Source organism: Rhodococcus sp. CH91, from assembly GCF_022554085.1.
In the GTDB taxonomy this organism is placed as follows: Bacteria; Actinomycetota; Actinomycetes; order Mycobacteriales; family Mycobacteriaceae; genus Rhodococcus.
On record NZ_JAKFYR010000005.1, the window covers coordinates 171,973 to 283,966 of the forward strand.

At 67.7% G+C, this 111,994-nt stretch carries 108 protein-coding genes, 9 tRNA genes, 1 pseudogene and 1 riboswitch (2 of these 119 running past the window's edge); of the genes and pseudogenes, 55 read left to right on the plus strand and 63 right to left on the minus strand.

Annotated features, from left to right (window positions below):
• Together pstA and pstB are read left to right on the plus strand one after the other, a co-directional pair.
• Positions 1-572: the 3' portion of a phosphate ABC transporter permease PstA gene (gene pstA / locus MOM01_RS11930; RefSeq protein ID WP_241385650.1), read on the plus strand. 340 nt of this gene lie to the left of the window's left edge; the window shows 572 of its 912 coding nt (coding positions 341-912); its start codon lies off the left edge, out of view; its stop codon occupies positions 570-572.
• 65 nt (positions 573-637) lie between these two features.
• Positions 638-1,414, plus strand: a complete 777-nt coding sequence (gene pstB / locus MOM01_RS11935; RefSeq protein ID WP_241385651.1) for a phosphate ABC transporter ATP-binding protein PstB — start codon at positions 638-640, stop codon at positions 1,412-1,414.
• Positions 1,415-1,480: 66 nt separating this feature from the next.
• Here pstB and phoU read toward each other — a convergent pair whose 3' ends face one another.
• From phoU to MOM01_RS11960, 5 genes are all read right to left on the minus strand, one after another.
• On the minus strand, positions 1,481-2,188 hold the full coding sequence (gene phoU / locus MOM01_RS11940) for a phosphate signaling complex protein PhoU (RefSeq protein WP_241385652.1): 708 nt from the start codon (positions 2,186-2,188) through the stop codon (positions 1,481-1,483).
• A gap of 85 nt (positions 2,189-2,273) precedes the next feature.
• Positions 2,274-4,175, minus strand: a complete 1,902-nt coding sequence (locus MOM01_RS11945; RefSeq protein WP_374112295.1) for an LCP family protein — start codon at positions 4,173-4,175, stop codon at positions 2,274-2,276.
• Between the two features lie 623 nt (positions 4,176-4,798).
• The gene (gene dusB, locus MOM01_RS11950) at positions 4,799-5,941 is read right to left on the minus strand and encodes a tRNA dihydrouridine synthase DusB (RefSeq protein ID WP_241385654.1); all 1,143 of its coding nucleotides are present in this window, start codon (positions 5,939-5,941) and stop codon (positions 4,799-4,801) included.
• 120 nt (positions 5,942-6,061) lie between these two features.
• Complete coding sequence (locus tag MOM01_RS11955; protein WP_241385655.1) at positions 6,062-7,015, minus strand: acyl-ACP desaturase; 954 nt, start codon at positions 7,013-7,015, stop codon at positions 6,062-6,064.
• 254 nt (positions 7,016-7,269) lie between these two features.
• Positions 7,270-7,731, minus strand: a complete 462-nt coding sequence (locus MOM01_RS11960; protein WP_241385656.1) for a hypothetical protein — start codon at positions 7,729-7,731, stop codon at positions 7,270-7,272.
• 174 nt (positions 7,732-7,905) lie between these two features.
• Between MOM01_RS11960 and MOM01_RS11965 the strand changes: the two genes are divergently transcribed.
• Entirely contained in the window at positions 7,906-8,544 is a 639-nt protein-coding gene (locus MOM01_RS11965; RefSeq protein ID WP_241385657.1) for a hypothetical protein, read from the plus strand.
• A gap of 48 nt (positions 8,545-8,592) precedes the next feature.
• On the opposite strand, the gene MOM01_RS11970 is transcribed toward MOM01_RS11965, so the two are convergent.
• Positions 8,593-8,665, minus strand: a tRNA-Lys gene (locus MOM01_RS11970).
• 299 nt (positions 8,666-8,964) lie between these two features.
• Here MOM01_RS11970 and MOM01_RS11975 point away from each other — a divergent pair.
• The 12 genes from MOM01_RS11975 (at position 8,965) to MOM01_RS12030 (ending at position 14,024) form a co-directional block, all read left to right on the plus strand.
• Entirely contained in the window at positions 8,965-9,624 is a 660-nt protein-coding gene (locus tag MOM01_RS11975) for a TetR/AcrR family transcriptional regulator (protein ID WP_241385658.1), read from the plus strand.
• A 100-nt stretch (positions 9,625-9,724) separates the two neighbouring features.
• Positions 9,725-9,797 (plus strand) — tRNA-Glu (locus tag MOM01_RS11980).
• Between the two features lie 54 nt (positions 9,798-9,851).
• Positions 9,852-9,925: transfer RNA gene (locus MOM01_RS11985), tRNA-Asp, on the plus strand.
• Between the two features lie 39 nt (positions 9,926-9,964).
• Positions 9,965-10,041 (plus strand) — tRNA-Phe (locus MOM01_RS11990).
• An 85-nt stretch (positions 10,042-10,126) separates the two neighbouring features.
• Positions 10,127-10,200, plus strand: a tRNA-Asp gene (locus MOM01_RS11995).
• A gap of 39 nt (positions 10,201-10,239) precedes the next feature.
• A tRNA-Phe gene (locus MOM01_RS12000) sits at positions 10,240-10,316 on the plus strand.
• 85 nt (positions 10,317-10,401) lie between these two features.
• Positions 10,402-10,475 (plus strand) — tRNA-Asp (locus MOM01_RS12005).
• 39 nt (positions 10,476-10,514) lie between these two features.
• Positions 10,515-10,591 (plus strand) — tRNA-Phe (locus tag MOM01_RS12010).
• An 85-nt stretch (positions 10,592-10,676) separates the two neighbouring features.
• A tRNA-Asp gene (locus MOM01_RS12015) sits at positions 10,677-10,750 on the plus strand.
• A gap of 235 nt (positions 10,751-10,985) precedes the next feature.
• Entirely contained in the window at positions 10,986-12,224 is a 1,239-nt protein-coding gene (locus MOM01_RS12020) for a glycosyltransferase family 4 protein (protein ID WP_241385659.1), read from the plus strand.
• Positions 12,218-12,949 (plus strand): class I SAM-dependent methyltransferase, encoded by a 732-nt coding sequence (locus MOM01_RS12025; protein WP_241385660.1) that lies wholly within the window; start codon positions 12,218-12,220, stop codon positions 12,947-12,949. Before MOM01_RS12020 ends, MOM01_RS12025 begins: the two co-directional genes overlap by 7 nt.
• A 16-nt stretch (positions 12,950-12,965) precedes the next feature.
• Positions 12,966-14,024 (plus strand): prenyltransferase, encoded by a 1,059-nt coding sequence (locus tag MOM01_RS12030; RefSeq protein ID WP_241385832.1) that lies wholly within the window; start codon positions 12,966-12,968, stop codon positions 14,022-14,024.
• 4 nt (positions 14,025-14,028) lie between these two features.
• On the opposite strand, the gene MOM01_RS12035 is transcribed toward MOM01_RS12030, so the two are convergent.
• From MOM01_RS12035 to MOM01_RS12065, 7 genes are read right to left on the minus strand one after another with little or no spacing between them, the layout of a single operon-like run.
• Positions 14,029-14,709 (minus strand): class I SAM-dependent methyltransferase, encoded by a 681-nt coding sequence (locus tag MOM01_RS12035; RefSeq protein WP_241385833.1) that lies wholly within the window; start codon positions 14,707-14,709, stop codon positions 14,029-14,031.
• A 53-nt stretch (positions 14,710-14,762) separates the two neighbouring features.
• Positions 14,763-15,821 carry a phosphotransferase family protein gene (locus MOM01_RS12040; protein WP_241385661.1) on the minus strand — a complete coding sequence of 353 codons (1,059 nt, stop codon included), beginning with the start codon at positions 15,819-15,821 and terminating at the stop codon, positions 14,763-14,765.
• Entirely contained in the window at positions 15,818-16,927 is a 1,110-nt protein-coding gene (locus MOM01_RS12045; protein ID WP_241385662.1) for a TIGR03857 family LLM class F420-dependent oxidoreductase, read from the minus strand. The genes MOM01_RS12040 and MOM01_RS12045 overlap by 4 nt, the downstream gene beginning before the upstream one ends.
• On the minus strand, positions 16,924-17,292 hold the full coding sequence (locus MOM01_RS12050) for a carboxymuconolactone decarboxylase family protein (RefSeq protein ID WP_241385663.1): 369 nt from the start codon (positions 17,290-17,292) through the stop codon (positions 16,924-16,926). Before MOM01_RS12050 ends, MOM01_RS12045 begins: the two co-directional genes overlap by 4 nt.
• The gene (locus tag MOM01_RS12055; RefSeq protein ID WP_308196984.1) at positions 17,289-18,197 is read right to left on the minus strand and encodes an NAD(P)-dependent oxidoreductase; all 909 of its coding nucleotides are present in this window, start codon (positions 18,195-18,197) and stop codon (positions 17,289-17,291) included. Before MOM01_RS12055 ends, MOM01_RS12050 begins: the two co-directional genes overlap by 4 nt.
• A complete protein-coding gene (locus MOM01_RS12060; protein WP_241385664.1) occupies positions 18,194-18,943 on the minus strand; it encodes an SDR family oxidoreductase in 750 nt (249 codons plus the stop codon). The genes MOM01_RS12055 and MOM01_RS12060 overlap by 4 nt, the downstream gene beginning before the upstream one ends.
• A gap of 26 nt (positions 18,944-18,969) precedes the next feature.
• Positions 18,970-20,439: an aldehyde dehydrogenase gene (locus tag MOM01_RS12065; protein ID WP_241385665.1), complete on the minus strand. Its 1,470-nt coding sequence runs from the start codon at positions 20,437-20,439 to the stop codon at positions 18,970-18,972.
• An 82-nt stretch (positions 20,440-20,521) separates the two neighbouring features.
• Between MOM01_RS12065 and MOM01_RS12070 the strand changes: the two genes are divergently transcribed.
• Positions 20,522-21,403 carry an SDR family NAD(P)-dependent oxidoreductase gene (locus tag MOM01_RS12070; protein WP_241385666.1) on the plus strand — a complete coding sequence of 294 codons (882 nt, stop codon included), beginning with the start codon at positions 20,522-20,524 and terminating at the stop codon, positions 21,401-21,403.
• Positions 21,404-21,418: 15 nt separating this feature from the next.
• On the opposite strand, the gene MOM01_RS12075 is transcribed toward MOM01_RS12070, so the two are convergent.
• Positions 21,419-22,249, minus strand: coding sequence for an oxygenase MpaB family protein (locus tag MOM01_RS12075; RefSeq protein WP_241385667.1), 831 nt, complete (start codon positions 22,247-22,249; stop codon positions 21,419-21,421).
• 46 nt (positions 22,250-22,295) lie between these two features.
• Positions 22,296-22,892: a TetR/AcrR family transcriptional regulator gene (locus tag MOM01_RS12080; RefSeq protein WP_241385668.1), complete on the minus strand. Its 597-nt coding sequence runs from the start codon at positions 22,890-22,892 to the stop codon at positions 22,296-22,298.
• Between the two features lie 88 nt (positions 22,893-22,980).
• On the opposite strand from MOM01_RS12080, the gene MOM01_RS12085 reads away from it, so the two are divergent.
• The 9 genes from MOM01_RS12085 (at position 22,981) to MOM01_RS12125 (ending at position 31,809) form a co-directional block, all read left to right on the plus strand.
• On the plus strand, positions 22,981-24,207 hold the full coding sequence (locus MOM01_RS12085) for a cytochrome P450 (protein WP_241385669.1): 1,227 nt from the start codon (positions 22,981-22,983) through the stop codon (positions 24,205-24,207).
• Positions 24,208-24,281: 74 nt separating this feature from the next.
• Positions 24,282-24,842, plus strand: a complete 561-nt coding sequence (locus MOM01_RS12090; protein ID WP_241385835.1) for a TetR/AcrR family transcriptional regulator — start codon at positions 24,282-24,284, stop codon at positions 24,840-24,842.
• A gap of 3 nt (positions 24,843-24,845) precedes the next feature.
• A complete protein-coding gene (locus MOM01_RS12095; RefSeq protein WP_241385670.1) occupies positions 24,846-26,057 on the plus strand; it encodes a cytochrome P450 in 1,212 nt (403 codons plus the stop codon).
• Positions 26,050-26,835: an SDR family oxidoreductase gene (locus MOM01_RS12100; RefSeq protein ID WP_241385671.1), complete on the plus strand. Its 786-nt coding sequence runs from the start codon at positions 26,050-26,052 to the stop codon at positions 26,833-26,835. The genes MOM01_RS12095 and MOM01_RS12100 overlap by 8 nt, the downstream gene beginning before the upstream one ends.
• The gene (locus MOM01_RS12105; protein ID WP_241385672.1) at positions 26,832-28,190 is read left to right on the plus strand and encodes a cytochrome P450; all 1,359 of its coding nucleotides are present in this window, start codon (positions 26,832-26,834) and stop codon (positions 28,188-28,190) included. Before MOM01_RS12100 ends, MOM01_RS12105 begins: the two co-directional genes overlap by 4 nt.
• Positions 28,191-28,200: 10 nt before the next feature.
• Positions 28,201-28,395, plus strand: coding sequence for a ferredoxin (locus tag MOM01_RS12110; protein WP_241385673.1), 195 nt, complete (start codon positions 28,201-28,203; stop codon positions 28,393-28,395).
• Between the two features lie 15 nt (positions 28,396-28,410).
• Complete coding sequence (locus tag MOM01_RS12115; protein WP_241385674.1) at positions 28,411-28,962, plus strand: nuclear transport factor 2 family protein; 552 nt, start codon at positions 28,411-28,413, stop codon at positions 28,960-28,962.
• On the plus strand, positions 28,956-30,215 hold the full coding sequence (locus tag MOM01_RS12120; RefSeq protein ID WP_374112296.1) for a hypothetical protein: 1,260 nt from the start codon (positions 28,956-28,958) through the stop codon (positions 30,213-30,215). Before MOM01_RS12115 ends, MOM01_RS12120 begins: the two co-directional genes overlap by 7 nt.
• 22 nt (positions 30,216-30,237) lie before the next feature.
• Positions 30,238-31,809: a GMC oxidoreductase gene (locus tag MOM01_RS12125; protein WP_241385676.1), complete on the plus strand. Its 1,572-nt coding sequence runs from the start codon at positions 30,238-30,240 to the stop codon at positions 31,807-31,809.
• 49 nt (positions 31,810-31,858) lie between these two features.
• On the opposite strand, the gene MOM01_RS12130 is transcribed toward MOM01_RS12125, so the two are convergent.
• Together MOM01_RS12130 and MOM01_RS12135 are read right to left on the minus strand one after the other, a co-directional pair.
• Positions 31,859-33,322 carry an FAD-dependent oxidoreductase gene (locus tag MOM01_RS12130; RefSeq protein WP_241385677.1) on the minus strand — a complete coding sequence of 488 codons (1,464 nt, stop codon included), beginning with the start codon at positions 33,320-33,322 and terminating at the stop codon, positions 31,859-31,861.
• Between the two features lie 22 nt (positions 33,323-33,344).
• Complete coding sequence (locus MOM01_RS12135) at positions 33,345-34,190, minus strand: LLM class F420-dependent oxidoreductase (protein WP_241385678.1); 846 nt, start codon at positions 34,188-34,190, stop codon at positions 33,345-33,347.
• Between the two features lie 162 nt (positions 34,191-34,352).
• Here MOM01_RS12135 and MOM01_RS12140 point away from each other — a divergent pair, with 162 nt between their 5' ends.
• Positions 34,353-35,036: a TetR family transcriptional regulator gene (locus MOM01_RS12140; RefSeq protein ID WP_241385679.1), complete on the plus strand. Its 684-nt coding sequence runs from the start codon at positions 34,353-34,355 to the stop codon at positions 35,034-35,036.
• 27 nt (positions 35,037-35,063) lie between these two features.
• Here MOM01_RS12140 and MOM01_RS12145 read toward each other — a convergent pair whose 3' ends face one another.
• The 6 genes from MOM01_RS12145 to MOM01_RS12170 all read right to left on the minus strand — a co-directional run bounded on the left by MOM01_RS12145 (position 35,064) and on the right by MOM01_RS12170 (position 42,805).
• On the minus strand, positions 35,064-35,888 hold the full coding sequence (locus tag MOM01_RS12145) for a hypothetical protein (RefSeq protein ID WP_241385680.1): 825 nt from the start codon (positions 35,886-35,888) through the stop codon (positions 35,064-35,066).
• 160 nt (positions 35,889-36,048) lie between these two features.
• Entirely contained in the window at positions 36,049-36,156 is a 108-nt protein-coding gene (locus tag MOM01_RS12150; protein WP_241385681.1) for a methionine/alanine import family NSS transporter small subunit, read from the minus strand.
• Positions 36,153-37,763, minus strand: coding sequence for a sodium-dependent transporter (locus tag MOM01_RS12155; RefSeq protein WP_241385682.1), 1,611 nt, complete (start codon positions 37,761-37,763; stop codon positions 36,153-36,155). Before MOM01_RS12155 ends, MOM01_RS12150 begins: the two co-directional genes overlap by 4 nt.
• Positions 37,764-37,874: 111 nt before the next feature.
• Positions 37,875-38,984 (minus strand): lysylphosphatidylglycerol synthase transmembrane domain-containing protein, encoded by a 1,110-nt coding sequence (locus MOM01_RS12160; RefSeq protein ID WP_241385683.1) that lies wholly within the window; start codon positions 38,982-38,984, stop codon positions 37,875-37,877.
• Positions 38,985-40,415: an HAD-IB family hydrolase gene (locus MOM01_RS23345; RefSeq protein ID WP_241385684.1), complete on the minus strand. Its 1,431-nt coding sequence runs from the start codon at positions 40,413-40,415 to the stop codon at positions 38,985-38,987.
• Positions 40,412-42,805, minus strand: coding sequence for a glycerol-3-phosphate 1-O-acyltransferase (locus MOM01_RS12170; RefSeq protein ID WP_241385685.1), 2,394 nt, complete (start codon positions 42,803-42,805; stop codon positions 40,412-40,414). Before MOM01_RS12170 ends, MOM01_RS23345 begins: the two co-directional genes overlap by 4 nt.
• Before the next feature lie 132 nt (positions 42,806-42,937).
• Here MOM01_RS12170 and MOM01_RS12175 point away from each other — a divergent pair, with 132 nt between their 5' ends.
• Positions 42,938-44,476 carry a bifunctional aminoglycoside phosphotransferase/ATP-binding protein gene (locus tag MOM01_RS12175; protein WP_241385836.1) on the plus strand — a complete coding sequence of 513 codons (1,539 nt, stop codon included), beginning with the start codon at positions 42,938-42,940 and terminating at the stop codon, positions 44,474-44,476.
• A gap of 70 nt (positions 44,477-44,546) precedes the next feature.
• On the opposite strand, the gene MOM01_RS12180 is transcribed toward MOM01_RS12175, so the two are convergent.
• Positions 44,547-45,440: a universal stress protein gene (locus MOM01_RS12180; protein WP_241385686.1), complete on the minus strand. Its 894-nt coding sequence runs from the start codon at positions 45,438-45,440 to the stop codon at positions 44,547-44,549.
• Between the two features lie 149 nt (positions 45,441-45,589).
• Positions 45,590-47,122 (minus strand): CYTH and CHAD domain-containing protein, encoded by a 1,533-nt coding sequence (locus MOM01_RS12185; protein ID WP_241385687.1) that lies wholly within the window; start codon positions 47,120-47,122, stop codon positions 45,590-45,592.
• A gap of 168 nt (positions 47,123-47,290) precedes the next feature.
• Here MOM01_RS12185 and MOM01_RS12190 point away from each other — a divergent pair, with 168 nt between their 5' ends.
• Positions 47,291-47,836 (plus strand): flavodoxin domain-containing protein, encoded by a 546-nt coding sequence (locus MOM01_RS12190; protein WP_241385688.1) that lies wholly within the window; start codon positions 47,291-47,293, stop codon positions 47,834-47,836.
• A gap of 24 nt (positions 47,837-47,860) precedes the next feature.
• Here MOM01_RS12190 and MOM01_RS12195 read toward each other — a convergent pair whose 3' ends face one another.
• Both MOM01_RS12195 and MOM01_RS12200 read right to left on the minus strand, forming a co-directional pair.
• The gene (locus tag MOM01_RS12195) at positions 47,861-48,367 is read right to left on the minus strand and encodes an SRPBCC family protein (RefSeq protein WP_241385689.1); all 507 of its coding nucleotides are present in this window, start codon (positions 48,365-48,367) and stop codon (positions 47,861-47,863) included.
• 27 nt (positions 48,368-48,394) lie between these two features.
• On the minus strand, positions 48,395-49,315 hold the full coding sequence (locus tag MOM01_RS12200) for a pseudouridine synthase (protein ID WP_241385690.1): 921 nt from the start codon (positions 49,313-49,315) through the stop codon (positions 48,395-48,397).
• A gap of 175 nt (positions 49,316-49,490) precedes the next feature.
• Here MOM01_RS12200 and MOM01_RS12205 point away from each other — a divergent pair, with 175 nt between their 5' ends.
• Complete coding sequence (locus MOM01_RS12205) at positions 49,491-50,480, plus strand: alpha/beta hydrolase (protein WP_374112299.1); 990 nt, start codon at positions 49,491-49,493, stop codon at positions 50,478-50,480.
• Positions 50,473-51,342 (plus strand): oxidoreductase, encoded by an 870-nt coding sequence (locus MOM01_RS12210; protein ID WP_241385692.1) that lies wholly within the window; start codon positions 50,473-50,475, stop codon positions 51,340-51,342. The genes MOM01_RS12205 and MOM01_RS12210 overlap by 8 nt, the downstream gene beginning before the upstream one ends.
• Here MOM01_RS12210 and MOM01_RS12215 read toward each other — a convergent pair.
• From MOM01_RS12215 to MOM01_RS12235, 5 genes are all read right to left on the minus strand, one after another.
• Positions 51,305-51,778, minus strand: coding sequence for a GNAT family N-acetyltransferase (locus MOM01_RS12215; protein ID WP_241385693.1), 474 nt, complete (start codon positions 51,776-51,778; stop codon positions 51,305-51,307). The genes MOM01_RS12210 and MOM01_RS12215 overlap by 38 nt on opposite strands.
• 32 nt (positions 51,779-51,810) lie before the next feature.
• Complete coding sequence (locus MOM01_RS12220; protein WP_241385694.1) at positions 51,811-52,545, minus strand: aspartate/glutamate racemase family protein; 735 nt, start codon at positions 52,543-52,545, stop codon at positions 51,811-51,813.
• A 2-nt stretch (positions 52,546-52,547) separates the two neighbouring features.
• Positions 52,548-54,068 carry an NCS1 family nucleobase:cation symporter-1 gene (locus MOM01_RS12225; protein WP_241385695.1) on the minus strand — a complete coding sequence of 507 codons (1,521 nt, stop codon included), beginning with the start codon at positions 54,066-54,068 and terminating at the stop codon, positions 52,548-52,550.
• Between the two features lie 137 nt (positions 54,069-54,205).
• Positions 54,206-54,928 (minus strand): GntR family transcriptional regulator, encoded by a 723-nt coding sequence (locus MOM01_RS12230; protein WP_241385696.1) that lies wholly within the window; start codon positions 54,926-54,928, stop codon positions 54,206-54,208.
• 126 nt (positions 54,929-55,054) lie between these two features.
• Positions 55,055-56,224: an RNA polymerase sigma factor gene (locus MOM01_RS12235; protein ID WP_241385697.1), complete on the minus strand. Its 1,170-nt coding sequence runs from the start codon at positions 56,222-56,224 to the stop codon at positions 55,055-55,057.
• Between the two features lie 138 nt (positions 56,225-56,362).
• Between MOM01_RS12235 and MOM01_RS12240 the strand changes: the two genes are divergently transcribed.
• The gene (locus tag MOM01_RS12240; RefSeq protein WP_241385698.1) at positions 56,363-57,250 is read left to right on the plus strand and encodes an oxidoreductase; all 888 of its coding nucleotides are present in this window, start codon (positions 56,363-56,365) and stop codon (positions 57,248-57,250) included.
• 3 nt (positions 57,251-57,253) lie between these two features.
• Here MOM01_RS12240 and MOM01_RS12245 read toward each other — a convergent pair whose 3' ends face one another.
• The 3 genes from MOM01_RS12245 to MOM01_RS12255 all read right to left on the minus strand — a co-directional run bounded on the left by MOM01_RS12245 (position 57,254) and on the right by MOM01_RS12255 (position 60,505).
• Positions 57,254-59,554 carry a DEAD/DEAH box helicase gene (locus MOM01_RS12245; protein WP_241385699.1) on the minus strand — a complete coding sequence of 767 codons (2,301 nt, stop codon included), beginning with the start codon at positions 59,552-59,554 and terminating at the stop codon, positions 57,254-57,256.
• A gap of 67 nt (positions 59,555-59,621) precedes the next feature.
• Positions 59,622-60,044, minus strand: a complete 423-nt coding sequence (locus MOM01_RS12250) for an organic hydroperoxide resistance protein (protein WP_241385700.1) — start codon at positions 60,042-60,044, stop codon at positions 59,622-59,624.
• On the minus strand, positions 60,041-60,505 hold the full coding sequence (locus MOM01_RS12255; protein WP_241385701.1) for a MarR family winged helix-turn-helix transcriptional regulator: 465 nt from the start codon (positions 60,503-60,505) through the stop codon (positions 60,041-60,043). The genes MOM01_RS12250 and MOM01_RS12255 overlap by 4 nt, the downstream gene beginning before the upstream one ends.
• A gap of 148 nt (positions 60,506-60,653) precedes the next feature.
• Here MOM01_RS12255 and MOM01_RS12260 point away from each other — a divergent pair, with 148 nt between their 5' ends.
• Entirely contained in the window at positions 60,654-63,083 is a 2,430-nt protein-coding gene (locus tag MOM01_RS12260) for an ATP-dependent Clp protease ATP-binding subunit (protein ID WP_241385702.1), read from the plus strand.
• A gap of 49 nt (positions 63,084-63,132) precedes the next feature.
• Here MOM01_RS12260 and MOM01_RS12265 read toward each other — a convergent pair whose 3' ends face one another.
• Both MOM01_RS12265 and treS read right to left on the minus strand, forming a co-directional pair.
• Positions 63,133-64,530, minus strand: a complete 1,398-nt coding sequence (locus MOM01_RS12265) for a maltokinase N-terminal cap-like domain-containing protein (protein ID WP_241385703.1) — start codon at positions 64,528-64,530, stop codon at positions 63,133-63,135.
• Positions 64,527-66,350 carry a maltose alpha-D-glucosyltransferase gene (gene treS, locus MOM01_RS12270; RefSeq protein ID WP_241385704.1) on the minus strand — a complete coding sequence of 608 codons (1,824 nt, stop codon included), beginning with the start codon at positions 66,348-66,350 and terminating at the stop codon, positions 64,527-64,529. The genes MOM01_RS12265 and treS overlap by 4 nt, the downstream gene beginning before the upstream one ends.
• Positions 66,351-66,475: 125 nt before the next feature.
• On the opposite strand from treS, the gene MOM01_RS12275 reads away from it, so the two are divergent.
• The gene (locus tag MOM01_RS12275; RefSeq protein WP_241385705.1) at positions 66,476-67,660 is read left to right on the plus strand and encodes an acyl-CoA dehydrogenase family protein; all 1,185 of its coding nucleotides are present in this window, start codon (positions 66,476-66,478) and stop codon (positions 67,658-67,660) included.
• Positions 67,661-67,805: 145 nt separating this feature from the next.
• Positions 67,806-68,525: a GAF and ANTAR domain-containing protein gene (locus tag MOM01_RS12280; RefSeq protein WP_241385706.1), complete on the plus strand. Its 720-nt coding sequence runs from the start codon at positions 67,806-67,808 to the stop codon at positions 68,523-68,525.
• Between the two features lie 31 nt (positions 68,526-68,556).
• Here the strand turns inward: MOM01_RS12280 and MOM01_RS12285 are convergent, their stop codons facing one another.
• Complete coding sequence (locus MOM01_RS12285) at positions 68,557-69,018, minus strand: PPOX class F420-dependent oxidoreductase (protein WP_241385707.1); 462 nt, start codon at positions 69,016-69,018, stop codon at positions 68,557-68,559.
• A gap of 306 nt (positions 69,019-69,324) precedes the next feature.
• Here MOM01_RS12285 and MOM01_RS12290 point away from each other — a divergent pair, with 306 nt between their 5' ends.
• A complete protein-coding gene (locus MOM01_RS12290) occupies positions 69,325-70,422 on the plus strand; it encodes a 3-deoxy-7-phosphoheptulonate synthase (RefSeq protein WP_241385708.1) in 1,098 nt (365 codons plus the stop codon).
• Between the two features lie 72 nt (positions 70,423-70,494).
• Here MOM01_RS12290 and thpD read toward each other — a convergent pair whose 3' ends face one another.
• The 3 genes from thpD to MOM01_RS12305 form a co-directional block, all read right to left on the minus strand.
• Positions 70,495-71,385 (minus strand): ectoine hydroxylase, encoded by an 891-nt coding sequence (gene thpD, locus MOM01_RS12295; RefSeq protein ID WP_241385709.1) that lies wholly within the window; start codon positions 71,383-71,385, stop codon positions 70,495-70,497.
• Between the two features lie 182 nt (positions 71,386-71,567).
• On the minus strand, positions 71,568-72,572 hold the full coding sequence (locus tag MOM01_RS12300; protein ID WP_241385710.1) for an AraC family transcriptional regulator: 1,005 nt from the start codon (positions 72,570-72,572) through the stop codon (positions 71,568-71,570).
• On the minus strand, positions 72,573-73,766 hold the full coding sequence (locus MOM01_RS12305) for a pyridoxal phosphate-dependent aminotransferase (RefSeq protein WP_241385711.1): 1,194 nt from the start codon (positions 73,764-73,766) through the stop codon (positions 72,573-72,575).
• 114 nt (positions 73,767-73,880) lie between these two features.
• Between MOM01_RS12305 and MOM01_RS12310 the strand changes: the two genes are divergently transcribed.
• The gene (locus MOM01_RS12310) at positions 73,881-74,477 is read left to right on the plus strand and encodes a carboxymuconolactone decarboxylase family protein (RefSeq protein WP_241385712.1); all 597 of its coding nucleotides are present in this window, start codon (positions 73,881-73,883) and stop codon (positions 74,475-74,477) included.
• Positions 74,478-74,480: 3 nt separating this feature from the next.
• Here MOM01_RS12310 and sigJ read toward each other — a convergent pair whose 3' ends face one another.
• Positions 74,481-75,404 (minus strand): RNA polymerase sigma factor SigJ, encoded by a 924-nt coding sequence (gene sigJ, locus MOM01_RS12315; RefSeq protein WP_241385713.1) that lies wholly within the window; start codon positions 75,402-75,404, stop codon positions 74,481-74,483.
• A gap of 85 nt (positions 75,405-75,489) precedes the next feature.
• On the opposite strand from sigJ, the gene MOM01_RS12320 reads away from it, so the two are divergent.
• Both MOM01_RS12320 and MOM01_RS12325 read left to right on the plus strand, forming a co-directional pair.
• Positions 75,490-76,128, plus strand: a complete 639-nt coding sequence (locus MOM01_RS12320) for a GyrI-like domain-containing protein (RefSeq protein WP_241385714.1) — start codon at positions 75,490-75,492, stop codon at positions 76,126-76,128.
• A gap of 2 nt (positions 76,129-76,130) precedes the next feature.
• Positions 76,131-76,622, plus strand: a complete 492-nt coding sequence (locus tag MOM01_RS12325; protein ID WP_241385715.1) for an NUDIX domain-containing protein — start codon at positions 76,131-76,133, stop codon at positions 76,620-76,622.
• Here the strand turns inward: MOM01_RS12325 and MOM01_RS12330 are convergent.
• Positions 76,607-77,302 (minus strand): TetR/AcrR family transcriptional regulator, encoded by a 696-nt coding sequence (locus tag MOM01_RS12330; protein ID WP_241385716.1) that lies wholly within the window; start codon positions 77,300-77,302, stop codon positions 76,607-76,609. The genes MOM01_RS12325 and MOM01_RS12330 overlap by 16 nt on opposite strands.
• A 212-nt stretch (positions 77,303-77,514) precedes the next feature.
• Here MOM01_RS12330 and MOM01_RS12335 point away from each other — a divergent pair, with 212 nt between their 5' ends.
• Entirely contained in the window at positions 77,515-78,747 is a 1,233-nt protein-coding gene (locus MOM01_RS12335) for an oxygenase MpaB family protein (RefSeq protein WP_241385717.1), read from the plus strand.
• Positions 78,748-78,803: 56 nt separating this feature from the next.
• Here the strand turns inward: MOM01_RS12335 and MOM01_RS12340 are convergent, their stop codons facing one another.
• The 4 genes from MOM01_RS12340 to MOM01_RS12355 all read right to left on the minus strand — a co-directional run bounded on the left by MOM01_RS12340 (position 78,804) and on the right by MOM01_RS12355 (position 81,180).
• Positions 78,804-79,217: a DUF302 domain-containing protein gene (locus MOM01_RS12340; protein ID WP_241385718.1), complete on the minus strand. Its 414-nt coding sequence runs from the start codon at positions 79,215-79,217 to the stop codon at positions 78,804-78,806.
• A 56-nt stretch (positions 79,218-79,273) separates the two neighbouring features.
• On the minus strand, positions 79,274-79,543 hold the full coding sequence (locus tag MOM01_RS12345; protein ID WP_241385719.1) for a metal-sensitive transcriptional regulator: 270 nt from the start codon (positions 79,541-79,543) through the stop codon (positions 79,274-79,276).
• Between the two features lie 156 nt (positions 79,544-79,699).
• Positions 79,700-80,578, minus strand: coding sequence for a sulfite exporter TauE/SafE family protein (locus MOM01_RS12350; protein WP_241385720.1), 879 nt, complete (start codon positions 80,576-80,578; stop codon positions 79,700-79,702).
• 2 nt (positions 80,579-80,580) lie between these two features.
• Complete coding sequence (locus tag MOM01_RS12355) at positions 80,581-81,180, minus strand: rhodanese-like domain-containing protein (RefSeq protein ID WP_241385721.1); 600 nt, start codon at positions 81,178-81,180, stop codon at positions 80,581-80,583.
• Positions 81,181-81,355: 175 nt separating this feature from the next.
• Here MOM01_RS12355 and MOM01_RS12360 point away from each other — a divergent pair, with 175 nt between their 5' ends.
• The 5 genes from MOM01_RS12360 to MOM01_RS12380 all read left to right on the plus strand — a co-directional run bounded on the left by MOM01_RS12360 (position 81,356) and on the right by MOM01_RS12380 (position 87,043).
• The gene (locus MOM01_RS12360) at positions 81,356-82,735 is read left to right on the plus strand and encodes an MBL fold metallo-hydrolase (protein WP_241385722.1); all 1,380 of its coding nucleotides are present in this window, start codon (positions 81,356-81,358) and stop codon (positions 82,733-82,735) included.
• A 474-nt stretch (positions 82,736-83,209) separates the two neighbouring features.
• Complete coding sequence (locus MOM01_RS12365) at positions 83,210-84,295, plus strand: ABC transporter substrate-binding protein (RefSeq protein ID WP_241385723.1); 1,086 nt, start codon at positions 83,210-83,212, stop codon at positions 84,293-84,295.
• A complete protein-coding gene (locus tag MOM01_RS12370) occupies positions 84,292-85,119 on the plus strand; it encodes an ABC transporter ATP-binding protein (RefSeq protein ID WP_241385724.1) in 828 nt (275 codons plus the stop codon). The genes MOM01_RS12365 and MOM01_RS12370 overlap by 4 nt, the downstream gene beginning before the upstream one ends.
• Positions 85,106-85,975 carry an ABC transporter permease gene (locus MOM01_RS12375; RefSeq protein ID WP_241385725.1) on the plus strand — a complete coding sequence of 290 codons (870 nt, stop codon included), beginning with the start codon at positions 85,106-85,108 and terminating at the stop codon, positions 85,973-85,975. Before MOM01_RS12370 ends, MOM01_RS12375 begins: the two co-directional genes overlap by 14 nt.
• Positions 85,976-86,056: 81 nt before the next feature.
• Positions 86,057-87,043, plus strand: coding sequence for an LLM class F420-dependent oxidoreductase (locus MOM01_RS12380; protein WP_241385726.1), 987 nt, complete (start codon positions 86,057-86,059; stop codon positions 87,041-87,043).
• 62 nt (positions 87,044-87,105) lie between these two features.
• Here MOM01_RS12380 and MOM01_RS12385 read toward each other — a convergent pair whose 3' ends face one another.
• The 4 genes from MOM01_RS12385 to MOM01_RS12400 form a co-directional block, all read right to left on the minus strand.
• Positions 87,106-87,774: a DUF3239 domain-containing protein gene (locus MOM01_RS12385; RefSeq protein ID WP_241385727.1), complete on the minus strand. Its 669-nt coding sequence runs from the start codon at positions 87,772-87,774 to the stop codon at positions 87,106-87,108.
• 42 nt (positions 87,775-87,816) lie between these two features.
• A complete protein-coding gene (locus MOM01_RS12390; protein ID WP_241385728.1) occupies positions 87,817-89,475 on the minus strand; it encodes a DNA repair helicase XPB in 1,659 nt (552 codons plus the stop codon).
• Positions 89,476-89,606: 131 nt separating this feature from the next.
• A complete protein-coding gene (locus MOM01_RS12395) occupies positions 89,607-89,765 on the minus strand; it encodes a hypothetical protein (protein WP_241385729.1) in 159 nt (52 codons plus the stop codon).
• A gap of 23 nt (positions 89,766-89,788) precedes the next feature.
• The gene (locus MOM01_RS12400) at positions 89,789-89,956 is read right to left on the minus strand and encodes a hypothetical protein (protein ID WP_241385730.1); all 168 of its coding nucleotides are present in this window, start codon (positions 89,954-89,956) and stop codon (positions 89,789-89,791) included.
• Between the two features lie 315 nt (positions 89,957-90,271).
• Between MOM01_RS12400 and MOM01_RS23430 the strand changes: the two are divergent.
• The 3 genes and pseudogenes from MOM01_RS23430 to MOM01_RS12415 all read left to right on the plus strand — a co-directional run.
• A pseudogene (locus MOM01_RS23430) lies at positions 90,272-90,430 on the plus strand (FAD-dependent oxidoreductase); the annotation flags it as partial.
• Positions 90,431-91,400: 970 nt separating this feature from the next.
• The gene (locus MOM01_RS12410; RefSeq protein WP_241385843.1) at positions 91,401-91,766 is read left to right on the plus strand and encodes a hypothetical protein; all 366 of its coding nucleotides are present in this window, start codon (positions 91,401-91,403) and stop codon (positions 91,764-91,766) included.
• On the plus strand, positions 91,763-92,251 hold the full coding sequence (locus MOM01_RS12415; RefSeq protein ID WP_241385844.1) for a hypothetical protein: 489 nt from the start codon (positions 91,763-91,765) through the stop codon (positions 92,249-92,251). The genes MOM01_RS12410 and MOM01_RS12415 overlap by 4 nt, the downstream gene beginning before the upstream one ends.
• A gap of 22 nt (positions 92,252-92,273) precedes the next feature.
• Here the strand turns inward: MOM01_RS12415 and MOM01_RS12420 are convergent, their stop codons facing one another.
• Entirely contained in the window at positions 92,274-94,553 is a 2,280-nt protein-coding gene (locus MOM01_RS12420) for a helicase-associated domain-containing protein (RefSeq protein WP_241385731.1), read from the minus strand.
• A gap of 59 nt (positions 94,554-94,612) precedes the next feature.
• On the opposite strand from MOM01_RS12420, the gene MOM01_RS12425 reads away from it, so the two are divergent.
• Positions 94,613-94,801 (plus strand): hypothetical protein, encoded by a 189-nt coding sequence (locus MOM01_RS12425; RefSeq protein WP_006551681.1) that lies wholly within the window; start codon positions 94,613-94,615, stop codon positions 94,799-94,801.
• A gap of 160 nt (positions 94,802-94,961) precedes the next feature.
• On the opposite strand, the gene MOM01_RS12430 is transcribed toward MOM01_RS12425, so the two are convergent.
• From MOM01_RS12430 to MOM01_RS12440, 3 genes are all read right to left on the minus strand, one after another.
• Positions 94,962-95,552: a transglycosylase family protein gene (locus MOM01_RS12430; RefSeq protein WP_241385732.1), complete on the minus strand. Its 591-nt coding sequence runs from the start codon at positions 95,550-95,552 to the stop codon at positions 94,962-94,964.
• Positions 95,553-95,562: 10 nt separating this feature from the next.
• Positions 95,563-95,737, minus strand: a riboswitch (cyclic di-AMP (ydaO/yuaA leader).
• 287 nt (positions 95,738-96,024) lie between these two features.
• Entirely contained in the window at positions 96,025-96,417 is a 393-nt protein-coding gene (locus tag MOM01_RS12435) for a YccF domain-containing protein (RefSeq protein WP_241385733.1), read from the minus strand.
• Positions 96,414-96,656 carry a hypothetical protein gene (locus MOM01_RS12440; protein ID WP_241385734.1) on the minus strand — a complete coding sequence of 81 codons (243 nt, stop codon included), beginning with the start codon at positions 96,654-96,656 and terminating at the stop codon, positions 96,414-96,416. Before MOM01_RS12440 ends, MOM01_RS12435 begins: the two co-directional genes overlap by 4 nt.
• 191 nt (positions 96,657-96,847) lie before the next feature.
• On the opposite strand from MOM01_RS12440, the gene MOM01_RS12445 reads away from it, so the two are divergent.
• Positions 96,848-97,258 carry a cold-shock protein gene (locus MOM01_RS12445; protein ID WP_241385837.1) on the plus strand — a complete coding sequence of 137 codons (411 nt, stop codon included), beginning with the start codon at positions 96,848-96,850 and terminating at the stop codon, positions 97,256-97,258.
• Positions 97,259-97,332: 74 nt separating this feature from the next.
• Here the strand turns inward: MOM01_RS12445 and MOM01_RS12450 are convergent, their stop codons facing one another.
• From MOM01_RS12450 to MOM01_RS12460, 3 genes are all read right to left on the minus strand, one after another.
• Positions 97,333-97,827: a DUF2771 domain-containing protein gene (locus MOM01_RS12450; RefSeq protein WP_241385735.1), complete on the minus strand. Its 495-nt coding sequence runs from the start codon at positions 97,825-97,827 to the stop codon at positions 97,333-97,335.
• Positions 97,824-99,527 (minus strand): MFS transporter, encoded by a 1,704-nt coding sequence (locus tag MOM01_RS12455; RefSeq protein ID WP_241385736.1) that lies wholly within the window; start codon positions 99,525-99,527, stop codon positions 97,824-97,826. Before MOM01_RS12455 ends, MOM01_RS12450 begins: the two co-directional genes overlap by 4 nt.
• A gap of 70 nt (positions 99,528-99,597) precedes the next feature.
• Complete coding sequence (locus MOM01_RS12460) at positions 99,598-100,413, minus strand: glutaminyl-peptide cyclotransferase (RefSeq protein ID WP_241385737.1); 816 nt, start codon at positions 100,411-100,413, stop codon at positions 99,598-99,600.
• A 128-nt stretch (positions 100,414-100,541) separates the two neighbouring features.
• Here MOM01_RS12460 and MOM01_RS12465 point away from each other — a divergent pair, with 128 nt between their 5' ends.
• The 3 genes from MOM01_RS12465 to MOM01_RS12475 are packed head-to-tail and all read left to right on the plus strand — an operon-like array spanning position 100,542 to position 104,774.
• Positions 100,542-101,378 carry a DUF3027 domain-containing protein gene (locus tag MOM01_RS12465; RefSeq protein WP_241385738.1) on the plus strand — a complete coding sequence of 279 codons (837 nt, stop codon included), beginning with the start codon at positions 100,542-100,544 and terminating at the stop codon, positions 101,376-101,378.
• Between the two features lies 1 nt (position 101,379).
• Positions 101,380-104,238, plus strand: a complete 2,859-nt coding sequence (locus tag MOM01_RS12470; RefSeq protein WP_241385739.1) for a sacsin N-terminal ATP-binding-like domain-containing protein — start codon at positions 101,380-101,382, stop codon at positions 104,236-104,238.
• A complete protein-coding gene (locus tag MOM01_RS12475) occupies positions 104,235-104,774 on the plus strand; it encodes a phosphatase PAP2 family protein (protein WP_241385740.1) in 540 nt (179 codons plus the stop codon). The genes MOM01_RS12470 and MOM01_RS12475 overlap by 4 nt, the downstream gene beginning before the upstream one ends.
• Positions 104,775-104,810: 36 nt before the next feature.
• Here the strand turns inward: MOM01_RS12475 and MOM01_RS12480 are convergent, their stop codons facing one another.
• Positions 104,811-105,062, minus strand: a complete 252-nt coding sequence (locus tag MOM01_RS12480; protein ID WP_241385741.1) for a DUF2530 domain-containing protein — start codon at positions 105,060-105,062, stop codon at positions 104,811-104,813.
• A gap of 80 nt (positions 105,063-105,142) precedes the next feature.
• On the opposite strand from MOM01_RS12480, the gene MOM01_RS12485 reads away from it, so the two are divergent.
• The 3 genes from MOM01_RS12485 (at position 105,143) to MOM01_RS12495 (ending at position 108,034) form a co-directional block, all read left to right on the plus strand.
• The gene (locus MOM01_RS12485) at positions 105,143-106,612 is read left to right on the plus strand and encodes an NCS2 family permease (RefSeq protein ID WP_241385742.1); all 1,470 of its coding nucleotides are present in this window, start codon (positions 105,143-105,145) and stop codon (positions 106,610-106,612) included.
• 44 nt (positions 106,613-106,656) lie between these two features.
• The gene (locus tag MOM01_RS12490; protein ID WP_241385743.1) at positions 106,657-107,088 is read left to right on the plus strand and encodes a MarR family winged helix-turn-helix transcriptional regulator; all 432 of its coding nucleotides are present in this window, start codon (positions 106,657-106,659) and stop codon (positions 107,086-107,088) included.
• Between the two features lie 139 nt (positions 107,089-107,227).
• On the plus strand, positions 107,228-108,034 hold the full coding sequence (locus MOM01_RS12495) for a TrmH family RNA methyltransferase (protein ID WP_241385744.1): 807 nt from the start codon (positions 107,228-107,230) through the stop codon (positions 108,032-108,034).
• Positions 108,035-108,085: 51 nt separating this feature from the next.
• Here the strand turns inward: MOM01_RS12495 and MOM01_RS12500 are convergent, their stop codons facing one another.
• The 4 genes from MOM01_RS12500 to MOM01_RS12515 form a co-directional block, all read right to left on the minus strand.
• Positions 108,086-108,784 (minus strand): DUF6928 family protein, encoded by a 699-nt coding sequence (locus MOM01_RS12500; RefSeq protein WP_241385745.1) that lies wholly within the window; start codon positions 108,782-108,784, stop codon positions 108,086-108,088.
• Between the two features lie 14 nt (positions 108,785-108,798).
• Positions 108,799-109,677 (minus strand): septation protein SepH, encoded by an 879-nt coding sequence (gene sepH / locus MOM01_RS12505; RefSeq protein WP_241385746.1) that lies wholly within the window; start codon positions 109,675-109,677, stop codon positions 108,799-108,801.
• Positions 109,678-109,909: 232 nt separating this feature from the next.
• Positions 109,910-111,031: a phosphoserine transaminase gene (gene serC, locus MOM01_RS12510; RefSeq protein ID WP_241385747.1), complete on the minus strand. Its 1,122-nt coding sequence runs from the start codon at positions 111,029-111,031 to the stop codon at positions 109,910-109,912.
• A 104-nt stretch (positions 111,032-111,135) separates the two neighbouring features.
• A protein-coding gene (locus tag MOM01_RS12515; protein WP_241385748.1) for a citrate synthase 2 crosses the window boundary here: on the minus strand, positions 111,136-111,994 show its 3' portion. 269 nt of this gene lie beyond the right edge of the window; only the last 859 of its 1,128 coding nucleotides appear in the window; its start codon lies beyond the right edge, outside the window — the gene reads right to left on this strand; it ends in the stop codon at positions 111,136-111,138.

Here is a 111,994-nt window from a genome sequence, read left to right on the forward strand (position 1 = left end):
CCGGTAAGTCCCGGCTCGGCAAGATCACGACCTTCATGGTCGACATCCTCAGCGGTGTCCCGTCGATCGTCGCGGCGCTGTTCGTCTACGCCCTGTGGGTGTCGACCTTCGGGATGCCCAAGTCGGGCTTCGCGGTGTCGCTCGCTCTCGTGCTGCTGATGGTGCCGGTGGTCGTGCGCAGCACCGAGGAGATGCTCCGGATCGTGCCGCAGGATCTGCGCGAGGCGTCCTACGCGCTCGGCGTGCCCAAGTGGAAGACCATCGCGCGCATCGTTCTGCCGACCTCGCTCGCCGGCATCATCACCGGCATCATGCTCGCACTCGCCCGCGTGATGGGCGAGACGGCTCCCTTGCTGATCCTCGTGGGCTACGCGCCCTTCATCAACTTCGGTCTGTTCGGTGGGGAGCAGGCGACCCTCCCCGGCGTCATGGTTGCCGAGATGAACAATCCGACCGCCGCGGGTGCGCAGCGCATCTGGGGAGCTGCACTCACCCTGATCCTGCTCATCGCAGTCCTCAACATCGTCGCCAAGCTGATCAGCCGGTACTCGCAGATCGGCGCCAAGAAATAGTCCCGTGAGCCCTTCTCACGACTGCACGTTCCTCACGACATCGATACACCAGTAGGGAGCCGGTAATGGCCAAGCGTCTGGACCTCAAGGACGTCAACATCTACTACGGCAAGTTCCACGCCGTGGCCGACGTGACCCTGTCCGTGCCGCCGCGGAGCGTGACCGCCTTCATCGGCCCGTCCGGCTGCGGTAAGTCCACCGTGCTGAGGTCGCTCAACCGCATGCACGAGGTCACCCCAGGCGCGTACGTCGAGGGATCGGTCCTGCTCGACGGCGAGGACATCTACGATCCGAACGTCGATCCGGTCGGTGTCCGCAAGACCATCGGCATGGTCTTCCAGCGGCCCAACCCGTTCCCCACGATGTCGATCCGCGACAACGTCGTGGCCGGTCTCAAGCTGCAGGGCGTGCGCGACAAGAAGACACTCGACGAGGTCGCCGAGAAGTCACTGCGCGGCGCGAACCTGTGGAACGAGGTCAAGGATCGCCTCGACAAGCCGGGCGGCGGCCTGTCCGGCGGTCAGCAGCAGCGTCTGTGCATCGCCCGCGCCATCGCGGTCCAGCCCGACGTGCTGCTCATGGACGAGCCGTGCTCGGCGCTCGATCCGATCTCGACGCTCGCCATCGAGGACCTGATCGGCGAGCTGAAGAAGGACTTCACCATCGTCATCGTCACGCACAACATGCAGCAGGCTGCGCGTGTGAGCGACCAGACGGCCTTCTTCAATCTCGAGGCGACCGGACGCCCGGGTGGACTGGTGGAGATCGACGACACCGAGAAGATCTTCTCGAACCCGAGCAAGAAGGCCACCGAGGATTACATCTCCGGCCGTTTCGGCTGATCCTGCCCTCGACGTGCGAGACCCCGGCCGGATACTTCCGGCCGGGGTCTCGTCGTTCGGGAAAGGTCAGTCGTTCTCGGGGTAGACCGTCAGGCTGTCCACCTTCTCGCCGAGCCGGCGGATCTCCTCCTCGGTGGGAAGCTTGCCGGTCACGAGGAAGATGACCCGGCGACCAACCTCGACGGCGTGGTCGGCGAAACGCTCGTAGTACCGGCCGAGCAGGGTGACGTCGACGGCGGCTGCGACGCCGTGCTCCCACTCCCGGTCCATGAGGACGGTGAAGAGGTGACGATGCAGGTCGTCCATCGCCTCGTCCTCGTGGTGCAGACGCGCGGCACGCGCGGGGTCGCGGGTCTCGAGGATCTCGCGGGTCGCGACGCCGAGAGCCACCGCGATACGGCCCATCTCGGCGAAATAACCCTTCACCTCGTCGGGCAGCACGTGGTTCGGATGGCGCCGGCGGGTCGCCTTCGCGATGTGGAGAGCCAGCGCACCCATCCGGTCGATGTCGGCCACGATCTGGATGCCGCTGACCACGGCACGGAGATCTCCTGCGACAGGACCCTGCAGGGCGAGCAGCTGGAATGCCTTCTCCTCGCAGATCGCGCCGAGTTCGGTGATCTTCTCGTGCTCGTCGATCACCTGCTCGGCGAGAGCGAGATCGGCTTCGAGAAGAGCTCTGGTGGACCGCTCCATTGCGGTACCGGCGAATCCGGCCATCTCCCCGAGGAGATCTCCGAGTTCGCCCATCTGTTCGTTGTAGACGACGCGCATAATCGCACAGCCTACGACCTTCACGGAGCGGTTCGGCGAGCATCGGATGAACCGCAGATGAACGTACGCCGCCGAACAGGGGCGTTCACGTGCACAGATCGTCTGCGGCGTTGGTGATCGCGAGGTCGGCGGGAAGTTCGACGGACGCCGCCGACCGGGTCTGGATCGCCACCGGGGCGAGCTGCGTACCGGCCGGGGTGGGTGCGACGACGGTGCCGTCGAAACTGGTGCCCAGGACGATCTCCACGATGCTGCCGAGCTGGGCGGACGGGGGAGCTTCCTGCAGAACCGCCCCGGGGAAGGCCGAGGCGACGGTCGCGGCATCGGTTTCCTGTCCCGCACTGAAGCGGATCACGGTCTGGGTGCTCGTGCCCGAGGCGTAGTTGCCGATCGAGTACACGGGGAAACCGTAGGCGGCGACGGTTTCCGCGGTCCGGTTCGCCAGGCCGGAGACACCGGAGGCATTCGAGACCTGCACCGACACCGACGAGGGGTCGACGGCGAGCTGTGCCGGCAGAGGTTCGGCGGGCGCGGGTGCGGTCTCCTCCGGCACGTCCTCGCGCTTCTCGCCCGGCAGGGGCAGGTCGTCGATGATGGCGGTGAAGATCGCCTCGATGTCGTCCGTCCGGGGAATCTCGTTGCCCCAGTCGTTGGTGCCCGCGGTGGGGATGGTGAGGAACGACACCGCGCCGGCCTCGACGTTCTGCATCGAGCGTCCGAGCTTCACCAGCGATTCGGTGTTGACGTTCTCCACGAAGGTCGCGCGGGTGAACGCGTTGATGAATCCGTTGAGCTTGCCGGGATCGAGCAGGACCTTGTTCGACAGTGCCGAGCGCAGCAACGACGACAGGAACTTCTGTTGCCTGCTGATGCGGCCGTAATCGCTGTTGCCCTCCGAATCGATCTTGCGGGCACGGACGTAGTCGAGTGCGCGTTGCCCGTCGAGCGTGTGCGTCCCGGGGGTCTCGATGAGCGGACCGAGTTCGCCGTCGATCAGCGGGACCGGGGTGCACACCTCGACGCCGCCGATCTCGTTCACCATCGACTCGAAGCCCGCGAAATCGATCCCGACGAAGTGCCCGATCTTCAGTCCCGAGATCTTCTGGATCACCTTGACCAAGCACTTCGGCCCGCCGAGCGCATAGGTCGCGTTGAGTTTGTCGCCTTCGGCGGCCGGAAACAGTTCGGACTCGTATTCACCGGTGGCGCTGTCCCATCCGCGACAGACCGGACGTTCCACGTCCAGATCGCGGGGGAACGACACGGCGACGACGCGGCTGCGGTCTGCGGGGATGTTGACGAGGATCACGGTGTCGGCGCGAGCACCTTCGGCGTCGCTGACCGTTCCGGCCCCGACCGCGCCGCTGGCTCCCGCCCGGGTGTCGGTACCCACGATCAGATAGGTCTCGTCGCCGGTCTGCCCGATCGGGTCGACGATGTCGCTCGACTCGGTGTCGAGTGCGGCGATCTGCGAGAACCCGGCCTCCGTGGACCGGACGTATCCCCACACCGATCCGGTGCCGACCAGCGCGAGGACCGAGACGAAGGCGACCGCTGCCCTCGCGGCGAACCGGAACCGTTTCCGTTTGCGTTGCTTGCTCTGGGCGAGGCGGCCGAGGGTGCCGGTGCCCACGGCGCGGGGCAGCGCCGCGCCGGTCGCGTCCTCGTCGTGCTTCTCGGCGGCCGGTGGGGCGTCGCCCCCGGCCGGGACCGCATCGATCTTGACCGTCGGGTTCTCGTCCACGGTGGGTCGGGAGGGCCGGGGTGCCGGTGCCTGTCCGGGTTCGGCGCGGGCCGTCTTCCGGGTTTCGACCGGAGGAGCTGGGCGGGGCTCGACGGGAGGAGCCGGGCGGGGCTCGATGGGAGGAGCCGGGCGGGGCGGCTGCGCCACCGGGGGAGTCGCCACCGGAGGAGGTCCCGGGGCAGCCGGGGAAGGAGGCGCGGGCGCACGGCTCGGAAGGCGGGTGTGCGGGGGTGGTGGCGTCATCGGCCTCGCGGGCCGGGAAGGAGCCGGTGCATCGGGTCGAGTGCCGGATGCGGCCGCTCCGGGAGGTATCTCCCTGCGGTGAGGGGGCGTGCGGCGGGAGTCGGGTTCGGGAATGCCCGTCCGAGGAGGAGCGGGCTCCGGAGAGCGCGGAGGCACCGGCGGGACGGGGGGCCGGGGGAGGTCCTCGGCCGGAGGGTCGGAGCGCGGGGGTGGATCGGTCCGCCGGCCCACCTTGTCGAGCAGTTCGGCGACGGTGAGTTGCTCGGGATCGTCCGAGTCCGCCGCCCGGCGGTTGCGAGAGTTTTCGCTGCGTCGCGGGTCGCTGTCGTCCTCGCCGGACCGGTGCATCCCGCGTGCGCGGCTGCGGCGGGTCGGTGGCGATTCCCGGTAGGTGCTGTCGGCGATCGGGCGTTCCCAGGGAGCGCGAGGATCCGAAGACCCTGTCTCGTGCTCCTCGTCCACCGATACCTGCTCTTTCCGCGGGCTTCCGCATTCGTCGCCTGTCGCCGTTCACGACGTCGCGCATCGGCGTGACCGTCGCAAGGACTCCGCAATGATACTGATCGCGTGTTACGAGAGGAGATGACGCGGCTGTGACGGTAATCGGAGTCCGGTAACGGGGACTATCCGCCGGAGTGCATCATGTCGGCTCCCTCGGGCACACAGGTGTCCTCGGGATCGTCGAGCCAGCCCTCCGGGAGCGCGACGCTGCTCGGGGATCCCTGCCGGCCCCGGGGGCCTTCCGCGTCGACCGGGAAGGGCACATCGTGGTCGAGTTTGCCGAGCAGATCGTCGAGTTCGGCCAGGGTGGACACCCGGGCGAGGCCGTTGCGGATCTCCGAGCCCGCAGGGAAGCCGCGCAGATACCAGGCGATGTGCTTGCGCATGTCGCGCAGACCGCGGTCCTCGCCGTGGTGGTCGGCGAGCAGTTCGGCGTGACGGCGCATGATCTGCGCCACTTCACCGAGAGTCGGCGGGGTCGGCACGGGGCGACCACCCAGGGCGGCGCTCAGTTCGGCGAAGAGCCACGGCCGCCCGAGACAACCGCGCCCGACGACCACGCCGTCGCATCCGGTCTGCGTCATCATGCGCTCGGCGTCCCCGGCGTCGAAGATGTCGCCGTTGCCCAGCACGGGAACGTCAGTGACGTGCTCTTTGAGCCTGGCGATCTCGTCCCAGTCGGCCGAACCCGAGTAGCGTTGCGCAGCGGTCCGGGCGTGCAGGGCGACCGCTGCGGCACCTTCGGCGGCGGCGATACGGCCCGCATCGAGGTGGGTGTGGTGCTCGTCGTCGATCCCGATGCGGAACTTGACGGTCACGGGGATGTCGGTGCCCTCGGTGGCGCGCACGGCGGCCGCGACGATCTGCCCGAACAACCGGCGCTTGTAGGGGAGCGCGGAGCCACCGCCCTTCCGGGTCACCTTGGGGACCGGGCACCCGAAGTTCATGTCGATGTGGTCGGCGAGGTCCTCGTCGACGATCATCTTCGCCGCGGCGTAGGTGGTGTCGGGGTCGACCGTGTACAGCTGCAGCGACCGCGGTGTCTCCGTGGGACCGAAGGTCGTCATGTGCATGGTGACCGGATGACGTTCGACGAGGGCGCGAGCGGTGACCATCTCGCACACGTACAGGCCCGACGTGCTGCCGGCCCGTTCGAGTTCCAGTTCGCGGCACAGTGTGCGGAATGCGACGTTCGTCACTCCCGCCATCGGCGCCAGCACGACCGGGCTGTTCAGTTCGAGCGAGCCGATACGGAGGGATGACATGGAAACCTCTGGAAAACGTTGTGCGACAAGGAAATAGCATGCCCAGCGGGCGGTAGGGGGCGAAGACGACCGTGCCCGGCGCCGAAATCGGCGCCGGGCACAGGATAACCTCCGGAGGACTCAGGCGTCCGCGCCCACCTTGTCGCGCTTCGCTGCCTCGCGTGCGAGGGAGCGGTCGCGCATCTCCTCGAATCGGACCGCCTGGCGTTCGAGTTCCTCGAGGAACGAGCCGAGCTTGTCGAGATCCTGCTGCGCCTCACTGCCGAGATCGCGCTCGAAGATCCGCCATTTGCGCAGCACCGGCATCACGACGTCGTCGAGATGCTGACGCAGGTCGTAGATGCCGTGCTTGGCCATCAGCACCCCGTTGCGGCGGAAGTTCGGCATGCCGGCACCCGGCATCTGGAAGTTCGTGAGAACCTCCACGATCGCGGCGAGGGTCTGGGCCGGCGCGACCTCGAGTGCTGCATCGCAGATGTTCCGGTAGAAGATCATGTGCAGGTTCTCGTCGGCCGCGATGCGCTGGAGCATCTTGTCGGCGATCGAGTCGTTGCAGGCGCGGCCGGTGTTGCGGTGCGATACACGCGTCGCGAGTTCCTGGAAGGTCACGTACGCGACCGAATGGAGCATGCCGGTGGAGTTGGGGGACGAGAAGCCGTTGGTCATGTGCTCCATGCGGGCGTTCTCGAGCGCAACGGGATCCACACCGCGCGTGACGACCAGGTAGTCGCGCATCACGATGCCGTGGCGGTTCTCCTCCGCCGTCCACCGGCCCACCCACGTGCCCCATGCGCCGTCGCGGGAGAAGCTCTCGGCGATCTCCCGGTGATAGGAGGGCAGATTGTCCTCGGTGAGCAGGTTGGTGATCATCGCGGCCTTGGCGACCTCGTCCAGCTTCGACTGCTCGGGTTCCCAGTCGACACCGCCCATCGCGGCGAAGTTGCGGCCCTCGTCCCACGGCACGTAGTCGTGGGGATGCCAGTCCTTCGCCATCGAGAGATGCCGCTCGAGATTCGCTTCGGCCACAGGCTCGAGCTCGCGCAGCAGCTCCAGTTGAGTCAGGACTCGCGTCATGCCCTATCTACCCCTCGTATCGTGTCGCTCGTATTGTCGCCGGGTCGCGGCCGGAGGGCTCCGGGCCGTCCTGTCGCGGCCGGCGCCGAGTGCGTCGTGCAGTGGCCGCCCTCACAGCGCCCGGATCACCGTACAGGCCCGGGCCCCTCCACGACAGTACGGTCCCGGCGCACGACGGGAGCGTCGTCCTGTCCCGGCGCGGCGGCATGTCCACCTCCGGCCACACGCGTCGCCGGCGCGGATCCGGCAGCCGATCAGTCGAGGGAAGCGCGACTTCCCGAGGTGCGGCGCAGCGCGATGAGGCAGCACAGCAGCGCCACGAGAGTCCCGCTGAGGAGTAGAACGGTGCCGTTCTGGTTGGTCAACGTCGTACTGCGGTTGAGTTCGACGTATTCGCCGTGAACCTGGAACAGGCGTGCCCAGAACACCACCGCGGTGGCGAGGCCGATCAGGGTTCCGGCCCAGCCTGCGACCACCGAGTCGAACAGGGCGGCCGCGAGGAGAAGTACTGCGGCCACGACGAGGGGGACCGCGAGCGATTCGTACAGCGGCAGATCCGCGGCCGCGACCCCCGCCAGGTCGCCGGTGGGAAAGCCGTCCCACAGCGCCGTCAGGGGAATCTCGGTGGGACGTATCCCGCCCACCACCGGCAGCACGGACCCGATGCCGAGGGCGACGGCGGCCAGGAACAGGCCGAGATCGACGAAACTGCGCATGTTCCTCCCCCGAACGGTGAAACGATCGACTGCCGCTGCGGGTCACCGTATACAAAGTCGGGCGGGTGTACCGGGTGAAATTGCGTGAGCGAACCGTGGCGTCGTGAAACCGGTGGTCCGTAGGCTGACACGTGTACGGCAGCCGCAGTTGCCGATCGGCGAGAGAGGTTCGACATGACGGACAAGAATGTCGGTGAGAGCGCTCCGCGCCGGGGTCTGCCCTCGTGGGCGAAGAAGACCATCGCCGTCGTGGTGGCATTGATCGTGCTCGTCATCGCCTATTACGCGCTGGCGGCGTTCGTTCCGCGCTGGTGGGCGCAGCGCATCGCCGGTCTCGCGGAAGGCGGATTCACCCGCGGGGTGTTGTGGGGGTTGCTGTTCGGAATCCTCTGCACCGCCGTCCCGATCGCGCTGCTCGCGTGGATATGGCAGGTCCGCAACTGGAGATATCACCGCGGACTCCAGATCGCGATGGGTGTGCTCGCGTTGGTCGTGGCACTTCCGAATCTCATGACGCTGACGATCGTGCTCGGTTCCGGAAACGGTGCGCATGCCGGCGAACGGATCCTCGACGTGGATGCGCCGGGCTTCCGTGGAGCCACGTTGATCGGGGCGATCGTCGGAGCACTGCTCGCGGTGGTGTTCATCGTCGCGCTCACCCGCTACCGCAAGCGCGGACGCGATCTGAAGCAGGTGCGCAGGGACCTCGAGCAGAGCCGGATCGACGAGGAGCGGCTCGGCGCGCGTCGCGAGGCGGAAAGGGAACTGGGACGCAGAACCGACGACGTCCCTCCCGGCTCCCACCGCTTGTAGTCCCCGGAACGACGGACGCCGGCGTCGTGGACGACGCCGGCGTGCGAGTGCCCCCACCAGGGCTCGAACCTGGGACCTGCGGATTAAAAGTCCGTAGCTCTACCAACTGAGCTATAGGGGCATGGGCGCACAGTGTAACCACACCGCGCGGTGTGATGGTATCGGACGTAGAGCGCAGCGACGCCGGGTACCCGGCGGTGCGGGAAGCTGCGAATGCGAAGCGGCCCGGGTGTCCACCCCCTGCTTCGCACCCGGGCCGGACAAATCATACCATTCGGTGTGTTCTGGGGGAACCCGGGGATGCGTCTGCCTGCGGCTTCGGTATCGCCTGGGTGAAATGGGACATACACAAGCGGCCGCAGGCGCAGACTAGAGTTGTCTCTTGGGGGAACACCGGAACGTGGAAGGCTGAATTTCCCCATGCCCCGTCAACAGGAGCGTGCGCGTCGTACGCGAGCTGCCATCGTCAGATCGGCAGCCACCGAGTTCGCCCGCCGAGGATTCGCTGCAGCATCGATCAACGCGATCCTCGAACAGTCGAACGCGACCAAGGGCGCGATGTACTTTCACTTCGCGTCGAAGGAAGACCTTGCCCGGGCCGTGCTCGACGAGGGCCTCGAACACTATCGCGCCATCGTGGCCGACTGGATGGACGTGCCGGGTTTCGACCCGTTCGAACGATTGCACGGACTGGTCGGCGACCTCGGTGCCGCATTGCACGAGGATGTGGTGATCGCGGCGGAGTTCCGCCTCGTCACCGAACCGGAGTTCGCCGACGAGGTCGGCTTGCGCGGCAGCGTCGTCTGGGGGCGCGCTGGCTACCAGCTCGCCCGCGAGGCCGAGGAGCAGGGTTTGTTCCGGCCGGGCGTCGATCTCCGCCGTTTCGTCGAGGCGGTCGCCTCGGCGCTCGCCGGTCAGCGCTATCTGGCCGATCTGACCTCGCCGGAGACCGATGTCCGGGCCCGGTTCGAAGCGTGTGTGGAGGTGCCGCTCGAGGCGATGGCCTCCGAGGAGTGGCTGACAGGGTGGCGCGAGCGAGGTTGGCCCAGCAGACCGACGAATAACGAATCAGCCACTTGACCTGCTGATTTGTGAATCTCGAAGAGCGTGGCATAAGCTGTGCAAGCTCCCAACGGAACGCCAAACCCGTTGAGGGTGCGGTTCGGAGAGATCCGATCGGGCCCCCTTCGTCTAGCGGCCTAGGACGCCGCCCTTTCAAGGCGGTAGCGCGGGTTCGAATCCCGTAGGGGGTACGCTTCGACCTCGTCGAAGTGTGCAGTATCTTGGTGTGAGAAGTGAATATGTATGGCCCTGTGGCGCAGTTGGTTAGCGCGCCGCCCTGTCACGGCGGAGGTCGCGGGTTCGAGTCCCGTCAGGGTCGCTCCAGAGATTCGATCGGCATTCGGTTCGGGTGCCGTCCGGCCAGGTAGCTCAGTTGGTACGAGCGTCCGCCTGAAAAGCGGAAGGTCGCCGGTTCGATCCCGGCCCTGGCCACCACGGTTGCCCGGCAAGCAGCCACCAATTTCATACGTTCGACCCACCGTTCGCGGTGGGTCGCGCTATGGGAACTTCGGTTCCTCATGGCCCTGTGGCGCAGTTGGTTAGCGCGCCGCCCTGTCACGGCGGAGGTCGCGGGTTCGAGTCCCGTCAGGGTCGCTCCGGAGATTCGATCGGCATTCGGTTCGGGTGCCGTCCGGCCAGGTAGCTCAGTTGGTACGAGCGTCCGCCTGAAAAGCGGAAGGTCGCCGGTTCGATCCCGGCCCTGGCCACCACGGTTGCCCGGCAAGCAGCCACCAATTTCATACGTTCGACCCACCGTTCGCGGTGGGTCGCGCTATGGGAACTTCGGTTCCTCATGGCCCTGTGGCGCAGTTGGTTAGCGCGCCGCCCTGTCACGGCGGAGGTCGCGGGTTCGAGTCCCGTCAGGGTCGCTCCGGAGATTCGATCGGCATTCGGTTCGGGTGCCGTCCGGCCAGGTAGCTCAGTTGGTACGAGCGTCCGCCTGAAAAGCGGAAGGTCGCCGGTTCGATCCCGGCCCTGGCCACCACGGTTGCCCGGCAAGCAGCCACCAATTTCATACGTTCGACCCACCGTTCGCGGTGGGTCGCGCTATGGGAACTTCGGTTCCTCATGGCCCTGTGGCGCAGTTGGTTAGCGCGCCGCCCTGTCACGGCGGAGGTCGCGGGTTCGAGTCCCGTCAGGGTCGCTCCGGACGAAGTCCCGGTATCGCATCGATACCGGGACTTCGTCGTTTCCGGATACGTGCGTGCCACGACGCGCGCCCCGCTCGGTCGGGACTCTTCCCACTCACATCGCGCCCGCACGCGTTCCTCGGTCCGCCTCGCTATCGTGAGTGCGCAAAACATGTTCTAGTGTGTGCCCTACGTAACTTGTGGACGTCTGTCCGAGTACCCGTCCCTCCGATCTGCCCGAGGTGGAATGTGCGCGTAGCTCTGTTGTCGTACCGGAGCAAGCCGCACTGTGGGGGCCAGGGGGTGTACGTCCGGCATCTCAGTCGCGAGCTCGTTGCGCAAGGACACACGGTCGAGGTGTTCTCGGGTCAGCCCTATCCCGAACTCGACCCGGGGGTGACCCTCACCAAGGTGCCCAGTCTCGACCTGTATCGCGACGACGATCCCTTCCGCACACCCCGGCCGAGCGAGTACCGGGATCTGATCGACGTCCTCGAAGTCGCCACGATGTGGACCGCCGGCTTCCCCGAACCGCGCACTTTCGGTCTCCGCGCCGCACGGCTGCTGCAAGATCGTCTCGCCGACTTCGACGTCGTGCACGACAACCAGTCGCTCGGCTCGGGCCTTCTGCGCATCGCTGAGGACTTCCCGCTCGTCGCGACCATCCATCATCCGATCACCCGCGATCGGGAACTCGACCTCGCTTCCGCCACCACCTGGCGGCGCAGGATCACGCTGCGGCGGTGGTACGGATTCCTGCGCATGCAGGAACGGGTGGCACGCCGCATATCCACACTGCTCACCGTGTCGGACAACTCGGCCGACGACATCCGCACCGCATTCGGCATCGACCCCGGCCGAATCCACACGATCCCGCTCGGAGTGAACACGGAAGTGTTCGCCCCCCGCGCGACCGAGCGGGTTAGCGGCCGGATCGTGTGCGTGGCGAGCGCAGATGCTCCGCTCAAGGGGGTTCCGACCCTGCTCGAGGCGGTCGCGAAGTTGCGCACCGAGCGGGAGGTCGAACTCGTCCTCGTGTCGAAACTGGCGCCGGGCGGCGCCACCGAGAAACTCATCGACGAGTTGGCGATCGGCGATGTCGTGCGTACCGTCTCGGGCATCGACGACGACGAGCTGGCCGAGCTGCTCGCCTCGGCCGAGATAGCCGCGGTGCCCTCGCTGTACGAAGGATTCTCGTTGCCGGCGGTCGAGGCGATGTCGTGCGCGACACCTCTCGTCGCGAGCCGGGCCGGTGCCATCCCCGAGGTCGTGGGAGATGCCGGCCTGCTGGTTCCGCCGGGCGACGCCCAGCAGCTGGCTGCCGGTCTCGCGGCTCTGTTCGACGACCCCGCCGAACGCCGGGGGCTCGGCGAGAAGGCCCGCGCCCGCGTGCTCGAACGCTACAGCTGGGCAGCAGTGGCGGCGCGGACCGCGGACGTCTACGAGCGGGCGATCACCACGCACCGAGAGAGGAAGAACGGATGCTGACCGTCGACTTCGACCGATTGGGTGTCGTACCCGGAATCCGTGCCCTCGACATCGGGGCCGGCGCAGGGCGCCATTCGTTCGAACTGTATCGCCGGGGCGCGGACGTCGTGGCCTTCGACCAGAACGCCGACGACATGAAGGCCGTGGCCGACATGTTCGTCGCGATGGAACTCGAGGGCGAGGCCCCCGAGGGTGCGGTGGCCCGCGCGGAGGTGGGCGACGCCCTCGCGCTTCCCTACGACGACGCTTCCTTCGACCTCGTGTTGATCTCGGAGGTGCTCGAGCACGTCCCCGAGGACGAACGAGCCATCGCCGAACTCGTCCGGGTCCTGAAGCCGGGCGGGGTCGCCGCGGTGACCGTGCCCCGGTGGTTGCCCGAGAAGATCTGCTGGGCCCTGTCGGACGCCTACCACGAGGTGGAAGGCGGTCACATCCGCATCTACAAGGCCGACGAGCTCGCCTCGAAACTCACTGCGGCCGGCCTCGTCGTCTCGGGCACCGACCACGCACACGCACTGCACGCCCCGTACTGGTGGCTCAAGTGCGCTGTCGGCGTCGACAACGAGAACAATCCGCTGACGAAGGCCTATCACCGATTGCTGGTGTGGGACATGATGAACGCGCCCTGGCTCACCCGGACGGCGGAGCGGGTCCTCGATCCCGTGATCGGCAAGAGCGTCGTCTTCTACCTCCGGAAACCGGACGGTGCCGGTGCGGCGCGGTGAGTCCGCGCCGGCGGTGATGCCCTCGGTTCCCGGCGTGCTCTCACAGGAACAGTGCCTCGCGACCGGACAGGCCATCGCACGGATGCAGGAATCGTCCGGTGCCGTTCCGTGGTTCCCCGGCGGTCACACCGACCCGTGGGATCACATCGAATCCGCCATGGCTCTGACGGCCACCGGATTGCGCGAGGAGGCCGAGGCCGCCTTCGAATGGTCGCGCCGCACGCAGCGGGACGACGGGTCGTGGCCCATCGGATTCCGCGGCGATGTCGTCGAGAACCACGACACCGACAGCAATTTCACGGCCTACATTGCTGTGGGTGTGTGGCACCACCATCTCGTGACGGGTGATCGCAGGTTCGTCGAGCACATGTGGCCGACGGTACGGGCCGCGCTCGATCTGGTCGTGGACATGCAGTTGCCCGGTGGCCGGATCTCCTGGGCTCGTGGCGAAGGTGGCATGTTCGACGAGGCGTTGCTCACCGGATGTTCGAGTATCCACCAGAGTCTCCACTGCGGGTTGCGGATCGCCGACCTGATCGGGGAGCCGCAACCCGAATGGGAGGTCGCGCTGATCCGCCTGGGGCACGCCCTGCGCCGGCATCCCGAGGCGTTCACACCGAAACCCGAATACTCGATGGATTGGTACTATCCGATACTCGGCGGGGCGGTGCGCGGACCCGAAGCGCACCAACGGATCCGGGACCGCTGGACGGATTTCGTCGTCGACGGTCTCGGGATCCGCTGTGTGGATCACCGGCCGTGGGTCACCGGGGCGGAGACGTGCGAACTGGTGCTGGCTCTCGATGCTCTCGGATACGACGGTCGTGCGCGCGAATTGTTCGCTGCCATGCAGCATCTGCGCGATCCGGACGGCTCCTACTGGACCGGGCTCGTCTACGCCGACGGCAAGAGGTGGCCGGTGGAGGTCAGTTCGTGGACCAGTGCCGCGGTCGTCCTCGCCGCCGATGCGTTGTCACGCTCGACGGGAGGGAACGCCGTCTTCCGGGACGCCGCGTCGCCCACGCACCGCATGGGCGACGACCGCTGCACCGAGGGGTGTCCGGTGTTCGTCTGACGGTTCACGTGCCCGGTACGGATCCGACCGTGCCGCAGGTCCGTTCGAGCACGCGGAGTGAGGACGTCACCGACTTCTCCACGAATTCACCGCTTTCCAGTGCGAGACAATAGATTTCGTAGGGTGGTCGGCCGCCGTCCTTCGGATCGGGGAAGACGTCGTGGATGATCAGGGCTCCTCCGATCCGGACCCACCGCGCCCAGCCGTCGTAGTCGGCCCGTGCCGCCTCGCTGCTGTGCCCACCGTCGATGAACACGAACGATGCCGGTGTGCGCCAGAACGACGCCACCACAGGTGAATTGCCGACCACCGCGACGACCTGTGCTTCGAGATCGCCGTCGGCGAGGGTGTGGCGGAGAGCGCCGACCGTGTCGAGCCTGCCGGTGTGAGGGTCGACCAGTGCCGGATCGTGGTACTCCCAACCCGGTTGATGTTCCTCCGAACCGTGGTGGTGATCGACGGTGACGATGGTGCCGCCGGTGGCCTTCGCCGCGGCGCCGAGATAGACGGTCGAGCGCCCGCAGTATGTGCCGATCTCGACGCCCACACCGTCACCGAGATAATGCACCGCCGCCTCGTGCAGAGCGGTTCCCTCGTCTCGGGGCATGAAACCCGCTGTTGCCTCCGCGAGTTCGATCGCCTCACGGGGCAGCGTGGCGGGGTGGATCGGGGTGGGGCGGGACATCGGATGGATCTCCGTTCTTCTCGCGTAGTGCGGTGTCTTCCACGTCACACTACTCATCCGTGCCGTCGGCCGACGTTCTGCGCCACCACCGTGAGACTGTCGAGATCGCGGATGGCGGCACAGGACCGCGCGAGCATCGCCGCGAACATGCGGTCGCCGCGCTCGGTTCTCGTGCCGTAGGCGTAACCGAACACCGACACGAGGGGACCCTGCAGCATGGCGAAGCGGTAGTCGTCCCAGCATTCCCGCAGTCCGTAGCCGTCGACGCCGTGGCACAGCAACGCGCGGTGGTAGGTGGCGAGGAGCGCCTTCTCGTGCTCGCGCCGCGCCGGGATCGACAGCCCCGTACCGATGAAATAGGAGAGATCGCGTGCGGGCAGCCCCACCGTCAGGGTCTGCCAGTCCACCGCCACCACACCGGCTTCGCCGCCGGGTGGGAACAGCAGGTTGTCGAGGCGGTAGTCGCCGTGCAGCAGCGCGAAGCGGCGGGTTCGCGCGAGGGCCCACGCCTCCGTGACGTCCGCGCACGCCCGCAGCGTGTCGCGATCCCCGGCGGCGACGATGTCCCCGAGCCCCTCGAAGGAGGCCTCGATCGCCTGTCCGTACAACTCGGCGAGGAGCCGGGCCTGTGCTCCGTCGGTGGGGGTGAGCCAGTCGAGTTCGTGCAGGCCGGGGTCGCACCAGCGCGGACCGTGGAGCCCGGCGAGGTTGCGCACCGCATCGTGGGCTTCGTCCGGATCGCAACCGGAGAGCTGGTCGCCGGGACGCGCGGGGGCGGCGTCCTCGAGGAGGAGGGTGAACTCCCCGTCTGCGCCGAGTGCGACGTGATAGCAGGCCGGGGTCCGCACCGCGACGGACGAGGCGATATCGCTGTAGAAGCGGGCTTCCCCGCGGTACGCGCCGGCGAGCATCCGGCGTGTCGCCTCGTCGGACGCCGGGAGCTTCGCGACGAGTGTGGAGGGCACGTCGTCACCCGCGAGAGTGAGCCGATAACACAGACCGATCTGGCCCGTCCCGATCCGTTCGATGCCCACCGACCGCACGGTGCCGCCCAGCACGGGCGACAGGCGGTCGGGGGTGAACTCGTCGACGGACAGGAACAGGCCGGTCATCGCGTGCTCCATCCGGGATTGGCGGGCAGGGAGGCGAAACGCTGTGTGTCGCGGCGACTGCGCCACGCGGCGACGACCGGAGCGAGCTCGGCCGGCGCGGACCCGTGCAGGATCACGCTGTCGGCACCGGCGGCGAACTGGTCGGCGATGCGTGCGGCGCACCGCTCGGCGCTGCCGGTGGCGGAGGTGGCGAGCCACTCGCCGGGAAGCAGCGACTCCATGTGTTCCAGGACCGGGACGGGAGCGGCGTCGATCGGTCCTGTCTGATCCCGGACCGCGGGGTCGTCCCGGAAACGGCCGAGCACCTGCGGATCCCACCCGTTGGCGCGGATCAGGACATCGCCGTATCCCTGCAGGTAGGTGGCGAGACGTCCGGTGAGTCTGCGCAAGCGCGCCTCCTCGGGAAGGGCATCGGTGACGGTCGCGAGTACCGACCAGATGCGCACCGAACAGGGATCACGCCCGGCCTCGTCGGCAGCACGCCGCACCGTCCGCGCGGCGCGCGCGAGAGTGTCGTCGGTGAAGAAGGTGTGCAGCACGACGCCGTCCGCGAGGCGACCCGCCGTTTCGAGCGTGCGGTCGCCGAGGGCGACCATGAGGATCGGGATGGTGTCCGCGCCGTCGGCTGTGCGTCGCAGATAGGGAAACGTCCCGGCCGCCCCGCGGTGGTCGACGACGGCCCCACCGCTCCACATCGTTCGCAACAGCCCGACGGTGTCCTCGAGCCGCGCGGAGGTCACTCGCTCGAGCCCCATGAGGTCGAACAGCAGGTCGAATCCGCGACCGAGACCGAGGGCGTACCGGCCGCGGCTCATCCGGTGCAGAGTGGTCGCCATCGTCGCGCTGACGAGGGGATGCCGGGTGTGCGGATTGGTCGCTGCGGTGCCGATCCCGAGGGTGCGGGTCGTCGCGGCCGCTGCCCCCGCCAGGACGGCCGCGTCCTTGGTGTCGAATCGTTCGGACAGGAAGACCGACCCGAGCCCGATCCGTTCGGCGACGACGAGCTCGTCGAGCAGCTCCCTCGGATCCTCCGCGTGCCCGGCCAGACCGTAGAACCCGAGTTCCGGGCAGGCCGGACCCGGGACCGGCGTCGCCGGAGCGTTCACGACCGGTTCGCCACCCGGTGCTTGTGCAGCACGCTGCCGATCGTCGAGTCGAGCTTGGTGCCCAGGGGCCATCCCACGTAGTGACACAGGAACAGCGCGATCTCACGCAGTTGCTGTTCGTCGAGTTCCTCGTTGTGCAGAGCAGCACCGATCTGGATCTCCGCGACGTCGGTCAGGCCCTGGGCGGTGAGCGCACCGAGGAGCAGCAGGCGCCGGTCCCGGATGCTCAATCCCGGCCGCGACCAGATGTCTGCGAACAGATGGTCGGCGGTGACGGCGAAATGGTCACCCGGTCCGTCCTGCATCTCCCATCCGTACACCTTCGACATCATGTCCAGGCCTCGGCGGCGGGTCTCGTCCGTCATGCGTGCTCCTTCCGGGAACGGGTCTGCGCGACGTCGCCGGGGCCCACACCGAGCCCGGGACCGAGATCGGCCAGGGCACGTGTTCCCAGCGGGAGTTCGACTCCCAGCCGGTCGCCGAGCTCGAGTGCGAGCGAGAGGTCCTTCTCGCCGAGCGCGCGCACGTGGGAGAAGATCGGGAACCACGAATCCTCCGGCGCCAGAGGCGACGTGCTCTCCCGCCACATGATCGCGCCGGCGCCGCCGGTGATCGCGTCGGTGTGACGGACGACCTTGCCGAGTTCGGTGATGTCGAGGCCGGCGGCTTCGGCGAGTCGCTGGGCTTCCGTCGCCGCGGTGAACGAGACGAAGTGCAGCAGGTTGCGCGCGAGCTTCATCCGGGTTCCCGACCCGACGGGACCCGCGTGCACGACGAGGGATGCGAAGTGGCCGAAGGGCTCGCGAATCTTCGCGAAGGCATCGTCGCTCGCCCCGACCATCACAGCGAGGGTGCCGTTCTTCGCACCCGGTGCCCCACCGCTGACGGGTGCGTCGACGAGATCGACGTTCCGGCTCGCGCACAGTTCCGCGAGTTCGACCGCGGTGGTGTCGGAGATCGTCGAGTGGATCGCCACCACAGTGCCCGGACGGGCGGTGGAGAGCAAGCCGTCCCGTCCGGTCACCACCTCGCGCACCTGCGCATCGTCGAGGACGGTGACGGAGACGATGCCGCATTCGGCGGCCAGTTCGGCCGGCGAGGCCGCCGAGGAGGCACCGGCCTCCACGAGGGGCGCCACCGCCTCGGGCCGTGTGTCGAGCACGGTCAGGCCGCCGGGTCGCCCGAGCAGTCGTTGTGCCATGGGAGCGCCCATGTTGCCGAGTCCGATACAGCCGACCCGGACGGCTGTGGTGTCGGGGGAGTCGGTCACGAGCGGATCACCTGCCCGCCGTCGACGTTGAAGATCTGCCCGGTCACCCAGGATGCCTCGTCGGAGAGCAGGAACAGGCACATGCCGACGAGATCGCCGGGGGTGCCCATCCGCTTGAGCGGCAGCTGTTTCACCATGTCGGCGACCATGTTCGCCGGGGTGGTCGTGCGGGTCGCCTCGGTGTCGATCGGACCGGGTGCGATCGCGTTGATGCGGATGTTCGACCCGCCGAGTTCGACGGCGAGCTGCTGGGTGAGGCCGTTGATGCCGACCTTCGCGAGACCGTAGAAACCCGAGTACAGCCAGGCGGCCGTCGACGACTGGTTGACGATCGACCCGCCCTTCTGTGTCATGTGCGGCCACACGGCGCGTGTGACGTTCAGGGCGCCGTCGAGATTGACGCTCATGAACTTCTTGTAGTAGTCCCACGGAACCGTCAGCAGCAGGTCGAGTTTCATGCCGCCGTAGATGGCGGCGTTGTTGACCACGTGGTCGATGCCGCCGTAGATCTCCACCGCGGAGTTCGCCAGCGCCTCGGCGGACGCGGGGTCGGCGACGTCGACCGGCACGAAGGTGGCGGTCCCGTGGTCGGCGACGATCTGCTTGGCGACCTGTTCGCCTCGTTCGGCGTCGATGTCGGCGACCACCACGTTCGCTCCCTCGGCGGCGAGCGCCCGGGCGTACGCCTCGCCGATTCCCTGGGCCGCGCCGGTGACGACCGCCGTGCGTTCTGTGAAACGTGCCATCCTGTAAGTCCTTTCGAAAGGGTAGGTCAGACGGCGGGTTCGGCGACGAGTTTCGTCTCCAGATATTCCTCGAAACCGGCCACGCCCATCTCGCGGCCGATCCCGGACTGCTTGTATCCGCCGAAGGGCGCGTCGGCGGCGTACCAGATTCCGCCGTTCACCCCGAGCGTTCCGGTCCGCACCCCGGCGACCACCCGCGCGATGCGATCGGGGTCCGTGCCGTACACCGCGCCCGACAGGCCGTAGGGGGAATCGTTGGCGATGCGGACGGCATCGTCGTCCCCGTCGTGGGGCAGGATCACCAGCACAGGCCCGAAGATCTCCTCCCGGGCGGCGCGGGCCGAATTGTCGAGTCCCGAGACGAGTGTGGGTTCGACGAAGAATCCGCGATCGTGTTCGGCCGGCCGGCCACCGCCGGTGACGATGGTCCCGCCCTCCTCGACGGCGAGGCGTATGTAGCCCTCGACGCGTTGCCGCTGACGTTCGGAGACGAGCGGACCGCACACGGTGCCGGGATCACGGGGATCGCCGGGCCGGATACCGCTCATCGCTTTCGCTGTCAGTGCGACCGCCTCGTCGTAACGCTCGCGAGGGACGACGAGGCGGGTGGTGATCGCGCATCCCTGCCCGGCGTGGGTGCAGACGGTGAAGGCGGCCATCGAACAGGCACCGCGGAGGTCGGCGTCGTCGAGGACGAGGAAGGCGGACTTGCCACCGAGTTCGAGGAAGACCTTCTTGAGGGTCTCCGATGCCGCACGCATCACGGCACGGCCGGTGGCCGTGGATCCGGTGAACGAGATCAGATCCACCCGGGGATCCTCGGTGAGTTGCGCTCCGAGGCCGTGATCGGTGGAGGTGACGATGTTGAGAACCCCTGGCGGAAGGTCGGTGTTCTCGGCGGCGATGCGCCCGACCAGGGCTGCGCACCAGGGGGTGTCGGGGGCCGGTTTGAGGACGACCGTGTTCCCGGCGGCGAGGGCGGGCCCGATCTTCGCGAAGTTGATCTGGTGGGGGAAGTTCCACGGGGTGATCGCGCCGACGACCCCGACCGGTTCTCGCAGCAGATAGCGGTGGGTGGGAATGCCCATGGGTGCGGCGTTGCCGAGATCCTGTTTCCACGCGTAGTTCTCGGCGAGATCGGCGAAGTACAGCAGGTCGTCGACGGGGCCTTCGAGATGTGCTGCGCTGGTGAGGAATCGAGGAGCGCCGACCTCGGCGATGGTGAGCTCGCGGAGTTCCTCGATGTGTTCGCGGAGCGCATCGCGCAGTTGTCTCAGGCAGTGCGCCCGGAAGGCGGGATCGCGTGACCAGCCGGTCTCGTCGAATGCACGGCGAGCGGCGGAGATCGCGGCGTCCATGTCGGCCGCGGTCGCTTCGGCGGCGTACCCGAGCAGTTCCTCGTTGCTCGGGTCGGTGATCGCGAAGGTGCCCCCGCTGCCGGGTAGGAGTTTTCCGTCGATCAGGAGGGTGGAGCTGTCGGTGGGGCGAAGCGTCATGAGACCTTCCCTCTGTTCTGGACAGGTGTCTGGACTATAGTTCGGTCACTCGAGGCAGCGCAATGGGTGAACGGGGAACCTTATGGCCGAGAACAATTCGACGGCGCTCGCGGATCGGACGGTGGTCGTGACCGGGTCCAGTCGCGGGATCGGGCGGGCGGTGGCACAGGCACTCGTGGACGAGGGCGCATGCGTGGTGGTCAACGGCCGCGACCCGGCGGCCGTCGAGGAGACCGTCGCCGAGCTGACCGCGGCCGGTGGCCGGGTGGCCGGCGTGCCGGGCTCGGCGGCCGCGTCCGGTATCGCCGAGGCGCTCCTCGCCACCGCCCTGCGGGAGTTCGGTTCGGCCGACGCCTTGATCAACTGTGCAGGTACGGCGGAACCACCCGGTTCGTCGATACTCACCGTCACCGACCGGCAGTGGAGCGATCTGATCGATGCGCACCTGACGGGCACCTTCCGCACGTGCCGGGTGTTCGCTCCACACTTCGTCGGACAGGGGAGAGGAGCGATCGTCAACACCGGATCCTTCGCCTTTCTCGGCGACTTCGGCGGTACCGGCTATCCCGCAGGCAAGGGAGCGGTCAACAGCTTGACCATGGCGATCGCAGCGGAGCTGAGAGAGCACGGAGTCCGGGCGAATGTGGTGTGTCCCGGAGCCCGGACCCGGTTGTCGACCGGTGACGACTACGAACAGCACATCGCGCGCTTGCACGAACGTGGCCTGCTCGACGACCTCACCTACGAGGGATCACGTCATCCTGCACCGCCCGGTTACGTCGCGCGCCTGTACGCCTTCCTCGTGAGCGACCTCGCGAAGACCACCGGCCGGATCTATGCCGGCTCGGGGTGCTTCGTCGGGCGATTCGACAAGCCGGCGCCCGCCCTTCTGGCGTGGCGCGACCACGAGACCGAGCCACCCTGGACCCTGGAGGAACTCGCGGAGCTGTTCCCGCAGGACTAGAAGACGCCCCGAGGACTAGAAGACACGCAGTCCGAGGCGCCGCCGCATCCGCATCTCCACGAGATAGGTCTTCCACAGCAGCGGCCACACGCCGGGAGTCAGCCGGTGGATCCGGCGGACCGTCACGAGATAACGATCGAAGCGACGCTGGTCGTCGGCGGTCCACTCGTAGTGCATCACGTCGCGGAATTCGGGTGGGAGTGCACCGCGGGTGACGAGTTCGAAGGGCGCGCCGAGCACGCGGTGGATCGCGCGGCCGAACACGCCGAGCCGGACCTCGAGAAAACTCAGATTGCAGAGTTCGGTGAGATAGTCGCGTACGCGTTCGTTCATGGAGATCTCCGCGACGCCCGCCTTCCAGAGTTCGTCGTACTCCTCGCGGGTCGTCGGCCACGATTCCGGGCGCACGTCGAGCGTGGTGCCCAGTCTCGCGCCGTCGCGCAGGATACGGCGGTACTCGTCCTCGGTGAGGGGGCCGTAGAGGAATTCGTGCTGGTCGATGAAGTACTTGAGCAGGCACACCGCGACCCAGCGCTGCAGTGCCGGCGAGTTGGCGCTGTAGCGCACCTGCTCTCCGGGGGCCGACACGACGCGGGCGTGGATCTGCCGGACGGATTCGCGCACGAAGTCGCGATCGTCGTCGGTACCGAAGACGGCCACGGCGAGATAGGTGCCGGTGGTGCGAGCACGCTTGACCGGGTGCAGATCGGCGCGCCCGGAATCGACCGTGCTGTCGACCACCCCTTGCCCGACGCCGGGGACGGCGAGCTGCATGATCACGTTCGCGGCGTTGATCGTTCCGCCGAGCGGCGAGACGAGATCGCCGAGAGTGTCGATCGTCCGCATGACCCCTCCATCTGATGACGGACGTACTCAGTTGATGGATCTCACTCTAGCGTGTCTTCGAGGGATCGAGGGCCACGCCGGCCAGAACGCCGCGCACGACGGTCTCGTAGATGTGGTCGAGGTCGAGTTCGTCGCCCAGGAATCCGTTGCCGGCGAGGACTGCGAAACCGTGAAGAGCGGCGAACATGCCGATCGCGGCCTCCAGCGTCTGCTCCTCGGGCACGCCGCAGGAGGCGAGCATCGTCCGCAGGGCGACGTTGGCGTCGAGTGCGGCCGCGAGAAGCCCGTCGCGGTCCACCGGTGCGGTGGTCAGTGCGCCGTAGCGGCGGGGGTGTTCGATCGCCCAGGCGTGGTGGGCGTCGATCAGGGCGCGTAGCCCGTCGACGCCGCTGCGGCCCATGGCGACCTCGCGCAGGCGTGATCCGAGATCGGACATCGCACGGATCTGCACGGCGGCCCGCACGTCGTCCAGATTGCGGACGTGGTTGTACAGGGACGCCGTGACGATTCCCAGTCGCGACGACAGGGTGCTCATCGTGAGCCGGTCCCATCCGAGCTCGTCCACGATCCCGACCGCGGCCGAGACGACCTTGTCGCGGGTCAGGGTGCGCCGCTTCACGGGCCGGGAATTGTCGCCTGCCATGAAATCAGTCTAAGGGTCTTCCATTCGAAACGAAGAGCAGTAGTTTGTAAACGAAGTCTATTCGTAAATTCGCGACGAGGGCGGCTCCATGACCACTTCCCGCACCGATCTCAAGGATCCCGATCTCTACACCACCGGGGTTCCGCACGACTACTTCTCCGAACTCCGGCGCACGTGTCCGGTCCACCGGCAACCCGAAGCCGCGGGCGCGGGCTTCTGGGCGGTCACCCGCCACGCCGACGTCATCGCGGTCTCGCGAGACAGCGCCACCTTCTCGTCGGCGCTCGGCACCACCCAGATCGACGATTTCGACGAGGAAACCCGGCTCAAACAGGCGTCGATGCTGCTCAATCTCGACCCGCCCGACCACACCCGGTTGCGGCAGCTCGTCAGTCGCGGGTTCACGCCCCGCATGGTGAAGACGCTCGAGGAGCGCATCAGGCGGACCTGCGAGCGCACCGTGGGGGACGCGATCGAGGCGGCGCGCGACGGTGCGGTGATCGATTTCGTCCCGGTGGTCTCGGCACCGCTGCCACTCGAGGTGATCGCGGCACTGCTCGGTGCTCCGGCCGAGGACGTGGGGAAGCTGTACGACTGGTCGAACCGCATGATCGGCTGGGACGACCCCGAATACGGCACCACCCAGCAGGACGGTGAGCTCGCGGCCGCCGAGATCTTCCTGTACGCCAACGAGATCGCCGCGCAGCGTCGTGCCGAACCACGCGACGACATCGTCTCGAGACTCGTGTGTCCCGACGAGAACGGCGACACGCTCACCGAGATGGAATTCGACATGTTCTTCATCCTGCTCGTGATCGCCGGCAACGAGACGACGCGTAACGCCATCTCGGGTGGCATGCAGGCCTTCGTCGATCATCCCGAGCAGTGGCGTCGGCTGCAGGACGATCCCGGTCTCGTCGACAGTGCGGTGGAGGAGATCCTGCGCTGGGTCAGCCCCGTGCTCGGTTTCCGTCGCACGCCGACGTGCCCGGTGTCGATCGGCGACCAGCAGGTCGAGCGCGGCGACAAGGTGATCGTCTACTACCCGAGCGCGAACCGCGACGAGGAGGTCTTCGACGACCCGCAGGTATTCGACATCGGGCGGGAACACAATCCGCATGTGGCCTTCGGGGGGACGGGCGTGCACTTCTGTCTCGGTGCACATCTGGCGCGCCTCGAGTTGCGCATCATGTTCGAGACGCTCGCCGCTCGCATCGACCGGGTCGAACTCGCGGGCGAGCCGCGGCGGCTGCGATCGAACTTCATCAACGGCATCAAGTCCATGCCGGTCCGTATCCACCCGCGACAGACGTGAATTCACCCCGCGGTCGTGGTGGGCATTGCCGGTCCCGATCAACCGTAGTAATGTCCAGACACGTGTCCAGAAACGTGAATCTCGAATCGACCCGTCGCCGCCTGACCGAGAGGCAGGCCGACACGGTCGCGAGGCTCACGCAGGCCGCGGTCGACGTCCTCCGCGAGGAGGGATTCGCGGGCCTGACGGTCCGGATGGTCGCCGCTCGTGCCGGGGTCGCCCCCGCCACGGCGTACACCTACTTCTCGTCCAAGGAACACCTGGTCGCAGAAGTGTTCTGGAGACGGCTCGCCAACGCTCCCGCGACCGACGCCGAACCGGAGAACCGCGCCGATCGGGTGGTCGCGGTCCTGCGCGGGATCGCCCTGCTGATGGCGGACGAGCCCGAACTCGCGGCAGCCGTCACGAGCGCGCTGCTCGGTCACGATCCGGATGTCGAACATCTGCGCGCCCGTATCGGACTCGACATCCGCAACCGGATCTCGGTGGCACTCGGCGCCGATTCCGATCCGGACGTACTCGAAGCACTCGAACTGCTCTACGCCGGAGCGCTGGTCCGGGCCGGCATGGGCTACGGCACCTACGAGAAACTCGCCGACAGGCTGGAGACATCAGCCCGACTTCTATTGGAGTGATCCATGATCCAGGCCTCTCTCGGCCCTCCGACGTTCGATCCGTACGACTACTCCTTCCACGACGACCCGTATCCCACCTATCGCCGCCTCCGTGAGGAGGCGCCGGCCTATTTCAATCCCGACCTCGAATTCTGGGCGTTGTCCCGCCACGCCGATGTCGTCGCCGCCTTCCGCGACAACACCCGGCTCTCGAGCGCCAACGGCGTCTCTCTCGATCCCTCCGCCTACGGCCCCAACGCGCACAAGGTGATGTCCTTCCTTGCGATGGACGACCCGCGTCACATGCGGATGCGCCGGCTCGTCTCCACGGGGTTCACCCCGCGTCGCGTCGCCGACCTCGAGGGACGCATCCTCGAACTGACCCTGCGCCATCTCGAACCTGCTGTGGACGCCGGACGATTCGACTGGATCGCAGACTTCGCGGGAAAGCTCCCCATGGACGTCATCTCCGAACTCATGGGCGTGCCCGAATCCGATCGCGACGAGATCCGCCGGCTCGCCGACCTCGTCGTCCACCGCGAGGAGGGTGTCCTCGACGTACCGGTCGCCGCTATGGAGGCATCGCTGAACCTGGTCGGCTACTACGCCGACATGCTCGCCGAACGCAGGCGGAAGGAGACCTCCGATCTCACCTCGGCGCTGATGGTCGCGGAGACCGAAGGCGACCGGCTCACCGACGACGAGATCATCGGCTTCATGTTCCTCATGGTGGTCGCGGGAAACGAGACCACCACGAAACTCCTCGGGAATGCTCTGTACTGGGGTGCGCACTACAAGTCCGAGGCCCGGCAGGTGCTCCACGATCCTGCCCGCGCCCCGGAATGGGTCGAGGAGACCCTCCGCTTCGACACGTCGAGCCAGATCGTCGCCCGCACCGCCGTCGAGGACATCGACCTGCACGACACCACCATCCGTTCCGGCGACAAGGTCCTGCTGCTCATCGGATCCGCCAACCGCGACTCCGACGTCTTCGATGCCGCCGACGAGTTCCGGATCGGGCGCGACAGTTCCCAGAAGATCGCCAGTTTCGGTGGGGGAGTGCACTTCTGTCTCGGTGCTCATCTCGCCCGTCTCGAAGCCAATATCGCACTCGAACAGTTCGCACGACGCGTCGCGGACTACGAGATCGACGAAGACCGTTGCGAACGTGTCCACTCCACCAACGTCCGAGGCTTCGCAGCCCTGCCCGTAGAGGTCACCGAACGACATGCCTAGATTCGAACCCCACCCCGAGCGGCGTCCCGCGCTCGTCGCCGGAGCGTCCTCCGGCATCGGAACGGCCACCGCCTACGCTCTCGCGGAACTCGGCCATCCGGTCGCGCTCGGTGCGCGGCGGGTGGAGGAATGCGAGGCCGTCGCCGACAAGATCCGCGCCGAAGGCGGGGAGGCGTACGCGCACTTCCTCGACGTCGCGTCCACCGACTCGGTCGACGAATTCGTCTCCGCCGCCGAGGCTGCGCTCGGACCCACCGAGATCGTCGTCTCCGGTGCAGGCGACATGGACTTCGCACTGCCGCACGAGATGGATCCCGAGCGTTTCGCGTTCCAGGTGAACGTGCACCTGGTCGGTACGCAACGACTCGCCCATCGCGTGCTTCCGGGCATGATCGAACGGAGGCGCGGCGACTTCGTCGTCATCGGTTCGGACTGTGCCGACGTCCCCCGGCCCAGGATGGGCGCGTACGTCGCCGCGAAGACCGGACTCGAGGCACTCGTGCGCGAGATGCGCATGGAACTCGAAGGCACCGGGGTGCGCGCGTCGGTCGTCCGTCCCGGACCGACCCAGACCGCCGCCGGAATGAGCGCGCCGGCAGAGGTTCTCGAACCCCTGCTGGGTGACTGGGAACGCTGGGGATTCGCTCGTCACCCTTATTTCCTCCGCGCGTCGGACATCGCGTCGGCCGCGGTCGCGGTGGTGTCGGCACCCCGCGGGTCCCACCTCGTGCTGATCGAGGTCCAACCCGAAGCACCCCTCCGGAAGGGCAACGGATGACAACTCTCGTCGATCCCCAGCAGGTATCCGGTGGCGAGCACGAACACGGCCACCTCGAAGAATTGCGCACCGATCCCATCTCGCTCATGCGCCGGGTCCGCGAGGAATGCGGTGACGTCGGCGTCTTCCGGCTCGCCGACAAGAAGGTCGTATTGCTCTCCGGTGCGGGAGCCAACGAATTCTTCTTCCGCGCCGACGACGAAGAACTCGACCAGCAGGCGGCCTATCCGTTCATGAAGCCGGTCTTCGGCGAGGGTGTCGTCTTCGATGCCAGTCCCGAGCGGCGCAAGGAGATGCTCCACAACACGGCATTGCGCGGCGAGCAGATGAAGGGCCATGCCGCGACCATCGACCGCGAAGTGCAGGACATGGTCGCCGGATGGGGTGACGAAGGCGAGATCGATCTGCTCGAATTCTTCGCCGAGCTGACCATCTACACGTCGTCGGCATGCCTGATCGGCAAGAAGTTCCGCGACCAGCTCGACGGGCGTTTCGCGCATCTCTATCACGATCTCGAAAAAGGCACGGATGCACTGGCGTTCGTCGACCCGTACGCGCCGATCGAGAGCTTCCGCCGGCGCGACGAGGCGCGCCGCGGACTGGTCGCACTCGTGCAGGAGATCATGAACGGCCGCATCGCGAATCCGCCGAAGGGCAAGGACGATCGCGACATGCTCGATGTGCTCGTCTCGATCGTGGACGAGCACGGCAACGAACGTTTCGGTGCCGACGAGATCACCGGCATCTTCATCTCGATGATGTTCGCCGGCCACCACACCACCTCGGGGACCGCGGCGTGGGCCCTGATCGAACTGCTGCGCAATCCGGAGTACATGAGCCGGGTCACCGAGGAGCTCGACGCCCTCTACGCCGACGGCGAGAGCGTGAGCTTCCATGCGCTGCGGCAGATCCCGGTTCTCGAAGCGGTTCTCAAGGAAACCCTGAGGTTGCATCCACCGCTGATCCTGTTGCTGCGGGTCGCGCGTGGCGACTTCGAGGTCGGAGGATATCGCATTGCGCAGGGTGATCTCGTCGGTGCCACCCCGGCGATCTCGAACCGCATCCCGGAGGACTTCCCGGATCCGGACTCCTTCGATCCCGGACGCTACATCGACCCGAACCAGGAGGACATCGTCAACCGATGGACCTGGATCCCGTTCGGGGCGGGCCGGCATCGCTGTGTGGGAGCGGCGTTCGCGCTCATGCAACTCAAGGCCATATTCTCTGTCCTGCTGCGCGACTTCGAGTTCGAACCGGCGCAGCCGCTCGAGAGCTACCGGAACGACCATTCGAAGATGGTGGTCCAGCTCGCACAGCCGTGCACCGTGCGGTACCGGCGTCGCGCCCGGAAGTGAGGTTCGCGAGATGAGGATCGAAGCAGATCTCGATCTGTGTCAGGGACACGCCATGTGCTCGATGGAAGCTCCGGACGTGTTCGCCGTCGCCAAGCGGGGCGAGGTGGAAATCCTTCTCGACCCTGTGCCCGACGGGATGCGTCCCGCCGTGGAAGACGCGGTGAAGTACTGCCCCACACAAGCCCTTCGCATCGTCGAAGACTGAAGATCAGGAGACCGGATGGCCACGTTCGATCGCGCCGAGCTCGACGAGATGATCACCCGATGGGTCGACGCCAACAAGCGGGCCGAGGCCGAGGGCAACTGGAAACCGTTGGCCGAGATGTATACCGAGGACGCGACCTACGGCTGGAATTACGGGCCGAAGGACGAGTTCATGGCGGTCGGGCGTGAGGAGATCCGCGAACTCGCCCTCGGACAGGAGATGGCAGGCCTCGAAGGCTGGCAATACCCCTATCAGCAGTTCGTCGTGGACGACCGATCCGGGGACGTCATCGGGTTCTGGAAGCAGGTCGCCGATGCCACCCGGGAGAACGGCGACCATTATTCGGTGCAGGGTATCGGCGGAAGCTGGTTTCGCTACGGCGGCGACTTCCGGTGGTCCTGGCAGCGCGACTTCTTCGATTTCGGCAACGTCTCGCATCTGTTCCTCGAGATGATCACTGCGAACGCGCTCTCCGACGGTATGAACGCACGCATCGAACGATCGACCTCGAAGACCCGGCTGCCCGGTTGGTACCGGGTCGGTGAGTCACCGGTTCCGCTGTGGTGAGGGCCGTGGAGGCCGGTGAATCGTTTGCTGCGCTCTCCCGGTCCGATCTCGCTGCGCTCGTACCCGAACTGTTGCTGTGCGGCCAGCTCATCGACCGTTCGGGCATGGCGCACCTGATCTCCGCCTTCGGGCGGGAGGGAATGACGGAGGTCGCCATCGAGGAATGGCAGGCCTCGTCACCCTGGTACACCCGGCGGATGCAGCGCGCTCTGCGGTTCGAGGGCGACGACGTGGTCACCATCTTCAAGGGGATGCAACTCGATATCGGCGCACCTCCGCAGTTCATGGACTTCCGTTATCGCGTCCACGACCGCGATCACGGTGAGTTCCGGCTCGACCACTGCGGTGCCCTGATGGACGTCGAACCACTCGGCGACGCCTATGTCACCGCGATGTGCCACGAGATCGAGGACCCCACCTTCGACGCGACCGCGCTCGCGACGAACCCGCACGTGCAGGTGCGCCCGATCCATCGTCCTCCGCGCAGTCCCGCCGACCGGCATCCCCACTGCGCGTGGACGGTCACCATCGACCCCTCCCACGTGCCGCCGGCTGTCGCGCCGCACACCGAAGCGCTGGGCCGGACGGTGGCGGTCGCGGTGGAACTGAGTCCCGTCGACCGTGAGGGGGAGGGCCGGCACGATTACTCCGGCCCGCTGCTGTCCGATCTGCGGTTCGGCGAATTCTCGAAGTCCGCGCTCGTGCGCATCGCCGAAGAGGTGTGCCTGCAACACCACATGCTCGCACTCGGCTTCCTCATGGGAGTGCGCAAACGGACCGACGAGCAGTCGGCCCTCGAACTCGCCCGCAAGCAGCTCACGGGGATCGCGGGACTGACAGCGGAGCGCATCCGCCGCGTCCTCGACCTACCGGCGACCTTCGACGGCCTGGCCACGGTACTCGACGTCCATCCCCTGCTCGCGCCGCGCCAGTACGTCGAGCGGGTCCTGTGCGACGACGGCGGCGCGCTCGAGCTGCGCATCGGCCGACGCGGCGGCGCCGCTACCGACGGGGCGTGGCCGACGCTGATCGATGCCGATCACCTCGGTGCGCTCGACGCTCTCGTGCGCGGCGTCGACCCGCATTTCTCCACTCGGGTGGTCTCGGAGGACGAGGACGCCCTCGTCGTCGAGATCGTCCGCGACGAGCATCCCGCGAAGGAATGCGCCGAGGTGGCTGTCACCCGCTTCAGCTCGGGCTCGTCCTTCGAGTTCCGCGATCGGGGAATTCCCCTGCCGCTCACGGTCGTCTGACACCCGTCGAGGAGAACCGTCGGTGAATACCGCGCTGTCGCGTCGTACTTTCCTGCGTGGAGCCGTGGTCGGTGGCGTCGGCGCAGCCGCGTACTCGTGGTCACCGATCCCGCGAGCCCGCGCCGAGGTCATCGAGGAACGTCACCGCGCCGTCGTCGTCGGGAGCGGATTCGGCGGTGCGATCACCGCGATGCACCTGGGGCGGGCCGGGATCCGGACGCTCGTCCTCGAACGCGGTATCCGCTGGCCCACCGGTCCGAACGCGGAGACCTTCCCGCACATGCTGCAACCCGATCGGCGGATGTCGTGGCTGTCGCCGGCCCCGGTGATGCCCGGGACCCCGCCCGTGCCGACCGAGCCCTACACGGGCCTGATCGAAAGGGTGCCCGGCCGCGGCATGGACATCCTGTGCGGCGCCGGGGTCGGCGGTAGTTCGCTGGCCTATCACGGCATGACCCTGCAGCCGGATGCGGAGCGATTCGCGCAGTCCGTGTCGTCCGCGATCGACTACGACCTCCTCGCATCCGATCACTACCCGCGGGTGGCGCGGATGCTGCGTGTCGCGACCGTGCCCGACGACATCCTGAACCACGAGCGGTACCTGACGTCGCGGCGGTTCCTCGAACGGGCCGCGGCCGAAGGCCACGAGACCTTCCGTGTCCCGATGTGCATCGACTGGGAGTTCGCGCGCCGGGAACTGCGGGGCGAGGTGAAGCCGTCCTACACCACCGGTGACGTGATCTACGGGGCCAACAACGGTGGCAAGTTCTCCGTCGACGTCACCTATCTCGCCGAGGCCGAACGAACGGGTTTCGTCACGGTCGCTCCCTTGCACCGGGTCACCGACATCGAACGTGCGCCGAACGGCACATGGATCACACACGTCGACAGGATCGGCACGGACGGAACGGTTCTCGAACGCAAGCGGCTCGTCTCCGATGCCCTGTTCCTCGGTGCGGGTTCGGCCGGCACGACCCGTCTGCTCGTCAAGGCGCGGGCGAAGGGCCTCGTCCCGGATCTGCCGGACGGTGTCGGCACCGGCTGGGGGAACAACGGCGACAGGGTGTTCGCCGTGACGGGCCCGCTCGTGGGCGCCGGTGACCGCCAGGGCGGCCCGGCATGTGTCGGCATGCGGGACCACACCGACCCGGCCGGATCGCTCATGATCGTCAACGGTCCGGTGCCGTTCCCTGTCGATGTCGGGACGACGACGATGATCGGGCTCGGGGTCGTGAAGGGCGCGGGGGTATGGCATTACGACGCCGGACGCGACGACGCGGTGCTGCACTGGGATCAGGCCTACGACCGCGACCTCACCCGCGCGATCGAGACGCGGATCCGTCGGATCGCCGGGCCCGCGGCGGTCGTGATCGACATCAACGCGGTGGACGTCAACACCTTCCACCCGCTCGGTGGTGCCCCCTTCGGTTCGGTCTGCGACGAGGCCGGCCGGGTGCACGGCCAGCGCGGACTCTACGTCGTGGACGGAGCGAAGGTGCCCGGCTCGACCGGCGCGTGCAACCCGTCGATGACCATCGCCGCGCTCGCGGAGTACGGCGCGGACCGGATCGTGCGGCGAGACCTCCGAGAATGAACGACGCGGCGCCGGGGGAGTGTTCTCCGGCGCCGCGATCGAGTGTGTTTCAGTTCTTGGCGGCCGAGATCCCCGCGCGACGTCCGAAGAAGCTTCCGTCACCGAGAGAGGTGCCGCTGGCGTAGCCCCACGCGCACACTCCGGACGTGCACCGCCCGGCGGCGTACAGCCCCGGGATCGGCTCTCCGGAGACGTGCAGCACCTCCGAGTTCACCGACGTGCGCAGTCCTCCGAGCGTGAAACCCGCGGTGCAATTGCGCAGATCCAGTGCGGCGACCGGGGACCCGATGGGTGCGACCCATTCGCTCTTCTTGCCCAGCACCGGATCGTTCCCCTCCGCGGCGTGCCTGTTGTACACCTCGACCGTCGCCTGCAGCGTTCCGGCCGGCAACTCCATGTCGGATTCGAGTTCGGCGACGGTCTCTGCGACCCACTTCGGCCGGAATCGGAAGAAAGGCGTCGAACTCGTTGCTGCACAGCCCTCGTCGTAGGCGCTTTCGTCGATGATCAGATAGGCCTGGTTGTCGTTCTTCAGCAGCGTCAGCTGGCCGATGCGGCCCGGATAGGTGTCCTCGGGGACGTATCGCTGACCGCGCCCGTTGACGAGGATGCCGCGCGCCATCAGCTGGGGGTCGCCGAAGAAGGCCACTTCGGTGGCGTCCATGTGGGCGAGGTCGGCGCCGAGCGCCTGTGCCATGCGGATCGCGCGTCCGTCGTGCTCTTCGATCGCGGCTCCCGGACGGCCGCTGAGCTGCGGCGCGTACGACTCGACCATCTCCTTGTTGTAGGCGAAACTGCCGGTCGCCAGGACCACTCCACGCCGGGCGCGGATGTGCACATCCTTGCCGTACTGCTTGGCGGCGACACCGACGACACGGCCCCCGGCGTCGACGATCAACCGCTGCACACGCACGTCGTACTCGGCACGGACGCCGAGCTCCTCGGCGACCTGCGAGAGCGGCTGCATGAGCATGAACCCGCCACCCTTCTCGCCCGTTCGCTTGTCGGTCATCTGCGGGACATGCCCGCGCGGAGCGGGCTTGGCGATCACGTTGAACGGCGCCGAGTTCTCGCCTCCGGAGTACATGAGCCCGTCGTCACCGGGAATCTCCCAGCCGGGCTCACCCCAGAAGCTCTCCTTGAACACGACACCGTTGGCCACGAGCCAGTCGTAGTGCTCGACGCTGCCCTCGCAGTACTCGGTGATCTTGGCTTCGTCGGCACCCGGCCCGAGGGCGGCGAGCATGAACGTCTTCATGTTCTCGGGCGTGTCCTCGAAGCCCAGCGCCTTCTGCAGTCCGGTGCCGCCCCCGAGATAGACGATCCCGCCCGACAGCGAGGCGGCGCCACCCCAGCCGCCGGTCCGTTCGAGGACGAGCACCTCGGCGCCGGCGCGGGCTGCTTCGATGGAGGCGGACACTCCGGCGATGCCGTAGCCGGCGACGACGACGTCGGCCTCGTGGTCCCAGTCGGTGACCCGGTCGGCGGGGACGGGGTGCAGGTCGGTGCTCATGGTGTTCCGTTCCGGTAGGCGATCAGTGGTCGAGTTTCGAAGCGAGCCGGTCGATGTACGCCACGACGTCCTCGGCGGAGCGGTCGGGCAGGCCGAAGATCACCTCGGTGACCCCGGCGTCCTCCCAGCGCTTCAGTTGCTCGCCGTCGTACCGCCCTGCCAGCGCGAGGATCTCGGGGTTCCCGGAGCGCCCGGCGTCCGCCCACGCCTTGTGCAGGCGCGCGAGGTTGTCGACGACGTTGTTCTCGGTAGGCGTGGTGATCCAGCCGTCCGCGGAACGGACGATCCATTCGAAGTTCCGGTCGGTCGACCCCGCGCCGAGGAAGATCGGCGGGCGTGGCCGTTGCACGGGTTTGGGCCATGCCCAGCTCGATCCGAAGCTCACGAAGCGACCCTCGTAGGACGCCTCCTCCTCCGTCCACAGGGCCTGCATCGCTTCGAGGTATTCGCGCAGGGCGGTTCGCTTCTGCTTCGGCGGCACCCCGTGATCGGCGAGTTCTTCTGCGTTCCATCCGAATCCGACTCCGAAGCGCACGCGCCCGCCGGAGAGGTGATCGAGGCTCGCCACGGTCTTGGCGAGGGTGATGGGATCGTGCTCGAGGGGCAGCGCGACCGATGTGCCCAGCGTGATCGTCGATGTCACCGCGGCTGCGAGACCGAGTGCCACCCATGGGTCGAGGGTGCGCATGTAGCGGTCGTCGGGCAGCGACGCGTCGCCCGTTCCGGGATGGGCGGATCGGCGGTGGACGGGGATGTGGGTGTGCTCGGGGACGTAGAAGCTGTCGAAGCCGCGGCTTTCCGCGGTTGCGGCGGCGACGTCGGGCCGGATTCCCCGGTCGCTCGTGAACAGGGTGATTCCGTGGCGCACGATTGCCCCTCTCCTGAAGATGACGCAGAAAATGTAACGCGTTCTACATCCTGAGGGAAGAGATTTCCGGACACCTGTCCGGAAAAGCCCTCGGGACGGCTCCGGAAAGGCGCCGGGCCACGCTGAACTATCCTCGAACGGGTAGGAACGGAAGGTGGCGTGATGACGGAGCAGTCGACGACGGGGGCCGTGAACGAGGGGCAATCGTCGGCGCAGCCGTCGAGGGCGGGCCTCGCGTCCGCGCAGTCACCCGGTGCGGGCCTGCGGCCCGCGCAGCGGGCGCGGTACATGCGGATCATCGCTTCGGCCGAAGAACTCGCCGCGGAAGGCGGATACGACGCGGTGCAGATGCGGGCGGTCGCCGACCGCTCGGGTGTCGCCCTCGGCACGGTCTATCGCTACTTTCCGTCGAAGAACCATCTGCTCGTGGTGGCACTCGTGCTCGAGTTCGAGCGGGCCGCCGAAAGCATCGCCGCCGCGGAGATTCCCGGCGACAGTGCCGCAGAACGTCTCATGGGCGTACTCCGGGGAGTTCTGCCCCGGCTCTCCGAGAATCCGCTGCGGTACGACGCCCTCGTCCGGGCGGCGATGTTCGCCGACGCGTCCTCGGCGCCCGAACTCGATCGCCTCGGCGATGTCCTCACCCTGTTGTTCGCGCAGGCGGCGGGGATCGACATCGTCACCGAAGAGGTGCTCAACGCCGTACGGATCATCGCGGACGTCTGGATGTCCTCGCTCGTGGCTTGGGTTGCGGGAAGGTACGGCGTCGACGACGTGCTCGCCCACATGGACACCGCGGTCACGCTCGTGTTCGAGCGCTTGAACGCGCGGCAGCGGGCGGGCTGACACCCGCCCGCTGCCGCCGGACGTCGATCAGGGGGCCGGAACGTCCACGATGCCGATCGTGGGCAGGAAGAAGCACGAGGCCTCGCCGTTCTGTACCGTGCCGAAGACTGCCGACAGCACGGTTCCCGAGCCCGTCTCGACCGGCGCGACCCGCACGCCACCCATGGGCAGCGTGTCGGCGATGAAGCGCTCGATCGCCTGTTCGACGACGCCGCGGAGTTGAGGCGGGACGGAGGTCGGTATGGCTCCTGCGGCCGCCTGCTCCGGTGTCCCCATCGGCACGAACCCGCCCTGGAAGGTGTTGATGTTGAACCAGGCCAGCTGCATTCCGGACGCGTCCGCGTCGCTCTCGAGGCCGAGGGGGACGAAGGCGAAGAGGGTTTCGGCGGGGTCGACGACGTTCACGGTTCCCGGCAGGGGCGCGAGGTCGTAGTCGGGCCACGGGCCGGGTAGCGCGCCCGCCATCGCCGGAACGGTTCCCAGGGGGAGGTCGCCGTCGGCGGTGCAGAACGGGGCGCCGGTGGGGTAGAGGAACGGTTCGATGCCGAGGCGGCGCAGGAACTCCATCCCGTCCTCGTAGGCTCCGAGGGGTGTCGATTCGGCTGCGTCGACAGCGCTTCCGCGTGCGTTCGCGATGGCCTCGGCCGCGGCGAGTGCCACCGGATCGCCGCCGGGCAGCGCGCGGAGGGCGCCGAGGATCCCGGAGAGCGGGCTTTCGGCGGGTGCTGCGACCGGAGGATCCGCCGGCGCCGGATCCGCCGCGGCGACGGCGGGGAGCATCAGGCCGGCGGCGAGCGCGAGCGATGCGGCCGCCGTGAAGCGGTGGGGTCGGCGGCGGTGTCTGCGGCTCATGGGGCTCTCCTCGGGATCGTGGCACCGGACTGGTCTCTGTCTAACTCTAAACTAGAGGTTTAGAGTGTGACCGTCCCAGGAGACCACAAGGGCGGCGCCCCTGCCAGAGCGCCGCCCCGTGGTGTTACCGAACCGACATCCTCGCGGCCGGTCGTGACGGTCAGTCCGGATCGTCCGGATGTCTGCGCAGATGAAGGATGCTCAGTGCGAGACCACCCCACAGGGTGATCAGGGCGAGCAGCATCATGGCGACCGCTGCTGTGCTCACGGTGTACCTCCGGGGGACGAGGGGCCGGGTTCGTTCGGGGTGTTCTCTGCCGACACAGGGGCCTGGGCGGACGGGGAGAGCGGGCGGTTCTCGTCGAGTTCGTACTCGCGATCGATGCCCTTACGCCACGGAATGAACGCCAACAGTACGGCGAGGACGATCACGCCGGCCTGGACACTCCACCCGAAGGCCGTGACCAGGCTGTCGGGCAGACCACCGTAACCGTCGCGGACACGATCCCGGATCTCGCTGAACAGCATGTACCCGAGCACGAGCGGGGTGATCACCCCTGTGAACACCATCCAGCCCTTGCCGACCTTGAACGACGACACCGAATTGAGGTGGTCGCGGAGTTCGGGCAGACGGCGGTAGAGCCAGGCGACCACCACGAGCGACACGAAGGCGACGCCGACGATGCCGAACTGGTTCGCGAAGCGGTCCACCACATCGAGGGTGTTCAGGCCGGTCGTGGTGGGGAAGAGCAGCAACGACACGATCGCCGAGACGCCGCCGATGGCGAGGACCGCCGGTACCCGGCCGAGGCCGGTCTTGTCCTGGAAGGCCGAGACGGTGACCTGGATGATGCTGATCATCGACGTGAAACCGGCGAAGACGAGCGAGCCGAAGAACAGGACACCGAAGATCGGGCCGCCCGGCATCTCCGACACGATCGTCGGGAAGGCGATGAACGCGAGGCCGATCCCGCCCGCGACCACTTCGCCGACCTCGACACCCTGTGCCTGCGCCATGAAGCCCAGTGCGGAGAAGACACCGATTCCGGCGAGCACCTCGAAGCTCGAGTTGGAGAATCCGACGACCAGTCCCGAACCGGTGAGGTTCGTCTTGCGCTTGAGGTACGACGCGTAGGTCACCATGATGCCGAAGGCGACGGACAGCGAGAAGAAGATCTGTGCGTAGGCGGCGATCCACACTCCGGTGTCGGTCAGTGCCGACCAGTTCGGGCTGAAGAAGGCGTCCAGGCCGGTCGTCGCCCCGTCGAGGGTCAGTGCCCGGACGACGAGCGCGCCGAACAGCACGACCAGCAGCGGCACGAAGAAGCGGTTGGCATTGCCGATACCCCGCTGGACGCCCAGGGCGAGCACCGCGAGCGTCGCGATCCACACCAGGAGCAGCGTCCACGCCACTCCGGGGACGAAGTTCAGCCCGAAGGTCGCGTCGGGATCCTGGTCGAGGAACGAACTCATGAAGAAGCCCTCGGGGTCGTCACCCCACGCTTCGGTGAACGAGAAGAAGGTGTACCGAGCGGCCCACGCCACGATCACGGCGTAGTACACGCCGATGACGAAGCACACCAGCACCTGCCACCAGCCGATGAACTCCGCTCCGCGGCGCAGCCTACGGAAGGCCAGCGGCGGCGATCCACGGAACTTGTGCCCGATCGCGTAGTCGAGCAGCAGGAGCGGGATGCCCGCGGTCAGCAGCGCGACCAGATAGGGGATCAGGAATGCGCCACCCCCGTTCTCGTATGCGATGTACGGGAAACGCCAGATGTTGCCGAGTCCGACGGCCGAACCGATCGCGGCCATGATGAACACCGACCGGCCCGACCAGACCTCCCGCTTACGTGTGACCTCTTGCTGTGCCACGAACCACGTCCCTCCATTCGATCGGATGGAGCAACGCTAGCGCCCCGAGAGGTCCACGGGCGATTTTTCCCGTTCGAAGGTTCGGACCCCGCCGGCCGGGGGGACGACGAGCTAGTCGTCGTCCCAGATCTTGAGATGCGGGAGGCTCTCCTCGTCGTCCCGGCCGGTCCCGCGGTAGCGGAACGCGAAGACGATCCATCCCACCGCGGCCACCAGGACGAAACTGATCAGCCGGTAGACCACCACCGCCGACAGAGCCTGCGCACCGGTCATCCCACTGGCGGTGAGAGCCGGCACCAGCACCGCGTCCATCACCCCGAGACCCGCGGGCAGCAGCGGGATGGCACGGCTCGTCGCCGTCCCGGCCGCATACGCGACCGCGATTCCCGCCAGGCTCGGGGCGCCGCCGACCGCGTAGGCGGCGAACGTCAGGCACGCGCCGTCGCACACCCAGTTCATCAGCGACCAGCCGAAGGCCCGCGCCGCGTGCGGGCGATCCAGTTGCACCGCGCTCAGCTGGGCGACGATCTTCTTCCATGCGCGGGCCCCCCACTCCGCGGGCTTCTTCCGTATCCGGTTCACGGCCCGCAGGGCGAGCAGACCGATGGACTCGAAGGAACCCGGATTACCCGCCGCGTACTGGATGAGCAGGACCAGCAACAGCAATCCGCCGATCGAGAAGATCAACGAGAACGGGTTGTTGCTGGCACCGACGAGAAGGGCACCCACGAGACCGAGAAGGGCGAGCCCGGCCGCCTGGAGCAGCCCGGCCATCACCAGCTGCCAGGTCGCGACCACCGGCGGAGCGCCCCAGTGGCGCATCTGCCGGTAGGTGAAGGTCGTCCCGACGACCGGTCCGCCCGGAAGGGTCACACTCATCGAGTTCGCCGCAAGCGCCACCGAGAGCGATTGCCGCTGTGAGACCTTCACCCCGGCGGCGGACAACAGTGCCCGCTGCACACGCGCGAAGGTGGACATCTCCGCCATGGACGCGCAGATCGCCGCGACGATCCAGGCCCAGTGCAGATGGTCGAGGCCGCGAACGCTGCTGGAGAGTTCCGGCCACACGAGCACGACTTCGACGGTGAGCACCACCACCAGCAACCCGCCGACGATCCACTTCATACAGCGGCGCCGCTTCGGGGTGAACGGTCCTGTGCCCTCCGCCGGACCGTCGTCGGGTGTTCCGTCGTCCGGCGGCTTCGCGGTCTCGTCCGTCATCTAGTCGCTCGGCCAACTCGCGAGGGTGCGGCGGTAGAGATCCTCGACTTCGGCGATGTGCTCCGCGAGATTCTCCCGCGACCATCCGCTCACGTCGATCGGCTCGAGCACGGCCACGTCGACGGTGCCGGACCGCAACAGCGACGAGTGCTTCCACAGGATCTCACCGGCGTTGCGGATCACGACCGGCACGATCGGAACTCCGGCCTGCATGGCGATACGGAAAGCACCCTTCTTGAATCTGCCGATTGCCGGGGTCAGCGACCGCGTGCCCTCGGGGGCGATGACGATCGACATCCCCTCCCGGAGGGTCTCGACGACCGGTTCGAGTGCGGCGACCGCCTGCGCGGTGTCGGTGCGATCGACGAAGGTCGCACCGACGAATCGGAGGAGCGGACCGAACAGCGGATCGTTGGCCATTTCCTTCTTGATCACGCCCGTGAAGTCCTGTCGCAGGACTTTCGCCAGCACGATCGGGTCGAGCTGGCTCTGGTGATTGAAGACGAACACCGCCGGACGGGTCGCCCACGCATTGGCTTCCCCCACGATCCGCACGTCGACTCCGGCGAGCGCCAGCGAGACCTCCGAGCCGATGTTGATGATCGAGTCGAGTGCGGTCTTGCGGCTGCGATTGAGCAGCCCGAGACCGAGTCCGGTCCACACGGCGCCGACCAGCCCGCCGTATGCGGCAGCGGTCCGGACGAGTTCCTTCGTTCCCGGTGTGCCGCGTGGCCGGAAATGCAGGACCGGCCAGCCGCGTTCGAGGGCGATGCGTGCGAGCGTGCGATCGGGGTTGGTGGCCGTGGGATTGCCCGTGGCGGCGAGGAACTCCACGTCCTCGCCACCGTTGGAGTACGAGTAGCTGCCGTCCGCGTCGATATCGTGTGTCTCGACGAAGTTGCGCGTGGCTTCCGCTTTTCCGCTGCGCCACAACGATCTACCGTCGACCCTGCCGGTGAGTACACCGTTCTCGACCTCGAGCGGGGTGTACAGGATGTGCTCGACGCCCAAGGCGTCTCCGGCGGCTTGAATCTGGTACCGCGAGGCCGACGAGGCGATCACCACGGTGTGACCGGCATTCTGATGCGCGCCGACGAGTTGCCAGGCTTCCGGATACAGGTGCCCGGCGATCGTCGTCATGAACAGCCGGCTGCCGATCTCGTAGAGTTCGTCCTCGGTGTGCCCGCGCCACGCCTTGAACGCGATCGCGACGAACCGTTCGAAGTCTTCCTCGCTCTCCGTTCCGCGCAGCCCGTTGATCATCGTCGCGGCGAGTTCGGACGCCGAGACCTTCCCGGCGAGCATGCGATCGCGGAAGAAGTGGACACCGGAGAAGCCGTGCACGATGGTGCCGTCGAAATCGAAGAAGGCCGCGATCTCGGGGCCGTGCGGACCTGTGCGTACCCGTTCGATGGCCTGCTCGATGTTCACGCTTCCACCTTCCTGTTCGACACGTCGAGCGACTCGGCCAACGCCACCCGCTGGGCCAGGTCCGACAGTTCCGCCGCGAAGGCGTGCCTGCGCTCACGGACGGAGTCGGAGTCCTCGGTCCGGTCCAGAAGGCCCCGATTGCGTGCCAGGTCGAGTGCGGACGCGAACAACTCCGACGACACCGATTCGGGTCCGTGCAGGCGGCGTTGCAACAGCATCTGCCGGCCCACGGCGACGCATTCGCCGAGGAAGGCCGCCCGATCGACCTCGAGGCGAGGATCCCGGACGGCGAGACGCTCGGCGACGACGAGCTGTGCGTCGAAGAACGACCGCAAGGTGCGGTGCGACATGAAGAAGCCGGTCTCGACGAGACCGGTGAGAGCTTGCTCCTTGGTCGGGAGGGTGTCTCCCCAGGACGGGACGAGCCACGCCAGTTCGTCGCGCATCTGGCTTTCGAAGGTGTCGCGGTCGGGAAAGAAGAATTCGAACTTCAGAAGGTCGCGCAGGTTCTTCGCTTCCTCCCACGCCACACGCACGGGATCGTCACCGGGGTTGGCGTGTGCATGGAGGATCGCCAGTTCCATGATCGAACGGTTGACGAACCAGTGCACCCCGCTGTTGCGGTAGAACGCGGCGACGAGATGCTGACCCGGCTGGATGGAATAGACGGGTTCGACCCCTCCGGCGTAGGTCGTCACCACTCCCGCATGGGTCAGCGACGAGAGCACATCCTCGAGCCCACCCTCGACATCGAGGATGTGCAGGCCCCCCTGCGGAACGCCGCGCCGATCGAGATAGCGGCGGACCGGGGCGACGACGGCACGCACCTCCTCGAGCGTCAACGATCTGTCGCGTACGCCGAGCAGTGCGAGGGTCACCAGGCAGTTGACCGTGACCGGAGTGTTGCAGTTGATCCCTACCGCCACCTCGAATGCGACCTTCTGCAACGCTTTCCGTTTCAGTGCGCGGTGCTCCTCGGAGTCCGGGGCGGTTGCGGGAACCATGAGCGGCGTGGGGGTCAGATCCGGATCGCCACCGGTGACCAGCAGTTCGCGCATCGATATCGGTTCGCCGAACCGGACGTACACGTTGCCCGCCCGTTTCCGCTGGTTGAGGGCGTACCGCACGAGCCAGGTCAGGCCCTCGGGCTTCTTGGTGGCACCGGTTTGCTCGGCGGCGACAGCCGCGACCTCGGCGAGTCCCTCATAGGTGATGGACACGGGGACCAGCATCGCGTCCTCGACCCGTCCCCTTCGGATCGCGTTGGCCACATAGCTGAGCAGGCCGTAACGCGGGGGCCGCAGTTTCCCCGTCCGGGTCCGGCCTCCTTCGAAATACCATTCGAGATTGAACCGTTTGCTCAGCAGGAACGCGAAGTACTCCTCGAGTGCGGCTTTGTAGACGTCGTCGTCGGCGAAACTGCGCCGGATGAACACTGTCCCCGTGCGGCGGGCGACGGGACCGATCGGCCAGAAGGTGAGATTGGCCCCGCCCATGATGTGGTTTCCGGGAAAGTCGTTGGCGGCCAGGATGTCCCCGAGCACGAAGGCGTCGGCATAGGAGCGGTGGGAGGGCAGGAAGACGAGCGAATACCTGCGGTTGGACTCGCGCAGCGCGCGCAATCCCGCGTCGTCGGCGTGCACGGTCCAGGCCGCCGAATGCAGCGGCCGCATCGCCTGGCTGAACAGGTCGGTGACGAGCCGCGACTGCACCGCCACGAGTTCGTCGAGCGCGCTGCGCGCCCGGGACTCGACCTCGGCCCGCGACAGGCCGTGTTCGGCGGCCGTCTCGTCGAGACGACGACGGAAGGCCGGCGAATCCATGATCTGTGCCGCGACGAGCCGGGGGACCTTGTAGCGGTCGCCGATCACGGCACGTTCGGCGCGCTCGAGTGCGACGACGGCACGGCGCGTCACATACCGGGCGAGTGCCCGCTCGTCGGCCTCGTCGTCGTCCGCCTCGAGCGCGGCGCGCAGTTCGGACAGACGCGCCGGCTGCGCCACCACGATCCGGTACCGGTCCGCACCCTTGCGGACGAGCCACTTCTGGAGAAGCAGATTCGGGTTGCGCGGATTCGTGAGGGCGAGGACGTCGGAGAACCGGACGCGCCGGGCACCGTCCCGCTCGGCCGGCAGCCACGCGACCCTCACCGGAAGGACCAGCGGGTCGTCGGTACGGCCGACGAGCCGCTCCGCGAGAATCCGGGAGTCGAGAGCGAGCGGCTCCGGGCGCGCCGGAAGGCGGTACCGGGTGGGTAGCTCGTCCGAACGCAACCAGTCCTCGATCATCCTCCGCTCGAGAGCGGTCGTGTACGCCAGGACCGCTACCGTGGGTCCGTCCGGCACGCGCACGCTGTCCGTTCGTACATGGCGCAGTTCGTCGTTCCTCATCTCACCCCGTCCACACGTCGCCCCGATGTGAAAGTTACCTGCCGAGGCGGGTTCGTTCGGGTGATCCGGACGAAGAACGCATCCGTCGTGCGGATGCGCGCCCGGAGGGTGTGAACGACAATGTGGGAGACGATGCGACTCGGCGGCGCCGGCCACGCGGCGGGGGCCGCCGGCGACAGGGAGGACCCAGTGACGGCAGGTGCCGGACCGGACGGTGTCGAGTACGCGGGGCTGAGGGAGACGCATTCCTCGCTGGTGTTCTTCGTCGGCGATCGCGTACACAAGATGAAGAAGCCGCTCGATCTGGGCTTCCTCGACAACCGCACGCGGGAGGCCCGCGAACGGATCTGTCACCGGGAGGTGGAGCTCAACCGTCGACTCGCACCGGACGTCTATCTCGGCGTCGCCGATCTGTACGGTCCGGACGGGCAGGTGTGCGAGCACTTCGTCGAGATGGTGCGACTACCGGACGATCGGCGACTCGCCGCGGCCGTCCGGCGCGGCGAGGAGATCTCGCCGGTGATCGACGAGGTCGCGCATCAGGTTGCGGCCCTGCACGCCGCTTCCCCGCGCAGTCCCGGGATCGACCGGTGCGCCGCCGCGGACTTCGTCGCCGAACTGTGGGATCTGAGTCTCGATCATCTCGGCCAGTTGGCGGCGGGAGCGGATTGCGCTGCCGAACTGGAACGGATCCGGGTGGCCGTGCATCGTTATCTCTCCGGCCGGTGCGCGTTGTTCGACGAGCGCATCGCTGCGGGCCGGGCCGTGGACGGCCACGGCGACCTGCTCGCCGACGACATCTTCTGTCTCTCGGACGGGCCTCGCATCATCGACTGTCTCGAATTCGACGACGAACTGCGCTACGGCGATGCGATTCTCGATCTCGCTTTTCTGGCGATGGACCTCGAACGTCTCGGCGCCGACGGTGCGGCCCGGCGACTGCTGCAGACATACGGCGAGGTCTCGGGTGATCGTCCTGCCCCCTCGCTCGTACACCACTACATCGCCTATCGGGCGCTGGTGCGGGCGAAGGTGACGGCACTCCGCTTCGAGCAGGGCGACGCGGGAGCGCGGGAGTCGGCGAGACGGTTCGTCGCTCGCGTCGACGATCATCTCGAACGCGGGCGCGTGCGGATGGTGCTCATCGGAGGTGTCTCCGCCACCGGCAAGACGACCCTCTCCCGCAGCGTCGGTGCGTATCTCGGAGCCGAGGTGCTGCGGAGCGACGTCGTCCGCAAGGAACTGGCAGGTCTACGGCCCACCGATCGGACCGGGGACGGAACGAACGCCGGCCTCTACTCGCCCGCGCATTCCGCCGCCACCTACGAGGAGATGCTCCGCCGCGCCGGGAACATCCTCGCCCTCGGACGATCCGTCGTGCTCGATGCGACGTGGTTGTCGTCCGCGCGTCGCGAGGCGGCCCGGGAGGCGGCGGAGGCCCTGGCGGCGGACGTGATCGAGATCGAGTGCCGGGCCGATCGGGACATCCTGTTGCAGCGCCTCGCAGCCCGCACCGAACGCGGTGACGACGCGTCCGACGCGACCCCTGCGGTGCTCGAGGAACAATTTCGCAGGCGGGACCCGTGGCCGGAGGCGATCACCGTCGACACGGCGGCGGGCACCGTCGACGTGCTCGGGCTCGAGGGCATGGTCGGCCCCGCTCCCTGGTGAGCGCACCCCCACCGCAGACGACGAACGGGGACCACCTCCGTGGAGGTGTCCCCGTTCGGGCCGGAGATCGTCAGACCGTGCGTGCGATGAGCACCGGGCACGGCGCCTTGTGCAGCAGGTTCTGGCTCGTGGATCCGAGAAGTGCGGCACGGATCTGACCGCGTCCGTGGCTGCCGACGGCGGCGAGCTGCGCGTCGTCGAGGTGTGCGAGCAGAACCTGCGAGGCCGGCCCACGGTCGATCACACGCTCGACCGTGACCTCGGGGTAACGGTCGCTCCAGCCGGCCAGGGTCTCGGCGAGGACGGCGGTCTCCGAGGTCTCCACGGCGTCCCAGTCGACGAGTGCGGCGGTGGCGCCGACGCCCAGTGCGGCATCGCCGATCCACGAGTGGACGGCGCGGACCGGCACGCCCAGCGCCGAAGCGAGTTCGAAAGCGTGGGTGACTGCGGCAGCGGACAATTCGCTTCCGTCGACGCCGACGACGATGGGACGGCTGTCGGGCAGCGGAGAGTCGGCACTGCCGCGCCACACGACCACGGGGCACGGAGAATTGTTCGCGACGCGCAGGACGGTGGAGCCGAGCAGGAAGTTCTCGAGTGCGCCCGCGCCGGTGGCGCCCATGACCACGAGACGCGCGTCCTCGGCCGCCTCGAGGAGCGACTTGGCGGCGGGACCGGGGCCGATGAAACTCTCGATCACGAGATCCGGCTGGTCGGCGCGGATCTTCTCGGTGGCGTCGGCGAGGAGCTTCTTGCCGTCCTCCTCGAGCTGCTGGATCATCTGCGACTGCACCAGTACGGCGGCTTCGCTGTAGAAGATGCCCTCGGGTGGCATGGAGTGCACGAGGTGGAGGGGTACTCCGAGACGCGACGCGACGGCGCCGGCCCACCGCGCTGCCGCCACAGCCGTTTCGGAGCCGTCCACGCCTGCGACGACTGCCTTGCGGGTGCTCGGTGTGCTCATCGATATCTCCTTGTCGTTGCGGCGTCCGACTGCCCGGATGCCGGTCGGCCCGAGGCCACGTTACCGCGACGTCGCGGTCGTCACCTTCCATCGACGGTCTTCATGATCGCCGATGCGATCGGTGTGGGGCCAGGGTCTTCGGACCCCCATCAGCTCCACAGGCTGCGGGCGGATCGGTGGACCTTCTTCCATTCCTCCGCGAGATGCGCCACTTGCGAATCTCCGATCTCCGCCTCGAGACGGAACAGGATCCCGAGTCCGAAACTCGTCTCGGCGGTGTGCTCCTGCTCGGCGATCATGTCGAGCAGGTGCTCGCGGGCCACCACCGAATCCTGGAACTCGCCGAGCAGATCCTGGAATTCGTCGAACCGGTCGAGAATGCGGCCGGTGCGTTTCGGGCGCAGCGGCGTGATCACCTCGATGGCGTAGCGCATGCGCTTGCCACCCTTGCGTGCCCGGTGTACCAGTTCGTCCCGTTCCGCCGGATCGCCGGCGGAACCGACCTTCGCGACGCGGCGCGAGACCTTCTTCGCGACCGCTTCGATCGAGTTCAGGAGGTCCTGCGGAGCCACCGCGGTCGCGCTCTCCGTTCCCTGTGTGGGTGCGAGATGCTGCGTCGCCCTGTCCAAGCGGGTGAGCAATTCCAGATACCGATCGGAATCGAGGGTGTCGACGGCCTCGATCCGGGCGGCTTCCGATTTCGCCGAGAAGTACTCGTCGATACGTGCTTTCGTGGCTTCGCGGTGGGCCTCGACGGGGATGTCCGCGACGCGGGTGGCCAGTCGCTCCCACTGGACTTCGAGATCCCTCGACGGGCTGAGGCGTCTTCCCAGCCAACGGAGTTCGTCGACCAGAGCGTCGTCGAAGGCGATCTCACCGGCATAGGTCTGCACGGCGCTGCGTAGTCGTCGGGCGGCCTTGCGCATCGCGTGAATCGCATTCGGCGCGTCCCGTCGCACCGCGATGCCCGACAGGTCGAGCGCGTGCAGTTCGGCGACGAGATAGTCGCGCAGCGCGGCGAGGCCCCCGGGGAGCGCGGGCGGGAGAGGGATCAGATCACCGAGGACGCGATGCAGTTTCGAGGGGCTGTCCGAGCGGGTGATCCCGGCTTCGGCGAATCGTTCCTCGAGCGCGTCGAGGAAACGGGTGATCTTCTTCGGGCCGAGGGCCGTGTTCCACTCGACTTCGATCTCCCGCCAGCGGGCTTCGGTTCCGTCCGCCTGACGCACCGCCACGACGTCGTCGACGACGATCTCGGCGAAGGCGGTGCCGTCGGTGGTCAGCATCCGCTGCCGGTGCCGTTCCGTCACGAGCAGCGCGGACAGGCCGAGGGGAGCCCCGCGGCAGACCCCGCGCAGCAGCCCCGACAGTTCGGGGGGTACGTCCTCGGCGGACTCGGCCCCGAGGGGGAAATGCAGTTCGGTGCGGGTGTCCGCACCGGCCGGGAGTTTCGCGTGCCAGCCGGCGTCGTCACCACCTTCCCGTCGGCGGAGCGTGATTTTCGAGCGCAGCAGTCGCAGATCGTCGGTGTCGTAGTACTGGGCCGACAGTTCGAACCGGTCGACTTCGATCGACCCGACGGACGGCAGCCCCGTCGGATCCGGAAGTTGCTGGTCCGGTGCGGCCGAGTACTTGCGTTCGGTCTCGTCGGCGACGACGAGAGCCGAGGGGCGTGACGGCATCGATGTGCTCCTTCTCGGTGGGCGCGCTCACCCCCACCTTGCCACGTCGCCGGATTTGCCGTGATTCGTCGGGGGATTACTGCCGATACCGGGCAAAGGGCACTTCGGCCCTGGTCAAGGCCCGTTCGTCGGGTGATCATGGTCGGACGCGGGGTGCGGAGGGTAGTGATGAAGGTTCTTGTATCGGTGGCGAGCCGGCACGGCTCGACCGCGGAGATCGCGACGGCACTGGCAGCCGGAATGCGCCATCGCGGCGCCCGGGTGGACGTGACCCCACCCGAGGACGTCGACGACCTCGAGTCGTACGACGTCGTGGTATTGGGAAGTGCCGTCTACCGCAGCAGGTGGTTGCGTACCGCACGGGAGTTCGCCGAACGACATGCGCCGGCACTGCGCCGCCGCGACGTCTACATCTTCTCGTCCGGCCCGATCGCCACCGGCGGGCGAGCCGTCAACACACCCTACGACGCGTGCGCGGTCGCCGAGCGTGTCGAGGCGCGCGAACACAGGATCTTCGCGGGCAAGCTGGACCCGGCGGTACTCGGCACGGGGGAACGGATGGTCGTCAGGATGGTCGGCGCCCCCGCCGGCGACTTCCGGGACTGGGATGCGATCGGCGCGTGGGGCGCGCACATCGTCGCTCGCGCGAACTCGCGGGATCGCGAGGCCGACGACATCGCACCCGCCCCTTCGCAGCGCGGGGTGCGCCGCTAGAGCTCGCGGATCGCCGCCGAGGGCTCAGCCGGAATCGCGCCGGTAGTGGGCGCTCAGTTCGGCCGCCCGGTCCCAGCACGACCAGTCGACCGGCCGCCCGGCCAGCTGCGCCTCCACCACTTCGAAGCCCGCCTGCCAGGCGGCGCCGTGCGCGAGGGCGTCCTCCTCGTCGTCGGTCGTGTGGGTGAGGGTGAGCCAGCATCCGCCGGAGCCGTCCGGGGTGAGTTCCCAGTGCAGAACGTCGGAGTCCCAGAGGTATTCCAGAATTCTGCCGACGCGCACGGTGAGCACGCTGCCCGTGGAGGTGTGCCCCTCCGGAAGGGAGAAACGGCGGGTCTGTTCCTGGGTGGAACGGAATTCGAGCGTCGCCCCGGGGGCGAGTTCGAATTCGACGACGGCAGGGAACCAGTCGCGGAGGTGCTGAGGATCGGTCAGGACCTTCCAGACCTTCTCGGGTGGGTAGGGGAACGACCGTTCGAATCGCAGGGCCACCCGGCCGTCGTAGGTACGCGAGATGCTGCCGATATCCATGGGAACCTCCAAGACGAGACCCGCTGGTCAGCGGGGTCCTGGTGTGCTGTCACCCCATGCTGCCAGGTTTTGCCGGCTCGAGAAGCGAGTCGGCCGACCCGTGATCGGATCGTCGAACGAGACGGACCGCGCGAGCAGTTGCAGAGGGTTCGAATAGTCGTTCGGCGCAACGTCGTAGACGGTCGGGTACAGGTTGTCGCCGAGAATGGGGATTCCCAGTGAATTCATGTGCACCCGGAGCTGGTGCGTCCTGCCGGTGAGCGGGTGCAGGCGGTAGCGCGACCGGTCTCCGGCCGTCTCCGCCACCTCGATCCGGGTCACCGCGTTGACGGGGCCGTCGATCTCGCGTGCCTGGAGCACGCCGCGCTCCTTGACGATGTGACTGTGCACGTCGAGGGGGAAGTCGAGGTGGGGCGCGGCCGGGGCGATCGCTTCGTACTCCTTGGTGACGAGACGGCGGTCGAACAGCGTCTGATAGGCCCGGCGCGCCTCGCGCCGGGCGGTGAGCACCAGTACGCCGGCAGTGAGGCGGTCGAGTCGGTGCGCGGGTGAGAGTTCGGGCAGATCGAGTTCTCTGCGGAGCCGGACCAGAACCGTCTCCGCCACCCACGAACCGCGGGGTGTCGTCGCCAGGAAGTGCGGCTTGTCGACCACGAGCAGGTTCTCGTCCCTGTGGAGGATGTCGATCTCGAAAGGGACACGGGCTTCCGCGGGTGGGTCTCGATAGAGATACACGAATGCACGCGGGGTGTAGGGGGTCGACGGTGTGATCGGAACACCGTCCTGCATGACCACTTCGCCGCTTTCGACCTTTTCCGTGATTCGCCCCGCGTCGGTGGGGAAACGCGCCAGCAGGAACTCGAAAACGGTCCCCCACCCGGGATTTTCCGGCAGTCTCAGACGGGTGGGATTCAACCCGTCGAGGACGGGGAGCGGGGCTTCGGACACGGCATGCCAGGTTAGCCTGGTACCGGGACATCGTGCGCCCGCGGCTCCTCGGCAAGGAGGCCGGGCTTTTCACGATAACGATTGTGTGCAAGCCTGCTTAAGGTTTCTGCACCGTCGGTACCCTGAGTCCGGCGTGAATAATGTTACTGGAGTGCAAGGGGAGCTTGTTGTGACGATTTCGGTGCGATCCGGAACGCGTCGACGGGGGGAACGCGCTCTCGTTCGGCTACTGGTGGCAGCCGTGGTACTTCCACTGGCGCTCGTGTTCACCGGTCTCGGAGCCGGGACGGCCTCGGCCGACCCGTACACCCGGTTCCACGAGGACATGGTGGCCGCGCCCGGCGGTGTCGGCGCGATCAAGGTGCGGATCTGGCGAGCGAACAACGGCAGCAACAAAGCCGTCTATCTGCTCGACGGTCTGCGCGCCACCGACGACATGAGCGGGTGGGAGCACGAGACCAACGCGGCATGGCTGGCCGAACACGGGGTCAACGTGATCATGCCCGTGGGCGGGCAGTCCAGCTTCTATGCGGACTGGTACGCGCCGAGCAACTTCAACGGCCAGTCCTATACCTACAAGTGGGAGTCCTTCCTCACGCAAAATCTCCCCGACCATCTCGCGAACGTCTACGGCATCGACCGGGGCAACAACGCGGTCGTCGGCCTGTCGATGGGTGGCAATGCGGCATTGATCCTCGCCGCACATCATCGGGATCAGTTCGCCTTCGCCGGTTCGCTGTCGGGATATCTCAACCTCTCCGCGCCGGGTATGCGGGAGGCCATCCGGGTCGCGATGCTCGACGCCGGTGGTTTCAACTCCGACGCGATGTGGGGCCCGCCGTGGGATTCGGCCTGGCTGCGTCACGATCCGTTCGTGGCAGCACCCCAACTGCGCGGTCTGCCGATGTGGATCTCCGCGTCGAGTGGCCTGCCCGGCCAGCACGACCGTCCGAACTCGGCGATCGGCGTGTTCAACACCACCAACGCCATGGGGCTCGAGGCGCTCGCCCGGACCCAGAACCGCGCCTTCCAGATTCGTCTGCTGACTCTCGGCATCGACACCGCGCACTTCTCGTTCCCGATCGCAGGCACGCACTCGTGGGGTTACTGGCAGGACGAGCTGTGGGCGATGCTCCCGATGCTGAAGTCCTCGATCGGTGCCTGACGCCGCCTCGCCCGCCGGTCGCACCGTCATCGTGACGGGCGCGACCAGCGGGGTGGGTGAGGCGACCGCCCGGGCGCTCGGTGCCGCGGGCGCCACGATCGTCCTCACCGGCCGCAACACGGACCGCGGCCGGTGCATCGCCGAGGCGATCGGCGGCGGTGCCGAGATGCACCGCGTCGATCTCGCCGATCTGTCGTCGATCCGCGACTTCGCGGACGCCTTCGCCGACCGGCGGGTCGACGTGCTCGTCAACAACGCCGGTGTCATGGCGGTCCCGCTCCGGCGCACCGCCGACGGTTTCGAGATGCAGATGGGAACAAACCATCTCGGGCACTTCGCCCTGACCGGCCTGCTGCTGCCCCGGATCACGGGTCGCGTCGTCACGGTGTCGAGCGCGGCCCATCTGCTCGGCCGCATCGATCTCGACGACCTGAACTGGGAACGGCGCCGCTACGACAGAGCCTCGGCCTACGCACAGTCGAAACTGGCGAACGTGATGTTCAGCCTCGAACTCGAACGGCGCCTCGCGGCCTCGTCTTCCCCCGTGTGCGCGGTGGCGGCGCATCCCGGTTACGCCGCCACCGAGGTCGGTAGCCACACCGGGACCTGGTTCGACAAATTGTTCGGCTTCGGCAAGAGGGTTCTGCAGCGCACCCCGGAGCAGGGAGCGGAATCGCTGGTGCGGGCCGCGTCCGACCCCGCGGTCAGGGGAGGATTCATCGGGCCGCGATGGCTCCTCTACGGCGCGCCCGGGCCGGCAGGTCTCGCGCGGCGTGCCCGAGACCGGGACACGGCGACCCGGTTGTGGGAACTGTCGGAGAAACTCACCGGGGTCCGGTTCCCTCTCGAACGGCCGGACTGACCGGCCGGGCCGCGCGCCGCATGGGCACGTGGTCGATGCCGGCCTCGATGTAGTTCGGCCCGGTGCGTTCGAAACCGAAGCGGCCGTACCAATTCTCCAGATAGGCCTGAGCCGAGATGTCCACAGGACCCGGACAGGTCGCCAGCGCTGCCTCGATCAGGCCGCCGGCGAAGCCCCGTCCCCGAGCGTGCCGTGCGGTCGCGACACGACCGATGTGGGTTCCGTCCTCGTCGGCGAGCACGCGCAGTGTCGCGACGATCTCGCCGCCGTCCTCGGTCCAGAACAGTTCGGTCGTCGGTTCGAGATCGCGGCCGTCGAGTTCGGGGTCGCTCGTGATGCCTTGCTCGAACACGAAGACGTCGGTGCGTAATGCCACGATCCTGTACAGCTTCTCGGGGTCGATGTTCCGCAGCGCAGCGTGATGAACGGACGGCATTCTGCCGATGGTAGGCCCACCGGACGAACTTCTCACCGATCGGTCGTGAAGCCCTCGAGCAGACCCGAATAGCGCTTCGGTGGGGGAGCCGAGAACTCTCCTCGCTTGCCGGTGGTGAGCCGCATCGTGACCAGCGACTGCACGGTGAGCGTGGCCGCCGCGACACCGTCGACGACCGGGACACCGATGTCGGCGGAGATCCGGGCGCACAGGTCGGCCATCCCGGCACACCCGAGCACCACGACATCCGAGCCGTCCTCGTACAGCGCGTCGAGACATGTCCCGGTGACGATCTTGCAGGCGTCGGGATCGGAGTCGAGTGCCAGCACCGGGACCTCACAGGCGTGTATGCCACGACATGCCTCGCGCATGCCGTACCGCCGGGTGAGATCCCATGCGCGTCCGGTGGTGCGGCCGAGGGTGGTGACGATCGAGAAGCTGCGGCCGAGCATGCTCGCGGTGTGCATTGCGGCCTCGGCGATCCCCACCACCGGGCCGGATGCGATCTCGCGTGCGGCGTCGAGACCCGGATCGCCGAAACACGCGATCACGTAACCGTCGGCACCGTCTCGTTCGCCCTTCCTGATCTCCTCCAGGATGCCGGGAACGGCCAGCGCTTCGTCGTAGTGGCTCTCGATCGAGGGTGGTCCCATCGCCGGGCTGACCGCCTCGACGGAGGTGCCCGGGCCGGCGACGGCCCGGGCACATGCTCCGATCCTGGCGGTCATCGACCACGTGGTGTTCGGGTTGACGACCTTGACGAACATGCTTATCGGCCGGCTTCCTGTGCGGTCGGTGCGGGGACGGGGACCGCGAAGCGGGTGCGGGTCGCGAGCAGGTAGTAGGTCGCGAAGCCGAGACCGCACCCGATGAACCAGCTGTACTGTGCCGCGGTGTACATGCCGGGAGCGCTGTTGAACAGGACCGGGGTCATCGCGACGGCGGCGCCGACGACGGTCGCGATCACCGCGGCCGGGTTGTAGCCCTTGCTGTAGAAGTACGCGCCCTTGTCGGACATCGTGAACAGGTCGGCGACGATCACCTTCTGCTTGCGCACGAGGTAGTAGTCGGCGATGAGGATGCCGAAGAGCGGGCCGATGAAGGCACCGAGGGTTTCGAGGGTGTAGTGGATGACGTCGGGGTTGTTGTACAGATTCCACGGGGTGATGAGCACCGATCCCACGGCGGCGATCATTCCGCCGGCGCGCCAGCTGATCTTCTGCGGACTGACGTTCGAGAAGTCGAAGGCCGGCGAGATGAAGTTCGCGACGATGTTGATGCCGATGGTCGCGACGGTGAACGTCAGCGCACCGAGGACGATCGCGAAGGTGGAATCGATGCGGGCCACGGTCTCGACCGGATCAGTGATCAGCTCGCCGTAGACGGGGAGGGTGAGCGAGGCCGTGATCACCACGAGGAGTGAGAACACCAGGAAGTTGACCGGCAGACCGAGGAAGTTCCCCTTCTTGACCGCCGCGTACGACTTTCCGTATCGGGAGAAATCGCCGAAGTTCAGCATCGGACCCGAGAAGTACGAGACCACCAGTGCGATCGCGCCGAGCATGACCGGCACCGACGACCAACCGGTGTGCGTGACGGCACCGAGACTCAGATCGATTGCACTCCAACCGGCCTGGGAGATCAGATAACCGCACAGGACGAACATCACCACGTAGACGGCGGGGCCGCAGAAATCGATGAACCGGCGGATCGACTCCATCCCGCGCCAGAACACGCAGGCCTGCAGGACCCACAGGGTCAGGAAGCTGGCCCAGCCCAGCGCGGACAGCCCGGCGAACCCGTAGTCCTCGACCACCGCATAGGGCGCCAGCGCCGGAAACAACTTGATCAGCACGATGTCGAGTGCTGCCGAAGCGAGGAAGGTCTGGATCCCGTACCAGGCCACCGCGATCAGCCCGCGGATGATCGCAGGGATGTTCGCGCCGAGCACCCCGAACACGCTTCGGCATATGACCGGATAGGGGACGCCGGTGATCTGGCTGGGCTTCGCGACGAGATTGCAGAAGAAGTAGACGATGGTGATCCCCGCGAGCAGGGCCACGAGAACCTGCCAGCTCGCCAGACCGAGCGCGAAGAGGCTGCCGGCGGTGACGTAACCGCCCACGCTGTGGACGTCGGACATCCAGAACGCGAAGATGTTGTACGACCCCCAACGCTGCTTCTCGAGGGGTGCGAGATCGTCGTTGGTCAGACGCGGGTCGTAGGTGGGGGCCTCGGGCGACGGTGGGAGGGTGGCGTCTCCGGTGCGGGGCGTCAGCACTTCGGTCATACCTGCTCCTGGAGGAGGGGAGGGCACGCTCGTCCCGGCGCGTCCGGGTCGGGCGGAATCGGAACTATCGATCGGAAGTTCAACGGCGATGGTGAAATCCGATGCACCGACGCTAACGGCGGGATATTGCCGACGAGTTACCCGAACTGTATATCTTCGGTCGCGAGAAGACCTGCACCGGCGTTGAGCGTGCCGATGGCCTCGTCGAGCCGGCTGTTGTGGTGCTCGGATGCCGCGAGCAGCCGATCGGCGTCCCGGGCCAGGAAGGCCTCGAGCATGGCGTCGTGTTCACGGTGCAGTTCGGCGCGTTCGGTATCACTCACGTGCACCATCGGCTGAACAGGTTCGGTGATGTTCCAGGCGTGCTCGAGCATGTGAAGGAGGCGGTGCATCCGGGAGGGCCGGGTCAGTGCCATGTGGAAGGTGCGGCTCTCGCGGTGATAGGAATACGGGTCGCATTCGCGCACAGCGCGTTCGAGGAGCAGGTGTGCCTCCTGGACACGCCGGTCGTCGTCCTCCGTAGCGTTGCGTACTGCCGCAGCGAGGGACGCCGATTCGAGAGTTTCCCGGACGAGATACATTTCGCGGAACTCGGCGGCCGTCAGCTGGGCGACGATGTAGCCGTGGTTCTGCCGGTGGGTCACGAGGCCCTCACCGATCAGGGTCTTCAGTGCTTCACGGACCGGGATGCGGCTCACCCCGAACAGTTCGGCGACCTCACCCACCGGGATCGAGGTGCCCGGAGGTGCCGCGCCGGAGAGGAAGGCCCGTCGCAGTTCGTCGAGTATCGCGTCCTGGGGGCGGCCCGGCACGTCGACGCGGAGCCGGTCGAGCAGGACGGATCTACGGCGTGGTGCCACGACCGGAACCCCCTTGCCACCGGAGAACGAATGCTCGACTCCGCGAAGGTAGTCCGGTGATGTTACGTACTCGTCTCCGTGGTGTGACGGCGAGCGCGTATCCGTCCTCCTGTCGGGACTCTCGTCTCATCCGGCGCTACGCGGAAGACCCGGGAAGGTCGGCAGCTCCCGCGGAGTCGTGGGTGGGCGCGAGGGAGTGGCCTTGCTCGTCTCGGTGCCCGGCGCGTCGCTCGACTCGTCGTCCCGATCCGGCTCGTCCTCCGCGTCGGTCTCGCGTCCCGGTCCACCCCGCCGGGTGAATCCGCCACTGCTCGTCGGAGCAACGGAAGTGGTTGTGGCAGTGGGCTCCACGGGGGAGGGTGCGGTCGTCGTCACGGAGGTCGTATACGCCGGAATCTCCTCCGGTGAGGCGGAGGCGGAATCGGACTCGAAGGGAGTCGCGGTACCGGTCGTCGGGACGATCGTGGTCGTGGACGCGGTGGTTCCTGCATCCGGTGTCGGCTCGGCGGCCGGGCGTAGTGTCGGCCTGTCCGCCGATTCGGCCTGCGGAAATGCGAACGACGCACCGACACCGAGGACCGCGAACACTGCCACCGATGCGGCGACGACCGGCAAGGCACGTCTCGTGCGGCGATCCCGACGGGGAAAACCGTCCCGGTTCACCGGTTCGAGTCGCCGGCCCAGATCGAACAATTCGCTCTCCGAGGGCTGCACGGCGAGCACACGGCCGCGCAGATGCGCAGGCAGCGGTGGGAGGGGAAGAAACGAGAACGTTCCGAGGGCATTCGGCACCCGGGGCACCGCGCGGTCGACGAAGTCCTGCGCGTGCGCGAGGACACGGCCGTCGCCTGCGGAGCCGAGGACCGCCTCGAGTTCGGGGGAGGTGAGGTGGTGGCGGACGGCGAGGTCGACGACCTCGCGTGCGGTGCCGTCGAGCAGATGGACCGCCTCGCGGGCCTCGCGCACCTCGGCAGCCGTGCGGGCGACCGGGTCCGTGGCGGGGAGATAATCGAGTGCGGACCCGGTGCGGCGCAGTACCCGGCCGCACTCGGCCCGGACGACGGCATACAGCCATGCCCGGAACAGGCCGGGATCCCGTAGCGATCCGACGCGGGCGGTCGAGGTCCAGACGGAGTCGTACACCACGTCCGAAGCGATCGACGCGTCGACGAAGCCGCACGCGTAGGCGTACAGAGCGGGAGCGAAGCGGTCGTAGAGCGTTGCCGTGGCGTCCGGGGCCCCGCTCCGCAGCGCTGCGACCAGCTCGCGATCCAGGCGTCCCGGGTGGTGCCCCATCGATGGAAACCTCCGTATCGTGCGTGCGCGTCGTGCGCCGCGGTTCGCGGGGCAGTCTACGAGTCGGCGGGGCCCACGGCGAGGATGCGATCCATCGGGGACTGTTGCCGGGGCACCCGCGTCCGTAGGGTGTCGGGCATGGGGTGGACGACGAGGGATATTCCGGATCTCACGGGACGCACGGCGGTGGTGACCGGGGCGAACAGTGGTCTCGGTGCGGAGACCGCTCGCGCGCTGGTGCACGCGGGCGCGAGCGTCGTACTGGCCTGCCGAGACGTCGCGAAGGGCGAGTCCGTCGCGGCGGAACTCGGCGACCGCGCCCGGGTCCGCCCCCTGGACCTGGCGGATCTGGCATCGGTACGTGCGTTCGCCGAGGACGTCCGCTCGTCGCACGATCGCATCGACATACTCGTCAACAACGCCGGTGTCATGGCGATACCTCTCCGGCGGACGGCCGACGGCTTCGAGATGCAGATCGGCACCAACCACTTCGGTCACTTCGCGTTGACGGGTCTGCTGCTCGATCGCATCACCGACCGGATCGTGACGGTCAGCAGCATGATGCACCGCATCGGCAGGATCGATCTCGACGACATCAACTGGGAACGCCGCCGCTACGAGCGTTGGCTCGCCTACGGGCAGTCGAAGCTGGCGAACCTGCTGTTCGCGTACGAACTGCAGCGCCGTCTCGATGATGCGGGATCGAGCGTGAAATCGATTGCCGCCCACCCCGGTTACTCGTCGACGAATCTGCAGTACCGCAGCGAGGCGTGGTACGGGAGGGTCCTCGAAACGGTCACCCCGATCATCGGGCAGGCCCCCCGGCAGGGCGCACTGCCGAGCCTCTATGCCGCGACCTCTCCCGATGCCGAGCCCGGTGGCTATTACGGACCCGGTTCGTTTCTCGAGATGCGGGGCGGTCCGACACGGGTCGACTCGAATTCGCGATCGCACGATGCAACGACGGCCCGCCGGTTGTGGGAACTGTCGGAGAAACTGTGCTCGGTCGAGTACTCGATTTCGTGAGCATCAGGGCGGAGTGAAGGACACGGCGGGCAGCTCGTCCCGCCGGCACAGCCCCGTCTGATCCAGAAGGTCGAGGGTGCGCAGGTAGCGGCGGACGAGATCGCCCGCGGACAGCCCGGCATCCGCAGCCGCGTCCAGGGCGGCGGCGAGTCCGTCGCCGCGTGCCCAGCGATGGATCGCGGCCACGGCGACCGGGTCCGGATCCGGTGCCACGGCAAGCCCGTGATGCTCCTCGCGTCCGGCGAGTTCGCTCCACGATCGCATCGTGGCGTGCAGTGCCTCGTCGATCGCGGGGGTGGTGCGGCCCGGCACTCCGACGGTGCGGCGCCGGGTTTCACCGAGAGCGCTGCAGGCGACGGCGGCGAGCTCCGCCGAGGTCAGTCCCGACCAGGCGCCGGTGCGGACGCACTCTGCGACGAGAAGGTCGTTGGTGCAATAGATCCGGCCGAGCCGGCGACCGTCGTCGGTGACGTGGACGGCCTCGCCGGCGGGATCCCGGATCAGATATCCGCGTTCCTCGAGCAGATCCAGTGTGCGGTCGAAGGTGCCGACGAGACGACCGGTGACCTCGTCGATCCGTGTCCGCATCCGCTCGGTGTCCCCGTGCAGCGCGGCCCGGCGTGCCGACAATGCGAGGAGGCGGTCGCGATCTCCCCGTCTGTGCACCGGATGTGAGCGTACCGCGCGGGCCAGGGCGCTCACGAGATCGGCGGAACCGGTGCGCCGTGCTTCTGCGAGACGGTCGCTCAGCTGCCGGTATTCGGTGAGCCCGCCGATACTTCCGAGTTCGGTGTCGAGATCGTGCAGTGCGGCCGAGTTGGCGCGGACCGCGTCGGTGAGAGCGGCGACGGATCTCTCCGCTTGGTACTGCGCGAAAGATCGCTGCAGGAACTCCCGGGCTCCGCGGATGCCACGACGAGCGACCAGGTTGATTGCGGTGTTGTACCCCACTCGGAGTGAACTGTGCAGCGGGTACGAGCGCGCCCCGGCGAGCCCTGCGACGGTGGCGGGGTCCGATTCGGGACTCCACAGCACGACGGCGTGGCCCTCGACGTCGATACCGCGCCTGCCTGCGCGTCCGGTGAGTTGCGTGTACTCGCCCGGGGTGAGGCGTACGGGGCCGTCGGCGGTGGGTTTGACGAGACGTTCGAGAACGACGGTGCGCGCCGGCATGTTCACTCCCACCGCGAGTGTTTCGGTGGCGAACACGACGCGTAGGAGACCGCGTGCGAACAGTTCCTCGACGGTGTGCCGGAACGCCGGGACGAGACCGGCATGATGCGCGGCGACCCCGCGTTCGAGTCCTTCGAGCCACTCGGCACAGCCGACCGCGTCGAGGTCGGCGGGCGGAAGAGAGGCGATGTGCCGGTCCGCGACGGCCCGGATCTCCGCGATGTCGGCGGCCTGGGTGAGGCGGATCGGCGAATCGAGACATTCGGCGACGGCATCGTCGCAACCGTTGCGGCTGAACCGGAACCAGATGGCAGGCAGCAACTGTTCGGCTTCGAGCCGGGCGACGGTGCCGGGCAGGTCGCCGACCTCCGGCCCGGCGCGTTCGCGTGAGCGCCGACGGCGGTGCCGCCTGCCCGCCGTAGGTCCCGGCGCGGCCTCCACGAGCCGGCGGTGGGCGATGTACCGCTCGAGGGCGTCGTCGACAGTGCCCGACGGGGAGAGCAGATCGAACAGACGGCCACCCGCGAGCATGTGCTGCGTGAGCGGTACGGGCCGGCTGTCCTCGACGACGACCGTGACGTCGCCACGGACCTCGCGCAGCCAGCCGCCGAACTCCTCGGCGTTGCTCACCGTGGCGGACAGGCTCGTCAGGGTCACGCCGTCCGGGAGCGCGAGGATCGTTTCCTCCCACACCGCGCCGCGCTCGCGGTCGGCGAGATAGTGCACCTCGTCCATGACGACGTGGGTGAGACCACGCAGGAGCGGGGAGTCGCCGTGCAGCATGCTGCGGAGAACTTCGGTGGTCATGACGACCACGGGAGCGTGGGGGTCCAGGGAGATGTCGCCGGTGAGCAGGCCGACGCGGTCGTCCCCGAATCGGCGCGACAGATCCAGATATTTCTGGTTGCTCAGCGCCTTGATCGGGGTGGTGTAGAAGCATCGTCCCGCCGATCGGAGGGCGAGACGGGCGGCGAATTCCCCGACGATGGTCTTACCGGCCCCGGTGGGGGCGCACACCAGCACATCGTGGTGATCCTCGAGTGCGCGGCAGGCCTCGACCTGGAAGTCGTCGAGCGGGAAATCGAGTTCGGTCGCGAAGGCCGTGAGCTGCGACCGGTCCTGCGTGCGCACGTGTCCACGTTACGGGGCGCGGTGGACACGTGCGCAGCGGAGCGATCGCCCTGTGACGGGGGAGATGTCAGTCCTCCGTGACCTCGAGGGTCACATCGATGTTCCCGCGGGTGGCGTTGGAATACGGGCACACCTGGTGGGCCTTCTCGGTGAGCTCGAGTGCCTTCTCCCGGGGAAGATTCGGCAGCGTCACCTCGAGGGTGACCGCGAGACCGAATCCGCCGCCCTCGGTCGGGCCGATCCCGACGCGGGCGCCCACAGCGGAATCGCTGACGTCCACCTTCTCCTGCCGAGCGATCATCTGCAGCGCCGAATGGAAGCACGCCGCGTATCCGGCAGCGAAGAGCTGCTCGGGGTTGGTGCCCTTCCCGTCGCCACCCATCTCGGTCGGGAGCGACAGATCGAGGTCGAGCGTGCCGTCGCTGGTGCGGGCGTGGCCGTCGCGTCCGGCTCCGGTCGCGAGCGCTTCGGCCGTGTAGATGATGTTCACGAGGTCCTGCCTTTCTTCGGGGTGGCGCCGGGTGCTTGCTGCAGCGCGGCGGTCAGGCGATGGAGCGTCTCACGTAGTTCGACCAGTTCGTCGAGGTCGAACCGGCTGTTCTGCGACACACAACCGAGGATGTCCTCGGCCTCCGTCCGGAGTGCCGCCCCTGCTTCGGTGAGGTGGACGACGACACGGCGTTCGTCGCTGCGTTGCCGGCGTCGTTCTACGTATCCGGTGGCCTCGAGGCGCTTGAGCAGGGGGGACAGTGTGCCGGTGTCGAGATCGAGCGCGTCGCACAGATCCTGCACGCCACGTCCGTCGCGTTCCCACAGGGCCAGGAGCACGAGGTACTGCGGGTAGGTGATGCCCAGCCGGTCGAGCAGCGGCCGGTAGGCCGCGGTGACGGTGCGCGATGCGCGGTAGAGCGCGAAGCACACCTGCTGGTCGAGATCGAGGGGCGAGGGCACGGGCATAAATGTAGTGCCAAATTATGTTGCGCACAATGTAAATGCTCGACCTCGACGGTGACTCGGATCACATTCTTGCGGGAATTGAATGCAGAGTCGGCACGTTAGTTGAGTGAGAATGGCTCAAGTTCAACAGAAAGGCTTCGGAATGCCGGCATTCTTCGGGCCTAGCGGCCCTGGTCGGATCGATATCACGCGTTTCATGAGCCGCGGAACCCAGGACCTCATGGCACTCGCCGCGCGCTACGCCACCGAACGTGGCGACGCGGAACTCGACGTGCTGCACGTTCTCCGCGCCATGGCGGAGGAGGACCCGGCCCGCGCGGTCATGACCCGCGCCGGAGCCGAACCCGCCGACGTCATCGCGGCGGTGGACCAGCGCCTGCCCGAGAGCCGCCCCGGCGAGCCCGTCTCCGCTCCCGCGCTCACCAGCGCGGTGAAGACCGCTCTCTTCGAGGCGCATCAGCTCTCGCGCGCCCTCGGATCCACCTACATCGACCCCGAGCACCTCTTCTTCGCACTCGCGGCCGACCAGACCCGCGCCCCGGGGCGGCTGCTCGCATCCCTCGGTGTGACACCGCAGTCGTTGCAGACGGCTCTGCAGCCCGTCCCCGCCGCATCCGCGTCCGAGGACTCGCAGACCCCGACACTCGACAAGTTCGGTGTCGACCTCACCGACCGTGCCCGAGGCGGCGGCATCGACCCCGTCATCGGCCGCGCGGACGAACTCGACCAGACGATCGAGATCCTGGCCCGGCGTACCAAGAACAACCCGGTGCTCGTCGGTGAAGCCGGTGTCGGCAAGACCGCCATCGTCGAGGGTCTCGCACAGCGCATCGTGGACGGAGACGTCCCCGACGTGCTCCGCGACAAGCGCATCGTCCAGCTCGACCTGACCGCGATGGTCGCCGGTACCCGCTACCGCGGCGACTTCGAGGAGCGCCTCACCACGGCACTCGACGAGATCACGTCTCAGCAGGGCCGGCTCATCGTCTTCATCGACGAGATCCACACCGTCGTCGGCGCAGGCGCCGGTAACGAGGGCGCGATGGACGCCGCGAACATCCTCAAGCCGAAGCTCGCGCGCGGTGAGCTGCACGTGGTCGGAGCGACCACGCTCGACGAGTACCGCAAGCACATCGAGAAGGACCCGGCGCTCGAACGCCGCTTCCAGCCGGTCACGGTCGACGAGCCCGCGCGTGACGACGCGGTGGCGATCCTGAAGGGACTCGCCGATCGCTACGCCGAGTTCCACCGCGTCCGGTACACCGACGAAGCACTCGAGGCCGCCGTCGACCTGTCGATGCGTTATCTGCCCGACCGGCACCTGCCGGACAAGGCGATCGACCTCGTCGACCAGGCCGGGGCGCGCCTGCGCCTGCGGGTGCCGCGTACCGACGTGAGCGAACTGCGCGCACGACTGGCGGAACTCGAGGCGGAGAAGGACCGCGCCGTCGAGGCCGAGCAGTACGAGGAGGCCTCCCGCGTCCGCGACGAGATCCTCCGGGTCCAGAAGCGGATCGACGACGTCGACGGGGCCGGACCTGCCGAGGACGTCCCGACCGTCGACCCCGAGTCGATCGCCGAGATCGTCTCTCGCGCCACCGGTGTCCCGGCGGCGCAGATGACGCGCGCCGAGAAGGAGAAACTGCGCGCTCTCGAGGACGAACTGCACAAGCGTGTCGTCGGTCAGGACGAGGCCGTGCACGCTGTGGCACGTGCCGTGCGGCGCAACCGGTCCGGCATGAGCGACCCGGACCGTCCGGTGGGCAGCTTCCTGTTCCTCGGCCCCACGGGTGTGGGCAAGACGGAGCTCGCGAAGGCACTGGCGGAAGTGTTGTTCGGCGACGAACGCACCATGCTGCGTATCGACATGAGCGAGTTCGGGGAACGTCACACCGTCAGCCGGCTCGTCGGCGCCCCTCCGGGTTACGTCGGATACGGGGAGGCAGGCCAGCTCACCGAGCAGGTCCGTCGCCACCCCTATTCGGTGGTCCTGCTCGACGAGATCGAGAAGGCGCATCCGGACGTGTTCAACACGCTGCTGCAGGTCCTCGACGACGGCCGCCTCACCGACGGTGAGGGCCGCACGGTGGACTTCACCAACACCGTGGTCATCATGACGAGCAATCTCGGCTCGGACATCATCTCGAGCCGCGGCGGAGCGCTCGGCTTCACCACCGGTGATGCCGAGGCCGCGGAGAAGCCGCTGCGTGATCGGGTGATGGGGCGGCTGCGCGAATCCATGCGGCCGGAATTCCTCAACCGCATCGACGAGATCGTCATGTTCCGCAAGCTCGACGACGATCAGCTGCACCGGATCACCGAGATGCTGCTCGCTGCGAGCCGGAAGCGGCTGCAGAGCAAGGGAATCGACATCGAATTCACTCCTGCTGCGGTCGCATGGATCGCACGCCGCGGGCATCAGCCCGAATTCGGTGCCCGGCCGCTGCGCCGCGCGATCTCGCGTGTCGTGGACGACCGGATCGCCGACATGCTGCTCGACGACACGCTCGTCGAGGGCAACCGGGTCACCGCGGACGTCGTGGACGACGAACTGTCGCTCCGGGTGAAGTAACGCACGAGACGAAGGGGGAGGTGCCGCGGCACCTCCCCCTTTCGCGCGTTCACATCGCGGTCAGGCGCCGGATCGCCTCGAGCGGCAGATGCAGCCAGGAGGGCCGGTGCCGCGCTTCGTAGACCACCTCGTAGACGGCCTTGTCCAATTCGTACGCCCGGAGCAGGACACCCGAGTCCCGCGGATCGGTTCCCGAGGCCGCCGCATAGCCTTCGCAGAAAGCGGCGCAATTACGTTCGGCCCATTCCCGTGCGCGGAACTCCCGCTGGGAGGCCACCGCCGCTCCCTGCTGGGATTCGCGAACGGAATGGTGCGCCGCGTAGTCGAAGGATCGCAGTATCCCGGCCACATCACGGAAAGGATGGTCGGGCTTGCGGCGTTCCTCGAGGGACTTCACCGGTTCGCCTTCGAAGTCGATGAGCAGCCAGCGTTCGGGGGTACGCAGCACCTGGCCGAGATGCAGGTCGCCGTGGATGCGATGGACGGGCACCCGGCCCAGCCCGGCGAACTCCTCGAAACGCGCCCGGATCGCCGGCGCGAGTTCGGAGAGTTCGGCGACCTCTGCTGCCGCACCTTCGAGGCGGCCGATCATGCCCTCGCTCAATTCCGCCGCCGTTCGTTCGCCGGTGCCGAGGGCAGCCACGAGGTGGGCGTGGACATCGGCGACGGCCGCGCCGATCCGCTGGGATTCACCCGCGAAGTCGGTCCCCACCTCGTCGGCCCGCAGGTCTCCTTCGATGAGCAGATCCCGGACGCTCCCGAGCGCCATCGACCAGCCGTCCGCCGAGTTGGCCGCGAAGTCCTGCACCATCGCCAGCGTCGTGCGGACGTCCTCGACCTCCGCCTCGATCCAGGCGCGGATGGGCGAAATCGATCTGCAGCCGACCTCGCCGAGCGCGAGCGGCAACTCGACGTCGGGGTTGATGCCCAGGGTCAACCGCCGGAACATCTTGAGTAGCAGCTTCTCTCCGAGGACGACGGAGCTGTTGGACTGCTCCGCGCTCAGGGCGCGGCCGCGCAGGCCGGGTTCGATGACCGAGCCGGGAACGTTGTGGAGTTCGACGGGTCCGCTCGTCGTGCCGCTCGCCAGATTCCGGGAGTAGCGGTCGAGGATCTCCTGATCACGCAGTCCGTCGTAGACGTAGACGCTCCGGCCGCGGGACTCGTCGGGACCGGCCACGGTCCACTGCTGCAAGTCGTCGGGCAGATGCGGCCGGTAGCCCAGCGGTACCTGGTAGATCTGATCGGCTGCCGACTCGAACGAGACCTTCACCAGCAGGTGATCGGCTCCGAACCCGGGTTCCTCGACGAGCGGATCGCGCAGGAGGACGCGAACGCCGGTGAGGGTCTGGCCCTTCGCTGCGAACCAGCGCTGGTGCGGCATCCACTCGCGCAGGTCGGTGACGAGTTGCGCCTCCGGATAGAGTTCCGTGTTCGCTGTGGTCATGGCTGCACCGCCGCTTCTGCTTCGCTGCTCACCGGGTGCTCGCCCGGTCCCTCCTTCGCGGGGTCGGGCTGCAGGGCGAACCAGAAGAACCCGTGGCCGGGCAGGGTGATCATGTAGCCCTCCTCCGTGATCGTCGGGAACGGGACGGAGCCGGTCAACTCCACCGGGATCCATCCGGCGAAGCGCGACAGATCCAGAACCACGCCCTGGGGATAGCGAGAAAGGTTGTTCACGCACAGGATGACGTCGCTGTAGTTGCGTTCCGGGCCCGGTGGCATCTCGCGCAGATAGGACAGGATCGCCGGATTGGCACTGCCGAGTTCGGTGAACGACGCCTTGCCGAAGGCGGGATGCTGCTTGCGGACCTGGATCATCCGGCGCGTCCAGTGCAACAGCGAATTCGTCGAGTTCATCTGCGATTCGACGTTCACCGCCTGGTATCCGTAGGTGGGATCCATGATGACCGGCAGGTACAACCGTCCCGGGTCCGCGCGGGAGAAGCCGGCATTGCGATCGGGGGACCATTGCATGGCGGTGCGCACCGCGTCGCGGTCGCCGAGCCAGATGTTGTCGCCCATTCCGATCTCGTCGCCGTAGTAGAGGACGGGGGAACCGGGCAGGCTCAGCAGCAGGGCGGTGAAGAGTTCGAGCTGATTGCGGTCGTTCTCGAGCAGTGGTGCCAGACGCCGCCGGATCCCGATGTTGGCGCGCATCCGAGGATCGGTGACGTATTCGGCGTACATGTAGTCGCGTTCTTCGTCGGTCACCATCTCGAGGGTCAGTTCGTCGTGGTTGCGCAGGAAGATGCCCCACTGGGCCGTTCGGGGAATGGCCGGCGTCTGCGCGAGGATCTCGGAGATGGGGAAGCGGTTCTGCCGGCGCACCGCCATGAAGATGCGTGGCATCAGCGGGAAATGGAATGCCATATGGCATTCGTCGCCGATCTCCGGTTCGCCGAAGTACTCGACGACGTCGGTGGGCCACTGGTTCGCTTCGGCCAGCATCACCCGGCCCGGATACTCGGCATCGATCACCGCCCGGCACTTCTTGAGGAAGGCGTGGGTCTCCGGGAGGTTCTCGCAGTTCGTCCCCTCACGTTCGAACAGATAGGGGACGGCATCGAGGCGGAAGCCGTCGATGCCCAGATCGAGCCAGAAACGCAGGACGTCGAGCATCGCGTCCTGCACCTCGGGGTTGTCGTAGTTCAGGTCGGGCTGATGCGAGAAGAACCGGTGCCAGTAGTACTGCTTGCGCACCGGGTCCCAGGTCCAGTTCGACGTCTCGGTGTCGACGAAGATGATGCGGGCTTCCTGATAGCGGTCGTCGACGTCCGACCACACGTAGAAGTCGCCGTACGGCCCGTCCGGGTCGGTTCGCGATTCCTGGAACCACGCGTGGGTGTCGGACGTGTGGTTCATGACGAGATCGGTGATGACGCGGATGCCCCTCTTGTGCGCCTCGTCGAGGAACGTCACGAAATCGTCGACCGTGCCGAATTCCGGTAGCACACCACGGAAGTCACGGATGTCGTATCCACCGTCCCGGAGCGGGGAATCGTAGAAGGGCGGCAGCCAGATGCAGTCGGCTCCGAGCCAGGCGATGTAGTCGAGCTTCTCGGTCAGCCCTCGCAGGTCGCCGGTGCCGTCGTTGTTCGAGTCGTTGAAGGCGCGGACGAGGACCTCGTAGAACACCGCGGTCTTGAACCAATCGGGGTCCACCGGGAGGCTGCGCGCATGGGCGAAATCCTCGGCCCGGTTCTCGACGAGGTGTCCGTCGGCAGTGTGTTCGTACTCCGGTACTCGGTCGGACGGATCCGGCATGGCACCTCCGTGCTCGTCGCGTCACAGGATGGACTCGACCCAGAATGCCCCGGCCGACGGATTTCCACACCCGGAGCGGACCGAACCCTATGTGAGCGCACATGTGTGCCGATACATTGGCGGGCATGACTGCGAACCGGCCCGAAGGGCGGGTGGCCGAGTTGTGCACCCGCATGCGCTCGTTCATCGACGACGAGGTGATTCCCCTCGAACCTGCCCTGAGCCGGCACGACGGGGAGGGCGCCGAGGCGCTCGCCGGACTGAAGTCCCGGGCGAAGGAACTGGGCCTGTGGGCACTGGGACATCCCGAGGAGATGGGTGGCGGCGGCGTTCCCTTCCTCGACTTCGTCTATCTCAACGAGATCATCGGCCGCTCCGAATACGGCCAGCTCGCGGTCGGATCGGTGTCCATGCAGGACGCGCTCATGATCCAGAGGCACGGCACCGCCGAACAACGCGATCGCTGGATTCCGGGTCTCGTCTCCGGCGACATCCTGCCGTCGGTCGGCATGACCGAACCCGAAGTGGCGGGATCCGATCCGGTACTCGTGCAGACCACCGCCCGCCTCGAAGGCGGTGAGTGGGTGATCGACGGGCACAAGTGGTTCACGACCGGTGCCGCGCAGGCAGGCTACTGCACGGTCTTCGCGCGTACCGAACCCGAATCGACGCCGTTGCACCGCAGTATCAGCGCGATCATCGTTCCCATCGACACTCCCGGACTGGAGATCGTGCGGTCGATCCCCACGATGGGGCACGAGCCGAGCGATCACTACGAAGTGAGGTACACCGGTGTGCGGGTGCCCGAGGAGAACGTGCTCGGTGAACGCGGGAACGGATTCGTCGTCGCGCAGGACAGGCTCGGGCCGGGGCGCATCTTCCACTGCATGCGGTGGCTCGGGCAGGCGCAGCGGGCCTTCGAACTCATGTGTGCCCGCGCGAACAGCCGGTTCGCCCACGGGTCCCTGCTCGCGGAGAAGGGGGAGATCCAGCGGTACATCGCCGAATCCGCCGCCGACATCCAGGCGGCCAGACTGATGACCCTCGACGCGGCGCGAGTGATGGACGCCGGCGAGGACGCCCGGATCCAGATCGGGCTCATCAAGTTCCGGGGGGCGAAGATGCTGCACGATGTCGTCGACCGCGCGATCCAGGTGCACGGCGCGCTCGGGCTCACTGCCGACACACCGCTCGAGGGGATGTATCGGCGGGCCCGCTACGCCCGCATCTACGACGGTCCCGACGAGGTGCACCGTATGTCCACGGCCAGGAGGATGTTGCGGGATCCGGACCGGGTTCCCTGGCGATAGAAACCCTTCGCGAGAACGGGCCGGACGCAGCGGTTCTCGTCGCGGCTTCCCCGGACCGGGGGCCGATCGGACGACGTGACAGGGTACGACGGGCTCCCCGCCTAGGGTCTTTCGGCGTCGCGGATCGCCGATGCAACCATGTGGCGTGGCAGTGGGTGAATTCGGCGACGCGGACCCGATGCACGACGACTCGTGCGAGGTGCGCTTGTGGGGTCGGCTCGACAGTGCGGCGCGACGGATGTATTCCGAAGGCACCTGCCTCGACGACACCCTGCGCGTGATCACTTCGGCAGCCGTCGACCTGATCCCGGGTGCCGAGCATGCCGGCATCTCCTTGCGGACCTCCGGTCTCCGCTTCGATTCCCGTGCCGCGACCGGCCGGCTCCCGACGGTGCTCGACACTCTGCAGCAGGAAACCGGAGAAGGCCCCTGTGTGGAGTCGATGCAGGAGAGAGGGACCGTTCTCGTCGACGACATGCGCGTCGAGAAGCGGTGGCCGAATTTCGCTTCCGAGGCGGTGGTGCTGGGCGCGGGCTCTCTTCTGGCGCTGTGCCTCTACACCGGCGACGTGCACGGTGTCCTGCACGTGCACAGTTCCTGCCCAGGGGCGTTCGACCACCGCAGCGTCGATATCGGTACGCGCTTGGCGACCCACGCGGCGATCGCGGTGATCGCCGCGTCGCGGGAGGAACAGCTACGTTCCGCTCTCGCCTCACGCGACATGATCGGGCAGGCCACGGGGATACTCATGGAACGCTTCGAAGTGGATGCCGACGAAGCGTTCGCCCTGCTCAGGAAGCTGTCGCAGGAACGCAACGTGCCCCTGCGCCGGATCGCGGGATATGTGGTCGATGCAGGACGATGAAGAAGCGGAAGGACCGGTGCGTGCGGCCGCCTCAGGCCGTTTCGGGTGGGAAACCTCCGGTGGCCACCGGTCCCCAGCGTGACGGCGTGATCCGGATCAGCGACTTGCCCTGATCGCGCATCGCCTGCCGGTACTCATCCCAGTCCGAATGCTCACCGGCGATGTTGCGGAAGTACTCGACGAACGGTTCGACGTCGTCCTGGGCGTCGACCACCTCCGCGGTTCCGTCGATCTGTACCCACGCGTCGTTCCAGTCGTCCGACAGCACGACGACGCCGACCTCGGGACGGGCACGGGCATTGCGGGTCTTGGCGCGTTGCGGATAGGTGGCGATCACGATCCGTCCGTCGTCGTCCACGCCACCGGTGACGGGCGAGGCCTGGGGGGTGCCGTCGTCGCGTCGGGTGAGGAGAATCATCCGGTGCCGCGGGCGGACGAAATCCAGCAGTTCTCCGAGTCCGACGACCGTGTTCGTGGCGATCTTGCGGGCCATGCGCGTACTCCTGTTCGGGCAGGTGACCACTCGGGAGGCGCCGGGATGCGATCGCAGGTGGACGCGCCGCCGGCGAATCGCAGTATGCAGCGCCGTAGCCGTAGCTGTTGACAGGCGCGCCGCGACTGCTGGTACAGTCCGAAACCATGCAGCGTGCATATTTCTGGTTTAGCAGGCCGGCCCTGGGTGGGTCGGTCGGCGTGACCACGCGCTGACCTCTTCACCTACGAGCCGGATCAGACCGGCTCGTAGGAATCACAGGTTCTCTCGGGTCGGACTCCGAACCACCGAGAACAGGAACCATCGATGAGCCCCACCACCGGAACAGCAACCACCGGAATCTCCACGTCGAATCTCGACGAACAGCGCACGGTCAAGGTCAGTCCTCTCGTCGCGCCGTCTGCGATCCGCGCAGAGTTCGCGCCCGACGCGGTGGTCGCCGCAACCGTCCGCTCGGGTCGTGCAGGTACGGTCGACATCCTCGACGGGACCGACGACCGCCTCGTGGTCGTGGTCGGACCCTGCTCCGTACACGACCCCGCCGCCGCGATGGACTACGCCCGCCGTCTGGCCGCCAAGGCCGAGGAACTGCGCGACGACCTGCACATCGTGATGCGTGTGTACTTCGAGAAGCCGCGCACCACCCTCGGCTGGAAGGGCCTGCTCAACGACCCGCACCTCGACGGGACCTTCGACATCAACACCGGCCTGCGCATCGGCCGCAAGTTGCTGCTCGACGTCTCCGGGCTCGGACTTCCCGTCGGCTGCGAGTTCCTCGATCCGATCCTGCCGCAGTACTACGCAGACCTCGTGACCTACGGTGCCATCGGTGCGCGCACGGCCGCGAGCCAGGTGCACCGTCAGCTGTGCAGCGCCTTGTCGATGCCCGTCGGTATCAAGAACTCCACCGAGGGCGACGTGCAGGTCGCGGTGGACGGCACGCGCGCCGCAGCCGCCAGCCATGTCTTCCCGGGCACCGACCTCGACGGCCAGGCCGCGCTGATCGAGACCGTCGGCAACCCCGACTGCCACGTCATCCTGCGCGGCGGGAGTGCGGGACCGAACTACGACGCCGAGACCGTCGCCGACACCATGGCGCGGCTGCGCAAGGCAGGACTGCCCGAACGGGTCGTCATCGACGCCAGCCACGGCAACAGCCGTAAGGACCACAACAAGCAGGTCGACGTCGTCACCGAGATCGCCGAGCGGATCGAGGCCGGTGAGAAGGGGATCGTCGGGCTCATGCTCGAGAGCTTCATCGAAGCCGGACGTCAGGATCTGACCCTCGGAGAGGCCGACAAGCTCGACTACGGCAAGTCGATCACCGACGCCTGCATCGACTGGTCCACCACCGCGACACAGCTCGACCGGCTGGCGCACGCGGTGCGTACCCGCCGCGGCTGAGTACCGACGAGGTGAGCGGCCGACGCGACTCGGCCGGGGACGGAGCCGTCCCCGGCCGAGTGTCGGTGCTGATCACCGTAGTGGTGTGAAGTCGCGGCTGCCGAGATAGGACGGACGCGGCTTGGGCGCGGCGAAGGGCTCGACGAGGGTGTTCTCGACACTATTGAAGACGACGAACAGGTTCGAGCGAGGGAACGGGGTGATGTTCCCGTTCGAGCCGTGCATGCAGTTCGAATCGAAGACCGTCGCCGATCCGGCCGGGCCGGTGAAGGTGGCGATCCCGTGCTCGGCGGCCAGACGGGTGAGGGTGTCCTCGTCCGGGGAGCCGGTGGGCGGTACGTGGGTGACGAGCGACTGGCGGAAGTAGTCCTCCGGGGTCTCGCCCGCACACGAGACGTACGTCCTGTGCGAGCCGGGCATGATCATCAGCCCGCCGTTGAAACCGTAGTTCTCGGTGAGGGCGATCGAGATGCTCAGCGCACGCGGCTTGGGCATGCCGTCCTCGGCGTGCCAGGTCTCGAAGTCCGAATGCCAGTAGAACGGGCCTCCACGGAAACCCGGTTTGACGTTGAGCCGGGACTGGTGGACGTACACATCGGAGCCGAGCAACTGCCGTGCGATGCCGACGATCTGGGGCCTGCGGATGATCGAATCCACGAGATCGCTCAGACGGTGCACATCGAAGACCGACCGGACGTCGCCGCTGCCCTGTTCGCGGACGACGCGTTCGTCGTCACCGAGCTCGCGGCCGAGTCGCGACGTCTCCTCCAGTAGGTTCCCGACGTCGTTCGCCGCGAGAAGCCCTTCGGCAGTGTGGAATCCGCGGCGGTCGTACTCGGCTACGGCCGCTGCGTCGAGTGGTCCGTCGGTGGCCGTGCCCCAGACAGCGGGGTCTTTCCTCTCGGTGGATTCGCATGTCGCGCGACCCCGAGTCGGATAGTCGTCGTGAACGATCGTGTGCATGGCTCGAAGATCACCCTCTCGAAAGTCGATGACGGTTCGCTTCCGACGGTCCCATTGAAGATGCACGAATGCAAGCCGGCAGGGTGTGGGGGACCCATGCCGTAACCGCTGGTCGAATCGCGTTTCGGAGTGCGAGGGCTGGGGTATTCGGCGCGGTTGTCGCGTTTGCCGGAATGTGGCCGTCAGCGGTGTTCGCGGTATGCGCGGGGGGTGTTCCCCGTCCACCTCTTGAACGCGCGGCGGAAAGCGCTGGGTTCGGAGAAGCCGAGTCGCGAGGACAGATCGTCGACGGCCTCGCCACGCCGGAGACCGGCGATCGCCAGATCGCGGAGAACCTCTTCCCGCAGTTGCCCCAAGGAGGTGCCTTCCTGCCGGAGCAGGCGCCTCAGGTGCGGTGGGCTCACGGCGAGCCTGCCGGCGATGTCTTCCGCGGTCGCCGTACGTCCTTCGATGCCGGATTCGAAGATCCTGCGTACCTGCGCCGATACAGTGGACTCGTAATCACGTTCCGAGAGAATCAAATTCGGAGAATCACGCAGATACTCCTCGAGGGATTCCTCCGTCTGGACGAGGGGAGACTTCAGTGCGGCGTTGTCGATCTCGAGAGCCGCGCGTCCGGCCCCGAAGGTCACCGGAACCCCGAAGATCGCGTCGTAACTGCGGGCGAGCACGGGATCGGGTTCGGTGTACGGCAGGAACACCGATTCGAGCCGCACGCGCCCTCCCACCAGCCACGCGGCGAACCGGTGCAGCAGCATGAGAAGGAAATCGACCACCACGCGGGTCTTGTCGTCCACTGTGTCCGGAAGTCCGACATCGAGATAGGTGGTGGACTCCCCGGGAGTCAGGCTCAGTTGCGGCAGTGAGCGGATGACATGGTTCACCTCGATCATCCGCCGTAGTGCGTGGTCGAGATCCGGCCGGTGGATGAGGGTCAGGCACATGACGCGGAAGGTTCCACGAGGCACGGGCGCCGGTGCGATACCGAACAGTTCGTCGTCGGTGATCTGCCAGACCGTCTGCGTGAAGCGACTGACCTGCTCCGGGGTGAGCCGTGCGTGAGGATGGACGAGAACGGCGCGGCTGATACGCGCTGCTTCGAGTGCGGGCTGAAGGTCGATTCCCTCCTCGGCTCCCACCCGCACGGCTCGCGAGACGAAGTCGGACGGAATGGTCGGTCGCGACATCTAGTGGGCCCCCTGCAATCCGTCCAACCGAGCGACCGCTTCGGCGAGTACCTCGTCTCGTTTGCAGAATGCGAAGCGCACCAGATGATTCCACGATGCGGAGTCGTCGGCGAAGACGCTCACCGGCACTGCTGCGACGCCGATCCTCCCGGGCAGTTCCCGGCAGAAGTCGACCGCGTCCGTGCGTCCGAGCGGCCTCAGGTCCGCGCACACGAAGTACGTTCCGGCAGAGTCGAACACCGTCAGTCCTGCATCGGAGAGAGCGCGGGAGAGGAACGTGCGCTTGCGCTGGAGATCGTCGCGCATCGACACGATCCACTCCTGTTCGTGCGTCAGCGCGTGCGCGACCGCCGGCTGGAAGGGCGCGCCCCCCACGAACGTCATGAACTGTTTGGCGGCGCGGACCCCGTCGATCAGTTCGCGTGGACCGATCGCCCACCCGATCTTCCAGCCGGTGACGTTGAACGTCTTGGCGGCGCTGGACACCGTGACCGTCCGTTCTGCCATACCCGGCAACGATGCGAGCGGGATGTGTGCGCGGCCGTCGAAGACCAGATGCTCGTACACCTCGTCCGAGAGCACCAGCAGGTCGCGCTCGCAGGCCAGCTCGGCCAGCGCGGTCAGCGAATCGAGGTCGTAGACGGTGCCGGTGGGATTGTGCGGGCTGTTGACGACCAGCATGCGGGTGCGGTCGGTCACCGCTGTCCGCAGGGCGTCCACGTCGAGCACGAAACCGTCTCCGGAGGGAGTGAGCGGCACGGTGCGTCGCGTCGCGCCGGCGAGGGCGACCGACGCGGCATACGAGTCGTAGTACGGCTCCGTGAGCAGCACCTCCTCCCCCGGCTCCACGAGACCGAGAATGGCGGCGCTGATCGCTTCGGTGGCTCCGACGGTGACGAGAACCTCCGACTCCGGGTCGTGCCGGAGGCCGTAGCGCGCGGCACGATCGGCCGAGACGGCCTCCCTCAGGACGGGCATGCCCGATCCGGGTGGATACTGGTTGACTCCGTCCGCGATGGCACGCCGGGCGATCTCGAGCATCGCGGAGGGTCCGTCGACGTCGGGAAAGCCCTGCCCGAGGTTGATCGCGTCGTGCCGGACGGCGAGTTCGGTCATCTCGGCGAAGATCGTGGAGATGAACGGTCGTAGCCGGGAGACCGTACGAACCCGTCCGGAAGTCGTCGAGTCAGCCATTCCTGCAGCGTAGCGCCCGCGGTGTCACATCCGTGCCCCCCGCCTCGTCTCCATGGTGAAGACCACTGCGGATCCGAGGGGCTGCCCCGCGGACCACACCGGAAGGACATAGTCATGGCACGACTCGAAGCCGTCACTCCCGACCGCGCCGGCATCGCGACCCGCGCGATGTATGCCATCGCCCGTCGCAGATTCGGGTCGGTGCCCGAACCTTTCGCCGTGACGGCTCACCACCCGGCGTTGATGCGTGCGGCCGGCATCCACGAGATGCTCGCCGACAGGGCCTCCACGGTCCTGCCCGCTGCGGTCCGCGAGATCGCGGTGTACCGCGTCGCGTGGACCGTCGGATGTTCGTGGTGCATCGATTTCGGGACGATGCTGCAGCGGCTCGACGGACTCGACACCGAGCGTCTCGCACACATCGCAGGGTTCGAGACCTCCGACCTCTACACCGACGACGAGAAGGCCGCGATCGCCTATGCGGACGCGATGACCGGGGACGTGGCGACAGTCGTGACCGACGAGCAGGTCGCTGATCTCGAGCGTCGATTCGGAGCGGCGGGGGTGGTGGAGCTGACCTATCAGATCGCACTGGAGAACATGCGTGCGCGCATGAACTCGGCTCTGGGGATACATGATCAGGGCTTCAGTACCGACGCCTGCCGAGTGCCGTGGGCCGAACCACGGGAACTCGAGGCCGAAGGCGACTGACCGTTACTCGAAGAGTCCTGGGGACAGCAGTATTCCGCGTCTCAGCTTCACGGGGTTGGCCATGTCGTAGGCGGCCCACACGCGCCCCTCCCGAACGGTCCACGCGCTCACCCGCGGAGGAATTGCCGCCCGGCCGTCCGCGGCGGGGAGACCTCGATGGAGCAGGCCGAGTTCGCCGTTCACCCGCACCGGCTCCGAGGACGTCAGCGCCTCCGCGCCGTGGAGTCGCAGCAGGCCGAGGAAGAATCGCGCCACCCTGTCGGCGCCGACGAGGATGTTCAATGCGGTGCGAGCCGTGCCTCCCGCATCGCCGATCATCCGTGCGTCGGGGTGGAGCGCGGCGACGACCGCATCGATGTCCGCTGCCGCGAAGGCAGCCACGAGTCGCCCCACGGCCTCCTCGTGTTCGGCAGGTGAGGCCGGCGGCGGAGCCGAGGACACCGTGCGGCGGGCGCGGGAAGCCAGCTGGCGGGCGGTCGGGACCGCAACGTCGAGAATGCGTGCGATGTCGTCGAACGGAATGTCGAACGCGTCGTGGAGAACGAACGCGATGCGCTGGGCGGGGGTCAGGCTGTCCAGCACGACGAGTGCGGCCAGCCGGTTGTCCTCGTCGCGCACGATCTCGTCGAGTGGGTCCCGAGGAGCCGAAGAGCCGAGGGGCGTCACGACCGGCTCGGGCAGCCATTGACCGGTATAGGTTTCACGGCGCACCGCGGCCGAGCGCAGCCTGTCGAGGCACAACCGCCCCACGACTGTGGTCAGCCAGGCACGCAGGTCACGGATCCCGGCGAGATCGGTGCCCGCGAGCCGTAACCAGGCGTCCTGCACGGCATCCTCGGAATCGGCGATGCTGCCGGTGAGGCGATACGCCACCGCCAGCAGATGGGCGCGGTGCTCTTCGAACGCTGCCGTGCTCTTCTCGAGCATGGGTCGATGTTAGGCGAATCCGTCGCCGGAATCCGCTTGTACATCCCGCCGGGGGCATATCCTCGTCCTCGACCGGGAGGGTGCCGTGGACAGATACGACATCAAGCGTGAGTACCGCGAGCTGTACACGTGTTCGGCCGAGGAGTTCACGGAAGTGCACGTGCCGGAATTCGCCTATCTGGCAGTGGACGGCAAAGGCGATCCCAACAGTTCGCAGGAGTACGCCGACGCCGTCGCAGCGCTGTACTCGGCTGCGTACACCGCGAAGTTCACCTCGAAGAAGGTTCTCGGGCGTGATTTCGTGGTCGGCCCCCTCGAGGGACTGTGGTGGAGTGAGGACATGACCGCCTTCCACGCCCGCGACAAGTCGTCGTGGTCGTGGCGCATGCTGATCGTGCAACCGCCTTGGGTCACCGACGAGATGATGACCGACGCGGTCGCGGCAGCCGCGGACAGGAGCGCCGCGAAGAGGAAACCCCTTCCCTCTCTGCCGCGGGTACATCCCTTCCGCATGACGGAGGGGAGATGTCTGCAGATCCTGCACATCGGGCCGTACGACGAGGAGGGGCCCACCCTCGAACGCCTGCACGCGCAGGTGATGCCCGCGCTCGGTCTGGGATTCGCGGGAGAACACCACGAGATCTACCTCGGTGATCCACGCCGTAGTGCTCCGGAGAGGCTGAGAACCGTTCTGCGTCAACCCGTCACAGAGGTCCGGGAGTAGCGATGGCCGTGACCAGCGCGGGTCTGCTGTTCTATCGCATCGACGACACCGGTCTCCTCCGTCTCTGGCTCGTCCATCCGGGTGGCCCGTACTGGAAGGGCAAGGAGGAGGCGGCGTGGTCGGTTCCCAAGGGGGAGTACGGACCTGAGGAGGACCCCCGGGAGGTGGCGCTGCGCGAGTTCACCGAGGAATGCGGGATCGCTCCTCCGGAGGTTCCGTTGTTGCTGCTCGGGCGTTACCGGCAGTCGTCGGGAAAGATCATCAGCATCTACGCGGGAGAGACGACGGACGAACTCGAGTTCGTCGGGAGCAATACGTGCGAGATCGAATGGCCGCCACGGTCCGGTCGGCGCATCACGATTCCCGAGGTCGACGACGCTCGCTGGGTGGTTGCCGCCGACGCGGAATCGAAGCTGCATACAGGGCAGCGACCGGTGCTCGATGCCCTGCGTGCGCGCCTGGACGAGATCGGCCGGTACTACCGCGTCGAGTGATCGGTGGGGCACACCATCGGGACCAGGAACTGCCGGGCGATGGACACCAATGCGTCCTCGTCGTCGAGATCGACGACATGGCTGGGCGTCGTGAGGAACGACGCGGAGATGCGGACGAGCATCTCCGCCACCAGGTCGGTGTTGAGATCGGCCGAAATGGTTCCCGCATGTTGCTCGCGGTGCAGCTGGCCCGCGACGAAACGGCGGACGGCGGCGAGCATCCGCCCTTCGTCGCCTCCGATCGCGCCGGCGAACAGAGCCGGTTCGGTCTCGAGCAGGTTGCCGATCAGCCTGTTGGTGCGAATCGCCCGGAGCGCACTGACGAAACCGGCCACCACGCGGTCGGCGACGGTCTCGGCCTGGGCGATGTCTTCGAGGAACTGCAGGAAGTAGCGGCGGAACTCGCGCAGGATGACCTCGTCGACGAGTACGTCCTTGGTGGCGAACTTGCGGTAGAGCGTGATCCGGGAGAGCTTCGCGCGACGCGCGATCTCCTCCATCGACGAGCGCTGGATGCCCGTTCGGCAGAACTGCTCGTAGGCCGCATCGAGTAGTCGGGTGCGGGTGTCGTCGGCCTCGACACCGTCGTCGGTGTCGGCGGGTGCGAGCAGGGCATCATGGAAGGCGCGCTCGAGCAGGGAGGACGACTCCGCGGTGGGGGGCTCCGGAGAGGAACGCACGGGCCCGTCGGATACCGGCTGTGGGATCGACGACGCAGTTTCCACATGTCCTCCTCGAGACCTCGAGTCTAGCGTTCTCCGACCCGCGACCGAGGACACCGCAGGTGGCGCCACCGGATGTGTTGTGACCGGGGCCACTGTGTGCTTCCATGTTACAGAGAAACTACGAATGTTTCATTGCATCATCGACGAGTGGTAAGGGGAGCGACCACATGGAGAATCCGAGCAGACGCAACGTCCTGAAAGCAGGGGGCCTCATGGGAGCCCTGGGGGCGTTCGCGGTGGCTGCGCCGGCCGCGGCCGGCGCACGGCCGTGGCGGTGGTCACCGGCCGGATCGATTCCGGGTACGGGCAGCGGCGCCGATCCACGACAGGTGTGGGACACGGAAGCCGATCCGCTCGTCGCGTCCTTGCTCGATCGTGGCGACGTGCCGAGGGTCAACGAACTGCTCCGTACGTGGACGAAGAACTCCCAGCCGCTGCCCGAAGGGTTGCCGAACGATCTTCGGGACTTCATGGAGCATGCTCGGCAGCTCCCGTCCTGGGCGGATCCGGCCAAGCTCGCGACAGCGGTGGAGTTCAACGAGAAGCGCGGTCTGTATCTCGGCGTGCTGTACGGCTTCGCGAGCGGGATGATGAGTACGGTCATCCCGAAGGAGGCGCTCGCGGTCTACTACTCCAAGGGCGGCGCGAACATGAAGCGCCGCATCTCGAAGACCGCCAAGCTCGGCTACGACATCGGTTCTCGCAACGCCTATCTGGGTGACGGCGAGATGATCGTCACCGCGGTCAAGACCAGGCTCGTGCACGCCGCGGTCCGGCACCTGCTCCCGCAGTCCCCGCACTGGGCTCATGTTGCGCCGGAAGAGATTCCGATCAGTCAGCACGACATGATGGTCACCTGGCACAGTCTGCCCACCACCGTCATGCGGACGTTGAAGCAGTGGAAGGTTCCCATCCCCGAGGCGGAGGCCACCGGATTCCTGCACTCGTGGCAGGTCAGTGCCCACATGCTCGGTATCGAGGATCAGTACATCCCGGCCACCTGGGACGACGCGGAATCCCAGGCGCAGCAGTCGCTCGATCCGATCCTGGCTCCCACTCCCGAGGGGGTGAAGCTCGCCGACATGCTGCTCGATCTCGGCGCCGGACTCGACTTCACTCTGCTGACCCGCCCGATCCTCGGCGCACTCACCCGATTCGTCCTCGGCAACGAGATCGCCGACTGGCTGAACATTCCCCGCGAACCCGTATGGGGAACGTTGCTGGACGTCGCATGGGGACCCTTCATCGCGGTGCGTGAAGGACTGCTGCCGCTTCCGCTGGCGCCGGACGCCTACTGGACGTTCGACGAACTGTTGCGCCAGTTCGTCCTGCTCTACATGTCGGAGCTGCGGCCGATCAGCATCGAGATCCCGGAATTCAACAATCCGAACTATCCCTGACCCACCCACGGCGAAGGCCGGCACAGTCGATGTGCCGGCCTTCGTGGTGTCCGTCCTCAGTTCTTCGCGGCGTCGGATCTCAGGGAGTCGATGGCGGCCTGCAATGCTGCGGTGGCATCGTCGGCGACCTCCGCGAGTCCCGGCTGATCGGCGACCTGAACCATCATCTGCGGGTTCATGGCGTCGACCACGACCCTCTCCGGGGCGTCCGGGTCGGTGCGCACGACGACATTGCAGGGGAGGAGCAGGCCGATCTGCCGGTCGACCGTCACCGCCCGGTGCGCCAGCGGAGGATTGCAGGCGCCGAGGATCACGTAGTTCTCCATGTCCTCGCCGAGCTTCGCCTTCAGGGTTGCTTGCATGTCGATTTCGGTGAGCACACCGAATCCCTGCTCGGACAGAGCCGTGCGGGTGCGCTCGACGGCCTCGGGGAACGAGGTGTGCAGAGTGGCCGACAGTGCGAGTGCCATGGATCTCCTGCCTTTCTCGTGAACGGGCCTGGTCAGGCTGTCCTGAACGGGCCTGGTCAGGCCAGGGTGAGGAAGAGCTTCTCGAGCTCGGCCTCCGTCATCGGTTCCTTGCCGTCCTTGCTCGTCTCGGTCAGGCACTCCTTCAGGCCCGTCGCGACGATCTTGAAGCCGGCGCGGTCCAGTGCGCGTGATACCGCGGCGAGCTGGGTGACGACGTCCTTGCACTCGCGGCCCTGCTCGATCATCGAGATCACTCCGGCGAGCTGGCCTTGTGCGCGGCGCAACCGGTTGAGTACCAATGCAATGCTGTCTTCGTCGCCGACCATGAAGGGTCCTTTCCTAGTCCTGGATGCCAGTGTACCCCCGGGGGTATCTTGCCGAGGTGTGAGTTGTGTGACCGACTCGCCGCGGCCGCCCATGAGTGTGGCATCCCTCGCACCACCGGCTCGAAGCACCACGACGAGCAGGGCGGTCGCGTCCGGTCAGCCCGCCGCGAGGGAGGCGTGCGTTCGTCCGCCGAGTCGTTGCAGGGGGCAATGCTCCATGCGGTTGCAGGTGTAGGTGGCACCGGCGGCTGCCACGGTGAGTGCCGCCGCGGCGATGCCGACGCCGGGATGGATCTCCTGCGCGAGGATCACCGAGGACATGATCAGGACGAACCAGCCGAAGCTCTTGCGCAGGGTATCCGGATCGACGAGCGAGGTCAGGCGGCCACCGATGAGGCTGCCCACCACGGCGGCGCCGGTGACCATCGCGGCCAGGCGCCAGTCGATCTGCACGGTGGACAGATAGCCGCCGAGTCCGGCGAAGGACTTCATGGCGATCACGATGAGCGACGTACCCACCGCGACCGGCATGGGAAGGCCGCCGAGCAGCGCCAGGGCGGGCACGACGAGGAAGCCGCCGCCGGCGCCGACGAGCCCTGTGACCAGGCCGACGACCACGCCGTCGAGCAGGATCTTGCCGACGGGCATCGAGCGGTCGCCTTCACCGCCGGCAGTCTTGTTCCTGCGGCCGCGCAACATGGCGATCGCGGTGGCGATCATCATCACGGCGAAGGCGAGCAACAGGACGGTGCCGGGGATGAAGCGCGAGAGCAGGCCACCGCCGTAGGCGCCGACCATGCCCGCCAGGCCGAACAGGATCCCGGTGCGCCACTGGACCCGGCCGGCGCGCGCATGGGAGATCGCGCCGACCGCGCTGGTGACACCCACGACCAGCAGCGAAGTGGCGATCGCCTCCTTGGCGTCCATGCCGGCGACATATGCCAGGAGAGGGACTGTGAGTATCGAGCCTCCACCGCCGAGCAATCCGAGGGTGACCCCGACGAGGACTGCCAGCGACACGGTCAACGCGATCACGATCAGTTCCTCTCGGTGCGTTCGGTATTCGACTCGACCAGGTGCGCCACGATGCTGGGGGCGTCGCACGAGGCGCCGCGGTTGTAGGGCAGCTTGGACAGCAACATGCCCATCGCGCAGGTGTCGGAGAGTGCGGCGAAGGTCAATCCACCGCCGATTCCGGCGGCGAGCCACTTGAGCTTCGGCACGGCGATGCTGCCGAGGATCGAGCCGAGCACGAGCGAGCCGGCGACGAGCCGAACCTGGCGCTCGAGGTCCCAGCGTTCGGCACCCCGGTTGACGGGCAGCCCGGCCGCCTCCCAGGCGAGCATGCCGCCGTCGAGGATGTGGACGTTGAACAACCCTGCGGCGCGCAGGGTTTCTTCGGCCTGGCCCGCGCGCTGACCGGAACGACACACCAGCACGACGTTCTCGTCGAAATGGGCGCAGAACTCGTCGCGGTGCTCGCGCAGCAGATCCAGGGGGACGTTGTAGGCGCCGGGAATGTGCACGGACTCGAACTCGCCCGGGGTCCGGACGTCGATGATGCGCACGTTCTTGCCGGAATCGATCGACTCGCGCAAGGAGCCGGGATCGACGGTGGCAGCGGGGGACTCGGGCATGAAGTGGCCTTTCGATGGGGGCGGGGGCGGGGAGGGGCATTACGAAGGTGCCCCCGGGGGTATTCTCGGGATCATCGTACACATACCCCTGGGGGTACTTGACATACCCTAGGGGGTATATGCCAGGATGTCTACATCCCCCGGAACGCCACCGGATCCAGCAACGGAGGAATCCATGATTCTCGAGCAGTACTACATCGAGTGCCTCTCCCACGCGTCCTATCTCATCGGTGACGAGAGCACGGGTCGGGCCGTCGTCGTCGACCCCCGTCGCGACATCACCGAATACCTTTCCGACGCAGAGAAATACGGACTGACCATCGAAGGTGTGATCAACACCCACTTCCACGCCGACTTCGTCTCCGGTCACCTCGAACTGGTCGACGCCACAGGCGCGTGGATCGGCTTCGGCGAGGCTGCCGAGACCGACTACCCGATCCGTCGCCTGCGCGACGGTGAGAAACTGTCCCTCGGCGAGGTGGAACTCGGCATCCTGTCCACCCCGGGCCACACCTGGGAATCGATCTCGGTGCTGGTGCGCGAACGCCCCGACGCCGTCCCGGCCGCCGTGCTCACCGGGGACTCCCTGTTCATCGGTGACGTCGGCCGGCCGGACCTGGTCAACCTCGGGGACGGCTCCACCAGCGACCTCGCGCGTGCCATGTACCACACCGTGCACGAGAAGCTGCTGACGCTACCCGACGAGGTCGTCGTCATGCCCGCTCACGGTGCCGGTTCGTCGTGTGGGAAGAACCTGTCGACGGAACTCACCTCCACCATCGGTGAGCAGCGCGCTACCAACCCGTCCGTGCAGCCGATGAGCGAGGACGAGTTCGTGGCTCTGGTCACCGAGGGGCAGCCGGCGGCGCCGTCGTACTTCTCGGTCGATGCTGCGATGAACAAGCGGATGCATCCGCTTCTCGTGCAGGACCGCGCGATTCCCGAGCTGAGTCCCGAGCAGGTCGCGGCGGAACTCGCCGCCGGCACGCGCGTTCTCGATGCGCGCAGCGTCGACGATTTCGCTGCCGGGCATCTGCGTGGTTCGGTGAACGTCGGATTCGACGGGCGTTTCGCCGAGACCGGCGGCATGGTCGCCGAAGTCGGCGAGAAGATCGTCCTGATCACCTATCCCGGCGAGGAGCAGGACGCCGCGGTTCGCCTGGCGCGAATCGGATCCGACGGTGCAGCAGGGTATCTGAACGTCGATCGTGACGGAGTGTTCCCGCAGGCACTCGCCGGCCTGGTCGAAACCGCCTCCCGGACGACGGTAGAGGAACTCGACCGGGCGCTCGCCGCCGGCGCGGTCACCCTCGTCGACATCCGGAATCCCGGCGAACGCGAATTCGGAACGATTCCGGGTGCGATCCCGATCCCGTTGGCACAGTTGCGGTCCCGACTGGACCACGTGCCTGCCGGCAAACCGATCGTCGTGCACTGTGCAGGTGGATGGCGTTCGAGCGTGGCAGCTTCGCTGCTGCGCGCCCACGGCTTCGAGAACGTCACGGATCTGCTCGGCGGTTACAACGCCTGGGCCGAATCCCACGTCCCTGCCTGACCATCCGTCTCCGACCCGCTCGTGACCGTACGGGTCCGTAGCGAACTTCTCCCGAGGAGGATTCCATGTGTTACCCCGTCGCCTGCCCGGCCTGCGGAAAGACCGGTTGGGGTGGATGCGGACAGCATGTCGACGCCGTCATGCGGTCGGTGCCCGCAGCCGATCGCTGCACCTGCGACCAGGCCGCGGCCTCGGCCCGTCCCGAGCGCCGGAGCATACGTTCGTTCTTCCGTCGCTGACCGCGGCGCAACCACGACGACGCTCACGGGCCGAGATCCGGAGAATCGAGCGTGTCCATCACGACGAAGGCCGGCACAGTCGATGTGCCGGCCTTCGTCGTGCCCGGACGAGGAGGTGTACTTCCGATCACGGTGCGCGCAATCGTTGTGACCGGCGCGCTTCCGAGGTGATGCTGTCCCGGTCGCAGCACATCTCCGCGCCCCTACCGGGGACCGTCACGAGGACTCGAAGCCGATGCCCGAATACGCTCTGCGCACACGATATCTGCGCGCCGTCGCCGCCGTCGCGACGTTTCTCGCGCTCGGCTCCGCCGCAACCGCATGCTCGGGATCCGAGACGACCTTCGCGGCCGACGGCCGGACAGTGCTGCGCTACGAAGGCTCGGCCGGCCAGGTCGTCTTTCCCGAACTCGCCGAGGCCCTGGGCTATTTCGAGGACGTCCGGCTCGAATGGATCGGGGACAACACCAACGGCCCGCAATCGTTGCAGAACACCGCCACGAAGCAGGTCGACGTCGGTGGGGCGTTCAACGGTGCCGTGATCAAGGCCCAGGTCGGAGGCTCGCCGTTGACCTCCGTGCTCTCCTACTACGGATCCGACGAGCAGACCTTCACCGGATACTACGTCCTCGGGGACAGTCCCATCCGTACCGCCCGCGACCTGATCGGCAAGAAGGTCGGTATGAACACCCTCGGCGCCCATCACGAATTCCTCGTCCGCGAATGGCTTGCACAACAGGGACTCACGCCGGAGGAGATCGCCCGGGTCGAGCTCGTCGTGGTGCCTCCGGTCAACACCGAACAGGCCCTGCGGGAAGGACAGATCGACGTCGGCACGCTCGGCAGCGTCTTCCGCGAGACCGCAGTCGAACGGGGCGGAATCAGACCGCTGTTCACCGACGAATCCCTCTTCGGATCGTTCTCCTACGGAACCCTGGCCTTCCGTGTCGACTTCATCGCACACAACCGCGAAGCCGTCGCGGATTTCGTGCAGGGCACCGCGCGGGCCATCCGCTGGACTCAGGTGACCCCGCGCGACGAGGTGATCGCGAAGTACAAGGAGATCATCTCGGGTCGCGGCCGCAACGAATCGACCGATCTCGTCGAGTACTGGCGCAGCCCCGGCGTCGCCGGTGCCGGGGGAGTGATCACCGATCAGGAGATCCGGACGTGGATCGACTGGCTCACCCGCAACGGTGAGCTCGACGAAGGGCGGATCGAGGTCTCCGACGTGTACACCAACGAATTCAATCCGTATGCCGACGGCACCTACGAGCCCGGGAGCGGCCCGAACGGGGAAGTCGTGGAGGAGGCGAAGTGAGCACACCGAAACTCCGGATCGAGCACGTGACGAAGACATTCCCCGTCCGCGGCGCGAACGCGACGCTCACCGCACTCGACGACATCAGCATCGACCTCGACGACGGGGAATTCCTCGTGGTGGTCGGCCCCAGCGGTTGCGGAAAGTCCACACTGCTGGACCTTCTCGGCGGTCTTACCACGCCGACGTCGGGGCGGATCCTGCTCGACGGTGAACCCGTCACCGGTCCTGCCCTGGACCGCGGAATCGTCTTCCAGCAGTACGCGCTGCTTCCCTGGCGCACCGCCCGCAGCAACATCGAGTTCGGCCTCGAAGCGAAGGGCCTTCCGAAGAAGGCGCGTCGCGAACTCGCCGAGCACTATCTCGAACTCGTGGGCCTGCACGGTTTCGGTGACCGCTACCCGCACGAGTTGTCGGGTGGAATGAAGCAGCGTGTCGCCATCGCGCGCAGCCTCGCCTTCGATCCCGAAGTGCTGCTCATGGACGAGCCGTTCGCGGCACTCGACGCGCAGACCCGGGAATCCCTGCAGGACGAGCTGCTGCGTATCAGGCGCGAGACGGGCAAGACCATCCTCTTCATCACCCACGGCATCGACGAGGCCGTCTATCTCGGGCAGCGCGTCGCGGTCCTCACCTCCCGGCCCGGCCGGATCAAGACGGTCGTCGAGGTGGACATCGATCGCGACGTCGACGACGTCCGCTCGAGTGAAGCATTCCGGAACCTGCGGCACGACATCTGGTCGCTGCTCCACTCCGAAGTGACTCGCGCCCGCGACCTCGAACTCGCCACCGCATCGGAAGAAGGCCGGCATGTCCACCACTAGCGAGTCCCTTCCGAAGGTCGCGCTGAACGAGCCGTGGGAGCCGGCCTTCCCGCCGGCGCCGGTATCGGTACGCGCTCCCGGAATCGGCCGGCGCACCGGCGCATTCGTGTGGCGCCTCCTCACACCCGCTGTCGCGATCGCCGCATTTCTCGCGCTGTGGGAGATCGCCCCGCGAACCGGACTCGTCGACGAGGTATTCCTGCCTCCCTTCACCACCGTGATCGGAGCCTTCGCGGACCTGGTCGGCAGCGGGGGCCTCGCCGACCACCTGGCGGCCAGTCTGTCCCGCGCGCTCGTCGGATTCTCCGTCGCGGTCGTGGTGGCCGTCCCGCTGGGCGTGGCCATCGGCTGGTACAAACCCGTCGCCGACCTGCTGAATCCGATCCTCGAGGTGTTCCGGAACACGGCTGCGCTGGCGTTGTTGCCGGTGTTCGTCCTGATCCTGGGTATCGGAGAGACCTCCAAGATCGCGTTGGTGATCTACGCGTGCACCTTCCCGATCCTTCTCAACACCATCTCCGGTGTGCGCACGGTGGACCCGCTGCTGATCAAGTCGGCCCGATCGCTGGGACTGCCCTCCTATCGGTTGTTCCAGAAGGTGGTCCTGCCCGCTGCGGTGCCGACGATCTTCACCGGGATCCGTATGGCGGCGGCGTCGTCGATCCTCGTTCTCATCGCCGCCGAGATGGTCGGGGCGAAGGCCGGTCTCGGTTATCTCGTCACCGCGTCCCAGTTGAACTTCCGCATTCCCGACATGTATGCGGGGATCATCGCGATCTCACTCGTCGGGCTGGTCTTCAACGGCATCCTGGTCTCGGTGGAACGTCGGCTGTCACGATGGCGCGCCGATCGGTGAACTCGCGGTGCTCACGTCGCACACTGGGCAGTGGCGCCGGGTGGACCGGCACCACACTGTCACTTCGACCCGAGGACCCATATGCGTTTCGGACTGTTCGTTCCCCAGGGCTGGCGACTGGATCTCGTCGGCATCGACCCCGCCGAGCAGTGGTCGGTGATGCGCGACCTCGCGGTACGCGCAGACGGCGGGCTGTGGGAATCGATCTGGGTGTACGACCACTTCCACACCGTCCCCGAACCCACCGAGGAAGCAACCCACGAGGCATGGACCCTGGTCTCGGCTTTCGCGGCCGTCACCGAGCGTGTGCGGATCGGCCAGATGTGCACGGCCATGGGTTACCGCAATCCCGCCTACCTCGCAAAGGTCGCGGCGACCGCCGACATCATCTCCGGCGGACGGATCGAGATGGGAATCGGTGGTGGCTGGTACGAGCACGAATGGCGTGCCTACGGTTACGGATTCCCGTCCGCCGGTGAGCGGCTGCGCCGGCTCGAGGAAGGGGTCGAGATCTTCCGGCAGGCATGGACCACCGGCTCCGCGACTCTCGCCGGACGGTACTACGACGTCGACGGTGCGATCGTCCGGCCGTTGCCGCTGCAGGAGGGTGGTATCCCGCTGTGGATCGCCGGCGGCGGCGAGAAGGTGACGTTGAAGATCGCGGCGAAATACGCGCAGTACACCAACTTCGACGGCACACCGGAAGGGTTCGCTCACAAATCGGCCGTCCTGCGCGAGCACTGTGCGCAGCTCGGCACCGACTTCGACGCCATCGTGCGCTCCGCCAACTACAACGTGGCGATCGGCCGCACCGAAGCCGAGGTGCAGGAGCGGCTCGAGACGTTGCGTGCCCGTCTCGAACCGATCGTCGGATCCGAGAAGGCCGAGGGTGCCCTCGACGCCTTCCGGGGAATGCCTGCGGTGGGCACCCCTGAGCAGATCGTCGAGAATCTCACGGCGTTGAAGAAGCAGGGACTCGAGTACGCGATCTTCTACGTCCCGGAAGCCGCCTACGACACCTCGGGGCTCGAACTTCTCGAGAAGGAAGTGCTCCCGCACCTCGCGTGATTCCTCTACCAGCGGACCGGCGTGGGTCTCCGGGCGACAATCCGGCGACCCACGCATCCGTGTCAGCGGAGTTCCGGGGGAAGATCCTTGCTCGCGAGTTCGAGACGGCGCTCGTCGGTCGCGTCGACCTCGCCGACCATCTTCAGCTTGTCCTTCAGCACGCGCCACTCCGCCTCGGGGATCTGTCCGACCGCATCCGCGATGACCTTCCGGTCACGGGTACCCCAGGCGATCGGCATCGGGCCGACCATCTGCCACATACCCGAGTCGTTGCGGGTCGTGCGGTCGGAGAGCACCGCAACGCACGGCACGCGCTCACCGATCGCCACCCGGTGACCGGGCACCGCCTCCACATTGCGGGTCACGAGCGCGAAATGCCGCGTCGAGGTCTCGGGTTTCGCGATGTCCACCAGCGCGAGCAGCGTCAGCCCCCGGGCGCGCTTCGCCGCGACGACGGCCGGGACGAGCGGGCTGTCGCGATAGAGCTGCTCGACGGTCCCGACCTTGCGAGGTGCCCACAGCCCGACCCACACCGAGGTCACGGCCGCCACGACCAGCACGGCGGCGACGATGTAGGACCAGCTCTGTCCGAGCAGTACGAGACCCACTGCGCCCGCGGTGCACGCAAGGGCGACGAACAAGGCGGACCACCGCAGACGACGGACGTCCGCGAGGGTCTGGTTCACGGCCTTGGCATGGGGGAGGTCCACGGGGAATTCGAAGCGGCGCACCCCACCAGCTTATGGGAGCGTTCATCTCGCCCCCGAGGGCGCTCAGCCGATCTGCGGGCCCAGCAGATCGTCGGCATCGGTGATCCGGTAGGCGTATCCCTGCTCGGCGAGGAACCGCTGCCGGTGCGCGGCGTATTCGGCGTCGAGGGTGTCTCGCGAGACCACCGAGTAGAAGTGCGCTTGTCCACCGTCGTGCTTGGGACGCAGCAGCCGGCCGAGCCGCTGGGCCTCCTCCTGACGCGACCCGAACGTCCCCGAGACCTGGATGGCGACCGATGCCTCCGGCAGGTCGATGGAGAAGTTCGCGACCTTCGACACCACGAGAACCTTCAACTCACCGGCACGGAACCGGTCGAACAGCGCCTCGCGTTCCTTCGTCTTCGTCGACCCCTTGATGACGGGAGCGTCGAGCGCGGCCCCGAGTTCGTCGAGCTGATCGATGTAGGCGCCGATGACGAGGGTGGGCGCATCGCCGTGCTGTGCCAGGATCGACTTCACCACCGGGATCTTCGTGCGTGCGGTCGAGCACAGCTTGTACCGCTCGTCGGGTTCGGCCACCGCGTAGGCCATGCGCTCGGCGTCGGTGAGGGTGACGCGGACCTCCACGCAGTCGGCCGGTGCGATCCAGCCCTGGGCCTCGATGTCCTTCCACGGCGCGTCGAACCGCTTCGGGCCGATGAGCGAGAAGACGTCGCCTTCGCGGCCGTCCTCGCGCACGAGAGTCGCGGTGAGACCGAGCCGTCGCCGCGACTGCAGGTCGGCGGTCATGCGGAAGACCGGTGCCGGCAGCAGATGCACCTCGTCGTAGATCATCAGGCCCCAGTCGCGCGAGTCGAACAACTCGAGATTGCGGTACTCACCCTTCGACTTGCGGGTGATCACCTGATAGGTCGCGATGGTGACCGGGCGGATCTCCTTCTTCTCCCCGGAATACTCACCGATCTCGTCCTCGGTGAGGGAGGTGCGGGCGATCAGTTCGCGTTTCCACTGCCGCCCGGCGACGGTGTTCGTCACCAGGATCAGCGTCGTCGCGCCGGCCTTCGCCATCGCTGCGGCCCCCACCATCGTCTTGCCGGCGCCGCAGGGCAGTACGACGACACCCGATCCACCGGCCCAGAACGAGTCGGCGGCCAGTTCCTGGTAGTCGCGCAGCTGCCACGGGTTGGTCTCGAAGTCCAGGGAGATGGCATGGGCTTCGCCGTCGACATACCCCGCGAGGTCCTCCGCGGGCCAGCCGATCTTCAGGAGCATCTGCTTGACGCGTCCGCGCTCGCTCGGATGCACGATCACGGTGTCGTCGTCGATACGGGCCCCGAGCATCGGGGCGATCTTCTTGTTCCGGAGCACCTCGGCGAGCACGGCGCGGTCGAGGCTCACCAGGGTGAGGCCGTGCGCGGGGTTCTTGACCAGCTGGAGCCGCCCGTAGCGGCTCATGGTGTCGACGATGTCGACGAGCAGCGCCTGCGGAACGGCGAATCGGGAATGCGAGACCAGCGCGTCCACGACCTGCTCGGCGTCGTGCCCCGCGGCACGGGCGTTCCACAGCGCCAGCGGCGTGATCCGGTAGGTGTGGATGTGCTCGGGGGCACGTTCGAGTTCGGCGAACGGTGCAATCGCCTGGCGCGCCGCGTCCGCACCCTCGTGGTCGACCTCGAGCAGCACGGTCTTGTCGGACTGGACGATGAGCGGTCCGTCGGCCACGAGTGCCTCCTGTGGGGGTGGAAAGTAGAACTTTCCCATTCTCCAGGTTCGGCCCGTACCTCGCCACCTTCGCCGTGTGCGGCCGTGCGCCCTCGGGGGGAACGCACGGCCGGATCGGCTACAGGGCGTGCTCACCGTGCGAGCGACTGCCGTACCTCCATCACGCACACGAGTGCCTCGGAGATCCCGGAGCGGTAGCCGGCGTCCTTCTCCGAGACGACCGGCCTCGAATCCAATTCCGACTCGAGGCGTTCCTGGATTCTGTCCAGGGCATGCAGTGTCCGCTTCATTTATCGCACCGTTTTCTCTTTTTTCAGGCCGGCTGTTTCATTGCTCCGGCACGTTCGTCGAGGACGAACACGCGTGCACGTGCCAACGCGGCGCGATATCCGAGCCGATATGCGTCGGTGCCCGATTCCCGATCGGACAGTGCACTGATTCTCTCGTACAGCGCTTCGAGCGCTGCGATCTCGATATCCATGTTCGGCAACAAGTTTCAGCTACGCTTCCGCTTGCGGACGAACTCTCCGGCTTCGGTCGCCTTCTGCCGCTTCTCCTGCCGGCGTTCCTTCAGGGACTTTGCGGGTTTTTTCGGATTCTTACCCTTGTCGGCCATTGTCGCTCCAACTTCGATGAACCAACCACTCGACAGATCCACACCATACGTCATTCGCAGGAAAAAGCCAGTCGCGCCGAATTCTTCTGTGCACCGGACGAACACGCCGAATTTTCCGCAGCGGGCCGGTCCGGAAAGCAGGGCACGCTTCCGTGCCGGCGCCCCTCTATGCTCTGCGCCATGTCATCGCAGAGCAGGGCGGGCACCTCGGGCGGCGAGGCTGTCGACGTCATCGTGGTCGGCAGCGGATTCGGTGGTGCGGTTGCGGCCCTGCGACTGGCGGAGCAGGGCCGCGAGGTCGTCGTGCTCGAACAGGGACGCCGGCACACCCGCGACGATGTCCGGGCGGCCCGGCGGGACCCTCGTCGCTATCTCTGGATGCCCGAGGCCGGGTTGCGCGGGTTCTTCTCCCAGCGCGTCCTCTCCCACGTCGGGATCATCGGGGGTGTCGGCGTGGGCGGAGGCAGCATCGTGTGGGCGGGTGTCCTGCTCGAACCGAAGGACGCCTTCTTCACCGACCCGGCCTGGCCGACCGTGCCGGACGGCTGGCGTGCGGAGTTGACCGAGCACTACCGCACGGCAGCGCGCATGCTCGGCCGTGCCACCGCGCCCGTCAAGGGGCCGATGGACGAGCAGCTCGAGAACGTCGCGCGACGGTCCGGTGCCGGCGAGACCTACGGTCCGACGCCGATGACGATCTTCTTCGGCGACGAAGGCGTCACCGTCCCCGATCCCTTCTTCGGGGGAGAGGGCCCGGATCGCACCGGTTGCGTTATGTGCGGTGGCTGCCTCGTCGGGTGCCCCTACGGCAGCAAGAACACGCTCGATCTCAACTACCTGTGGCTCGCGCAGCGACGGGGGGCCGTGATCCGCCCGGACAGCCGCGCGATGTCCGTCGCCGCCCTCGACGGCGGAGGGTACGAAGTGGAACTGGCCGACGGCGAACGCCTCCGGGCTCGGGAGGTCGTGCTCGCCGCGGGAGTTCTCGGCACCGTCGAGTTGCTGTTCCGGTCACGGGAGCGAGGGGGGCTGCCGAACGTCTCGGAGCGCCCCGGGGCCGGCGTCCGCACCAATTCCGAGGCGATCACCGCCGTGCTCGCCGACGACGTCGACGTCGATCTCACTCGTGGACCGACGATCTCGAGCGAGTTCTATCCGGACGAGCGGACCCACGTGACGCAGAACCGTTACGTCGGGGGGATGGCACCGGCTGCAACTCGGGCCGCTGGTGGACGGTGGCGATCCCCGTCTGCGGCGGCGGGCCGCGCTCCGGGCACTGGCCTCCCGGCCGGTCGTTCAGATACGAACGATGTTCGCCCGCAACTTCATCCAGCGTCTCAGTGTGTTCACGGTCATGCAGGACGTCGAGAACGAGATCCGGCTGGTGTTCGACCGGTCGCCGGTACGGCCCTGGCTGCGGGTCCTGCGCTCGCGTGCTGTGCCCGGCCTGCAGGCGCCGAGTTATCTGCCCCAGGCGAATGCCGTGGCGCGGGCGTTCGCGGAATCGATCGGTGGGCGGCCGCTGAATCTGCTGCTCGAGAGCATCGGTGGCAAGTCCATCACCGCGCACATCCTCGGCGGTGCCTCGATGGCCGAACGATTCGCGGCACGCTACGCCGAACGTCGAAGCGTGACCGAGAAGGACGCGCGCACAACCACATCGGAGATATCATGACGACACGAGACAGTGACGCCGCGGACGCCGTGCCGCGATCGACACGCGGACTGCGGAACCGGTTCCGCACCGCACACGCCGACGCGCTCCCCGCTGCCGGCACCTACCGGGCCGTCTTCGTCGGACCTGCCCTGTTGCGGGTCGCCGCGCCCCGTGCCATCGCGCTCGGTGGGATGCCCCGCTGGTACGGCAAGCGATTCGCCGGGGACGGTACCGCGGTGAACCTTCTCGCGGACACGGGCGGTGCGTTGTTACAGGAGAAACTGCCCATGCGCGTCGCGATCGCGCCGTCGTGGCTCGACGGCCACCCCGCGATCGTCGTGTCCTACGGGGCCGACGCGCCGGTCCCGTGGCGCTGGGTACGGGACGAGTTCCGGACTCTCGACGAGCGGACACTGCTGGGTCTCACCTTCGCCGCGACGCCCGCCTCCCGCGTCCTGGCCTCACCGTTCACCCTCGTGCGCGACCTTCCGCCCCACGCCTGACGAGGATGCGGCGCGTCCGGGGTCAGTCGATCAGCGCGACCGAGGTGACCCGGTGCAGGACGAAGCTGCGTACAGACTCGGTGGCCGGGTCGAACGCTTCCAACCGGCCGCCGCCCACCGAGATCGGGTCGACGATCCGGCGCGTCGCCACTCCCTGAGCGTCGACGTAGCCGAGCGTGATGCTGCGCTTGCCGTGGACGGCGAGCTGAAGAAGAGCGAGAGTCGCCGCGCCGCCCGAGCGACTGCCGTCACCGCGCGCCGATGCCGTCGGAGTCGCGGCCTCCGCACGGTTGCCGGCGCGGAGCGTACGCACCAGCGTGTCGAGTTGCTCGTCGCTCGGCGCGGTGGGTCCGGCATAACGGGCCCGGGCCCGGGGCATCGCCACGCGGGCGCCGCGCGGTCGCAGATCCACGATCGCTCCCGAGGCGTCCTCCCCGGCCGGGGCGAAACCTGCGGCCCGCAGTTCGGTGAGGACCTCGGCGAGAGGAGCCTGGGAGACGGCGACCGTGGGGGCGACCGCGTGCAACGCGAGGTTCGCGGCCACCGGAGCGGACAGCACCTCGGCGAGCAGTGCCGGGTCGTCCGCGCGCACGAACGAACTCGCGACGCCTGCCCGCAGACGTCCGTGGCGACGCGCGACATCGTCGATCAGATAGGTGAGCGACTGCGGCACCGGTGTGCGGGAATGCGTCGCGAACAAGTGGTGCAGGTCGCTCGCCCCCAGGCCGGCATCGAGGGCGCGTCGCACACTGGCGTCACCGATGCGGTAGACGGTCGCGGCCCCGGCCGATTCGATATCCGCCACGAGCGCGATCCGCTCGGCCAGTTCGGGTACCAGCGGGCCGGGAGCGACGACGGTGAGATCCGCCTGCACGAGGACGTGGTCGACGGGCTCGGGCAGAACGGCCGACATCTCGGCTTCGGCGTCGCCGCCGTGCAGCAGCGCCTTCCCCGGAGACGCGAGCACGCCGTGCGCGACGAGCCCGAGGGCCGTGGCCTCACGAACGGTCTCGACGACGCCGGCCGTGTCGAAACGGCCCGCCCAGCGGGGGCGGCGCCAGGCCGCGGCGGCGCGGAGGTCGCTCACGTCCGAACCGGCCGCAGGTATCTCGGACAGGACATCGAGCAGCAGTCGCCGGTCGCGGGCAGCGGTAGGGGACTTGACCTCGTCGGAGAGCGCGGCGACGGGCTTGTCGTTCTGATCTCGCCGGCCGATCAGCCAGGGGCGACGCGGCAGGTCGAGCCATGCCCCTGCAAGCACCGCCCAGCGGTAGGCGGGGGAGGCCGCGAGCCAGGAATCGGTCGCGGTGGTCGGGGCCCAGTGATCGTCGTCTCCGGGGGTGGGCGGGTCCGGTAGGCCCCGTGCGATCAATCCGGCACCGGCGAGCACCTCGACCGCCAGGGCCGTCTCCTGGTCGTCGAGACCGACCTCCTTCCCGAGGCGATGCAGCTCACGGACACCGAGGCCGCCGGCCTTGAGAACCGGGGCGGGCTGCGCGCCGAGGGCCTCGAGGACGTCTTCGCAGTGCCGCAGGAGTTCGAGGGCGGCACCGGCGGCGGTCGCGTTGACGTCGGAGGCGGGCCGGTTCGTCTTCGGTGCACGCGGGGGTGTGAGCGCCGCGGGGTCGAAGGGTGCCTCGTCGCGCAGGGCCTGCCCCACCCGGTGGGGGAGCTCGACGGTTTCGTCGTCGAGGCGGATCAGCAGTCCGGCGGAGATCAGCTGCCGGACGGGCCGGTCGGCCGGGGTCTCCGGTGCGGCATCGCGCGTGCGGCCGATGGGGGAGGTGCGGGCGAGTGTGTCGAGGATGCTGCGTTGCTCCGGCGGCAGGGAGGCGAGCATGTCGTCGAGTTCCCGGCGGGTCGGGCCCTCGATGTCGCGGCTGCGGCCCACCCTCCACGGAACGGCGTCCACGGCGGCGGCGACGAGTCGCAACTCGTCGTTCGTCCCCCATACGAGCAGCAACGAGCGCAGCGTCGCGAGGGTCCGGTCGAGATTCCTCGCGGTGATCCGGCCGGACACCTCGTCGAGCACGGCGGCGCGAGTGACGGGAGACGCGACGGCACCGAGACGCGACAGCACCTCGATGATCCCGAAGGCGGCGGTGTCGAGGTCGTCGGCCGCACGGAAAACCGAAGCGCGCTGCTGCGCTCGGTTGGCGAGCACGGTCATGTTCGCAGGTGGCGGCACCACGAGGTCGGGTCGGGCGCGCAGGGAGGCGGCCAGGTCCGTGTCACGACGATCTGCCAGCCAGCGGGCGAGCGAGTCCGAGGCGGTGTCGGGAGCGGGCGTGGTCGGAGACATCCTCCCCAGATTAGAGACCTGCGGTAGCAGGCCCCGAACTCACCTGCCAAAATGAGGTCATGGCTACCTCTTCGAAGAAGCATTACGTGGACCACGGATGGCCCGAGCTGGCCGACGGCGAGCATGCGGTCACAGAGTTGTCGTCCACACGCTCCGGTCCGCTCTCGCCCTACGGTGAGGACACCGTGTTCCCCCTGCCGGTCGAGGATCTGCCCTACACGCACCCGAAGACGGTGATCAACCGCTAGTCGGAGACGACCGGCGGCGCCCGGAACGCCGTGACGTACTGCGCCCGGCCCCTGTGTGGGCCGGGCGCAGTCGTATGCCGCCGAACACGCTCCCGTTCGAGACGCACGAAGGGCCTCACACCGGTGCGGTGTGAGGCCCTTCGGAGGCTGTTGCCGACTGTTACTGCGGCAGCACGGCGCGGACGGCGTCGAGGATGTTCGGATCGAGCTCGACACCCGCGTCCTGCAGCGCGGTGACTCCCTGCTCGAAGCCGGCGAGGATGCCCTGGACCTCCGCGGGAAGCGCGGGGGCCTCGGGAAGCTGAGGAACCGGGTTGCTGGTGACCGGTGCCGGGGTCTCGGCGGGAGCGCTGGGGACCGCATCGATGCTGCGCTGCGTGGGCGAGCTCGACAGGCCGAGGCTCGAGGAGCAGGAGGGCCATGCGCCCCAGCCCTGGCCGGCGAGGACACGCTCGGCGACGGCGATCTGCTGCTCGCGGCTCGCCTGGTTGGCGGTGGCCGCGTATTCCTGGCCGCCGTAGGCATTCCAGGTGCTCGGCGAGAACTGCAGTCCGCCGTGGTAGCCGTTGCCGGTGTTGATTCCCCAGTTGCCGCCGGACTCGCACTGCGCGAGGCGGTCCCAATCGGAGTCGGGGGCTGCGGCGGCAGTGCCGCTGAAGGCGACACCCGTGACGCCGAGGACTGCGCCCGTCAGCGCGAACTTCGCGACGGTACGACCGGTGTTCGTGGGCTTGCGATGGCGTCCGCTCATGTCGGTTCCGTGTTCCTCTCCGTACGCACCTACGAGGTCAGCTGTCGGGTTCGGGCTGAAGAGGGTCGCCCGGCCGTGTCGCTCCGTTGGGAGTTCTGCGGCTTCACCCCTAGGGCCGTCGCGGTTGCGTCGGCCCGGGCCTCCTGGACACCGTCCGGTTGTGTGCCGATCGGTTCCTGGGAGACCGGTGGGTCCCCCGTTTCCTGTCCCATTGGGATCGTTCGTCGGGACTTCCGGAACCACGGGACAGGAATTTGGCGCGGCGGTTCCGGACCGGCCGAACCAGGCGGTTCGACCGGACATGACGGTAACGGTTCCGGGGGGCGAGTGTCACCAATTGATAACGCGCCCCGCGGCGACACCGAGCGTCGCGGGGCGCGTGTCCTGGCGCGGAACTCGCAGGTAGTGGAGTTCGTGTACCCGAAATGTCGATTCGAGTCCCCGCCGTTACCCCCTCGTTATGTGATAAAGATCACATGTAACTCGGGCGTGAATCCACGGGGACGATCTCCCGGCCGAGCGGCATGAGGGAGATCGGGATCATCTTGAGGTTCGCGACGGCCAGCGGGATGCCGATGATCGTGACCGCCATGGCGAGGGCGGTGGCGATGTGTCCGAGGGCCAGCCAGATGCCGGCGACCAGGATCCAGATGACGTTGCCGATCAGCGACGCGGCGCCCGCAGTCGGCTTCTCGACCGTCGTCTTGCCGAACGGCCACAGCGCATAGACGCCGATCCGGAAGGACGCGATCCCGAACGGGATGGTGATGATGAGGATGCAGCAGATCAATCCGGCCAGGAAGTAGCCGAGCGCGAGCCACAGACCGCCGAAGATCAGCCAGATGATGTTGAGAACGATCCTCACGTACGGTCTCCGTTCCGTGCGCGCCGGCCCGAGCGCAGCGCGAATGCGATGGCGAGCGCGAAGCCCAGCGGCCACGCGAGGGTCAGCAGATACAGCACGAGTCCGGGCGTACCGTCGGTGAGCACCGGCGTGAGGAAGATCGCGACGACCGCGACGACGCCCACGGCGAAACACGCGACTGCGGCTTTCAGCAGGCCGTTACGCGGGGTGGCAGACGAATCCGAAGAAGAAGTACCCACGCGACCACGGTAGTCGCCGGGAGCGGGATCGTGTCGTGCGGTGGCACACGGACGATGCGGGGGGAGCAGTGGGCCTGCGGGTACACTGGGAGATGTTCACGCGTCCCGCTCGGCCGAGTCGGGGCGCGTTGTTTTGCATAGCAAACGGGTTGCCCCGCGGGGGCACAGCTGTCGAGGAGCGGGTGAGCGCGGTGCCGACCGGCAAGGTGAAGTGGTACGACGTCGAAAAGGGCTTCGGCTTCCTGTCCCAGGACGAAGGCGAGGACGTCTACGTGCGCGCCTCCGCGCTCCCCGAAGGAGTCGAGGCGCTCAAGCCGGGACAGCGCGTCGAGTTCGGCATGGCGGTGGGGCGACGGGGCCCGCAGGCGCTCAAGGTCGAGATCCTCGAGCAGCCCACCCTGCGGCAGGGCAGCCGTCGTGAGGCTCCTCCCCAGCAGAAGCGCCGTGCACCCGACGAACTGCACGGCATGGTCGAGGACATGATCAAGCTGCTCGAAGCGGCTGTCCAGCCGGATCTGCGGCGCGGGCGCTATCCCGACCGCAAGACGGGACAGCGCATCTCGGAGGTCATGCGGGCGATCGCGCGCGAACTCGACCACTAGCGCGTCGCCACAGACGACGAGAGGCCGCCCTCGGCACGGAGCGAGGGCGGCCTGTCGTCGTTCGGAGCAGGGCGTCAGAAGGTCTTGATCGCCCACACGGCGTGCGCGATCGGTTCGCCGGCCTCGTCGACCACGGCCGACGGGAGCTGGATCTCGATGCCGAGCAGTTGCAGATCGGGGTCGCTGGGCACGGTCAGGGCCCGGCGAGCGCCCGCCTCGAACATCGCCCCGTCGACGTACGTCTGGCCGGTCTGCATGTCGCCGTAGACGGTGATGATGCGCCAGGGGGCATCGGTGATCTCCGCGGGAAGCGACAACTGCAGCGGATAACCCGCAGGCACGTCGAGCTCGCCGATCGGGTTCTCCACACAGTCCTCGAGGTAGAGATTGCAGTACTGCGCAGGTTCGACCGCTACGGTCTCGCCCCGTGCGTACGCGGTGAGCGACGGAAGCCCGGGCTCGGCCGAATCGACCAGCTTCCACACGGTGGCGGCGACTCCAGCTACCACGATCACCAGGGCCGCCAGTACCAGTGCGAGAGTCTTCTTCGTCCGAGCCTGCAAGGTCATCGATTCCAATCTTCTGTGGGGGATCCGCCGGAAGGTTTCCGTTGCCCGGCGGTTGTTTCGGAGCCGGGACGGAACCGCCGCTCGGCAGGAGTCTCGGTGGAGACCCGCTCGGGTCTCCGGCCACCGAATCCCGGCAGCAATGTCCCCCCACGGTAGGTCAGCGCCGTCTGGGCGAATCCGACCACCAGCACGACCGAGACGACCGTGAAGCCGAGCCACAGTTCGGTGGGCAGCAGGACGCCCATCGCACCGCCGAACACCCAGCTGAGCTGAAGAACCGTCTCCGACCGCCCGAAGCCCGAGGCGATCGACTCCTCCGGGAGGTCCTGTTGCAGCGAGGCGTCGAGCGAGACCTTGGCCAGTGCGCTGGCGCACGCCGCGACGAGCGCCGCCAGCGCGGCGGCCAGGACGTTTCCGGTGGCGGCGACCACCGCGGCCACGATCACGACCGCGGCCGTGCAGCGCACGACGATCAGCGCCGGCCGCCCGAGCGCGAGTCGCGCTCCGGTCGCGTTGCCCGCGAAGTTGCCGACTGCGGCGGCGGCACCGACACCACCGAGCATCGCGGCCTGCATGAGCGGATCCTGGCCCGTGGTGTTCTTCGCGACGAAGGCCATGAACAAGGTCAGGAAGCCGGTGAGGATCCGGATAGTGCCGTTACCCCACAGACCCGTGACCACCGCCCGTCCGAGCAGTTGTCTCCGCTTCCCCGACTTGGTGACGATCACCTCGGTCACGGTGTCGGAAGCCAGGACCTCGGTCCGCGCATCGGAGCGGTGGTACGACAGCGTCGCCGGCACCTCACCCTCGGTGACCTCGACCCAGGCCGGGATGCGCATGCTCAGATAGGCGCCGAATGCGGTGATTCCCGCGCACAGCCACAAGGCCCCGGCCGAACCGAACGCCCATGCCGCGGCCGCGGCCACCGCACCGGCACCGATGGTGCCGCCGACCAGGCCGAAGACCGTCAGCCGGGAGTTGACCCGCACGAGGTCGATCTCCGGTGGCAGCACACGTGGGGTCACCGCCGATTTGAGCACCGCGAACGACTTGCTCAGGACCATCATTCCCAGCGCGGCCGGATACAGCAGCCAGCTGTCGAAGTTGAACACCAGGACCACCGCGAGCACCGTCCGCAGCGCGAACGAGGTCGCCAGCGCGAGCCGACGGCCGTGCTGGAGTCGATCGAGCAACGGCCCGATGAGCGGAGCGATGATCGCGAACGGCGCGATGGTGATGAGCAGGTACAGCGCGACCTTCGTCTTGTCCTCGCCGGTTGCCGCCGAGAAGAAGAGCGTGTTCGCGAGAGCGACGGCGATGGCCGCGTCCGAGGCGAAGTTCGCCATCGTCGCGTACGTCAGTGCCGTCAGCCCCGATTTGTCGGCACCGTCGGCCGTGGCCGCCCGGCGGAAGGTCGCGATGCCCTTCGACGTCAGCTCCCGGCTGCGCAGGGCCGCGACCCGCGTCACGGTCAGCTTCCGCGGCATGCGGGGAGCACGCGGGGTGTCGGAGTCCGGTCTGGCCTCGGCACGACCCGTCTCGGGCCGACGAGGATCCTCCACCGGGTGCAGCGGTGGCAGCGGAGTGCGGCGGCCCGCGACACGTCGGGGCGGGGGATAGTTGCTGTACCCCGGATGCTGCGAACCCGGGGCACGGCGCTCCGGCCCTTCGTGGGCGGGTCGCTCGTCCGGTTCGGTCACGTCTTCGATTCTTCCCCACGCGGTAGTGGTCGGAGCACAAGGGCGGGTCGGGATCGGTATGCCACTCCTGTCACGGCACGAAACGCACTTCGAACAGGCTCGGCCAGTACTTCCCCGTCACCAGGAAGCGATCGGTTCCCGGGACCGAGGCGATGCCGTTGAGGACGTCGACCTCCGCCCCGTCGGGGAGCAACTCCCTCAGCGGTGCCGCGTCGATCCGCGCGTCCACCCGCCCGGAGTCCGGATCGATCCGCACGATCTCGTCCGTCTGCCAGATGTTCGCGTAGACCTTCCCGTCCTCCGCGCATTCGAGTTCGTTGAGGTCCGAGACCGCGCGCCCCTCCCGGTGCACCGTGACGCGGCCGAGTTCGCCGAAGGTGGAGGGGTCACGGAAGATCAGATCCGCCGAGCCGTCGCTCATGACGAGACGCCCGGGTTGCGAGCACAGCCCCCACCCCTCGCCGTCGTAGTCGACGCGGCGCTGTTCGAGCAGAGTGCCGCGGTCGCGGACGATGGCCACCCCGTCTTTCCAGGTGAGCTGCCACAGATCGTCGCCCACCACGGTGATGCCCTCGCCGAACAGATCGCCGGGGACCGGGACGCGGGTGCGTTCCGTCGCGTCGAGCACGGTGTTCACCCCGGAGACGTCGATCGGCCGGGCGGCCACCCATGATCGTCCGGCCCGGCCGGTGCCTTCGATCAGTTCCCCGTCGTCGATCTCGAGGCCCTGGGTGAACGCGCCGGGATCGTGGGGATGTGTGGCCACGACCTCCACCCGCAGTTCGGTGGCCGGCGGACCGGGTTCGGCGACGAGCTCACTGCCGCAGCCGGTGACGGCGGCACAGACGACGACCGCGACTGCGGCGACGGGACGAAGACAGGGCACGTGCCCATCCTGCATCGGCGCGTGACCGGCGCTCCGCATGTCTTGCGCGACCCGCGGGCGCCGGAGCCGACAGGTCAGGCAGAATGGGGGCCGTGAGTGTTGCGTCTGCTTCCCGAGGAACGAACCCCGTGGTCGATCCGGCGGTGCGCTCCGTGCTCGCCGACGCCTCGGATCTCGCCCGAGCAGCGCTCGACGAGCTCGGGGACGGTGGAGTCGGCGCCTATCTGGGTGTGACGGGTGAGGACGAGTGCTCGGCGACCCACCGTTTCGCCGCCGAGCTGCCCGGTTACCGCGGATGGCAGTGGGCCGTGGTGGTCGCTGCCGCACCGGACTCCGACCGGGTGACGGTGAGCGAACTCGCTCTCCTGCCCGGTCCGGACGCGCTGATCGCGCCGGCGTGGGTGCCCTGGAACGAGCGGATCCGGCCGGGCGATCTCGGTCCCGGCGACCTGCTCGCTCCCACCCCCGGCGATGTGCGGCTGGTACCCGGATACATGGAGTCCGGCGATCCCGAGGTCGACGAGACCGCACTCGAGATCGGTCTCGGCCGCAAGCAGGTCATGAGCCGCGAGGGTCGGCTCGAGGATGCGCAGCGGTGGTTCGAGAGCGAATACGGCCCGGACTCGGACATGGCGAAGGCCGCCCCCTCCTCGTGCTATCTGTGCGGCTTCTACCTGCCGCTCGCCGGCTCGCTGGGCGCCGCCTTCGGCGTGTGCGGAAACGAGTTCTCGGCCGACGGTCACGTGGTGCACGCCGAGTACGGGTGCGGTGCCCACTCCGACACGACCCTGCCCACCGGCGCCGGATCGCCGCTGTACGAGGCGTACGACGACGCGGCGGTCGAGCTCGTCGAACTCGTCCCGCCCTCCTCGCCTGCCACCGAGCCGTCGGCCGACTCCGATGCCGGGACATCCACCGATTCCGTCACCGAGACGTCCCCTTCCGAACCGGAACAGACCGACTGACGTGTCCCGGCCGGACCCCGCGGATCCGTTCGGGACCGCGGCGTTGCGAGAGGGGATCGTCGCCGCCTGGTCCTCGTCGCCCACACGCCTGCGCGAAGACGCCGCCACGGAGTCCGACCATGTCCGTGCCGGTTACCGCGACCGCGTCCTCACCGAGCTGGCCCAGAACGCCGCCGACGCTGCGGCACGCGCCGGAATTCCGGGTGAGCTGCGGGTACGTGTCGCCGATGGCCGGCTGCACGTCGCGAACGTCGGTGAACCGCTCGACGTGGGCGGTGTCCACGCGCTGACGGCGCTGCGTTCGTCGAACAAGATGCGCTCGTCGGACGAGAACGGTGCCGACTCGACGGTGGGACGGTTCGGTGTCGGCTTCACCGCAGTCCTGTCGATCTCCGACGACATCGAGGTGCGGTCTCGCACCGGCTCGATCCGGTTCTCGGCCGAGCGGACCCGCGCGGTGCTCGCCGAGCACGACCTGCCGGAACCGGAGTCCGGTGTCCCCGTGCTGCGCCTGGTCTGGGCGACCGCGGCACCTCCCGTGCCCGGCAGCGACACCGAGATCGTGCTGGCCTTGCGTGCAGGGATCGACCCGGCCGCCGTGCTCGGCACCTTCCGCTCCGAGGCCTACAACATTCTGCTCGAACTCCCGGGGCTGCAGACCGTCGTCATCGGTGACGACGAGTTCACCCGTCACGACCGCGAACTGGGCAACGGCCTGGTGGAGGTGCGGATCGACGCGGTCACCGACCGGTCTGCGGTGCCGGAGGAGCGCACCTGGTGGCAGTTCACCGGACCTTCGGCACGATGGCTCGTGCCCGTCGTCGACGGCCGGATCGAGCCGGTGGGTGAGGACGTACTGCGTGCTCCCACCCGGTCCGACGAGGAACTGTCCCTGCCCGCGCTCGTCATCGCGGACGTCGCCATGCAGCCCGATCGGCGGCGTGTGCTGCCCGGTGCCCGGGTCGAGGACGTCGCCCGCGGCTACGCACAGTTCGTTGCGGCGCTGCCCGCCGAGCATCGCCTCGACCTCGTCCCCGTCCCCGGCTTCGCACGCAGCGAGGTCGACGGGCGTATCCGCGAGGCGATCCTCGAGGAACTGCGCTGCCGCCCGTGGCTCCCGGCAGCCGACGGCCGGGCCGACCTCGTGCCCGACCGGGCTGCCGCCCTTCCCAGCCTCACCGACACGCTCGCGGACGTACTCGGTGAGGTGGTGCCGGGGCTCGTCGTCCCCGAAATGTGCCGCCCGCGGCATGCGGCCGCGCTCGCGGCCGTCGACGTCCACCGCCTCGGCCTCGCGCGACTCGCCGATCTGCTCTCCGGGCACGAGCGTCCACCGAAGTGGTGGAACCGGCTGTACGAGGCGCTGACCCCGCTCGTCGTCGATGCTGTGACTGCCGAGGAACTCGCGTCGCTCCCGGTCCCGTTGTCGGACGGCCGTACGGTGACCGGTCCTCGTACCACCGTTCTCGCAGCGCAGCTGCAGGAGCTCGGGCCGATGTCGATGCCGTGGGTGCGGCTCGTGCATCCCGACGCCGCGCACCCGCTCCTCGCCCGGCTCGGTGCCGGCACCGTGACCGCCGAGGACCTGCTCTCGGATCCCGCGCTCGTCGCAGCCGTCGAGGACGCCGACCCCGACGACACCGAGCTCCACGGCGACCTTCCGGCGGGGACACTCGCCGATGTCGTCCTGCGGCTGGTGCCCGCCGTCCCCGCAGCCGCCGTGCCCCGTGAACTCGGGTCGTTGCTGTTGCCCGACACGCACGGCGACCTCGTCCCGGCCGACGAACTCCTGCTCCCCGGTGCACCTCTCGCGGAGGTCCTGGTCGAGGATGCGCCCTTCGGCACCGTCGACCGGGCCGTGGTCGACCGGTACGGGCCGGATGCGCTGCGCGCGATCGGGGTGGGCTGGGGCTTCACGGTCCTGCGCTCCGATCTGCCCACCGGACCCGATCACGATCTTCCCGGCGAGGAAGCGTGGTGGGAGCGGCTCGAGGACGATCCCGACACGCTGGTCGCGGTGCGCGACCTCGACCTCGTCGACGATCGTCGCTGGTCGCGAGCGCTGACCCTGCTGGCGGCCGACCCTGTGACCGCCGAGACTCTCGCCGATCCCGCCGGCTACACGGCGTGGTATCTCCGCACCCACGCCGTCCTCGACGGCAGGCCGCTCGGGCATTTCCGCTTCGCCGACGACACGATCTTCGACGGGCTGCTCGACCCCTGCACCCACCCCGATGCCTCCGTCTTCCGCGGTGCTCTGGCCGGAACGGCGATCGACGGCATCGACCTGGCGCAGACTCTGCTCGACCGGCTCGCGGATCCGGGCCGGTCACCGGGCCCGGCCGCGGTCGTCGCCGCCCACAGTGCGCTCGCCGCGGCATTCGCCACCGGCGGTCTCGATCCGGAGTCGGTCACGCTGCCCGACAGTGTGCGCAGCCTGTCCGGCGCCGTCGTCGATGCCGCGCACGCGATCGTGCCGGACGATCCCTGGTTCGCGAATGCGATCCCGCACGACCGACTCGTCCTCGGCGGCCCGGGCACCGCACACGACCTCGCGGACGTGCTCGACATCGCCGTGGCCTCCGCGGTGATCGAGGCGGAACCGGCGGACCGCGGCCGTCGCTCCACCTGGGAGCGTGAACCCGCGGCGGTCCTGGCGGGAATCGTCACGGGGGTGCCGCTCCCACGTGGGGAATTCGTCCTGCACGACCGCCTCACGGTGCGGTGCTCGGGCGCCCTGACCGGTGAGATCCCGGTCGAATGGTGGGTCGACGCCACCGGCACCGTTCACAGCACGCCGCACGGACTGCCTGCCGCGCTCACCGCTCTTGCCCGTCCCGGCCCGAGAACCGGGCCGTGACGTTCGACGTCACGGTGCTCGACTGGATGGTGGCGATCCGCGAGCCCTGGCTGACCACCGCGATGACCGTCCTCACCTACACGGGCGGGGGAATCGCGACGAGCCTGATCGCGGCGGCGGCAACACTGCTGCTCATGCGGGCGGGTCGCCTGCGCGACGCCGTCTTCGTGGCCGGAGCGGTGTTCACCGGCTGGCCCGTGATGACCTTGCTCAAGCATCTGTTCGGGCGTGCCCGCCCGCCCGAGCCCGAACGGCTGCTCGTCCTGCAGAGCGAATCGTTCCCGTCCGGACATGCGATGACGAGTGCCGTCCTGGCGACGGTGCTCGTCGCGGTCGCGATGCACACATGGCCGCGCGGTGATCGGCGCCGGACGATCGCGACAGCCGCGCTCGCAACGTACACCCTGGTGATCGGGTTCTCACGTGTCTATCTGGCGGCGCACTGGCTCACCGACGTCGTCGCAGGCTGGATCTTCGGGATCTTCTGGGCGCTGGGATGGGTGTGGTTGATCACTCGGCAGCGGATACACCGGTGACGCCACTCACGCCTGTCGCGCACCCCGGTGGGGGACTCAATCCAGGCCCACCTGGGCGCCGCGGTCACCGCGGCGGGCGGAGCGGCGCTGGAGGAGGTAGAGGGCAGTTCCCAGTAGTCCCACCAGGATTCCGGCCAGACACACCGGTAGCGCGTCGTCCCGTAGTTCACCGCCCACCGCCAGTACGACGACGGTCGCCACCACCCACAGTGCGGTTCCCACCGCGAGGGCGGGGCGGGGGTCGGCGAGACGCCGGATACGGGCTGCGACGAGCTGGGCGGGTTCCACGGATTGCAGATTAGTTCCTCCGCGCTGCAATAATCGTTCCCCGTTGCGACGCCCCGTACTCGACGAGCGGAATTGTGGACATGGCCGTAGGCACCGACTCCAAGCGAACGTCCTTTCTGGACGCCTATTTCAAGATCACCGAGCGCGGTTCGACCGTGTCCCGGGAAGTGCGCGGCGGCATCGTCACGTTCTTCGCGATGTCGTACATCGTGGTTCTCAACCCGTTGATCCTCGGTAGCTTCTCCGCCGACGACGCGAGCGCCAAGGTGGACGTGATGGGCAACATCCTGCCCATCAACCAGGTCGCCGCCGTCACCGCGCTGGTCGCCGGCTTCATGAGCATCGTGTTCGGCGTCGTCGCCAACTATCCGTTCGCGATCGCGGCCGGTCTCGGCATCAACAGCCTGCTCGCGGTGACCATCGCGCCACAGGTCACCTGGCCCGAAGCGATGGGCCTGGTGGTCATCGACGGCATCATCATCGTCGTGCTGGCCCTGACCGGCTTCCGCACCGCGGTCTTCAACGCCATCCCGCCGGAACTCAAGGCCGCCATCGCCGCCGGTATCGGTGCGTTCATCGCGATGATCGGTCTCGTCGACGCCGGTTTCGTCCGGCGCGTCCCCGACGCCGCCGGAACCACCGTGCCGGTCGGGCTGGGGATCGACGGGTCGATCGCCTCGTGGCCGACCTTCGTCTTCGTCGTCGGTGTGTTGCTGATGGGTGTGCTGGTCGCGCGCAAGGTGCGCGGTGGACTGCTGATCGGCATCGTCGTCACCACGATTCTGTCCATGATCATCGAGGCCATCACCGATGTCGGTCCGTCGCTGGGCACCAACCCCAAGGGCTGGAACCTGAGCACCCCGGAGGCGCCCGACTCCTTCTTCGGCATCCCGGATCTGAGCCTCGTCGGCAATGTGGACCTGTTCGGCGCGTTCACCCGCATCGGCGTGATCGCCGCGACGCTGCTGGTGTTCACCCTCGTCCTCGCGAACTTCTTCGACGCGATGGGCACCATGACGGGCCTGGGCAAGGAAGCCGAGCTGGCCGACAAGAACGGCAACCTGCCCGGCATCGGCAAGGCCCTCGTCGTCGAGGGCGCCGGCGCCATCGTCGGTGGCGGTGCCTCGGCCTCCTCGAACACGGTGTTCGTCGAGTCGGCGTCCGGTATCGCGGAAGGTGCCCGCACCGGCCTGGCGAATGTGGTCACCGGTCTGATGTTCCTGCTCGCGATGTTCCTGACCCCGCTGTACGAGGTGGTCCCGATCGAGGCCGCCGCTCCGGCGCTCGTGGTGGTGGGCGCACTGATGATCGCTCAGGTCCGCGACATCGACTTCTCGAAGTTCGCGGTGGCGCTTCCGGCCTTCCTGACCATCATGGTCATGCCGTTCACCTACTCGATCGCCAACGGCATCGGCGTCGGCTTCATCACCTGGGTCGTCCTCCACGCGGCGAGCGGCAAGATCCGCACCATCCATCCGCTCCTGTGGGTCGTCGCGGTGTTGTTCACCCTGTACTTCGCAGTCGATCCGATCACCGAACTACTCACGTAGGCAGTCGCCGCGAGGTATGGCCGGTGTGACGTATTCTGCACGCCATGATCTCGGATACACGCGCACTCGCAGGTGACCTCTCGCTCGCCGTAGTGCGTCTGACGCGTCATTTACGGGGGAGACGCACCGATTCCCGAGTTTCCCTGACCCAGATATCGGCGATGGCCACCCTTGCTCAGGAGGGGGCGATGACCCCGGGGGCGCTGGCGGCGCGCGAGCGCGTCCAGCCCCCTTCGATGACGAGAGTCATCGCTTCCCTCCACGAGCTCGGGCTCGTCGAGCGGACACCGCACCCGACGGACGGACGGCAGATCATCGTGACGCTGTCCGACGCCGGCAAGGAGCTGCTGGACGACGAGGCGCAGGCACGCGAAGCGTGGTTGACCGAACGTCTCGAGAAGCTCGATCCCGACTCGCTCGGGACGCTACGCGAGGCGGTGGGAATCCTCACGGCGATCGTCGCGGAAGACGACTGACCGCACCGCGGTCGAAGACGACTGACCGCACCGCGGTCGAAGACGACTGACCGCACCGCGGTCGAAGACGGCTGACCGCACCGCGGTCGAGAACCCGCCCCGGTGCGAGGGAGCGGGGGCTCGCTGGGAGAATGACCCGGTGGTTCACGTCATCGACATCGACGATCCCTCCGACTCCCGGCTCGACGACTTCCGAGATCTCAACTCGGCGGATCGTCGGCCCGACCTTCCCGGGGGCAAGGGACTGGTGATCGCCGAAGGCGTGCTCGTGGTCCAGCGCATGCTCGATTCGCGCTTCGCACCGACGAGTCTGCTCGGGGTCGATCGGCGGCTGTCCGAACTCGCCGACGATCTGCGGGACGTCGACGTGCCGTTCTACCGCACCGACGCCGGGACCATGGCCGAGGTCGTCGGGTTCCATCTCAACCGGGGCGTGCTCGCGGTCGCCCATCGCCCTGCGCCGCCGGCACTCGACGACGTTCTCGACAAGGCGAACACGATCGCTGTGCTCGAAGGGGTCAACGACCACGAGAACATCGGCTCGATGTTCCGCAACGCGGCCGGTCTCGGAGTGGACGGGGTGCTCTTCGGGAAGGGCTGCGCCGACCCCCTGTACCGGCGGGCGGTGCGCGTGTCGATGGGGCACGTCCTGCGAGTTCCGTTCGCACATGTGGACAGGTGGCCGGACGATCTCGATCTGTTGCGCGACAGGGGATTCCAGTTGATCTCCTTGACTCCGGATCCGGAGGCGATCCCACTCGCGGAGGCGATGACGGGGGAGAAGGTCGCACTGCTGCTCGGCGCCGAGGGACCCGGCCTGACCGAACACGCGATGCGGGCGACCGATGTGCGCGCCCGGATTCCCATGGCCCCCGGCACCGATTCGCTCAACGTGGCCACCGCGGCTGCGATGGCCTTCTACGAGCGGGTCCGGATTCCTCGCTGACCTCCCGCGCACGAGCCGGTTTCCACTCGTGGGGACCGGACGTTCCGATCGCTACCGCGTTGCCAGGCGCCGCCACCACGCAATCCTCGGGGCGGCCGGTACCGAGACCCGCAGCACCGGACTGCGCAGGGCGAAACTCCACATCCGGATCTCGCGGGGGTCGGGTTCGGTGTCGCGGCGACCGACATAGCGGAATCCGAGCCACGCGCCGTGGGCCTCCTCGACGAGTTTGCGGGGGTGGAAGGGCAGCGACTGGGGAGGCGGGGGGACGTCCGGGGGCCAGCGCAGCGGATGCTCGCCCGCCCAGAACGGGCGTTCCCACACGAACGGCAGTCCGTCGTCCTCGAAGAACTCCACGGTGCTGGCCCCGAACGCCCGCCGGAGCCTGCCGCATTCCCACGCGGCGAACGACCCCCACGCACCCGGCGGATCGGACGCGAGCAGGTAGGTGCGTTCCGAGGCGGGCGTGCGCAACCACATCGACGGCAGTTCCGAGGGGCGCCGCAGCCTGAAGCGAGGACCCGACACGACCGTCACTCCGGGATAGCTGCCGACCCAGATCCGTTCGGCATCCTCCTCGTGTCCTCCGGCGTCGGTGAGGGGTACGCACTCGCCGGGATCGACCCGGCGGTCCGGGAACAGACGTGAGAGAAGTGCGTGCGCGGCGTCGCGATCGGGGGAGAACTCTCGCAGGACCGCTGCCGGATCAGGAGCGTCGACGTACCACAGCGTCGACACGGACGCCGACATCGCCGGCGACTTCCTCAGGCGCGTCCGTTGCTGCGCACACCGAGCAGCACGTCGTCCCAGGAGGGGAGCGCGGGCTTGCCCCGCTTGTCCTTCGCGGGAGCCTGCGACGTGCGTGATGCCTCGGTGTCGTCCTGGACGTCGGGCACCGTGACGGCGACGGCGGTCTCCTCGGCGGGGACCGGTGCCGGGGCGGACTCCTCGACGACGGGGGCCTCGAGCGGAATGGGCGCCGACCGGGCGGAGTTCTCGATCTCCGTGGAGTCGTCGACGTCGCGAGCCGAGTAGACGGGAGTCAGGTAACGCAGCGGGCGACCGCAGTCCGGATCGACCAGATCCGCGGCGATGTCGTCCAGCGCGGTGATCGTGCCGCCGTGTGCGTCCGGCTGATACCGCCAGTGGGCGCGATTCGTGGAACGGCCGGCATGCCACCGCAACTGCGCGACCCAGAAACCCTCGTCGTCGCGCCAGGCGTCCCACACGGCCTCGTCGAGGCTGTGGCCGCGGGCGCGGAAGGCCTGCGTGACGATGTCGATCAGGGTCTCGACCGTGGGGCCGTCGGGGCGGACGGGATGCCCTTTCTTGGCCATGTCCGCGGCCCGGGACCGCTCGAGCAGAACGGGATAGGCGAATCGTTCGACCTTGGCGACCGGGATCCCGGCTTCCTCGGCGACCTGCTCGACGGAGGCACCTCCGCGGATGCGGGCCTGGATCTCGCGAGGGCGGAGCTGGCTGGTCGTCTCGATCTGGATCTGACCGAGCCGGGCCAGATCGCCGCGAGCAGCCGCGCGCAGGGTGTCGTCCACGGGAATGCGGAACTTGTCCCCCGTTGTGGGATCGGCGAGCACCACATGCTTTGCATCGGGCTCGAGACCGACCACTCGAAGCTCTCGCACCTTGACCTCCTCGCGCCGATCGCGATTGACCCGCCCGACTGTAACCGACCTTGTACTTTTTCGTGGCCGGACACGCCGCGCCACGCCGTGCGCCATCGCGGGAAATCCGACGCGGCGCGTTATCGTCCAGGGTTCGCCGAAATGTCTCGATCCGAGGTCGAGACTCCGCCGACAGTGGGGCCGGGTCCGAGATCGGACCCGGCCCCACATCGTGCCGTGGTGCGGTCTGTGCTCAGAGCTGGGAGACGACCCAGTCGATGCTCTTGGTCAACTGCGTGACGTCTTCGGGGTCGATGGCCGGGAACATACCGATGCGCAGCTGGTTGCGACCGAGCTTGCGGTAGGGCTCGGTGTCGACGATCCCGTTGGCGCGCAGGATCTTCGCGACGCGGGCGGCGTCGATCGAATCGTCGAAGTCGACGGTTCCCACGACCTGCGAGCGCAGTGCGGGATCGGTGACGAAGGGCGTCGCGTACTCGGAGGCGTCGGCCCACTCGTACAGGCGCGAGGACGAGTCCTTCGTGCGAGCGACGGCCCAGTCGAGCCCGCCGTTGCCGTTGAGCCACTCGATCTGGTCGAGGAACAGCAGCAGCGTGGCCAGCGCAGGCGTGTTGTAGGTCTGATCCTTCGAGCTGTTGTCCACGGCGATCGGCAGCGAGAGGAACTCGGGGGTGTAGCGACCCGTCGCCTCGATCTCGGCGACGCGCTCGAGCGCTGCCGGGCTCATCAGAGCGATCCACAGACCACCGTCGGCGGCGAAGCACTTCTGCGGAGCGAAGTAGTACACGTCGGCGTCCGAGATGTTCACCGGCAGACCGCCGGCACCCGAGGTGGCGTCGATCGCGATCAGAGCGTTGTCGGAACCGGCAGGCCGCTGCACGGGCACCGCGACACCCGTGGAGGTCTCGTTGTGCGCCCAGCCGATGAGATCGGCCGAGGCGTCGGCGACGATCTCGGGGGCGGAGCCGGGCTCCGAACCCACGACGATCGGATCACCGACGAACGGGTTCTTCTTCGCGACCGTCGCGAACTTGGACGAGAACTCGCCGTAGGTGAAGTGCTGCGAGCGCTCCCGGATCAGGCCGAAGGCAGCTGCGTCCCAGAACGCGGTGGTGCCACCGTTGCCGAGCACGACCTCGTAGCCGTCGGGCAGCGAGAACAGCTCGCGCAGACCCGAGCGGACACGGGCGACGACATCCTTGACCGGCTTCTGCCGGTGGCTGGTGCCGAACACCGAAGCGCCGACATCGACCAGCGACTGCAGCTGCTCGGGACGAACCTTGGACGGGCCGCAACCGAAGCGGCCGTCCGCAGGCTTCAGGTCGGTGGGAATGATCGGTGAAGCGTCTGCCATCGGAATGCGTGTCCTAAGCGTCGAGGGACATGGTGCACAGGTAGTCTAGACCGCCCCGCCGGACCCCCGGCCGGGCGCTCACCCTGCACCGACAGGACGAAGGGTCAGCGATGTCGGATCGAATCCCAGCCGACGACCTCGGACGCGGATCGCGGATCCGGACCGGTGTAGATGGCAGCGGGACGCACGAGCCTGCCCAGGCGCTTCTGTTCGAGGATGTGCGCGCACCAGCCGGCGGTGCGTCCGCAGGTGAACATCGCGGGCATCATCGCGGCGGGCACCTCCGCGAAGTCGAGGATCACCGCGGCCCAGAACTCGACGTTGGTCTCGATCGCCCGATCCGGGCGGCGTTCGCGCAGCTCGGTCAGGGCGGACTGCTCGAGCGCGGCCGCTGCCTCGAAGCGCGGAGCGTTCAGGCGCTGCGCGGTGGCGCGCAGTACCCGGGCGCGCGGGTCCTCGGCGCGGTAGACGCGATGACCGAAACCCATGAGCTTGTCCTTGCGGTCGAGGATGCCCTTGACCAGCGCGCGCGGATCGCCGGTGCGCTCGGTCTCCTCGATCATCGGCAGCACCCGGGCCGGGGCTCCGCCGTGCAGCGGACCGGACATCGCGCCGACGGCACCGGACAGCGAGGCGGCCGCGTCGGCGCCGGTCGAGGCGATGACCCGGGCGGTGAACGTCGACGCATTCATCCCGTGCTCGGCGGCCGAGACCCAGTAGGCGTCGATCGCCTCGACGTGCTTGGGATCGGGATCGCCCTTCCAGCGCACCATGAACCGTTCGGTGACGGTGGACGCCTCGTCGACGCGCTGCTGCGGCACGGCGGGCTGGTAGATGCCGCGGGCGGACTGGGCGACATAGGACAGGGCCATCACTGCGGCGCGGGCGAGATTGTCGCGGGCGGTGGCGTCGTCGATGTCGAGCAAGGGACGGAAGCCCCAGATGGGTGCGAGCATCGCGAGG

Bases quoted from the DNA above. Each gene is read 5' to 3' on its own strand.
- pstB (WP_241385651.1), top strand. From the start codon at position 638: ATGGCCAAGCGTCTGGACCTCAAGGACGTCAACATCTACTACGGCAAG.
- phoU (WP_241385652.1), bottom strand. From the start codon at position 2,188: ATGCGCGTCGTCTACAACGAACAGATGGGCGAACTCGGAGATCTCCTC.
- MOM01_RS11945 (WP_374112295.1), bottom strand. From the start codon at position 4,175: ATGACGCCACCACCCCCGCACACCCGCCTTCCGAGCCGTGCGCCCGCG.
- dusB (WP_241385654.1), bottom strand. From the start codon at position 5,941: ATGTCATCCCTCCGTATCGGCTCGCTCGAACTGAACAGCCCGGTCGTG.
- MOM01_RS11955 (WP_241385655.1), bottom strand. From the start codon at position 7,015: ATGACGCGAGTCCTGACTCAACTGGAGCTGCTGCGCGAGCTCGAGCCT.
- MOM01_RS11960 (WP_241385656.1), bottom strand. From the start codon at position 7,731: ATGCGCAGTTTCGTCGATCTCGGCCTGTTCCTGGCCGCCGTCGCCCTC.
- MOM01_RS11965 (WP_241385657.1), top strand. From the start codon at position 7,906: ATGACGGACAAGAATGTCGGTGAGAGCGCTCCGCGCCGGGGTCTGCCC.
- MOM01_RS11975 (WP_241385658.1), top strand. From the start codon at position 8,965: ATGCCCCGTCAACAGGAGCGTGCGCGTCGTACGCGAGCTGCCATCGTC.
- MOM01_RS12025 (WP_241385660.1), top strand. From the start codon at position 12,218: ATGCTGACCGTCGACTTCGACCGATTGGGTGTCGTACCCGGAATCCGT.
- MOM01_RS12030 (WP_241385832.1), top strand. From the start codon at position 12,966: ATGCCCTCGGTTCCCGGCGTGCTCTCACAGGAACAGTGCCTCGCGACC.
- MOM01_RS12035 (WP_241385833.1), bottom strand. From the start codon at position 14,709: ATGTCCCGCCCCACCCCGATCCACCCCGCCACGCTGCCCCGTGAGGCG.
- MOM01_RS12040 (WP_241385661.1), bottom strand. From the start codon at position 15,821: ATGACCGGCCTGTTCCTGTCCGTCGACGAGTTCACCCCCGACCGCCTG.
- MOM01_RS12050 (WP_241385663.1), bottom strand. From the start codon at position 17,292: ATGACGGACGAGACCCGCCGCCGAGGCCTGGACATGATGTCGAAGGTG.
- MOM01_RS12060 (WP_241385664.1), bottom strand. From the start codon at position 18,943: ATGGCACGTTTCACAGAACGCACGGCGGTCGTCACCGGCGCGGCCCAG.
- MOM01_RS12065 (WP_241385665.1), bottom strand. From the start codon at position 20,439: ATGACGCTTCGCCCCACCGACAGCTCCACCCTCCTGATCGACGGAAAA.
- MOM01_RS12070 (WP_241385666.1), top strand. From the start codon at position 20,522: ATGGCCGAGAACAATTCGACGGCGCTCGCGGATCGGACGGTGGTCGTG.
- MOM01_RS12075 (WP_241385667.1), bottom strand. From the start codon at position 22,249: ATGCGGACGATCGACACTCTCGGCGATCTCGTCTCGCCGCTCGGCGGA.
- MOM01_RS12080 (WP_241385668.1), bottom strand. From the start codon at position 22,892: ATGGCAGGCGACAATTCCCGGCCCGTGAAGCGGCGCACCCTGACCCGC.
- MOM01_RS12085 (WP_241385669.1), top strand. From the start codon at position 22,981: ATGACCACTTCCCGCACCGATCTCAAGGATCCCGATCTCTACACCACC.
- MOM01_RS12095 (WP_241385670.1), top strand. From the start codon at position 24,846: ATGATCCAGGCCTCTCTCGGCCCTCCGACGTTCGATCCGTACGACTAC.
- MOM01_RS12100 (WP_241385671.1), top strand. From the start codon at position 26,050: ATGCCTAGATTCGAACCCCACCCCGAGCGGCGTCCCGCGCTCGTCGCC.
- MOM01_RS12105 (WP_241385672.1), top strand. From the start codon at position 26,832: ATGACAACTCTCGTCGATCCCCAGCAGGTATCCGGTGGCGAGCACGAA.
- MOM01_RS12110 (WP_241385673.1), top strand. From the start codon at position 28,201: ATGAGGATCGAAGCAGATCTCGATCTGTGTCAGGGACACGCCATGTGC.
- MOM01_RS12115 (WP_241385674.1), top strand. From the start codon at position 28,411: ATGGCCACGTTCGATCGCGCCGAGCTCGACGAGATGATCACCCGATGG.
- MOM01_RS12130 (WP_241385677.1), bottom strand. From the start codon at position 33,322: ATGAGCACCGACCTGCACCCCGTCCCCGCCGACCGGGTCACCGACTGG.
- MOM01_RS12140 (WP_241385679.1), top strand. From the start codon at position 34,353: ATGACGGAGCAGTCGACGACGGGGGCCGTGAACGAGGGGCAATCGTCG.
- MOM01_RS12145 (WP_241385680.1), bottom strand. From the start codon at position 35,888: ATGAGCCGCAGACACCGCCGCCGACCCCACCGCTTCACGGCGGCCGCA.
- MOM01_RS12160 (WP_241385683.1), bottom strand. From the start codon at position 38,984: ATGACGGACGAGACCGCGAAGCCGCCGGACGACGGAACACCCGACGAC.
- MOM01_RS12170 (WP_241385685.1), bottom strand. From the start codon at position 42,805: ATGAGGAACGACGAACTGCGCCATGTACGAACGGACAGCGTGCGCGTG.
- MOM01_RS12175 (WP_241385836.1), top strand. From the start codon at position 42,938: ATGCGACTCGGCGGCGCCGGCCACGCGGCGGGGGCCGCCGGCGACAGG.
- MOM01_RS12180 (WP_241385686.1), bottom strand. From the start codon at position 45,440: ATGAGCACACCGAGCACCCGCAAGGCAGTCGTCGCAGGCGTGGACGGC.
- MOM01_RS12185 (WP_241385687.1), bottom strand. From the start codon at position 47,122: ATGCCGTCACGCCCCTCGGCTCTCGTCGTCGCCGACGAGACCGAACGC.
- MOM01_RS12190 (WP_241385688.1), top strand. From the start codon at position 47,291: ATGAAGGTTCTTGTATCGGTGGCGAGCCGGCACGGCTCGACCGCGGAG.
- MOM01_RS12195 (WP_241385689.1), bottom strand. From the start codon at position 48,367: ATGGATATCGGCAGCATCTCGCGTACCTACGACGGCCGGGTGGCCCTG.
- MOM01_RS12215 (WP_241385693.1), bottom strand. From the start codon at position 51,778: ATGCCGTCCGTTCATCACGCTGCGCTGCGGAACATCGACCCCGAGAAG.
- MOM01_RS12220 (WP_241385694.1), bottom strand. From the start codon at position 52,545: ATGTTCGTCAAGGTCGTCAACCCGAACACCACGTGGTCGATGACCGCC.
- MOM01_RS12225 (WP_241385695.1), bottom strand. From the start codon at position 54,068: ATGACCGAAGTGCTGACGCCCCGCACCGGAGACGCCACCCTCCCACCG.
- MOM01_RS12235 (WP_241385697.1), bottom strand. From the start codon at position 56,224: ATGGGGCACCACCCGGGACGCCTGGATCGCGAGCTGGTCGCAGCGCTG.
- MOM01_RS12240 (WP_241385698.1), top strand. From the start codon at position 56,363: ATGGGGTGGACGACGAGGGATATTCCGGATCTCACGGGACGCACGGCG.
- MOM01_RS12260 (WP_241385702.1), top strand. From the start codon at position 60,654: ATGCCGGCATTCTTCGGGCCTAGCGGCCCTGGTCGGATCGATATCACG.
- MOM01_RS12265 (WP_241385703.1), bottom strand. From the start codon at position 64,530: ATGACCACAGCGAACACGGAACTCTATCCGGAGGCGCAACTCGTCACC.
- treS (WP_241385704.1), bottom strand. From the start codon at position 66,350: ATGCCGGATCCGTCCGACCGAGTACCGGAGTACGAACACACTGCCGAC.
- MOM01_RS12275 (WP_241385705.1), top strand. From the start codon at position 66,476: ATGACTGCGAACCGGCCCGAAGGGCGGGTGGCCGAGTTGTGCACCCGC.
- MOM01_RS12285 (WP_241385707.1), bottom strand. From the start codon at position 69,018: ATGGCCCGCAAGATCGCCACGAACACGGTCGTCGGACTCGGAGAACTG.
- MOM01_RS12290 (WP_241385708.1), top strand. From the start codon at position 69,325: ATGAGCCCCACCACCGGAACAGCAACCACCGGAATCTCCACGTCGAAT.
- thpD (WP_241385709.1), bottom strand. From the start codon at position 71,385: ATGCACACGATCGTTCACGACGACTATCCGACTCGGGGTCGCGCGACA.
- MOM01_RS12300 (WP_241385710.1), bottom strand. From the start codon at position 72,572: ATGTCGCGACCGACCATTCCGTCCGACTTCGTCTCGCGAGCCGTGCGG.
- MOM01_RS12305 (WP_241385711.1), bottom strand. From the start codon at position 73,766: ATGGCTGACTCGACGACTTCCGGACGGGTTCGTACGGTCTCCCGGCTA.
- MOM01_RS12310 (WP_241385712.1), top strand. From the start codon at position 73,881: ATGGCACGACTCGAAGCCGTCACTCCCGACCGCGCCGGCATCGCGACC.
- sigJ (WP_241385713.1), bottom strand. From the start codon at position 75,404: ATGCTCGAGAAGAGCACGGCAGCGTTCGAAGAGCACCGCGCCCATCTG.
- MOM01_RS12325 (WP_241385715.1), top strand. From the start codon at position 76,131: ATGGCCGTGACCAGCGCGGGTCTGCTGTTCTATCGCATCGACGACACC.
- MOM01_RS12335 (WP_241385717.1), top strand. From the start codon at position 77,515: ATGGAGAATCCGAGCAGACGCAACGTCCTGAAAGCAGGGGGCCTCATG.
- MOM01_RS12340 (WP_241385718.1), bottom strand. From the start codon at position 79,217: ATGGCACTCGCACTGTCGGCCACTCTGCACACCTCGTTCCCCGAGGCC.
- MOM01_RS12345 (WP_241385719.1), bottom strand. From the start codon at position 79,543: ATGGTCGGCGACGAAGACAGCATTGCATTGGTACTCAACCGGTTGCGC.
- MOM01_RS12355 (WP_241385721.1), bottom strand. From the start codon at position 81,180: ATGCCCGAGTCCCCCGCTGCCACCGTCGATCCCGGCTCCTTGCGCGAG.
- MOM01_RS12360 (WP_241385722.1), top strand. From the start codon at position 81,356: ATGATTCTCGAGCAGTACTACATCGAGTGCCTCTCCCACGCGTCCTAT.
- MOM01_RS12365 (WP_241385723.1), top strand. From the start codon at position 83,210: ATGCCCGAATACGCTCTGCGCACACGATATCTGCGCGCCGTCGCCGCC.
- MOM01_RS12375 (WP_241385725.1), top strand. From the start codon at position 85,106: ATGTCCACCACTAGCGAGTCCCTTCCGAAGGTCGCGCTGAACGAGCCG.
- MOM01_RS12380 (WP_241385726.1), top strand. From the start codon at position 86,057: ATGCGTTTCGGACTGTTCGTTCCCCAGGGCTGGCGACTGGATCTCGTC.
- MOM01_RS12395 (WP_241385729.1), bottom strand. From the start codon at position 89,765: ATGAAGCGGACACTGCATGCCCTGGACAGAATCCAGGAACGCCTCGAG.
- MOM01_RS12400 (WP_241385730.1), bottom strand. From the start codon at position 89,956: ATGGATATCGAGATCGCAGCGCTCGAAGCGCTGTACGAGAGAATCAGT.
- MOM01_RS12410 (WP_241385843.1), top strand. From the start codon at position 91,401: ATGTTCGCCCGCAACTTCATCCAGCGTCTCAGTGTGTTCACGGTCATG.
- MOM01_RS12415 (WP_241385844.1), top strand. From the start codon at position 91,763: ATGACGACACGAGACAGTGACGCCGCGGACGCCGTGCCGCGATCGACA.
- MOM01_RS12420 (WP_241385731.1), bottom strand. From the start codon at position 94,553: ATGTCTCCGACCACGCCCGCTCCCGACACCGCCTCGGACTCGCTCGCC.
- MOM01_RS12425 (WP_006551681.1), top strand. From the start codon at position 94,613: ATGGCTACCTCTTCGAAGAAGCATTACGTGGACCACGGATGGCCCGAG.
- MOM01_RS12430 (WP_241385732.1), bottom strand. From the start codon at position 95,552: ATGAGCGGACGCCATCGCAAGCCCACGAACACCGGTCGTACCGTCGCG.
- MOM01_RS12450 (WP_241385735.1), bottom strand. From the start codon at position 97,827: ATGACCTTGCAGGCTCGGACGAAGAAGACTCTCGCACTGGTACTGGCG.
- MOM01_RS12485 (WP_241385742.1), top strand. From the start codon at position 105,143: ATGGCCGTAGGCACCGACTCCAAGCGAACGTCCTTTCTGGACGCCTAT.
- MOM01_RS12490 (WP_241385743.1), top strand. From the start codon at position 106,657: ATGATCTCGGATACACGCGCACTCGCAGGTGACCTCTCGCTCGCCGTA.
- MOM01_RS12500 (WP_241385745.1), bottom strand. From the start codon at position 108,784: ATGTCGGCGTCCGTGTCGACGCTGTGGTACGTCGACGCTCCTGATCCG.
- serC (WP_241385747.1), bottom strand. From the start codon at position 111,031: ATGGCAGACGCTTCACCGATCATTCCCACCGACCTGAAGCCTGCGGAC.